This is a genomic window from Rhodohalobacter barkolensis, assembly GCF_002834295.1.
In the GTDB taxonomy this organism is placed as follows: domain Bacteria; phylum Bacteroidota; class Rhodothermia; order Balneolales; family Balneolaceae; genus Rhodohalobacter; species Rhodohalobacter barkolensis.
In genome coordinates this window covers 230,687-346,029 of the sequence record NZ_PISP01000006.1, presented here as the reverse complement: position 1 = coordinate 346,029, position 115,343 = coordinate 230,687, and the positions used below count along the sequence as shown (strand labels likewise).

113 protein-coding genes, 1 tRNA gene, 1 other RNA gene and 1 pseudogene (2 of these 116 running past the window's edge) are annotated in these 115,343 nt (G+C 42.1%); 45 read left to right on the top strand and 71 right to left on the bottom strand.

Translation table 11 applies throughout. The features are described 5' to 3' along the window. Positions 1-1,028, bottom strand: the 5' portion of a protein-coding gene (locus tag CWD77_RS15015) for a baeRF7 domain-containing protein (RefSeq protein ID WP_101074405.1). 100 nt of this gene lie to the left of the window's left edge; 1,028 of the gene's 1,128 nt are visible here — the first part of the coding sequence; it begins with the start codon at positions 1,026-1,028; its stop codon lies off the left edge, out of view. Between the two features lie 215 nt (positions 1,029-1,243). On the opposite strand from CWD77_RS15015, the gene CWD77_RS15010 reads away from it, so the two are divergent. Further along, positions 1,244-4,153 carry a PD40 domain-containing protein gene (locus CWD77_RS15010; protein ID WP_101074404.1) on the top strand — a complete coding sequence of 970 codons (2,910 nt, stop codon included), beginning with the start codon at positions 1,244-1,246 and terminating at the stop codon, positions 4,151-4,153. A 42-nt stretch (positions 4,154-4,195) separates the two neighbouring features. On the opposite strand, the gene CWD77_RS15005 is transcribed toward CWD77_RS15010, so the two are convergent. Both CWD77_RS15005 and CWD77_RS15000 read right to left on the bottom strand, forming a co-directional pair. Then, positions 4,196-4,777 (bottom strand): hypothetical protein, encoded by a 582-nt coding sequence (locus CWD77_RS15005; RefSeq protein ID WP_101074403.1) that lies wholly within the window; start codon positions 4,775-4,777, stop codon positions 4,196-4,198. Positions 4,778-5,083: 306 nt separating this feature from the next. After that, positions 5,084-5,713, bottom strand: a complete 630-nt coding sequence (locus tag CWD77_RS15000) for a hypothetical protein (RefSeq protein WP_101074402.1) — start codon at positions 5,711-5,713, stop codon at positions 5,084-5,086. A gap of 291 nt (positions 5,714-6,004) precedes the next feature. Between CWD77_RS15000 and CWD77_RS14995 the strand changes: the two genes are divergently transcribed. Then, positions 6,005-6,232, top strand: a complete 228-nt coding sequence (locus CWD77_RS14995; RefSeq protein WP_101074401.1) for a hypothetical protein — start codon at positions 6,005-6,007, stop codon at positions 6,230-6,232. Here the strand turns inward: CWD77_RS14995 and queA are convergent, their stop codons facing one another. The 4 genes from queA to CWD77_RS14975 form a co-directional block, all read right to left on the bottom strand. Next, a complete protein-coding gene (queA, locus tag CWD77_RS14990; RefSeq protein ID WP_101074400.1) occupies positions 6,233-7,234 on the bottom strand; it encodes a tRNA preQ1(34) S-adenosylmethionine ribosyltransferase-isomerase QueA in 1,002 nt (333 codons plus the stop codon). A 58-nt stretch (positions 7,235-7,292) separates the two neighbouring features. Continuing rightward, positions 7,293-9,215 carry a 1-deoxy-D-xylulose-5-phosphate synthase gene (dxs, locus tag CWD77_RS14985; protein WP_101074399.1) on the bottom strand — a complete coding sequence of 641 codons (1,923 nt, stop codon included), beginning with the start codon at positions 9,213-9,215 and terminating at the stop codon, positions 7,293-7,295. A gap of 8 nt (positions 9,216-9,223) precedes the next feature. Beyond that, positions 9,224-9,439: an exodeoxyribonuclease VII small subunit gene (gene xseB, locus CWD77_RS14980; protein WP_101074398.1), complete on the bottom strand. Its 216-nt coding sequence runs from the start codon at positions 9,437-9,439 to the stop codon at positions 9,224-9,226. A gap of 76 nt (positions 9,440-9,515) precedes the next feature. Further along, positions 9,516-11,876, bottom strand: coding sequence for a DNA internalization-related competence protein ComEC/Rec2 (locus CWD77_RS14975; protein ID WP_165779167.1), 2,361 nt, complete (start codon positions 11,874-11,876; stop codon positions 9,516-9,518). Here CWD77_RS14975 and CWD77_RS15730 point away from each other — a divergent pair. Beyond that, positions 11,866-11,988: a hypothetical protein gene (locus CWD77_RS15730; RefSeq protein WP_276307527.1), complete on the top strand. Its 123-nt coding sequence runs from the start codon at positions 11,866-11,868 to the stop codon at positions 11,986-11,988. The genes CWD77_RS14975 and CWD77_RS15730 overlap by 11 nt on opposite strands. Here the strand turns inward: CWD77_RS15730 and CWD77_RS14970 are convergent. The 7 genes from CWD77_RS14970 to rpmB all read right to left on the bottom strand — a co-directional run bounded on the left by CWD77_RS14970 (position 11,985) and on the right by rpmB (position 15,436). Then, positions 11,985-12,437, bottom strand: a complete 453-nt coding sequence (locus tag CWD77_RS14970) for a MarR family winged helix-turn-helix transcriptional regulator (RefSeq protein ID WP_101074396.1) — start codon at positions 12,435-12,437, stop codon at positions 11,985-11,987. The genes CWD77_RS15730 and CWD77_RS14970 overlap by 4 nt on opposite strands. Positions 12,438-12,497: 60 nt before the next feature. Next, positions 12,498-13,712: a tyrosine--tRNA ligase gene (gene tyrS, locus CWD77_RS14965; protein ID WP_101074395.1), complete on the bottom strand. Its 1,215-nt coding sequence runs from the start codon at positions 13,710-13,712 to the stop codon at positions 12,498-12,500. Then, entirely contained in the window at positions 13,709-14,272 is a 564-nt protein-coding gene (locus CWD77_RS14960) for a CvpA family protein (RefSeq protein ID WP_101074394.1), read from the bottom strand. The genes tyrS and CWD77_RS14960 overlap by 4 nt, the downstream gene beginning before the upstream one ends. Positions 14,273-14,278: 6 nt before the next feature. Continuing rightward, positions 14,279-14,737 (bottom strand): GatB/YqeY domain-containing protein, encoded by a 459-nt coding sequence (locus CWD77_RS14955; protein WP_101074393.1) that lies wholly within the window; start codon positions 14,735-14,737, stop codon positions 14,279-14,281. 105 nt (positions 14,738-14,842) lie between these two features. Next, positions 14,843-15,013: a DUF4295 family protein gene (locus CWD77_RS14950; RefSeq protein WP_101074392.1), complete on the bottom strand. Its 171-nt coding sequence runs from the start codon at positions 15,011-15,013 to the stop codon at positions 14,843-14,845. Between the two features lie 9 nt (positions 15,014-15,022). Next, positions 15,023-15,187 carry a 50S ribosomal protein L33 gene (gene rpmG, locus CWD77_RS14945; protein WP_101074391.1) on the bottom strand — a complete coding sequence of 55 codons (165 nt, stop codon included), beginning with the start codon at positions 15,185-15,187 and terminating at the stop codon, positions 15,023-15,025. A gap of 3 nt (positions 15,188-15,190) precedes the next feature. After that, entirely contained in the window at positions 15,191-15,436 is a 246-nt protein-coding gene (rpmB, locus tag CWD77_RS14940) for a 50S ribosomal protein L28 (RefSeq protein WP_101074390.1), read from the bottom strand. A 267-nt stretch (positions 15,437-15,703) separates the two neighbouring features. Here rpmB and gyrB point away from each other — a divergent pair, with 267 nt between their 5' ends. Both gyrB and gyrA read left to right on the top strand, forming a co-directional pair. Next, complete coding sequence (gene gyrB, locus CWD77_RS14935) at positions 15,704-17,644, top strand: DNA topoisomerase (ATP-hydrolyzing) subunit B (protein WP_101074389.1); 1,941 nt, start codon at positions 15,704-15,706, stop codon at positions 17,642-17,644. Positions 17,645-17,672: 28 nt separating this feature from the next. Beyond that, positions 17,673-20,147 carry a DNA gyrase subunit A gene (gyrA, locus tag CWD77_RS14930; RefSeq protein WP_101074388.1) on the top strand — a complete coding sequence of 825 codons (2,475 nt, stop codon included), beginning with the start codon at positions 17,673-17,675 and terminating at the stop codon, positions 20,145-20,147. Positions 20,148-20,227: 80 nt separating this feature from the next. On the opposite strand, the gene CWD77_RS14925 is transcribed toward gyrA, so the two are convergent. From CWD77_RS14925 to mnmG, 3 genes are all read right to left on the bottom strand, one after another. Then, entirely contained in the window at positions 20,228-21,181 is a 954-nt protein-coding gene (locus tag CWD77_RS14925; RefSeq protein WP_240596847.1) for a helix-turn-helix transcriptional regulator, read from the bottom strand. A gap of 126 nt (positions 21,182-21,307) precedes the next feature. Further along, positions 21,308-21,940, bottom strand: a complete 633-nt coding sequence (locus tag CWD77_RS14920; RefSeq protein WP_165779166.1) for a 16S rRNA (guanine(527)-N(7))-methyltransferase RsmG — start codon at positions 21,938-21,940, stop codon at positions 21,308-21,310. 10 nt (positions 21,941-21,950) lie between these two features. Further along, the gene (gene mnmG / locus CWD77_RS14915) at positions 21,951-23,840 is read right to left on the bottom strand and encodes a tRNA uridine-5-carboxymethylaminomethyl(34) synthesis enzyme MnmG (protein WP_206018039.1); all 1,890 of its coding nucleotides are present in this window, start codon (positions 23,838-23,840) and stop codon (positions 21,951-21,953) included. 153 nt (positions 23,841-23,993) lie between these two features. On the opposite strand from mnmG, the gene CWD77_RS14910 reads away from it, so the two are divergent. After that, positions 23,994-25,310, top strand: coding sequence for a R2-like ligand-binding oxidase (locus tag CWD77_RS14910; RefSeq protein WP_101074385.1), 1,317 nt, complete (start codon positions 23,994-23,996; stop codon positions 25,308-25,310). Between the two features lie 92 nt (positions 25,311-25,402). Here the strand turns inward: CWD77_RS14910 and CWD77_RS14905 are convergent. Then, positions 25,403-25,476: transfer RNA gene (locus CWD77_RS14905), tRNA-Asp, on the bottom strand. A gap of 148 nt (positions 25,477-25,624) precedes the next feature. Further along, positions 25,625-26,161: a glutathione peroxidase gene (locus CWD77_RS14900; RefSeq protein ID WP_101074384.1), complete on the bottom strand. Its 537-nt coding sequence runs from the start codon at positions 26,159-26,161 to the stop codon at positions 25,625-25,627. A gap of 69 nt (positions 26,162-26,230) precedes the next feature. On the opposite strand from CWD77_RS14900, the gene CWD77_RS14895 reads away from it, so the two are divergent. From CWD77_RS14895 to CWD77_RS14885, 3 genes are read left to right on the top strand one after another with little or no spacing between them, the layout of a single operon-like run. Further along, entirely contained in the window at positions 26,231-26,956 is a 726-nt protein-coding gene (locus CWD77_RS14895; RefSeq protein ID WP_101074383.1) for a hypothetical protein, read from the top strand. Continuing rightward, a complete protein-coding gene (locus tag CWD77_RS14890; protein ID WP_101074382.1) occupies positions 26,956-27,255 on the top strand; it encodes a hypothetical protein in 300 nt (99 codons plus the stop codon). The genes CWD77_RS14895 and CWD77_RS14890 overlap by 1 nt, the downstream gene beginning before the upstream one ends. Further along, positions 27,252-28,013, top strand: a complete 762-nt coding sequence (locus CWD77_RS14885; RefSeq protein WP_240596845.1) for an MBL fold metallo-hydrolase — start codon at positions 27,252-27,254, stop codon at positions 28,011-28,013. Before CWD77_RS14890 ends, CWD77_RS14885 begins: the two co-directional genes overlap by 4 nt. Before the next feature lie 5 nt (positions 28,014-28,018). Here the strand turns inward: CWD77_RS14885 and CWD77_RS14880 are convergent, their stop codons facing one another. From CWD77_RS14880 to CWD77_RS14855, 6 genes are all read right to left on the bottom strand, one after another. Beyond that, entirely contained in the window at positions 28,019-29,095 is a 1,077-nt protein-coding gene (locus CWD77_RS14880) for a mannose-1-phosphate guanylyltransferase (RefSeq protein WP_101074381.1), read from the bottom strand. A 52-nt stretch (positions 29,096-29,147) separates the two neighbouring features. Next, a complete protein-coding gene (locus CWD77_RS14875) occupies positions 29,148-30,209 on the bottom strand; it encodes a sensor histidine kinase (protein ID WP_240596843.1) in 1,062 nt (353 codons plus the stop codon). Positions 30,210-30,221: 12 nt separating this feature from the next. Next, positions 30,222-30,899: a response regulator transcription factor gene (locus CWD77_RS14870; RefSeq protein ID WP_101074380.1), complete on the bottom strand. Its 678-nt coding sequence runs from the start codon at positions 30,897-30,899 to the stop codon at positions 30,222-30,224. An 85-nt stretch (positions 30,900-30,984) separates the two neighbouring features. Continuing rightward, on the bottom strand, positions 30,985-31,578 hold the full coding sequence (gene ruvA / locus CWD77_RS14865) for a Holliday junction branch migration protein RuvA (RefSeq protein ID WP_101074379.1): 594 nt from the start codon (positions 31,576-31,578) through the stop codon (positions 30,985-30,987). Positions 31,579-31,613: 35 nt separating this feature from the next. Then, positions 31,614-32,192, bottom strand: a complete 579-nt coding sequence (gene ruvC, locus CWD77_RS14860; RefSeq protein WP_206018038.1) for a crossover junction endodeoxyribonuclease RuvC — start codon at positions 32,190-32,192, stop codon at positions 31,614-31,616. 137 nt (positions 32,193-32,329) lie between these two features. Then, positions 32,330-33,166 carry an enoyl-ACP reductase FabI gene (locus tag CWD77_RS14855; RefSeq protein ID WP_101074378.1) on the bottom strand — a complete coding sequence of 279 codons (837 nt, stop codon included), beginning with the start codon at positions 33,164-33,166 and terminating at the stop codon, positions 32,330-32,332. A gap of 137 nt (positions 33,167-33,303) precedes the next feature. Here CWD77_RS14855 and CWD77_RS14850 point away from each other — a divergent pair, with 137 nt between their 5' ends. From CWD77_RS14850 to CWD77_RS14820, 7 genes are all read left to right on the top strand, one after another. Then, entirely contained in the window at positions 33,304-34,101 is a 798-nt protein-coding gene (locus CWD77_RS14850; RefSeq protein ID WP_101074377.1) for a tripartite tricarboxylate transporter TctB family protein, read from the top strand. A 180-nt stretch (positions 34,102-34,281) separates the two neighbouring features. After that, positions 34,282-35,625: a signal recognition particle protein gene (gene ffh, locus CWD77_RS14845; RefSeq protein WP_101074376.1), complete on the top strand. Its 1,344-nt coding sequence runs from the start codon at positions 34,282-34,284 to the stop codon at positions 35,623-35,625. 47 nt (positions 35,626-35,672) lie between these two features. Beyond that, positions 35,673-36,611 (top strand): 30S ribosomal protein S16, encoded by a 939-nt coding sequence (gene rpsP, locus CWD77_RS15850; RefSeq protein WP_101074375.1) that lies wholly within the window; start codon positions 35,673-35,675, stop codon positions 36,609-36,611. A gap of 15 nt (positions 36,612-36,626) precedes the next feature. Then, the gene (gene rimM, locus CWD77_RS14835) at positions 36,627-37,175 is read left to right on the top strand and encodes a ribosome maturation factor RimM (protein WP_101074374.1); all 549 of its coding nucleotides are present in this window, start codon (positions 36,627-36,629) and stop codon (positions 37,173-37,175) included. 3 nt (positions 37,176-37,178) lie between these two features. Continuing rightward, positions 37,179-37,871, top strand: coding sequence for a tRNA (guanosine(37)-N1)-methyltransferase TrmD (gene trmD, locus CWD77_RS14830; protein ID WP_101074457.1), 693 nt, complete (start codon positions 37,179-37,181; stop codon positions 37,869-37,871). Positions 37,872-37,895: 24 nt separating this feature from the next. Next, a complete protein-coding gene (gene rplS, locus CWD77_RS14825; RefSeq protein WP_101074373.1) occupies positions 37,896-38,264 on the top strand; it encodes a 50S ribosomal protein L19 in 369 nt (122 codons plus the stop codon). 128 nt (positions 38,265-38,392) lie between these two features. Beyond that, positions 38,393-38,947, top strand: a complete 555-nt coding sequence (locus tag CWD77_RS14820; protein WP_206018036.1) for an adenylate kinase — start codon at positions 38,393-38,395, stop codon at positions 38,945-38,947. Positions 38,948-38,988: 41 nt separating this feature from the next. Here the strand turns inward: CWD77_RS14820 and CWD77_RS14815 are convergent, their stop codons facing one another. Both CWD77_RS14815 and dtd read right to left on the bottom strand, forming a co-directional pair. Further along, positions 38,989-39,909, bottom strand: coding sequence for an alkaline phosphatase family protein (locus CWD77_RS14815; RefSeq protein WP_101074371.1), 921 nt, complete (start codon positions 39,907-39,909; stop codon positions 38,989-38,991). Beyond that, positions 39,910-40,350 (bottom strand): D-aminoacyl-tRNA deacylase, encoded by a 441-nt coding sequence (gene dtd / locus CWD77_RS14810; protein ID WP_101074370.1) that lies wholly within the window; start codon positions 40,348-40,350, stop codon positions 39,910-39,912. It lies immediately after the preceding gene. Positions 40,351-40,868: 518 nt separating this feature from the next. On the opposite strand from dtd, the gene purM reads away from it, so the two are divergent. Then, a complete protein-coding gene (purM, locus tag CWD77_RS14805; RefSeq protein ID WP_101074369.1) occupies positions 40,869-41,873 on the top strand; it encodes a phosphoribosylformylglycinamidine cyclo-ligase in 1,005 nt (334 codons plus the stop codon). Between the two features lie 61 nt (positions 41,874-41,934). Beyond that, positions 41,935-42,276, top strand: a complete 342-nt coding sequence (locus CWD77_RS14800) for an AtuA-related protein (protein WP_101074368.1) — start codon at positions 41,935-41,937, stop codon at positions 42,274-42,276. Positions 42,277-42,296: 20 nt separating this feature from the next. On the opposite strand, the gene CWD77_RS15590 is transcribed toward CWD77_RS14800, so the two are convergent. From CWD77_RS15590 to CWD77_RS14770, 6 genes are all read right to left on the bottom strand, one after another. After that, positions 42,297-43,070: a hypothetical protein gene (locus tag CWD77_RS15590; protein WP_101074367.1), complete on the bottom strand. Its 774-nt coding sequence runs from the start codon at positions 43,068-43,070 to the stop codon at positions 42,297-42,299. A 170-nt stretch (positions 43,071-43,240) separates the two neighbouring features. Further along, positions 43,241-44,071 carry a purine-nucleoside phosphorylase gene (locus CWD77_RS14790; protein ID WP_101074366.1) on the bottom strand — a complete coding sequence of 277 codons (831 nt, stop codon included), beginning with the start codon at positions 44,069-44,071 and terminating at the stop codon, positions 43,241-43,243. Between the two features lie 109 nt (positions 44,072-44,180). Next, positions 44,181-44,816: a DivIVA domain-containing protein gene (locus CWD77_RS14785; protein ID WP_240596841.1), complete on the bottom strand. Its 636-nt coding sequence runs from the start codon at positions 44,814-44,816 to the stop codon at positions 44,181-44,183. Between the two features lie 65 nt (positions 44,817-44,881). Beyond that, on the bottom strand, positions 44,882-45,244 hold the full coding sequence (locus CWD77_RS14780; RefSeq protein WP_101074365.1) for a hypothetical protein: 363 nt from the start codon (positions 45,242-45,244) through the stop codon (positions 44,882-44,884). Positions 45,245-45,246: 2 nt separating this feature from the next. Next, positions 45,247-45,561, bottom strand: coding sequence for a hypothetical protein (locus CWD77_RS14775; RefSeq protein ID WP_101074364.1), 315 nt, complete (start codon positions 45,559-45,561; stop codon positions 45,247-45,249). A 68-nt stretch (positions 45,562-45,629) separates the two neighbouring features. After that, positions 45,630-46,328 carry a YggS family pyridoxal phosphate-dependent enzyme gene (locus tag CWD77_RS14770; RefSeq protein WP_101074363.1) on the bottom strand — a complete coding sequence of 233 codons (699 nt, stop codon included), beginning with the start codon at positions 46,326-46,328 and terminating at the stop codon, positions 45,630-45,632. Between the two features lie 255 nt (positions 46,329-46,583). Between CWD77_RS14770 and CWD77_RS14765 the strand changes: the two genes are divergently transcribed. The 4 genes from CWD77_RS14765 (at position 46,584) to CWD77_RS14750 (ending at position 49,505) form a co-directional block, all read left to right on the top strand. Then, positions 46,584-47,636, top strand: a complete 1,053-nt coding sequence (locus CWD77_RS14765) for a Nif3-like dinuclear metal center hexameric protein (protein WP_101074362.1) — start codon at positions 46,584-46,586, stop codon at positions 47,634-47,636. 18 nt (positions 47,637-47,654) lie between these two features. Then, complete coding sequence (locus tag CWD77_RS14760) at positions 47,655-48,389, top strand: zinc ribbon domain-containing protein (RefSeq protein WP_101074361.1); 735 nt, start codon at positions 47,655-47,657, stop codon at positions 48,387-48,389. A gap of 81 nt (positions 48,390-48,470) precedes the next feature. Beyond that, positions 48,471-48,839: RNase P RNA component class A (rnpB, locus tag CWD77_RS14755), an RNA gene on the top strand. A 150-nt stretch (positions 48,840-48,989) separates the two neighbouring features. Beyond that, positions 48,990-49,505: a DUF4168 domain-containing protein gene (locus CWD77_RS14750; protein WP_101074360.1), complete on the top strand. Its 516-nt coding sequence runs from the start codon at positions 48,990-48,992 to the stop codon at positions 49,503-49,505. A gap of 79 nt (positions 49,506-49,584) precedes the next feature. Here CWD77_RS14750 and smpB read toward each other — a convergent pair whose 3' ends face one another. From smpB to CWD77_RS14730, 4 genes are all read right to left on the bottom strand, one after another. Next, complete coding sequence (gene smpB, locus CWD77_RS14745) at positions 49,585-50,070, bottom strand: SsrA-binding protein SmpB (RefSeq protein WP_101074359.1); 486 nt, start codon at positions 50,068-50,070, stop codon at positions 49,585-49,587. Positions 50,071-50,157: 87 nt separating this feature from the next. Then, positions 50,158-50,592 carry a tetratricopeptide repeat protein gene (locus CWD77_RS14740; RefSeq protein ID WP_133120247.1) on the bottom strand — a complete coding sequence of 145 codons (435 nt, stop codon included), beginning with the start codon at positions 50,590-50,592 and terminating at the stop codon, positions 50,158-50,160. A 16-nt stretch (positions 50,593-50,608) separates the two neighbouring features. Further along, positions 50,609-51,814 (bottom strand): site-2 protease family protein, encoded by a 1,206-nt coding sequence (locus tag CWD77_RS14735; RefSeq protein ID WP_101074357.1) that lies wholly within the window; start codon positions 51,812-51,814, stop codon positions 50,609-50,611. A 36-nt stretch (positions 51,815-51,850) separates the two neighbouring features. Beyond that, positions 51,851-53,086 carry an arginine deiminase gene (locus tag CWD77_RS14730; RefSeq protein WP_240596839.1) on the bottom strand — a complete coding sequence of 412 codons (1,236 nt, stop codon included), beginning with the start codon at positions 53,084-53,086 and terminating at the stop codon, positions 51,851-51,853. Positions 53,087-53,261: 175 nt separating this feature from the next. On the opposite strand from CWD77_RS14730, the gene CWD77_RS14725 reads away from it, so the two are divergent. Further along, on the top strand, positions 53,262-54,113 hold the full coding sequence (locus CWD77_RS14725; protein WP_101074356.1) for a transglutaminase-like domain-containing protein: 852 nt from the start codon (positions 53,262-53,264) through the stop codon (positions 54,111-54,113). Between the two features lie 159 nt (positions 54,114-54,272). Here the strand turns inward: CWD77_RS14725 and CWD77_RS14720 are convergent, their stop codons facing one another. Continuing rightward, positions 54,273-56,534, bottom strand: a complete 2,262-nt coding sequence (locus CWD77_RS14720) for a glycosyltransferase (protein WP_101074355.1) — start codon at positions 56,532-56,534, stop codon at positions 54,273-54,275. 161 nt (positions 56,535-56,695) lie between these two features. Here CWD77_RS14720 and CWD77_RS14715 point away from each other — a divergent pair, with 161 nt between their 5' ends. After that, a complete protein-coding gene (locus CWD77_RS14715) occupies positions 56,696-57,853 on the top strand; it encodes a hypothetical protein (protein WP_101074354.1) in 1,158 nt (385 codons plus the stop codon). A 72-nt stretch (positions 57,854-57,925) separates the two neighbouring features. On the opposite strand, the gene mtgA is transcribed toward CWD77_RS14715, so the two are convergent. The 16 genes from mtgA to CWD77_RS14635 form a co-directional block, all read right to left on the bottom strand. Then, positions 57,926-58,876 carry a monofunctional biosynthetic peptidoglycan transglycosylase gene (mtgA, locus tag CWD77_RS14710; RefSeq protein ID WP_101074353.1) on the bottom strand — a complete coding sequence of 317 codons (951 nt, stop codon included), beginning with the start codon at positions 58,874-58,876 and terminating at the stop codon, positions 57,926-57,928. Positions 58,877-58,950: 74 nt separating this feature from the next. Further along, the gene (locus CWD77_RS14705) at positions 58,951-60,366 is read right to left on the bottom strand and encodes a sensor histidine kinase (RefSeq protein ID WP_101074352.1); all 1,416 of its coding nucleotides are present in this window, start codon (positions 60,364-60,366) and stop codon (positions 58,951-58,953) included. 162 nt (positions 60,367-60,528) lie between these two features. Further along, positions 60,529-61,038, bottom strand: coding sequence for a hypothetical protein (locus CWD77_RS14700; RefSeq protein WP_101074351.1), 510 nt, complete (start codon positions 61,036-61,038; stop codon positions 60,529-60,531). A 476-nt stretch (positions 61,039-61,514) separates the two neighbouring features. Next, positions 61,515-61,967 (bottom strand): DUF302 domain-containing protein, encoded by a 453-nt coding sequence (locus CWD77_RS14690; protein ID WP_101074454.1) that lies wholly within the window; start codon positions 61,965-61,967, stop codon positions 61,515-61,517. A gap of 242 nt (positions 61,968-62,209) precedes the next feature. Beyond that, positions 62,210-62,578 carry a helix-turn-helix domain-containing protein gene (locus CWD77_RS14685; protein WP_101074349.1) on the bottom strand — a complete coding sequence of 123 codons (369 nt, stop codon included), beginning with the start codon at positions 62,576-62,578 and terminating at the stop codon, positions 62,210-62,212. 14 nt (positions 62,579-62,592) lie between these two features. After that, the gene (locus CWD77_RS14680; RefSeq protein WP_101074348.1) at positions 62,593-62,886 is read right to left on the bottom strand and encodes a type II toxin-antitoxin system HigB family toxin; all 294 of its coding nucleotides are present in this window, start codon (positions 62,884-62,886) and stop codon (positions 62,593-62,595) included. A gap of 165 nt (positions 62,887-63,051) precedes the next feature. Further along, complete coding sequence (locus CWD77_RS15585) at positions 63,052-63,228, bottom strand: hypothetical protein (RefSeq protein WP_165779165.1); 177 nt, start codon at positions 63,226-63,228, stop codon at positions 63,052-63,054. A 191-nt stretch (positions 63,229-63,419) separates the two neighbouring features. Further along, on the bottom strand, positions 63,420-63,710 hold the full coding sequence (locus tag CWD77_RS14675) for a HigA family addiction module antitoxin (protein ID WP_069129901.1): 291 nt from the start codon (positions 63,708-63,710) through the stop codon (positions 63,420-63,422). A gap of 22 nt (positions 63,711-63,732) precedes the next feature. Continuing rightward, entirely contained in the window at positions 63,733-64,023 is a 291-nt protein-coding gene (locus CWD77_RS14670; RefSeq protein WP_101074347.1) for a type II toxin-antitoxin system RelE/ParE family toxin, read from the bottom strand. A gap of 281 nt (positions 64,024-64,304) precedes the next feature. Then, positions 64,305-64,982, bottom strand: a complete 678-nt coding sequence (locus tag CWD77_RS14665) for an ABC transporter ATP-binding protein (protein ID WP_101074346.1) — start codon at positions 64,980-64,982, stop codon at positions 64,305-64,307. A gap of 2 nt (positions 64,983-64,984) precedes the next feature. Beyond that, positions 64,985-66,241 carry an ABC transporter permease gene (locus CWD77_RS14660; protein WP_101074345.1) on the bottom strand — a complete coding sequence of 419 codons (1,257 nt, stop codon included), beginning with the start codon at positions 66,239-66,241 and terminating at the stop codon, positions 64,985-64,987. Further along, positions 66,238-67,332: an efflux RND transporter periplasmic adaptor subunit gene (locus CWD77_RS14655; RefSeq protein ID WP_101074344.1), complete on the bottom strand. Its 1,095-nt coding sequence runs from the start codon at positions 67,330-67,332 to the stop codon at positions 66,238-66,240. Before CWD77_RS14655 ends, CWD77_RS14660 begins: the two co-directional genes overlap by 4 nt. 4 nt (positions 67,333-67,336) lie before the next feature. After that, positions 67,337-68,668 (bottom strand): TolC family protein, encoded by a 1,332-nt coding sequence (locus tag CWD77_RS14650; protein WP_165779164.1) that lies wholly within the window; start codon positions 68,666-68,668, stop codon positions 67,337-67,339. Further along, the gene (locus CWD77_RS14645; protein WP_101074342.1) at positions 68,665-69,078 is read right to left on the bottom strand and encodes a DUF2147 domain-containing protein; all 414 of its coding nucleotides are present in this window, start codon (positions 69,076-69,078) and stop codon (positions 68,665-68,667) included. Before CWD77_RS14645 ends, CWD77_RS14650 begins: the two co-directional genes overlap by 4 nt. A gap of 180 nt (positions 69,079-69,258) precedes the next feature. After that, on the bottom strand, positions 69,259-70,026 hold the full coding sequence (locus CWD77_RS14640) for a LytR/AlgR family response regulator transcription factor (RefSeq protein ID WP_101074341.1): 768 nt from the start codon (positions 70,024-70,026) through the stop codon (positions 69,259-69,261). A 2-nt stretch (positions 70,027-70,028) separates the two neighbouring features. Continuing rightward, positions 70,029-71,015: a sensor histidine kinase gene (locus CWD77_RS14635; RefSeq protein ID WP_101074340.1), complete on the bottom strand. Its 987-nt coding sequence runs from the start codon at positions 71,013-71,015 to the stop codon at positions 70,029-70,031. A gap of 416 nt (positions 71,016-71,431) precedes the next feature. Here CWD77_RS14635 and CWD77_RS14630 point away from each other — a divergent pair. Next, a pseudogene (locus CWD77_RS14630) lies at positions 71,432-72,154 on the top strand (IS110 family RNA-guided transposase); the annotation flags it as partial. Between the two features lie 53 nt (positions 72,155-72,207). Then, positions 72,208-72,342, top strand: coding sequence for a hypothetical protein (locus tag CWD77_RS15725; RefSeq protein WP_276307526.1), 135 nt, complete (start codon positions 72,208-72,210; stop codon positions 72,340-72,342). Between the two features lie 343 nt (positions 72,343-72,685). Here the strand turns inward: CWD77_RS15725 and CWD77_RS14625 are convergent, their stop codons facing one another. Both CWD77_RS14625 and CWD77_RS14620 read right to left on the bottom strand, forming a co-directional pair. After that, complete coding sequence (locus tag CWD77_RS14625) at positions 72,686-73,693, bottom strand: 6-bladed beta-propeller (protein ID WP_165779163.1); 1,008 nt, start codon at positions 73,691-73,693, stop codon at positions 72,686-72,688. Between the two features lie 292 nt (positions 73,694-73,985). Then, the gene (locus tag CWD77_RS14620; RefSeq protein ID WP_101074337.1) at positions 73,986-74,189 is read right to left on the bottom strand and encodes a hypothetical protein; all 204 of its coding nucleotides are present in this window, start codon (positions 74,187-74,189) and stop codon (positions 73,986-73,988) included. 225 nt (positions 74,190-74,414) lie between these two features. On the opposite strand from CWD77_RS14620, the gene CWD77_RS14615 reads away from it, so the two are divergent. Then, complete coding sequence (locus CWD77_RS14615; RefSeq protein ID WP_101074336.1) at positions 74,415-75,377, top strand: integron integrase; 963 nt, start codon at positions 74,415-74,417, stop codon at positions 75,375-75,377. Between the two features lie 180 nt (positions 75,378-75,557). On the opposite strand, the gene CWD77_RS14610 is transcribed toward CWD77_RS14615, so the two are convergent. Beyond that, the gene (locus CWD77_RS14610) at positions 75,558-77,636 is read right to left on the bottom strand and encodes a S9 family peptidase (RefSeq protein WP_165779162.1); all 2,079 of its coding nucleotides are present in this window, start codon (positions 77,634-77,636) and stop codon (positions 75,558-75,560) included. 555 nt (positions 77,637-78,191) lie between these two features. Between CWD77_RS14610 and CWD77_RS14605 the strand changes: the two genes are divergently transcribed. Both CWD77_RS14605 and CWD77_RS14600 read left to right on the top strand, forming a co-directional pair. Next, positions 78,192-79,019: a 5'-nucleotidase, lipoprotein e(P4) family gene (locus CWD77_RS14605; protein ID WP_101074334.1), complete on the top strand. Its 828-nt coding sequence runs from the start codon at positions 78,192-78,194 to the stop codon at positions 79,017-79,019. Positions 79,020-79,127: 108 nt separating this feature from the next. Beyond that, entirely contained in the window at positions 79,128-80,591 is a 1,464-nt protein-coding gene (locus CWD77_RS14600) for an alkaline phosphatase (protein ID WP_101074333.1), read from the top strand. 774 nt (positions 80,592-81,365) lie between these two features. On the opposite strand, the gene CWD77_RS14595 is transcribed toward CWD77_RS14600, so the two are convergent. Together CWD77_RS14595 and CWD77_RS14590 are read right to left on the bottom strand one after the other, a co-directional pair. After that, a complete protein-coding gene (locus CWD77_RS14595; protein WP_101074332.1) occupies positions 81,366-81,866 on the bottom strand; it encodes a thioredoxin family protein in 501 nt (166 codons plus the stop codon). Between the two features lie 57 nt (positions 81,867-81,923). Further along, positions 81,924-82,946, bottom strand: a complete 1,023-nt coding sequence (locus CWD77_RS14590) for a metal-dependent hydrolase (protein WP_101074331.1) — start codon at positions 82,944-82,946, stop codon at positions 81,924-81,926. A gap of 170 nt (positions 82,947-83,116) precedes the next feature. Between CWD77_RS14590 and CWD77_RS14585 the strand changes: the two genes are divergently transcribed. The 4 genes from CWD77_RS14585 (at position 83,117) to CWD77_RS14570 (ending at position 88,597) form a co-directional block, all read left to right on the top strand. Further along, the gene (locus CWD77_RS14585) at positions 83,117-84,415 is read left to right on the top strand and encodes an efflux RND transporter periplasmic adaptor subunit (RefSeq protein ID WP_101074330.1); all 1,299 of its coding nucleotides are present in this window, start codon (positions 83,117-83,119) and stop codon (positions 84,413-84,415) included. Positions 84,416-84,435: 20 nt separating this feature from the next. Next, entirely contained in the window at positions 84,436-87,555 is a 3,120-nt protein-coding gene (locus CWD77_RS14580; protein ID WP_101074329.1) for an efflux RND transporter permease subunit, read from the top strand. A 344-nt stretch (positions 87,556-87,899) separates the two neighbouring features. Further along, positions 87,900-88,316, top strand: a complete 417-nt coding sequence (locus tag CWD77_RS14575) for a helix-turn-helix domain-containing protein (protein WP_101074328.1) — start codon at positions 87,900-87,902, stop codon at positions 88,314-88,316. Beyond that, on the top strand, positions 88,313-88,597 hold the full coding sequence (locus CWD77_RS14570; protein WP_101074327.1) for a hypothetical protein: 285 nt from the start codon (positions 88,313-88,315) through the stop codon (positions 88,595-88,597). Before CWD77_RS14575 ends, CWD77_RS14570 begins: the two co-directional genes overlap by 4 nt. A gap of 17 nt (positions 88,598-88,614) precedes the next feature. Here the strand turns inward: CWD77_RS14570 and CWD77_RS14565 are convergent, their stop codons facing one another. After that, entirely contained in the window at positions 88,615-89,220 is a 606-nt protein-coding gene (locus CWD77_RS14565; RefSeq protein ID WP_240596837.1) for an NUDIX domain-containing protein, read from the bottom strand. 70 nt (positions 89,221-89,290) lie between these two features. Here CWD77_RS14565 and CWD77_RS14560 point away from each other — a divergent pair, with 70 nt between their 5' ends. From CWD77_RS14560 to CWD77_RS14550, 3 genes are read left to right on the top strand one after another with little or no spacing between them, the layout of a single operon-like run. Beyond that, entirely contained in the window at positions 89,291-89,881 is a 591-nt protein-coding gene (locus CWD77_RS14560) for a CDP-alcohol phosphatidyltransferase family protein (protein WP_101074326.1), read from the top strand. 41 nt (positions 89,882-89,922) lie between these two features. Further along, positions 89,923-90,879 (top strand): signal recognition particle-docking protein FtsY, encoded by a 957-nt coding sequence (gene ftsY / locus CWD77_RS14555; RefSeq protein ID WP_101074325.1) that lies wholly within the window; start codon positions 89,923-89,925, stop codon positions 90,877-90,879. Positions 90,880-90,934: 55 nt separating this feature from the next. Continuing rightward, positions 90,935-94,042, top strand: a complete 3,108-nt coding sequence (locus CWD77_RS14550) for a CHAT domain-containing protein (RefSeq protein ID WP_101074324.1) — start codon at positions 90,935-90,937, stop codon at positions 94,040-94,042. Positions 94,043-94,100: 58 nt separating this feature from the next. Here the strand turns inward: CWD77_RS14550 and CWD77_RS14545 are convergent, their stop codons facing one another. Next, entirely contained in the window at positions 94,101-95,783 is a 1,683-nt protein-coding gene (locus CWD77_RS14545; RefSeq protein ID WP_101074323.1) for a M28 family peptidase, read from the bottom strand. After that, entirely contained in the window at positions 95,780-96,559 is a 780-nt protein-coding gene (locus tag CWD77_RS14540) for a segregation and condensation protein A (protein WP_101074322.1), read from the bottom strand. The genes CWD77_RS14545 and CWD77_RS14540 overlap by 4 nt, the downstream gene beginning before the upstream one ends. Positions 96,560-96,805: 246 nt before the next feature. Between CWD77_RS14540 and CWD77_RS14530 the strand changes: the two genes are divergently transcribed. Beyond that, the gene (locus CWD77_RS14530; RefSeq protein ID WP_101074320.1) at positions 96,806-97,792 is read left to right on the top strand and encodes a zinc metalloprotease; all 987 of its coding nucleotides are present in this window, start codon (positions 96,806-96,808) and stop codon (positions 97,790-97,792) included. Between the two features lie 119 nt (positions 97,793-97,911). Beyond that, the gene (locus tag CWD77_RS14525) at positions 97,912-98,319 is read left to right on the top strand and encodes a MarR family winged helix-turn-helix transcriptional regulator (protein WP_101074319.1); all 408 of its coding nucleotides are present in this window, start codon (positions 97,912-97,914) and stop codon (positions 98,317-98,319) included. Positions 98,320-98,331: 12 nt separating this feature from the next. Here CWD77_RS14525 and CWD77_RS14520 read toward each other — a convergent pair whose 3' ends face one another. From CWD77_RS14520 to CWD77_RS14505, 4 genes are read right to left on the bottom strand one after another with little or no spacing between them, the layout of a single operon-like run. Then, on the bottom strand, positions 98,332-98,967 hold the full coding sequence (locus CWD77_RS14520; RefSeq protein WP_206018035.1) for an HD domain-containing protein: 636 nt from the start codon (positions 98,965-98,967) through the stop codon (positions 98,332-98,334). Next, positions 98,945-99,874, bottom strand: coding sequence for a sensor histidine kinase (locus CWD77_RS14515; protein WP_101074317.1), 930 nt, complete (start codon positions 99,872-99,874; stop codon positions 98,945-98,947). The genes CWD77_RS14520 and CWD77_RS14515 overlap by 23 nt, the downstream gene beginning before the upstream one ends. A 58-nt stretch (positions 99,875-99,932) precedes the next feature. Further along, positions 99,933-102,494 carry a T9SS type A sorting domain-containing protein gene (locus CWD77_RS14510; RefSeq protein WP_101074316.1) on the bottom strand — a complete coding sequence of 854 codons (2,562 nt, stop codon included), beginning with the start codon at positions 102,492-102,494 and terminating at the stop codon, positions 99,933-99,935. 14 nt (positions 102,495-102,508) lie between these two features. Further along, the gene (locus tag CWD77_RS14505; protein WP_101074315.1) at positions 102,509-103,312 is read right to left on the bottom strand and encodes a YaiO family outer membrane beta-barrel protein; all 804 of its coding nucleotides are present in this window, start codon (positions 103,310-103,312) and stop codon (positions 102,509-102,511) included. Positions 103,313-103,539: 227 nt separating this feature from the next. Between CWD77_RS14505 and CWD77_RS14500 the strand changes: the two genes are divergently transcribed. The 3 genes from CWD77_RS14500 to CWD77_RS14490 are packed head-to-tail and all read left to right on the top strand — an operon-like array spanning position 103,540 to position 106,500. Then, positions 103,540-103,917: a response regulator gene (locus tag CWD77_RS14500; RefSeq protein WP_101074314.1), complete on the top strand. Its 378-nt coding sequence runs from the start codon at positions 103,540-103,542 to the stop codon at positions 103,915-103,917. A 24-nt stretch (positions 103,918-103,941) separates the two neighbouring features. Further along, entirely contained in the window at positions 103,942-104,907 is a 966-nt protein-coding gene (locus CWD77_RS14495) for a hypothetical protein (protein ID WP_101074313.1), read from the top strand. Between the two features lie 27 nt (positions 104,908-104,934). Continuing rightward, positions 104,935-106,500, top strand: coding sequence for a glycosyltransferase family 2 protein (locus CWD77_RS14490; RefSeq protein ID WP_101074312.1), 1,566 nt, complete (start codon positions 104,935-104,937; stop codon positions 106,498-106,500). Between the two features lie 4 nt (positions 106,501-106,504). On the opposite strand, the gene CWD77_RS14485 is transcribed toward CWD77_RS14490, so the two are convergent. Then, entirely contained in the window at positions 106,505-107,401 is an 897-nt protein-coding gene (locus CWD77_RS14485; RefSeq protein WP_101074311.1) for a sulfurtransferase, read from the bottom strand. A 90-nt stretch (positions 107,402-107,491) separates the two neighbouring features. Continuing rightward, positions 107,492-107,890 (bottom strand): acyl-CoA thioesterase, encoded by a 399-nt coding sequence (locus CWD77_RS14480; protein ID WP_101074310.1) that lies wholly within the window; start codon positions 107,888-107,890, stop codon positions 107,492-107,494. A 178-nt stretch (positions 107,891-108,068) separates the two neighbouring features. Here CWD77_RS14480 and CWD77_RS14475 point away from each other — a divergent pair, with 178 nt between their 5' ends. The 3 genes from CWD77_RS14475 to CWD77_RS14465 all read left to right on the top strand — a co-directional run bounded on the left by CWD77_RS14475 (position 108,069) and on the right by CWD77_RS14465 (position 110,206). Beyond that, positions 108,069-108,509 carry a CHRD domain-containing protein gene (locus CWD77_RS14475; RefSeq protein WP_101074309.1) on the top strand — a complete coding sequence of 147 codons (441 nt, stop codon included), beginning with the start codon at positions 108,069-108,071 and terminating at the stop codon, positions 108,507-108,509. Positions 108,510-108,533: 24 nt separating this feature from the next. Beyond that, complete coding sequence (locus CWD77_RS14470) at positions 108,534-109,466, top strand: alpha/beta hydrolase (RefSeq protein WP_101074308.1); 933 nt, start codon at positions 108,534-108,536, stop codon at positions 109,464-109,466. A gap of 101 nt (positions 109,467-109,567) precedes the next feature. After that, positions 109,568-110,206, top strand: coding sequence for an SDR family oxidoreductase (locus CWD77_RS14465; RefSeq protein ID WP_101074307.1), 639 nt, complete (start codon positions 109,568-109,570; stop codon positions 110,204-110,206). 256 nt (positions 110,207-110,462) lie between these two features. Here CWD77_RS14465 and CWD77_RS14460 read toward each other — a convergent pair whose 3' ends face one another. Continuing rightward, positions 110,463-111,965: a S10 family peptidase gene (locus tag CWD77_RS14460; protein ID WP_206018034.1), complete on the bottom strand. Its 1,503-nt coding sequence runs from the start codon at positions 111,963-111,965 to the stop codon at positions 110,463-110,465. Positions 111,966-112,089: 124 nt separating this feature from the next. Here CWD77_RS14460 and CWD77_RS14455 point away from each other — a divergent pair, with 124 nt between their 5' ends. Beyond that, positions 112,090-112,431, top strand: a complete 342-nt coding sequence (locus CWD77_RS14455) for a hypothetical protein (RefSeq protein ID WP_101074306.1) — start codon at positions 112,090-112,092, stop codon at positions 112,429-112,431. A gap of 42 nt (positions 112,432-112,473) precedes the next feature. Here the strand turns inward: CWD77_RS14455 and CWD77_RS14450 are convergent, their stop codons facing one another. Together CWD77_RS14450 and CWD77_RS14445 are read right to left on the bottom strand one after the other, a co-directional pair. Then, positions 112,474-114,558, bottom strand: coding sequence for a S9 family peptidase (locus tag CWD77_RS14450; RefSeq protein ID WP_101074305.1), 2,085 nt, complete (start codon positions 114,556-114,558; stop codon positions 112,474-112,476). Between the two features lie 116 nt (positions 114,559-114,674). Beyond that, positions 114,675-115,343 carry the final stretch of a Na/Pi cotransporter family protein gene (locus CWD77_RS14445; RefSeq protein ID WP_101074304.1) on the bottom strand. 1,068 nt of this gene lie beyond the right edge of the window, so 669 of the gene's 1,737 nt are visible here — the last part of the coding sequence; the start codon falls outside the window, past its right edge; its stop codon occupies positions 114,675-114,677.

The following is a 115,343-nucleotide window of genomic DNA, read 5'->3' as shown; positions in this document are numbered from 1 at the left end:
CAGTTCAGCAGTTCAATGTCTCCATTTTTGGGTTTACTGCTGTAATGAACAGTTTGTTCAGCTTCATCAAACACGCCCCATTTCTTTTCATCTTTTGAGATAAAAATAGTGTGGGATCGGCCCTGAATAGTAGCCTCCACAATGTCGCCCAAATTGTTGGATACCTTGCCTTCTGTTTTTTCAGAAAATTTCTCAAGTGAATTGTACATATCTTTTAGAAAATGCTTCTGAATTACATTCCATCCTTTATCTTTAATTTCCTGATCTGACAGCTCATCCGGATTGAACTCTACTGCATCATCAACTAACCTGCCGTAATTATTCACTTTTTTATAGAGGGATAGGTTATCCTTCAGTCCCATAGCCACGAGCGGGTCATTTCTTTCTCGCATTACTTTTGTAACCTCTTTTTCAAATTCACGCAAGTACTGCTCTACAATAACTTTTTTGTCCTCCTCACTTGCCCCGTGACCAAAATACATGGCTTCTTGAGATTTGGATCCTGTGTGGTATTGAAGTTGTTTTTCCTGGTCAACTTCAAGATAGTCTGCAACAGAAACCGAAACATCCGCAGGCGTTATATCTTCTACGTCATCCCGGGTGCACTTCAGTAGTTTAGCGTCCTGGCGACTAACCGCAACTACACAGAACGTGCCATCCATACTTAACATAGGAAGCAGCGGTGTAATCAAGTGATGGTCGTTTACATACACCTCACTATCCACTTTATATGGCAGTTTAAAAATATCGGTCTCACCCTCTGTTATATAAATGGCCAAACTTTTATCTGCGTGTGACCAAAACATCGGTTTATCAAGCAGGTCAAATGCCGATTTCAAATACTGTTCAGCATCAGACTCTTTTTTACCGTTCTCTTTCAAAATAGAAACGGCTTCAGTCAACAAATTTTTTAATCGAATTGGGTCCTGTTTGGACTCTTCTCCGGTTTTATGAGTTGGCAGGGTGATTGTTACCAAATCACTCCCTTTTCTGTTTACCAGTTTATTGATTTCATTTTCACTTACCATCCTAACCTCGTCTATTACTTTAGGTTATTTGTTACGACTCTTATAAAAACATAAAAAAAATTTGAATATAAAGGTTCCACTATCGCTCTTATGCGGATACAAATTTCACTCAATGCCTTTATACCAAGTTAACTACAGAATATCTCTTCTTTGCATTAAATCTGTTTGTATTCAATCAGAATGTTGTGATATTTACACCCTCAACCAAGACTGTCATGAAATTATATTCTCTTTTCCTTCTCTTTTTAGGGTTATTGATCCAGGATGTTTCTGCCCAGATCTATTCCACACAATACCGCCTGCCCGGATTGGACTGGCAGGAAATACAATCTGAACAGTTCAGGGTCATCTATCCCGCTCAATACAGAGAAGAAGCCATTCGGTCTCTCTCTATCCTGGAAGCGGAATATGGAGATATTCAAAACCTGTTTGGAGGAGAACTCAAAAAATTTCCTTTCATTTTAAATCCACAAAATGATCGATCAAATGGATTTGTAACCCCTATTAACTTCAGGTCGGAAGTTGAACTCTCTCCAATTCGGGGAAAAGCCTTAAGTCCACAATCGGGAGACTGGCTTGAGTCTGTTTTACCTCACGAGTTGGTTCATGCCCTGCATTTTAGCGTGAACCCACCGGCGATGACAAGATTATTAGGCCTATTTTCGCCTGATGTAAGACGATCCGTTCACTCTGCAGCACCTCTTGGTTTACATGAAGGAATTGCCGTTGAATATGAAAGCCATGGCTCAATCCCGGGATCAGGCCGTGGAAACTATCCCTTTTTCAACCATCAATTTAACAGCTTGCTGGATACTTCTGAAGAGTGGTCGATGGGACAGTTATTACACACTACAGATTATTCACTCCCCTTTAACAGGCATTATATTGGCGGCTACCAATTTATGCACTGGCTTCAGAATAAATATGGTGTGGAGACGGCCAAAAATTCTATTCAGTTCCATTATAAATACCCATTTTTAGGATATGGATTTGCTTTGAGAACCCAAACCGGTGAATGGCCGGCTTCACTATATCGGGAGTTTTCTGATGAAATGAGTTCCGACGAGCAGGATAGAAAAACTGAATCCACCCGGGACTTTTCAAATGCTCCCGGAATTCAGCTTCCCTTAAGTGGAGAGTGTCGGCGCGCAAACAGGCCTCTTTGGACGGACAATAACACTCTGATATTCTATAGCCGGTTTTGCAATAAACCGTCAGGTTTTTACCTCTACGATATTGAATCTGAACAATCAGATTTGTTGACCGAAGTTGTAATCACAGAAGATCTTATTTACAATTTCTCAGAAGATTCCACATCTATTCATTTTAGCCGGTACCATTCAGATTCAAGATATGACAATGTGTTTCGCGGAGATCTTTATCAACTCAACCTCCGAACCGGAAAACCATATCGAATCACAAAGGAACAACGCTTGTTTTCTCCGGTTGAGCATGCAGGTCAGCTTTATGCCCTTCAATCAGATGCACACACTCAAAACCTTGTTCTTTTAGATTCCGGAAATGGCGAAATCATCAAAAAGTTTTCAAAACCGGACAACAGCTCAATCATCCAGGCTTCTCCTTTTCCAAATGATTCCGGCAACGTTGCTCTTATTGGTAAAATAAACAGTATTCAGGCGGTTTGGTTTGAATCTCTTCTTGAACAAGAATCTGTTCTAACCGGAGAACCGGACATCGTTTTTGAAAACGGATCCATATTTGACCTGAGCTGGCATCCCGATGGCAACCGATTGTTGTTAGTTTCGGATGATGATGGAGCCATGAATATTTATGAATACCATGTTGGCGAAGACCAAGTCAGCCAGATTACTCACGGTATTTACAATAGCTTTGAACCCTCTTACTCCCCCGACGGATCAAGGCTTGCATTTGTGAGTCAGCAGCAAAATGAACAAATCCTACAGCTACTTGATCTTGAAGATGCGGAGAAATTGAACCTTCCACGTACATCTTATAAATCAACCCCTCAAATAACGGAACGGCTGAAACGTCCACTCATGAACCGAGACAATCAGCCGGATTCTTCTTCATGGGAGTTTAAACGTTATCAAACAGGTTTAGGATGGTTAAAACCAAGACTATGGATACCCGGTTTTGAGAGGCAGAATGGTTTTGACCGTTTCAGCCTAAACTTTGAAAGCGTGGATCAATTGAATAGTCAGCGATATGAGTTCGAGTTATCTCACTACCTGGATCGGTTCTGGTACGATCTGGAATACAACTACAAAGGATTCTTTCCCGGTTTCAGATTCAATATTTTTAATGATCCTTCACTCATTTCATTTCAGGTGACCCAGAATGATCAGGAATTCAATGCCACTTTACTGCAACAATCACGAGGCGTTTCACTTAAAGTACCTTTCCGATATTACCTTGAACGGAACGCCCGGTTCTCTTCTCTGTTGATTGAACCTCAATATTTTATAAATCAGTTAAAATTTCTCAATCCGGACAATACATCTCAATCCTATTCAGAATTCGGAACACGCCACACGTTAGGTTTAAGAACCGTTTTTAACTATAACCTGCGTCAGTTTACCAGAGATGTACAGCCCAATTCGGGGTGGGTGTTTTTTACAGAGTTGCGCTATGGGTTGAACCGAACAGATTTGAATATTCAATCCGACCAATTTACGATTGATGCTAATTTAACGGACAGAAAAGGATTCAGGGGTTACATCTCGACCTACATTTCTCCTTTAGCTAAGTTCAACCAATCTTTACGCCTGTCGGGTCAGGTAATTACTCAAACCGATGATCGGGTTTTCAACACCTCATCCCTTTACTCCGATAGCTTTTCTGAACTGCCCCTGCGTGCTACTAATAATACCGGCATTTTCGATACCCGTTACACTATTCCAATCGTTTATCCAGACGATGGTGGGCTTCTGCTGCCTGTTTATCTTTCAAATATCTATCTCGTTCTATTTTCTCAGACAGTAGCGGATTTGGATCAGCAAAACTTAGTAGACGCAAGCCGATCGGTGTACGGTGCAGGTATCCGGTCAAGGTTTCGGCTCAGTAACATGGCCATAGATATCGGTATTTCCATTGGCTGGGAACCGACAAGAAATGAAGTAACCTATTATATAGGTGGATTTTAAAAGAAAGAGAGTTCATTATTAAACCCTCCTTTTTTAATGCGCTTACTGCTTTGTTAAAACTGCTCGGAATCTCGGCTCCTCATTTCTCTCCAAAGCGTACACAAATGTTTCCTCTTCCGGATCATACTCCATCATCCAAACGTTGGTAGCAGCTTCAGGTAAAATTTCTGCTGTATAATCATCAGCAGGAAAATATTGTTGATACTCATTTCCGCTTTCATCAGCATAGCCACCATATCCGGTCTCTGGTTCTTCCCCCTCTTCATACTCTTTATCGCCAATGTGATCGTGTGATAGATGCAGTCCGTCTTCACGTTTTTCCAGAACCCACGTTGCGTGCCATGTATCGCCATCACGCAGAAAATCTACTTTGATCTGCTCTTCCGTGCAGGTTTCAACGGTTGCTCTTAATTCTGTATCGACAAGATCGTGATCCGGGTCATCCGGGAATGTTGATTCTCCAATAAAAGTTTCACCGCAAAGAGAAAACAGATTTGCAAAAAATGCTTCCTGAGGTGTATCTGAAGGTAAATCTGGCGTTAAATCAGTTTGATCTTCACTATTGCCTCCACAAGCAGATAAAAATAGTACTAGTGCCGATAAAACGTTGATATATCTCATCATAGTCGTTTGATTTTGGTTGAAGTCTGGTATTAAAACTTATTTTCAGCGATTTAAATTCAAAAGCATTCTCGTTAGCCTCAATAAGCAATCTATAATTTTTAAAATTTATGACAATGAAATAAACCTAATGGGTGCCCTCAGTGTAACCATTTAACTGATATCATCCGGGCCAAAAAGTAAAATCAATATGAACTAAAGATGCTTTCACCATTCAAGACAAAAAAAGCCGAAGAAGAAGTTCTCCTTCGGCTTACATAAATAACACCCTATTTCTTTCAGCATAATTTAGGGCGATATATTATCTAGTTATAATCGATTGGGCCCAATCAAATGACCGGCAAAAAGCACATATCCGGGTTTTGCAGGGACTTCAAAGCGGTCGCCATCAGGTGTAACAGTAAGTACAAAACTTACAGCTTCAGAAGTTGAAACCTTCCTGCCGGCTTCTGCAACAACCTTTGTCACTTCGTCCATTGTGTTAAAAAGGGTGTCAGGAAAAAAGTGAGAGTCTGGGAAAAAGTTAGCATCAGGAAAAAAGTTGGCATCGGGAAATAGACGCTCAAATATTTGCCCCAGTTCACTGATATTCATCAATCTTCCTAAATCAGTGGATCTCTCTGCTGTTCGTATTCTCATGCCGTGTTCTCCAACAATGGAACCCCGTTCATCCAATGCAAATACCGTTAATCTTGCGCTTTGAGGCAGTTCACCCAAATCTTCACCGGGTTTCAGGATGATAAAACGACCATTACTACCGATCCAGCGTGCAAAATCATCGGCTGAAACGCCCTTTTCACCGGCTCTCTCCTGCAACATTTTATAGTCATTCTGATTAAATGATAATTCAAAATGCAACCCCTCATCCTGCTGTGCTTTTAAATCCGTTAAACATATGAAGGTGAATAGTATGGTAAGACAGAAACTTATAAGTTTCATGTTTATCCTTGTTTAAGTTTAAATTATTAAATCAATTAGCATGATTAATGCTATCTATATCTATATGCGTGAACGCGTTAGCTAGACTATCAAATAATTTTCCGGATTATTTGGCATTTGAAGTCACAAGAAATGGGATTTTTGAAAGGCAACTATAACTCAATGCTAAAAGGTATGATTGAACGGTACATGTGGAATAAACCCGTCTGATAATTTGTTTACCTTTCACTCTTAAAATCACTTTAGAACATCCTACAATTGGACTAATAATTAGATCACAGCTTTTTAAACATGAGTAAAGAAGTAGATTCCTATAAACTGGGCAACATTCAGGTGATCATTTCAGAAACAGATGATCCCAATAAATTCAACGTAGACTGTAACGACGGCACCTATCACTCAGAATTTACCGTACGAAAGTATGAATATGAGAACTATAAGCGGCACATGAATCAAAAAATCAAAAACGGTTATAAAGCCCAGTATGAAGAGGAGTCCGGAGACAGTGACAACGCTTAATTAGAGTAGCAACATTGCATCGCCAAACGAATAGAACCGATACTTTTCACGAATGGCATGCTGGTAAATTCTTTTGGTTTCATCCATGCCGATAAAAGCAGAAATCAGCATTAAAAGGGTACTTTTTGGAAGGTGAAAGTTCGTAATCAGATGGTCAACGGATTTAAATGAATATCCCGGAGTAATAAATATATCCGTTTCTCCGGAACCGGCAACAAATTTCCCTTCTATTTTTTGTGCCGATTCCAATACCCGCACACTTGTTGTGCCCACTGCTGTAATACTTTTAGATCGATTTAGCTCATCAGCCTGTTTTTGGGATATTTGAAACCACTCGCTGTGCATAATGTGATCTTCTATCTTATCCGCTTTTACAGGCGCAAATGTGCCCAGTCCAACATGTAGTGTCACCTCTTTCTTCTCTATCCCCTGCTTTTCCAATTTCTCCAGAAGATCCGGCGTAAAATGCAGACCAGCAGTTGGAGCGGCTTTACTTCCCTCATCTTTTGCATATACCGTTTGATATCGATCTGCCAGAGACTCATCCCGCTCTATGTAGGGAGGAAACGGTGTGTGTTTATACTTTTCCGTAATCTCGTCATCCAAAGACCGGCTTAATTCAATTGTACGAATGCCATCTTCTGCAATGTTCAGGGTTTTCGCGGTTAGCCCGTCCGCAAGGTCAACTGTTTTTCCCGGTTTGAATTTTTTACCCGGCCGAACCATCGCTTCCACTACACGATCATTTACCGCCTTTGTGACAAAAATCTCTACTTTATCCTCATTGAACAACAACCGGCACTTCTCTACCTTGCTGTTATTTACAACCAGCGATGTGTTGACGGGCAGATAGTCACCGATATTATAAAAATAGTCGTCCCTGATAGTCCCGGTTTCTCTGTCGTAGACTAATAATCTGGAGTGATCTCTTGGAGTAGCAGGTTTTTGAGCAATCAGTTCTTCCGGGAGGTGATAATCAAAGTCGTCGAGTGTATAAGACAAGGATGTTGTTCTTTATCTGATAGGTTTTAATTTCAACATCAAAGATAAGAATTTCAGGTCATGCAACCTTAATTCCCAATAGATTTTTCACTTCAGCAACAATTCCCTCCGGTCCGATTCCAACTTCATCGTGCAACTCTCTTTGTGTACCGTGTTCAACAATCTGATCCGGCACTCCCAAAATCTTAACGGATACCCCAACGCCTTTTTCTGCAACATATTCAGCCACTGCAGAACCAAAGCCTCCCAACTTTGTACCATCTTCTATGGTAACAATGTGATCATACTCGGAAAGGACCGAATCGATCAGTTCGGTGTCTAATGGTTTGGCGTACCGCATATCGAAATGCCCGATGTAGATCTGATCTTCTTTCAATCTTTCGGATGCTTCAACCACATATTTACCAATTGGCCCAAAACTAAGAAGTGCAATGCTATCTCCTTCTTCAATCACTCGCCCTTTTCCAATCTCAACATCCCGGAATTGCTTTCTGATTTCCATTCCGGTTCCCCTTCCGCGAGGATATCGAATAGACCATGCGGCTTCATTGTATTTCGAAGCAGTATACATCATATCCCGGAGTTCCTGCTCGTTCATCGGCGAGGATACAATCATATTGGGAATCGCCCGTAAATATGAAATGTCATACAAACCATGATGTGTTGGGCCATCCGCTCCAACCAATCCGGCACGGTCTATGCAAAATACAACTGGTAGTTTTTGAATGGCCACATCATGAATTACCTGATCGTATGCCCGTTGTAAAAAGGTTGAGTAAAGAGCGGCAAACGCTTTTTTCCCTTCTGTGGCAAGTCCTGCTGCAAAAGTTACCGCATGCTGTTCTGCAATTCCCACATCAAAGGATCGGTCCGGATACGCATTCATCATCGGCCACAAACTGGAACCACTTGGCATTGCCGGCGTAATCGCTACAATTTCTTCATTTTCCTCTGCGAGTTCGACAAGGGCATCTCCAAAAACATCCTGATATTTTTGAGGAAGGTTCTCTTTTGGCTTAGGTTTTGAAAGTGTTTTACCGGTTATCTTATCAAATGGACCACTTTGAGCGTGCCATTTGGTTTGCTCTCGCTCTGCCGGTGCAAAGCCTTTCCCTTTTACGGTTACAATATGAAGTAATTTTGGACCGGACACGGTTATTAAATCTTCTAAATGCCTTCTCAATGCATCTACGTTGTGGCCGTCTACAGGACCATAATATTTAAAACCCAGCGCCTGAAAAAGTGCCCCCGGTGTTATTGCTGCCGTTACAGCCTTCTCCAATTTAGATGCCACTTTTCGCATCTTCTCACCGGCCGATTTAAAATGCCCCAAGAGGTCATAAATTTCATCCCGCATTTTATTAAACGTCTTGCTGGTCGTAATATCTGCCAGATACTCTTTCAGGGCACCTACGTTAGGATCGATTGACATATTGTTGTCGTTCAAAATCACCAGAATATCAGAATTTTGAGCTCCGGCATTATTCAGAGCTTCAAAAGCCATTCCGCCCGTCATGGCGCCATCCCCTATTACGGCAACCACTTTTTTGTCGGCATGATTTAAATCACTCGCCACCGCCATTCCCAATGCCGCAGATATGGATGTGCTTGAATGGCCAACTCCAAATGCATCATACTCACTTTCAGATCGCTTGGGAAAACCGGAAAGACCATTATACTTCCTGTTCGTGTGAAACTGTTCACGACGCCCGGTTAATATTTTATGGCCATAAGCCTGATGCCCCACATCCCATACAATTTTATCTCTGGGTGTATTATAGATATAGTGCAAAGCCACTGTCAGTTCAACAACTCCCAAGCTGGCACCAAAGTGTCCTCCATAAACTGAAACAGAATCGATGATATATTCTCTGAGCTCATCGCAAACGTCCTGCAGCTGTTCGGCAGACAGTTTTTTCAGATCATGGGGAGATGATATTTTTGCTAAAAGAGGACCGGGAACAGGCTTGTATGTGTCCATAAAAGAAATTAGTCATTCTCTGATGCGCTCTTTGACTGATCAATTTTTTCAATCTTCAAAGCTGCGCTTTCTAATGTTTCAGAACAAATTTTGGAAAGCTTTTGCCCTTCTTCATACAAGGCTACAGATTTTTCCAGTGAAATATCCTTATCGTTGAGCTTTTCGACGATAGCTTCCAACTGTTTTAAAGCCTCTTCGAAACTCAGTCGTTCCTTTTTAGACATAAATACTCGTTCATTTATTTTTTTACTTAAAGAAATTACACCTTCAAACCACCACGTTCAAACTTCTTTTTCAGTGTTATTTCCAATCAACCTTTATGATCGATTTGCCATCTGATTCAAATACAACAGCTCCCTGCAGGCTGGTAAAGTAATTCTCTTGCGTGAATTTACTCACACGCGAAACTGCATCACGGTTTGGATGACGAAACCTGTTTCTAAATGCAAGTGAAGCCACTGAAATTTCGGGCTCCACAATTTCCAGTAACGTTTCGGTTGAACTTGTCCTGCTGCCGTGATGACCCATTTTATATAGATTAGATTTCAGAAAGTCTCCATATATATTCACCATTTTCGATTCCTGCTGCGATTCTGCATCACCTGTTAAAAGAATGGATTGGTCACCGTAAACTACTTTTACTGCAACAGATGAATTATTTGGGTTTGATGGATTACTGCTTCTCATCATCGGGCCCAAAACGTAAATCCTTATATTCTCTTCTAACTCAATTTGATCACCGGCGTAGATATTTTTGATGGGCAGATCCAGTTCATCTGTCTTACCTAAAAAGTTCTGATACAGCTGGCTGTCGTACGCATAACTGCTCTGATAGATTTTCTGAACTTTGAAGTTCTCAATGATCGTCACAATTCCTCCTATATGATCTGCATGCGGATGTGAAAGTATCACTGCATCAATTTCATCAATGCCAACGTGTTTCAAATACGGATTAATAACCCTTGAGCCGCTATCATAACCCGGAGACCACCTTCCGGCATCCACCAAAATATGCTTTTGAGACGGCGTTTGAATATGAATTGCATCACCCTGTCCTACATCCAGAAAGGTTATCCTGAGAACAGGGTCGCCAGATTTTTTAAATGTTTGTTCAAGCATAAAAAGATTCAAAACAAACAGCACACAGATTAATAACTTCCATTTCATTTCAGGAATTCGGCTTGAAGCAAGAAGCAGTATCAAAATCAGCCACAACAAAAAGAGAAGACCTGAATCGTTAGTAAACGAGAAGTAACTCAAATCACTGCTCCCTATATACTCCGCAACTCCTTCCACCCAACCCAAACTCCACTCTACAGGAAATACGGCATAGGTTGTAAAGGGATAAAAGATTTGCGGTAAAACAGAAAAAAATAGACCTACCGGAACTGCTACTGTCATTAATGGGATTACAAATGCATTTGCAACGGGACCTGCAATTGAAAACTCGCCAAAATAGTAGGTAAGAACCGGAAAGAGCCCTCCCTGCACTACAACAGAAATTAGAACGAGTGTTGCCAATGCTCCTGTTTTGCCAAATCGATACCGAATGGGAATTAATCTTTGTGCTTCCGGCATCAGTAGCAATATTGTAAATACAGCACTAAACGATAATTGAAAACCAACATCAAATAGTTGATGTGGATCAATGATTAACAGAATGATGGCAGCACCCGCGGTCAGGTTGATAGAGTTTCGAACTTTACTGAACAATTTTCCATAGGTTATCAGCCACGCCATAAGGGATGCCCTGGAAACAGAAGCACTAAAACCGGTTAAACCCGCATAACCTAAAAGCAAAAAAGTTAGCAGTAACAGACCCAGCCATTTTCCCCATTTCCTTGTCCATAGAAAAGGAATAATGAACCAAAATGGAGCTACTATAAAACCCACATGTAGTCCGGAAACTGCCATGATATGAGACAAACCGGACCGTGAAAAATGCTGTTTGGTATCATCCGATATCTCTGCTTTATACCCCAGGAAAAGGGCTTTAGCCATGGGTGCTAAATCTGCGCTGAAGAGTTTATCAATATTATTCTGAACGTACTCTCGGATCTTTATCCAACCGATTCGTTTTTGTTCATAACTGTTACCATTAAGCTGTACCAGTTCACCGTGGGCTACAATGTTTTGATCGTGCAGCCAACCTCCATAGTCAAAGTCGTGTGGATTTCTTATTTCCGGAAATGCATACAGTTGAATTTCAGCTTTTAATTCTGTTCCGTTCTGTAAGTCTCTGCCGGGTTTATCATCATAGAGTCTAATCCTGTAGTTTTCCGCAATCGATGACTCTGATTCATAAACCGTGCTTATAACGTCAATGGTATACACTCTTTTACCACCCGCAGTAAATCCCTTCTCTTTTATTAGTCCTTCAATAACTACATTTTCCCAGGCATAGAGTTCTAAAAACTTAGTTTTTTCAATGTGAACTTGACGATTATGATCGGCAACCTTTATCCATACAAAAGATGCGGATATGATCAGAATCAGATAAAGAATTATGGAAAGACGGGATGAGAGTACAATCTTATATCTTCTAAGCAGAAACTCTGTTATACCCCAGAGTATAAGTATAGATGTGAAAAAAACTGCTGAGAAGAACAGATTGATATTTGAATAGTAATCCCAGGCAATCCCCAGCATAATGAGTAACATAACCCGTACTGCCGGGTACGATGCGAAAGGAAACCGGTATCTGCTTAAACGACTCATATCTGTAAGAAACAGGAAAGCGGATTTCCTTACAGATCAAAATGTGGTGCTTTAATCCTCTTCTTTAACACCGAGCTTTTTGCAAAGCCGCGCAATCTCTTTTTTTTCATTTTCCGTGAAAACAGAAAACTCTTCCTTAATTTTTTCCAGATGCTTGGGGAAAAATTCTTCGATAAATGTTTTCCCGTCTTTGGTCAAGTGAATCAAAACTGCCCGGCGATCATTTGGATCTTTTTTGCGTTTCACATAGCCCTGTTTTTCCAAATTATCCACTACCATTGTGATGTTACCGCCACTTTTCAGGATCTTTTCTCCAATAGATCTTTGATTCAAAGGGCCCAAGTGGTGTAGCGCTTCAAGCGTACCGAATTGACTTTCTGTCAAATTTGCTTCTGCTAAATGGCGGTTTAACCGGTTTGTTAGTGAATCGGTCGCCCTCATCAGCTTGATAAAAGCATTCAGAGTGTTTACTTCCGATTTAGATCCTTTAAAATGTGTTCCCATAGCTAGTAACCGGGTTCAATCACAGCAAATTGTTATACAATTTTACTGTGTAATTAAAAATCAAATTGCCTTTAATTTAGCAAATTTTCGCTTACCTACCTTCAGCGCCATATCATCGCCGTCATTAAACGTTATTTCAAAGTTGGGATCCTGAATTTTTTCTTCATCCAAAGATACTCCACCCTGCTTCATCATTCGCTTAGTTTCTCCATTGCTGGAGGTAAGGTTTGCATCAGAAATAATATCCAGTAAACGATGTGTTGATCCTGTTTCAAATGTAAATTCTGGAGCATCATCGGGTATGTCTTTGTTGATGACTGTCTTTTCAAAGTGCTTGCGCGCTCCTTTGGCAGCCTCTTCACCGTGATACATCCGGGTTATTGTAAACGCAAGATCGTGCTTTGTGTTTCTTGGATCTTTCTCAATTCTGCCTTTTAATGATTTCAGCTCCTCTATGCTTACATCTGTAACCAGTTCGAAGTAAGAGTAAATTAACTCATCAGGTATCGATAACGCTTTGCCGTACATGTCATTGGCGGGCTCATCAATTCCGATATAATTATCGTAAGACTTACTCATTTTCATAGAACCGTCTGTGCCTACCAACAGTGGCATCATCAGGCATATTTGCGGATCCTGCCCGGCATCTTTCTGTAGATCTCTTCCCACCAAAAGATTAAACTTTTGATCAGTTCCACCCAGCTCCACATCCGATTTCAAATGAACCGAATCCTGTCCCTGGGCCAGCGGATAGAGAAACTCATGGAGGGAAATAGTCTCATTGTTATTGTAGCGCTTAGAAAAATCATCCCGTTCAATCATCCGGGCTACCGTCATTTTTGAACTGAGAAGAATAACATCCTCAAACTTCATCTCTCCCAGCCACTCGGAATTGTATACAATTTCAGTCTTCTCATTGTCCAGAATTTTTCCGGCTTGATCCAAATAAGTCAGTGCATTTTTTTTAATCTCAGCTGCTGTTAGAGACGGGCGTGTTTTATTCTGTCCGGTAGGATCTCCAATTAATGCTGTAAAATCACCAATAATAAGGATAACGTGATGACCAAGATCCTGAAACTGGCGAAGTTTTCTCAATATTACAGAATGGCCGAGGTGAAGATCAGGCCGGGTAGGGTCGCAACCCAGTTTAATACGCAGTGGCTTATTCTCTTTCTTCGATTTTTTCAGTTTTTCAACTAACTCTTTTTCAGGTACAATTTCTACGGAACCTCTTTTGATCACGGATAGTTGATCTTCTACAGATGGAAAACTCATAAACTTAAACCTTCAAATATGGGTAATGATTTAATTGGATTATTCTCTTCGATCGATTGCTCAATCGTGTCAATAAAATTTTCTGCACCGGGGTAAACAGTAGCAACTACATTAAAAGCTGCGGGGGCAAGATATATCACATAAGGATAAGAAATGGATTCATTTCGTGATTCTTCACCGGGTAAGTTAAACCCTGCCAATAACAGTAAAAAAGCGCTGACTACAATTCCGGACTTTAATGCACCAAATGCCAATCCCGCTAATCGGTTTATAAAATTGATTTTGATGACTTTAAGTAATTTTTGAATAGCGTAAGCTATAAACTGAACTGCTGCTACAGTGGCTATGAAAAGAACGATTCCGGCCGCCACAACTGAGTGGTCAGGATTATCGAAAAGTGGATTAAAAAGTACAGATGTGGCATGCATATATTCAAAAGTTATAAACACTGCGAGAATAATTCCCACTATTGTCATCACTTCATGAATAACGCCGCTCATAAAACCGCGATACGCGAAGAATCCAATCGGTATCACAATAAAAAAGTCGAGCAGGTTCATCGCTTTTTACTTGGAGAGTTCCTCTTTTACAATTCTACTCACAGCCGAACCATCTGCTTTTCCTTTTAATTTCGACATCATAACACCCATTACCTGACCCATATCGGCCATCGAGCTGGCGCCCATTTGGTCAATTTGCTGTTTGACGGCCTCTCTTATGGCATCATCGTCCATCATTTCGGGCAGGTAAGACTCGATGATCTTAAGTTCTTCTTCTTCCTTTTCAACCAGATCTGTCCTGCCACCTTTCTCAAATTGATCGATAGACTCTTTTCGCTGTTTAGCAGCTTTCATCAACACTTCGACAGCCTGTTCATCGGTGATTTCTGCTTCACCACCTTTCCGTTCACTAATCTCTTTCTCTAAAATTTTAGCCTTTAGTGAACGAAGTACACGAAGCCTATCAGCTTCCTTGGCTTTCATTGCAGCTTTAAGATCATTCAAAATCTTTTCTTTAATACTCATACGTAAAGGTTTAGAATAGATTAGTAGATACAACCAAATGTAAGCAAAAAAAAAGGTTCCATCCTTGTGGGATGCAACCTTTCTTACAAAATCGATAAAAGTGATTTATGACTTATTCTTTTTCAGAAAATCACTTACGCTATCCTGGTCCATCATAGTCTCTCTGAACGCATATTTACCTCTTGCGTTCTTGGTAGAGATGATAACCTTCGCCATTTTACGCTGAGCTTGTTTCAGCGCTTGAGCTTCTTCACCAAATGCTTGTTTCTTCGCCATGGTTATGAATTATTTAATTTCTTTATGAATCGTATGCTTTCTGAGAACCGGATTGTACTTTTTCAGCTCAAGACGGTCTGTGGTGTTCCGACGATTTTTAGTCGTTACATACCGCGAACTTCCGGGCTTCTCTGTACATTCCAGAATAACCTGTATGCGATTACCTTTCGCCATTGTTTATACCTCTTTTAAAAGTGTTCCTTTTTTTCTGGCCTCTTTCAAAACTGCAGAAATCCCTTTCTTGTTAATTGTACGGAGGGTTTTAGCAGTAACTTTCAAAGTAACCCACCGATCCTCTTCAGGGATATAAAAGCGCCGCTTCTTCAAATTTAAATGAAATCTGTGCTTTGTTTTGTTATTCGCTTTTGATGAGCGATAACCGTTCAGCGGCTTTTGTCCTGTAATATCGTCCTTGCGTGCCATGATTCTTTGTATTAGCTGGTTTTTCGATAGACACCAAAATTAAGGTGTTTAGGTTTTAAATTCAATCCTTTTTTACATATAAATTATCATATTATTTTAAGTCTGAAATATCCTCTGTTTTTCATTCCCGGAATCACCCCGTATAAGCCCTCCTGAGCCGGATAAATATTTTAGATATTTAAACCATACCTTTTTTTGATTTTGCGCGATCTTGCGCTATTTTCCAACGTCTAAGAGGCTATTTTTAACCACACTCACACCCCATTTATGGCAAAAAAGAAAGGATCTGACTATAAAGCTTCGAATATTCAAGTTTTAGAAGGACTTGAAGCTGTTCGAAAACGCCCATCTATGTATATTGGCGACACCGGTCAGCGCGGCCTTCATCACCTGATCAACGAAGTCGTTGACAACTCTATTGATGAAGCACTCGCCGGATATTGCGACCATATTAAGGTCTTTATTCATGAAGATGGCTCCATTACTATTTCTGACAACGGTCGCGGTATTCCCGTAGATATGCATTCTAAATTAAATATGCCGGCTGTTGAAGTTGTACTCACAAAACTTCATGCCGGTGGTAAGTTTGATAAAGACTCCTACAAAGTATCAGGTGGACTTCACGGTGTAGGTGTCAGTTGTGTGAATGCTCTTTCCAGTACTTTCAATGCAGAAATCCATCGAGACGGTAAAATATACATCATGGAATTTGAGCGTGGTTTTACTACCAAACCACTTCAGGAAGCTGGAAAAACAGACGAAACCGGTACAATTATAAAGTTTAAGCCCGATGCGGAAATTTTTACTCAAACCACCGAGTTTAAATTTGATATTATCGCTGACCGGATGCGTGAACTCGCATTTCTGAATCCGGAAATCACCGTTGAAATTATTGACGAACGTGAGGAAGAGGACAGTGATTCTCATCATGTTGAGTTTCACTTTGCCGGCGGTGTTAAAGATTTCGTTCAATACCTGGATGAGTCCCGCGAGTCTTTGATGAATGAGCCGATGTACATTTCCGGTGAAGTCGAAAATGTTCCGGTAGAACTTGCCATTCAGTATAATGATGGTTACTCCGAAAATGTGCACTCCTACGTTAACAATATTAACACGCGCGAAGGTGGAACTCACATTTCAGGTTTTAGAAGAGCACTGACCCGCTGTTTTAAAAATTATGCCGATAAAAACAACATCATCAAATCAAACAGTAAAATTCAGGTCTCCGGCGAAGATTTCCGCGAGGGCATGACCTGTGTTTTGAGTGTTAAGGTTGCAGAACCTCAATTTGAAGGGCAGACCAAAACAAAATTGGGTAACTCCGAGGTTCAAAGTGCCGTTGAAGTCATTGTTTATGAAAAACTCAATGACTATTTGGAGCAAAATCCCAAAACTGCCAAAAAGATTCTTAACAAAGTAATTGTAGCAGCTGAAGCACGTGAAGCTGCCCGTAAGGCTCGTCAGCTTATTCAGCGGAAAAGTGTGATGAGCGGCGGTGGCCTGCCCGGAAAACTTGCAGACTGTTCTATTAAAGATCCGGCACACAGTGAAGTTTACCTGGTTGAGGGTGACTCTGCGGGTGGATCTGCTAAAATGGGCCGTAACCGAAGTTTTCAGGCAATTCTCCCATTAAGAGGTAAAATCTTGAATGTTGAGAAAGCCAAAATTAATAAGATACTAGAAAACAAAGAGATACAGGCGATGATCACCGCTTTGGGCACCGGTGTTGGGCATGAAGAGGAGTTTGAACTCGATAAACTGCGGTATCACAAAATTATCATCATGACAGATGCCGATGTTGATGGCTCTCACATTCGAACACTTTTACTGACCTTCTTCTACAGATATATGCACCCGCTTATCGAAAATGGTTTTGTATATATTGCCACACCACCTCTTTATAGAATCACATCTACACGTGGTCAAATCGATTACGCTTGGGATGATGAAACGCGGGATAAACTCATTCGCGAATTGAAAAAGTCGAAGAAAAAATTTGACGTTTCGCGATATAAAGGTCTTGGTGAGATGAACCCCGAGCAGCTTTGGGAAACCACAATGGATCCCGAAACTCGTACCCTGCAACAGGTAACGGTAGAAAATGCTGCCGCAGCTGATAAAATGTTCTCCACATTAATGGGTGGCGATGTTGAACCTCGCCGGGAATTCATTGAAAGAAATTCCAAATACGCTCAACTCGATATCTAAGAAAATATTCATCTGATAAAACTGATTCATGGCTACAGAAAAAATTATACCTATTTCAATTGAAGATGAAATGCAATCATCCTACATCGATTATTCGATGTCCGTGATTGTATCTCGTGCATTACCTGACGTTAGGGACGGATTAAAACCTGTTCACCGGCGGATCCTTTACGGTATGAGTGATCTTGGTATGCTGCATAATCGAAATTTTAAAAAGAGTGCACGTATAGTAGGTGAAGTTCTTGGTAAGTATCATCCACACGGTGATTCCGCAGTTTATGATTCTATTGTGCGAATGGTACAGGAGTTTTCTCTTCGGTATCCGCTCGTTAACGGACAGGGCAATTTTGGTTCAATTGATGGTGATTCTGCCGCAGCGATGCGTTACACTGAGGTTCGAATGCAGCGGATTGCTGAAGAACTTCTGGCAGACATCAACAAAGAGACCGTGGATTATCAAACCAATTTTGATGATACACTCACCGAACCTACTGTACTGCCGGCAATGTTGCCCAACCTTCTGTTAAATGGTGCATCCGGTATCGCAGTTGGTATGGCCACCAACATGGCTCCTCATAATATAACTGAAGTTATTGATGGAACAGTTGCTGTAATTGATAATCCCGATATTGAAACAGAAGAGCTGATGAAGCATATCACAGCTCCTGACTTTCCAACCGGCGGTATTATCTATGGCTATGAAGGTGTCAAGGAAGCCTATTCTACCGGTCGCGGAAAAATAACAATGCGTGCCCGTGCAAATGTAGAAGAGCTCAGGAATTCCAGGGAACAGATCGTAGTAACTGAAATTCCTTATCAGGTTAATAAAGCAACTCTGATTCAAAAAGTTGCCCAGCTTGTTGGTGATGAAAAGATTACAGAAATCTCTGAAATCCGTGATGAATCTGATCGCGAAGGAATGAGAATCGTAATTATTCTTAAGCGTAGTGCTAATGCAGGAGTTGTACTTAACCAGCTTTACAAGTACACGCAGATGCAGCAAACTTTTGGTGTGATTAATCTTGCACTTGTTAAAGGGCGGCCTAAGGTTATGTCGCTCAAAGAGTTAATAACTAGGTTCATTGAGCATCGTGTTGAAGTAATTATACGACGTACGATTTATGATTTAGATCAGGCCGAAGCTCGCGCGCACATTCTGGAAGGTCTTAAAATTGCTCTCGATAATCTTGATGAAGTAATTAAGACAATTCGAGCATCTAAGAATCCCCAGGAAGCTAATGAGGAGTTACGCCGCAAGTTTGCACTGACCGACATTCAGGCAAAAGCTATTCTGGATATGCGCCTTCAGAAACTAACCGGACTTGAAAGAGACAAAATCGATACTGAGTATCGGGATATTGCATCTCAGATATCCGATTACAGAGAAATTCTTTCTAATCGTGATGAACAAAATGAAATCATCAAAAAAGAGCTGCTCGAATTGAAAGGTCGTTACGGAGATGAAAGACGAACCCAGATTGTATACTCTGCCGATGATTTCAATATTGAGGATATGATTGCCGATGAGGATGTGGTTGTTACCATTTCCAATAAGGGTTTCATTAAACGTATGCCGGTTAGCGGTTATCGCCGACAACGACGCGGTGGAAAGGGAATGAAGGGCACAACTACCAAGGATGATGAATATGTAGAACATCTGTTTGTTGCCACAAACCATAACTATATCCTGTTCTTCACAGAAAAGGGTAACTGTTACTGGTTGAAGGTTTACGAAATTCCTGAAGGATCCAGACTTGCCCGGGGACGTGCAATTGTGAACCTGATTGATATTGAAAAAGATGACAGCATAAAAACGTTTGTTCCTGTTAAGACATTGGATGATGAGGAGTACATCAAATCTCACTCTATTATAATGTCAACAAAACAGGGTCAGGTTAAGAAAACCTCTTTAGAAGCTTATAGCCGACCACGCCGAGACGGAATTATCGCTATCAACATTAAAGATGATGACAGCCTGCTCGAAGCAGCTCTGACTGATGGGGAAAGTAATATTATTCTGGCCAACAAGTCAGGACGCGCGATTCGTTTCCACGAGGAAGAAGCACGCGAGATGGGTCGAAACACTTCCGGTGTTCGTGGAATGAACCTCAACAAAGGTGATGAACTGGTTGATATGGTTGTTATCAAAAATACACATGAAGCAACTGTCCTGGCCATCTCAGAAAATGGTTACGGAAAACGTTCTCTTGTTGATGATTACAGGGAGCAAAGCCGTGGCGGAAAAGGTGTCATTACATTGAAGGTGACTCCGAAAACCGGGGATCTTATTGCACTCAAAGAAGTGTCAGACAAAGATGACCTGATGGTGATTACCGAGCGTGGAAAAATTATTCGAATGCAGTGTAAAGGAATCCGAACCATGGGCCGAAATACTCAGGGCGTGCGAATTATGCGACTTGATGAAGACGGCAAAATTGCTGCTGTAACACGCGTAGTCAATGAGGAGGAAACTTCAGAGGAAGACGCACCTTCAGTCGAATAAATTTTACACAGCATATAGATATTAAAAAAGGCTCCTTTTCATGGAGCCTTTTTTATTTTCATCAAGTTCCGACTTTTCAGTTATAAATTTTTCAACATAGTTTTCAGCAAAGCTTTTCTCTTTTGAATTAACTCTTTCGGACTCTGCACTTCTACCTTATCTCCAAATTGAAGCAACCATTCGTTGATATAGTCAAGATTTTCAAAATTAAACTCCACCTTAATTTTTTTAGAATCAACGCCGGTTTCCTTAAATATTTTTGTTGGCAGATTGGCTTTAAACGGGCGTTCTGCGGATTTATCGAGTACTACCCTGATTTTTTCGCCAGACTCGTTAGAATTAAAAATTAACCCCTCTACGTCAATTTCTTTCTCCAGTTTAAAATTTTGGTCTAAAATTTTCACGTTTTCCATTCTATCGAGTACAAAATTACGAATAGCCTCTCTTTTGTGTGAATACCCGATTACATTCCAATGATCTCGATAGAAAACTAAAAGATATGGATCGATTTTTCTTCCGGTCACACTCCCATCTTTTTTACTGTGATAGGTAAACTCAATACTTTTAGATTGAGATATAGCGCTGCTCACCAAGTACCAATTTCCTCCCTCCTTTTTTTCGGCACCAAAGTGAAGAAAAGGATCAACAACCGTTCGGTTATCCAGGGATTTCATAAATTCTTTTAAATCATCAGGTAAAACGTTTTTTATCTTTAATTCCACACCTTTGGCGTCATCTACAAGATTTTTATCAATTTGCGACTTCACAAAATTCAAACCCACCATAATTGTCGCAAGCTCTCTTGAGTTGAACATCAGTGGAGGTATTTTATATCCTTCAATGACTCCATAACCGCTGTACTCATCCCAGGTAACGGGCACATTGATGTCCGATAAAAAATTAAAATCTCTGAATATTGTTCTGCGGCTTACTCCAAAAGTTTCGGCAAGATCATTCACTGTGAGTTTTTTCTTTGATTCCTGCAGCATTAATATCAGCTTCAGTCGTCTTTCGGAACTTTTTAATCTAGACATATCGCACTGCTTCGATTGATGATATTTTAAATTTTGGTCGGCTTCACAAACAGAAAATGTAAACAATTCATTATGAATTTCGTTCTTAAAGATGGGCTACAATCACTGAAAAAGAAAGGGGTTATTTTACTTTTCCAGCACAACTAATCCTTTCCCTTCGTAAAACTCTTCACCGAAGTTAAATGAATAGAGTGTGCACTCTATGTTCGAGTGGATCCGTTTTATTTCTTCTTTCGCCCCCTCAATCCCCTTCCACATGATGATCTTTTTCCACGGCTTCTTTTTTGTAAGACGCAGCAAATCGCCAATTTTAAACGCATGTTTGGTTACAATTCCGGTCCCGGTTTTTAATCCAACCAGTGAAATGCTTTTGGGCAACGTCTTAACATTCTCTAAACCCAAAGCGTCCACGATACCGGATACAGCCATCACTTTCTTTTTCACATTATCATTCAACCAAAATGTCTTTTCATTTAGCACGATACTCAAAGGTATACCCGGTAAGCCCCCACCCGTACCGGAATCAATCCACTCTTCAATATCACCCATCAACCCCAAAACAACCGGTATCAACGAATGAACCACGTGTTCTCTCACTGTTTCACGTGAAACACTGCGGCTAACTAAGTTAATTTTTTGATTCCAATCAAGCAGTTCATCCAGGTAGGACTCTAAAAGCGGCTCGTTTTTTTGATACAACTCCCGCGCTTCCCGTAAAATATTCTTGTTTACAGTGATTTCTTTTATAGAATGTTTCACGTGAAACCTGTTAATTTTTCAAATAGACCATTAGTACAGCAACATCGCTTGCAGATACACCGCTGATTCTGGATGCCTGACCGATCGTTTCGGGTTTGATTTTGCTGAGCTTACTTTGTCCTTCAGATGATAAACTTTTGATTTTATGATAATCTACTTTATCCGGGATAGATGTATTCTCCTGCTTACTCACTTCTTCAACCATCTCAAATTCTCTTTTAATGTATCCATCATACTTGATCTGAATCTCCACCTGCTCAAGAACTTCTTGGTTTTCCGTGATCTTGGATACTAGCCCTTTCAGTTCTTCATCCGCATCCAATAAATCCTGAAGATGTAGTTGGGGTCGCGGAATAAGCGTTTTTGCTTTTACCGGTTGAGACAGTTTTGTAGTGCCCTTCCCCTCAAGCATCGGATCCATCTTTTCTGGGCGAACCGTATAATTCTCAATCAGATCAAACAGACGATCAATTTCATCCTTTTTTGTTTTAAATCGTTCATATCGCTCATCAGTAACTAAGCCAATACGTTTACCCAATTCAGTTAAACGAAGGTCTGCATTATCCTGGCGAAGCAATATTCGGTGTTCAGCTCTTGAGGTGAACATTCGATAAGGTTCCTCGGTACCTTTATTGATTAAATCATCAATCAAAACTCCGATATACCCTTCCGATCTTTTTATTACAAATGGATCCTCACCCTTAATAAAGAGGGCAGAATTTATTCCCGCAATCAACCCCTGACAAGCAGCCTCTTCGTATCCCGTTGTTCCATTAATTTGTCCCGCAAAGAAAAGTCCGTTTACTCTTTTCGTTTCCAGGCTTCGCTTTACCTGGTATGGTGGAAAATAGTCGTACTCAATTGCATACCCGGGACGAAGCATTACTGCGTTTTCAAAACCGGGAATTGTTCTCAGTGCATGATACTGAACATCTTCCGGTAATGATGTAGAAAATCCATTCAAATACATTTCATATGTATCCCACCCTTCCGGCTCTAAAAAGAGTTGGTGTCTGTCCTTATCTGCAAAACGATTGATCTTGTCCTCAATACTTGGACAGTATCTTGGTCCAACTGATTTGATCCTCCCATTAAACATTGGGCTGCGATCAAATCCTGTTTCTAAAGTCTTATGAACTTCATCATTTGTATATCCGATCCAGCAGGTTAACTGTTCATCAACAGAAGGCAGTTCATCAGTCATAAACGAAAAGGGACTCGGGTCTTCATCTCCATACTGAATCTCAAGTTTTGAATAATCAATAGACCGGCCGTCAATTCTTGGTGGTGTTCCGGTTTTTAACCGACCCACTTCAAAACCAAGTTTTTCCAAAGAAGCAGATATTCCTACAGAAGCCCTTTCTCCGGATCTCCCTCCTCCATATTGTGACTCACCAATATGAATCACTCCATTTAGAAAAGTACCACTAGTTAGAATTACGGATTTAGATTCAAAAGTTTGTCCCGTTTGAGTAACAACACCTTTAACATGTTTGCCGTCATCGTCGGTAAGAATGTCTACAACATTATCTTGTCTGAAAAATAGGTTATCAATTTTTTCAAGGTTCTCTCTCATGATTTTTGAGTAGAGCGATCGATCACTCTGACACCTGGGACTCCACATAGCAGGTCCCTTACTTCTATTCAACATTCTAAACTGTACTCCACTGCGATCACTAACAATACCACTCTGACCGCCCAAAGCGTCAATCTCTCGAACCAGCTGACCTTTAGCGACTCCTCCCATAGCAGGATTACATGACATCTTTGCCACAGCATCCAAATTCATTGTAATAAGAAGTGTTTTCGCTCCCATATTAGCAGCTGCAGCTGTAGCTTCACTGCCTGCGTGCCCTGCTCCCACTACTATAACATCATATGTGGGATACAAACTATTCATATCTATTTGATTTTATTTTATTTATTAATTTTATCGGATTTTCTTCAGACTTTAAAAATACCGTTATTTACGGAATTTTTAAATCATTGAATGATCTGTAGATTCAAATGAGTAAACGAAGGCTATCTATAAAAGATTTCAAAAATTGAAAGCATGTGGTTTAAAAAGAAGAAACAAACAGATACAGGTTATTTTTCACAACAGTGGATGAATGATTGGAAAGATAATCTTAATGAGAGTGACACCTATTCTCACCACGGCAAAAACTGGAATACGTTTGTTATTCTAAAGTTTGACATTCTGCCAGACCGTTTGAAAAATTTTGAGGCTGAAGGGATTTACTTAGATTTAAATTATGGGAAGTGTGAATCCATCCGGTATGCAACTAAAGAAGATGAGGACATATCAGATATTATTTTAAAAGCTCAAGAAAAAACATGGATAAAACTTATTGAACAAAAAAGTGATCCAACAAAGCAGATCATGATGGGAAAAGTGAAATTAGAAAAAGGAAGCTTGGTTTTATTATCCACTCAGCGAAAAGCTGCGATGACCTTAATTGAATGCGCACCTGCACTTCAAAATGGAACTCAGCATAAAGAGCACTCTCCTGTTAATAAAACTGAGCAGGTTTTAAGTAAAACACACTACAAAACCACTTCCTCCGGTTTGGATCATGACTCCTTCCCAATGAAACTTTTCCAAAAAGCTAAACAGTTTGGGATATGGAATCCATCGGAAATTGATTTGCCTACTGATAAAGAGCACTGGAAAAATCTATCCAATGAAGAAAAGGAGATTATCTATCATTTGATATCAATTTTTATGGCCGGAGAAGAAGCCGTTACTACAGACTTACTTCCCTTAATAAATATTATTGCCAGGGAAGGACGGTTAGAAGAGGAGATCTATCTGACCTCTTTTTTATGGGAAGAAGCTAAACATGTTGAATTCTTTTCTCTCTACAAGAACAACGTACTTAATCAGATACCTGATCCGACAAAATATCATAAACCCTTTTATAAGGTCATCTTCTACGAAAAATTACCACGAGCCATGGCCCAGCTGCACGTTGATAATTCTCCGGAAAGTATACTAAAAGCATCCATTACCTATAATATGATTGTTGAGGGCACATTGGCAGAGACCGGGTATGCAGCTTTTTATAATATGCTCGAAAAAGAAGATCTCTTGCCCGGTCTTAGAGAAGGTATCACTAAATTAAAAATGGATGAGTCCCGTCACATTGCATACGGTTTATTTCTGATAAACAGAATACTTGATGAAAATCCCAAGTTAACACACTATGCCGAAGAAGAGCTAACCACCCTACTCAATGACGCCACAAATATCATTCACGAAATATTTGAACCTTACGAAGAAGTCCCTTTTGGTTTAGAGAAAGAGTGGTTCCTGGAATATGCCATCAAACAATTTCAGGCAAGGATCCAAAAGTTAGGGCTGAAGTAACAAATTTTTCGCATATCGGTGGAAATCAGAGACAGGTAATAACCACCTTCTACAAACAAAAAAAGCCACTCACGATGTGAGCAGCTTTTAAGCGATCCGGACGAGATTCGAACTCGCGACCTCCTGCGTGACAGGCAGGCGTTCTAACCAGCTGAACTACCGGACCATGTTCCATTTTTGAACAGATTTAAATATAGGGAGCCTTCCGATACGAAGTCAAGAAAGAATGAAACTTTTTTATAAAAAATAAAAGGGCTACAAGTTCAACTGTAGCCCTTTATCGGGATGGTGATGGGATGTATGTAAGCTCTTTGTTAAATTATATCTTTTACTGCGCTTGTGAGTTCTTCACCCATTGGAGTTACATTACTTTTAAATCTTCTGACGACGTTTCCGTTCCGGTCAACAAGAAATTTTTCGAAATTCCATCCAATTTCACCCGTAAAATCCGGGTTATCTGTTTGTGTCAGATAATTATACAATGGATGCTGATCATCTCCTTTAACAGAAATTTTTGTGAACATGGGAAAGGTTACTCCGTAATTCATTTCACAGAATTGAGCAATCTCCTCGTCAGACCCCGGTTCTTGTCCGCCAAAATTGTTTGCAGGGAATCCTAATACATAGAAGCCTTGATCGTTATACTCTTCGTACAACTCTTGAAGCTCTTTATATTGTGGGGTATAACCGCATTCGGATGCCGTGTTTACGATAAGCAGTACATTTCCCTCAAATTGAGATAGAGATACTTCTTCACCCGAAAGTGTTTCTAAACTGAAATCATAAACTGTTTGAGATGTGGATAGTCCCATAAATAAGAGTGAACCAATTATTAAAGATATTGTTTTCATAGATAGCTACATTTGTTTTACTGTTAAACCATTACGATTTAGAAATTCATTCCCTGAAATTTACAAACCATGAAAGAATTAATCTCATTTGCACTGATATTACTAGCATTTCCATTGAGTGGATTTGCACAAATGTTTTCGGTAGACGACTCCTCCCCTGTTCGTCAACAATTACTTGGTACAGAAACGACAATCAGCATCGGTTGGGAAATCGGAGAATTTGACAACCGAAACAGCAATTTGATTGATATTGATGACTACAGCTTTGACGACGGTATATTAAGATTTAGACTTGAAAGTCCCGGAATAGATATCGGGCTGGGGCTGGGCGGCTCTGTTACGGGGATGAACAACAACAGCTATGTAAATATAGCAGGAAGGCTGCATAACAATCTGAATATTTATTCGAGTGAAGAGAGAAATTTTCTATTACAGCTTCCAATACAAATCACAACGGATTTAAAAAGAGTTCAACAAAACAATACAGATTCTGAATTTCAGCAAAGTTCATTTATAGTCGGTTCGGGTATTCGAACAGCGGCTAGATTGTCAGAGCGTTTTGATTTTACATTGAAAGCGACACCAAACTATGGTTTCAGTTTTTCTCAGGGCAGCCTGTTTGGTGGTAACCTTTTCCGGTTTGATGGTGCTACTCAGCTGCTCATCAAAAATGTAATTGGTCAAAGAGGAATTGCTTTAGGTTACCATTTCGATTTCAGGAGATATGATATTGATGGTGATCAAAATGATTACGATTATACTTCCCACTCAATTTCAATCGGGATTACACTGTAATGAAAACAGAAACATTTTTAATGGAGCTGGAGTCTCTCTGTGAAAAAGGCGGGTATACCATCCGCAAAGAGAGAGGAGCATTTCGCGGGGACCAATGTGTTATTGAAGGTGAAAAACTGATCGTCATTAATAAAAATAAACCTACGGAATCTCAGGCTGCAATCCTTGCAAAAGTGTTAAAGAGTCTCAATCCTGATGAAACTTATATCAAACCCGCAGTACGCAAAGAACTGGAAAAAATGTGGGAACGGCTCGACCGTTTCAGTGAAGAAGATATAACAGAGGAAGTTCAGGAATGATGAAATGCACCTTTTTAGGTACCGGAACTTCCATGGGTGTCCCTGTTGCCGGCGGATTCGGTTCAGAACACATCAGCGGTGATCCCCGAAATGAACGGACACGGTGTTCCGTTTGGATTGAAACCGATCAAACATCGGTAATCATTGATACCGGGCCTGAGTTTAGAATTCAAACAATTCGATCCGGAGTGAAAAAGATCGACCTGGTTTTGATCACACACGAACATATGGACCATGTTGCGGGACTCGATGATCTGCGGGCATTTAACTATGCACAGCAAGGTCCTATTCCTCTTTACACATCCGGCCAGGCCCTTCAATCCATTCAGGAACGGTTCGATTACATGTTTGGCGATAATAAATATCCGGGATCAACTTCAGTTGATATGTCGGTGATCGATGAAGCTCACAAGTTTCGTGATCTTCAGATCACTCCCCTGCCTTACAATCATGGCAGAATAAACGTCCAGGGCTATCGGATTAACGATTTCTCCTATATGACTGATGTAAAATCCATCCCTGATAAAACCAAGGAACTTGTCAAAGGAAGTAAAGTCATGGTGCTGAGCGGTTTAAGGTGGCAGCCCGAGCACCCGACACATCTAACTATTCCCGAAGCGGTAGAAATAGCCGATGAGCTAAATATCCCCCAAACTTACCTGATACACATGAATAGCTATGTGGATCATGAAGAATCGAACAAGCAGCTCCCATCGCATGTTCAGCTTGCCTACGATCAGATGGAAATAACAATCTGATTCAATCAGAGATACTCTTTCAAGTCAGGGTTTGATTTCAATTCTTCCACTACATCCTTTACCCCCTGGGCTTTCTCCAGGTTAACCACCAATATAGCTTTATCCGTTTCTACCACGGCTACATTATCAACACCGACGAGTGAAACAATTTTGCCACTTTCGGTATGTATCAGATTTGAACCCGAATTGTGTATGGATACCTTTGTATTACCGTAGGCGTTTAAATTCTCATCCTTTTCAGAGAGTTCATGAACTGCAGTCCAGCTCCCAACATCATTCCATCCAAACTCTCCGGGAACAACATGCACGGTTTCAGCTTTCTCCATGATTCCATAGTCAATAGAAATGGATGGGCAGGCATAATAAAACTGACTGATGTCCTCTTGCGTCAGATCTGATTTTTGCAATTTCTCAGTCAATTTAAAGACATCGGGCAGATACTTTTTAAATGCATTCAGGATCGTTTCCGTCTTCCAAATGAACATCCCGCTATTCCATAAATAATTTCCTGACGACAAAAAATCTTCTGCCTTTTTAAGGTCTGGCTTCTCGGTAAAGTTTTTTACAGAGTAGGCAGGGTTTCCGGATTTACTCAGTTTTTTATCAGCATCATAACAGATATAACCATAGCCGGTTTCGGGACGATTGGGCTCAATGCCAATGGTTACCAGGGAATCTTCCGTCTGTGCCGTTTCAACTGCAGATTTCAGTACATCCAGAAAGTTCTCTTTTTGGGTGATTTGATGGTCGGCCGGCAAAACAACCATTACAGAATCGGGATCCAACTTATTTAAAATCGCGGCAGCCGCTGCTACACAAGGTGCTGTATTTTTAGCGACCGGTTCCCCAATGATATGATCTTTCCTGACATCCGGAAGTTGCTGTTCCACAATGGGCACATAGTTATCATTTGTGACAACCAGCACGTTTTTCGGGTTTATATATCCTTCCAGGCGTTTTACGGTCTCTTGAATCATTGTATCGCTGCCAAAGAGATTTAAAAACTGTTTCGGCAGTGCTTTGGTACTTTTAGGCCAAAACCGGGTTCCGGATCCCCCGGCCATTACTACAGCATAGATCATGTAAAATAAATTTAGTTCTCAATAATAGATCAGAAAGGTAGAAAAAAGGTGATCAAACTGAAACGTGAGAAACTTTGGTCAACGTAAACCGAAATGTGGAACCCTCGTCCGGTTTACTTTCTATACTCAATTTTTCGCCGTGTGCTTCTATGATGTGCTTCACAATAGACAGCCCAAGTCCTGTCCCTCCTTTCTCTCTCGAGCGTGATTTATCAACTCTGTAAAATCTCTCTGTAACCCTGGCAATGTCATTCGGATCAATTCCGATTCCGGTATCTTTTACAAACAACTCAATTTTATCACCCTTCAGGCTGTTCAGGCCGATTTCGACCCTGCCGTTCACCTTGTTATACTTGATCCCATTTTCGATGAGATTTATAAGCACCTGTTTGATCTGATTCCGATCGGCCCTGATTTGAATATTTTTATCAAAATCATGAACAATCAGCTCAATTTTTTCCTTATCTGCTTTGTACTGAAGATTTTCAACAACATCCAGAACCACATCGCGCAAAAACATCTCCTGCATGTTCGACTTTAACTCACCCGTTTCAAGTCTGGAAATTTCCATCAAATCTTTTGTAAGGTAGGTGAGCCGATTCACATTTTTCATCGCCTTATGGAGAAAAACCTCATTCACTTCATCATCGTGAACCGCTCCGTTCAGAAGTGTTTCAATAAATCCCTGGATTGCAAATATCGGTGTTTTAAGTTCATGTGAGATGTCTCCGATGAACTCCTTTCGATAATTTTCAATCTTATTTAGTCGTTCAAGTTCCTTCTCCACCATTTTACTGGCTCTGATGGTCTGTTTTAATAGCGCATCAAGTTCATCTTCCTGCTGGATGGTTATATCGTCATACTCCTCAAACTGCTTTTGAGAAATGTTTTTAACAATGCGGGTTAACTGGTTCAACCTTGAATTGTGGAGATAAGCTGAAATGGAATAGATAATCGTAAACACTACTCCAAAAAGAAGAACAAACAGAAGAAGTGTTTCAAAGGAGTTCATTTCGGTGATGTACCAAATCAACAGTGAAATGGTTGGTGCAATCACAACAGATGAGATTCCTGCTGTTCTCAGAGATATGGCAGAAAAAAAGTTCTTTCTCAATGGATCCAAAATTTAATCTTTGAAACGGTAACCCACTCCTTTTACTGTTTCAATATAGTGATCGCCAAGCTTTTCTCTGATTTTTCGAACATGAACATCCACGGTTCGATCAACTACGTAAATATTATCTCCCCAAACTTTATTCAGAAGAGTTTGTCTGTCGCGCACCTTACCTTTTCGGCTGGCCAGATAATAGAGAAGCTCAAACTCTTTTCGGGGTAATTGAAATTCTTCCTCTCCGCGAGTAACAATATATCTGTCTTTATCAATTTTGAGATCGTGTACTTCCAGTTTATTGACCTCTTCTTCAGTTTCATCATATCGCCGAAGAACAGCTTTTATTCTGGAGAGCAGCTTTGTAGTACTGATGGGCTTGGTGATAAAATCATCCGCTCCAATATCCAGTCCTTCCACTTCTGTTTTTTCATCACTGCGTGCTGTGAGAAATATTACGGGAATCGATTTGAGATCCGGATTTGCTCTCATCTTCTCACATACCTGAATCCCATCCATTTTTGGCATCATGATATCCAAAAGAACCAGATTGGGGTGGTGTTCTTTTGCCATTTCAATCCCTTGCTGACCATTTTCGGCCTTCAGTACCTTATATCCTTCTTTCTTGAGATTATACTCGATCAGATCAAGAAGGTCTTGTTCGTCATCGACTACAAGAATAGTTTGTTTAGACAAATCAAATAATGGTTTATTTACGATTCAAAGCTCATTGCTCCAATGAGTACTGTCTGTAAAATAACCTTCTGTTGTTAAGAAATTATTACCTGTTCATTCTGCTCAAGGCACTCTTAACAATATCTGAAACCGAAAATTTTGGATTGGCAGCCGTAATTTTCTGAACGGTCTGTTCTGCTTCTCTTTTCTTAAAACCTAAGGCTTCAAGTGCTGAGACGGCCTCTTCATGTTTGCTGCGCTGCTCGGTTGTTCCGGTGGCAACAGACGGCTGTGTTTCATCAAAGAGTTTATCTTTCAGCTCCAATACCATTCTCTCTGCAGTTTTTTTCCCGATTCCTGAAATATTTGAGAGTGCTGCGGTATCCTGCGTAACAATCGCCTCCATTAAATTTGAAGGAGGCATACCGGATAAAATAGTAAGTCCCAGTTTTGGCCCAATTCCTTTCACGGTAATTAGCCGTTCAAACAGGTTTTTCTCTTTTGATGTCGCAAATCCAAACAACCGCTGATCGCTGTCCGTGATATGATGATAGATCAACAGTTTGAGTTCCTTTCCTTTTTCAGGAAGTGTCTGCAGGGTTTGATTCGAAATCTCAACCCCATACCCAACACCTTGAACATCAATTATACACCGGTCTTCTGTTTTGCTGTCTAATACTCCTTTTAAATAGGCAATCATATAATTTTAGCTAGAACTTAAATCGCTTGGAATGGTTAATGCTTTTTTACTCTGTCCGGATTGGCATCTACAAAAGCCGCCCAACTGTTTTTACTGTTGTTTTGATGCATTTTTTTCTTCATATCACCGGCCGGAATGTGTCCTGTTTTGGTGTGATGACACCATGCCACGGCCAACGCATCCGTTGCATCATCCTTTAATTTCTTTTCGGGTAACGTCATAACCCGCTCCAGCATAAATGCGACCTGTTTTTTGCTGGCATTTCCGTTACCGGTAATCGCTTTTTTTACTGCTTTGGGATAATACTCCGAAACGGGAATATTTTGATTGGTTATGGCAAGAATTGCCGCAGCTTGAGCCCGCCCAAGCTTTAACATGGCCAGCGGATCTACACCGTAAATCGGTGTTTCTATAGCACATTGAGTGGGTTTGTGCTCTTTTATCAGTTTAGTAATCTCATCAAAAATAAACTGCAGACGATCATTATGATCATCCATTTTTGCCAATCGGATTACATCACAAACCTCTGCCCTATACGATCCATTCGTCTCTTCCAGAATTGCGTAACCGGTAGTTCGAGAGCCAGGGTCGATACCGAGAATTTTAATGGGCATGTTGTGATGGTTTAAATCAAAAATTAAATAGACATGGTATTTTTAAATTTGCGACGTCTTCGCCTCGAAACATAACCGGCTTAGGGCAACACAAACAAAAACTGTTGTCAATAAAATACCATGTCTTGGTATGGAAATTACTCTTCGTCAGCGTAGAGTTTCACTAAACCGTCGATCATCTCTTCTGAAATACCACTAGTCACAAAGCCGCCATCGTGATAGAGGTTCTGCATGGTCACTTTCCGGGTTAAGTCAGAGAAAAGTGTTACGCAGTAATCGGCACACTCATCTGCCGTTGGATTGCCAAGAGGCGCAATTTTATCAGCAAAGGTATACATACTGTCAAATCCTTTAATCCCGGAACCGGCAGATGTTTTTGTCGGAGCCTGCGAGACTGTATTCACACGGATGCCGCGATCGGCCAGTCGGCTTCCGTAATTACGCGCGATACTTTCGAGCAGTGCTTTAGCGTCATTCATATCGGAATACTTCGAGAAAATTCTTTGAGCACCAATATAGGACAGTGCAATTACGCTGGCGCCGTCATTAATTACATCTGTTTTTTCTGCATAGTTGAGAACCTTGTGAAGTGAAATTGCTGAAATATCCAATGTTTGATTCAGCCACTGATAGTTCAAATCTCTATACTCTTTCTTCTTTCGAACATTTGGAGACATGCCAATCGCGTGAAGAATAAAATCCACACCGCCAAGCTCTTTTTTTGTCTCTTTCATCAATTTTTCAACATCCTCTTCACTGCTCACATCGCATGGAATAATCTTAGCGTTGGTCTCTTCGCTTAACGCATCTAATGTTCCCAGACGGAGAGCAACAGGGGCATTACTCAATACAAAATCAGCTCCTTCACGCTTACAGGCCAGGGCAATTCTCCAGGCGATGCTTCTCTCATCCAAAGCACCGAAAATAATCCCCTTTTTTCCTTTTAATAATCCATATCCTTTTTCTTGAGACATATCTGTTCTACTAATTTATAGGTTGATTGCTGCTATTTTGATGAAAATAACTACTTCGACCCTTACATCGAAATATAAAGTATGGCCGGGGCGGATAAGCATTGCATGTTATTTAATTTTTGCCCTTTTTCGTTGTCATGAAAACAAATCGTTATATACCCGTACTTACTATCATTTCGGGTATCCTGCTTGCTTTGAGCGGATTATTTCTGATCGGGATTTACATCTATACGGGCGCTCAGTCCTTAGATCAAGCCGATCAATCGCTACTTTTTTGGTATATCCCATTGATCTTCTTCGGTATTTTACTGAATGTGTCCGGTGCTTTTTTTATCGCCGTCGGAATGAAAGCCCGCCAAAACCCCGCTCTGCAAAAACTCTCAAAAAATTTACTGTTTGTACTCGGTGGTTCACTCATTCTAGTATTAGCTTTTATCTGGACAGGAGAACACAGAGCAGATCAAACCAGAGAAGAGCTTAAACAACAGCAACAAATAAGATCCGATTTACACAAAATTGATGATGTTCAGGTTAAAGATCTTACAGTTGATGGGTTTACCCTAAACATAAAGTCGACCGGTACCGTACATGGCGATTACAAAATCGAAATAATTTTTTCCGATATCCGGGATCGGCTCTATCAATTCAATGAGACCGTCTCGCTAATTTCCGATGAAAGTGATAATGAATTCGAATTTTCAATTGATGATATTTTCCGGGCCTGCACTAACGGATCAAACCAATCTTATTTCTGTGTTGATAACGCAGGAACAACAAATTCAGAACTGAGAATATCCATCCGGCTCATTCCTGTTGATATTGAAGGCTTAGATCTACCAATAACCGGTGTGGAAACTTCGTGGACAACCTCTCTTATTTTAGACACCTTTACCCGTAATGGAATCGTAGAAGTGGAGAAAATAAACCGTGAATAGATCCCTTTATATACTATAAAGAGCCTTTTTTAATCCTTTTTGATAAAACTGATCGAAAGAAGGTCATTCTCTATTGGCGGAGAGAAACTTTTCTAATATTACATGTTGATAATTCAAGGGAATGTCCGTATCATTTGAGACTCTGCATCATTTGATATTTTAATTAAACGAGCCTGTGTAATGTTTGAAGATTTGTCTTCTAAAATAGAATCAGCCGTACAGTCCCTAAAGGGGCAGTCGAAAATCACCGATGTCAACATCGCTGAAACCGTACGGGAAATCCGTCGCGCCCTCCTGGATGCAGATGTAAATTTAGAAGTAGCCCGTCAATTCACCGATGATATTAAAGAACGGGTAATGGGATCCGATGTTTTAACCGCTGTGAATCCCGGTCAGCAGTTCACCAAGATTGTTTATGACGAAATGGTGAAAATGCTTGGCGAAGAGAGAGCCGATCTCGCCGTTGCAAATACTCCCCCTACCGTTATTCTTATTGCAGGACTCCAGGGATCCGGGAAAACCACATTTGTAGGTAAACTGGCCCGATACCTGAAAAAAGAGAATAACAGAAACCCTATTTTAGCAGCTGCCGACGTTTATCGTCCCGCTGCAATCGATCAGTTAAAAACCCTGGCATCTGAAATTGATGTTCCTGTCTACTCCATTAACCAAAAAGATCCGGTACGTGTAGCCAAAGAAGCCGTATCAATGGCAAAGAGCCTGGCACTCGATACCGTTATTATTGATACAGCCGGCCGGCTTCACGTGGATGAAAAAATGATGGAAGAGGTTGCCGAAATTAAAAAAGCGGTCAACCCCGACGAGATTCTTTTTGTGGTTGATGCCATGACCGGCCAGGATGCTGTTAACACAGCCAAGGCATTTAACGACACAATCAATTTTGATGGAGTAGTACTGACAAAGATGGATGGAGATACACGCGGTGGTGCTGCACTCTCTATCCGATCTGTAGTTCAAAAGCCTATCAAATTTATGAGTACCGGCGAAAAGCTGGACGCGCTCTCACCTTTCTATCCGGATCGTCTTGCACAGCGAATTCTCGGTATGGGAGATGTAGTTTCTTTGGTAGAAAAAGCTCAAAAAGAGTTTGACGAAGATCAGGCCCAGAAACTTCAGAAGAAAATAAAGTCTGACAAGTTCGATCTCGTAGACTTTTATGATCAGATACAGAAGATCAAAAAAATGGGAAATATTACCGACCTGGTTGGTATGATTCCCGGTGCTGATAAAGCCATGAAGGATCAGGATCTGGATGAAGATTCATTTAAGCCCATTGAAGCCATTATTGATTCAATGACACCTGAAGAACGACATGATCCTTCATTACTAAATGGTAGTCGTCGCCGGCGTATTGCAAAAGGGTCCGGCACATCTGTTCGGGAAATCAATGAGTTGATGAAGCAGTTTGAACAGATGAAGAAGATGATGAAGACGATGACCAAAATGAATAAAGTAGGCCGGGCAATGGAAGGATTGAAAAATCTGCCGTTTGGCCGACAATAAATAACAAAACGAATATATACTTAACAAAACCTTAAAGGAGTACATCATTGATTAAAATACGCTTACAACGAAAAGGAAGAAAGAAACGACCTTTTTACCACATCGTGGTAGCAGACAGCCGTTCTCCTCGTGATGGCCGAATCATCGAAAGACTTGGCCGATTCGACAATGTGAGTGAAGACAAACAGCTCTCTTACGACGAAGAACGCGTAATGCATTGGCTCAAAATTGGAGCACAACCCAGCGACACTGTTCGCAGCATTTTCAAAAAAGAGGGTATCCTCTACAAAATGCACCTGATACGATGGGGTAAAAGTGAAGAAGAGATTGAAGCTGCTCTCGAAGAGTGGAGAACCGCTCGTGAAGAGAAAAATGCTGATAAAGACAGCAGCCGTAAAGCTAAACAGCAAGAAATTCTGAAAGCTGAAGAGAAAGAGTATAAGAAACAGCTGGAAGAAAAAGCTGCCGCTGCAGCCAAAGAACTCGAGCAAAAGAAAGCTAAAGAAGAGGCCGAAGCCAAAGAAGCTGCTGAAGAAGAAAAAGCTGAAGCTGCAGAAGAAACTGCCGATGAAGTAAAAGAGGAAGAAAAGGAAGCAGTCGCTGAGGAGTCTGCTGAGCCAAAAGCAGAAGAGAAAAAAGAAGCTAAAGCTGAAAAATCTGAAGAGAAGGAAGAAGCTAAAGCAGAGGAAGCCGAAGAGGCACCTGCTGAAGAGGAAGTAAAAGCTGACGACTCTGAAGAAGAGGAAAAAACAGAAGAAAAAGCTGAAGCAGAACCTGCGGAAGAGAAGAAGGAAGAAGCTCCAAAAGAGGAGAAAAAAGCTGAAGAAAAAGAAACGGCTCCTTCTCAAGTTTCAACAGATATGAATGCTACTGAAGCGATTGACCATATTAAAAACACCTCTCTTGAAGAATTGAAAGGATTTGTTCCTAAAGATGAAGATCGTGTTACGGTTCAGCGTGCATGGGAAAGCAAGCAGGAAGAGTAATTCATTAAACCGGTTATGAGTAATATTGTTAATAACCGGTTTATCGAAATTGGCCGCTTTGGCAGGCCCAGAGGATTGGATGGAAACATTCGATTTCAGCCAAATGAAAACTTTATTGATGGCCTTTTTGATCAGATTGATCTCTTCTATATGAAGAACGAACGCTCTGATCTGATACCCGCAAGAATTGAATCTTACAGGGTTGAAAAAAAAAGAAACCAACAAACGTTCTTTGTAAAATTTGATTTAATCGCTGACCGGGATGATGCCCAAGCCGCAATGAATAAAGCTCTCTTTGCTGTAAATGAAGAGCTAAACCAGATCAAACAGGAGAAGGATGATTCCGACTCTGTTGATGTAACAGGCTACAGCATCATCTCTGATGATACAGAGATTGGCCTTGTGCTGGATGTTTTTGAAAATCCTGCACATCCAATTCTCGAAATTAAGTATCAAACCGGTTCGCTGCTTATTCCCTTTGTGGATGAGTATATAGATCGTGTAGATCACAACAGCAGTACTATTCACTGCAAAAACCTCGACCAACTTATTGAAGAAGGTTAAATGCTGAGAATTGATATCATATCAGGTGTACCTGAACTGCTGAACAGCCCGCTTGAAAATAGTATTGTGGGACGTGCCAGGGATAATAAACTGGTAGAAATCTACACTCATGATCTTCGCGAATATTCTGAGGATAAACATCACAAAATTGATGACTATCCATATGGAGGCGGAGCCGGAATGGTAATGACAGCACAGCCTATTTTTTCCTGTATTCGTAAACTGCAAAGTGAACGAACATACGATGATGTACTCTTTACAGCAGCCGACGGAAAAAAGTTTGAGCAAAAAAATGCTAATAAGCTGTCACTTAAAAAGAATATCATCATTCTTTGCGGTCACTATAAAGGTGTTGATCAGCGTGTGAGGGATGAACTGATTACCGGTGAATTTTCAATCGGTGATTATGTATTATCAGGCGGTGAGCTTCCGGCATTGGTTATGACTGATGCTATTGTTCGACTGCTTCCCGGAGTTCTGGGAGATGCAGAAAGTGCTCTTACAGATTCATTTCAGGATGATCTGCTTGAACCACCCACATACACACGACCCGCAGAGTTTGAAGGTTTAAAAGTACCGGACATTTTACGATCAGGTGATCATAAAAAAATTACTGAATGGCGATCCGAAATGGCGATTAAACGAACCAAACAGAGACGACCCGATTTATACGAAAAATTTAAAAAGAAAAACTAAAGCCCAGTAACGAGGACAATAATCATGGATAAATTGAAACTTGTAGAACAGACCGTTGTACGCGACGATCTACCGGAATTTACAGCCGGTGATACCGTAAACGTTCACTATCGTGTTCGTGAAGGGGATAAAGAGCGAATTCAGCAGTACCAGGGCGTTGTTATTAACGAACGCGGAAGTGGTGCCAATAAAACGTTTACTGTGCGTAAAATGTCAGGCAGCGTGGGCGTAGAAAGAATTTTCCCTCTATACTCTCCTTTCATTGCTAAAATTGAAGTGAAAAAGAAAGGACGTGTTCGCCGTTCTAAGCTTTTCTACCTTCGTGACAGAAGAGGAAAAGCAGCCCGAATCCGTGAAAAAGATTCTACGAATACTACCAATAATAAGAAGTAGTATCTATTTTATACAGGCGATGCATTAATGCATCGCCTTTTTTATGACATGTACGTTGTCATTTTAAATCAGTCCTTCCTGATGCGTTCAGAGAGACTATGCGCTAACTATAAAATAATTAGGCTATCATGAATATTATAATTTTTGGCCCTCCGGGAGCGGGTAAAGGTACTCAGGCTGAAAAGATGCAGAAGCACTTTAACATTCCTCATTTATCTACCGGAAATATTTTCAGAGAAAATATCAAAAATGAAACTCCTTTAGGTAAAAAGGTTAAATCCATCCTGGATGCCGGTAATCTTGTACCGGACGAAACGGTTGTTGATCTGGTTAAAGATGAACTCAGCAAGCCGAAGTATGACAAAGGTGTCATTCTCGACGGGTTTCCCAGAACAGTAGCACAGGCTGAAGCTCTCGATTCTTTTTTTGAAGAGAATGGTAAAAAAATTGATGCATTCTTAACTCTTACCGTTCCGGAAGAAGAACTTATCAATCGAATTTTGAGCCGCGGTGAAGGACGATCTGATGACACTCCCGAAAAAGTAAAAAATCGTTTGAGCGTTTATCAAAAAGAGACAGCCCCTGTTTTAAACTACTACAAAGAAAAAGGTGCTGTTAAAGAAATTGACGGTGTAGGATCTATTGAGGAGATTTTCGATCGAATCAAAGATGCTGTGTCTTAATTCTATCAGCTCCATTAGATACCTTTTTATAAAAAAGCTCTTCATTTTGAAGGGCTTTTTTTGTTTCTATCCCTTTTTAAAACTTCTATAATTGCCGGCGTTATATCCAATATCGATTTTGTCTCCAGAAATGGCTTGGTATCTCCCTTTACAAAAAGAGGCACAGGATTGCGAGTGTGGGTTTTTATAGAAAGATCTTCCAGATTCCCATGATCACTTGTTATTACCAGTGTATCATCTTTCTCTAAATTCTGAATAACAGAACTCAAAAACCGATCCAAAATATTTAAAACTTCTCTTGATTTCTTTTTACTCATTGCATGACCTGCTTTATCTGTCAGGTAATATTCGTACAGAACCAGGTCATACTTATTCATACTCCTTAATGCCCTTACTGATGCATCTTCCGGGGTAATTACAGGAACATCCAGATTCAAAGACTCTCTCCACGCTTTTTGAATAATTTCTGCTGTTAAAGCTTCCTCATTTAGAATTTCATCTATTCCATTTAATTTTAAACCTGCAGATTTTGCCATTAATGTAGTACAGGTCCATCGATCTCTTTTTTCCGATTTTGTAAAAAACAATTCCGGATAAGCATTTAAAAAGTGAGGTTTAAATCCACTCTCTATTGCTTTGTGAAACAGACTCCGCTTTTCTAAAAGAAATTTTGTTGATGAATAGGGAAAGGGTCCAAAGTGTTTTCCAGCAATCTTTGAAGCATTTTCACCTGAAAATAAAGATGCCTGTCCCGTTCCACTTTGAGGCAGACCCTCAACATCCAAATTTGCGTCTATTTTTAAAAAGAGTTTATCATCCTCAATTACTTCATCCAACCCACTATGTAGGCCATCCCCATTGGTAAAATAAGAGAACGATTTTAAGGTTGAATCAGCAAGAGGATTATTTTTTGTCTTATCACCTACTCCAACTCCATCAATAAATACAAACAGTACAGACATCTATTTCTCAACAATTATGGTTACAGGTCCGTCGTTTAGCAATTCAACCTGCATCATTGCTCCGAATTTTCCTTCCTGAATATTGAGATCCGTACTCTTTTTAAATCTCTCAACCATGTAATTATAAAGTGGTTCAGCAACATCAGGTTTAGCCGCTTCAATAAAACTGGGTCTGGTTCCCTTTTTTGTATCCCCATATAGCGTAAACTGAGAAACAACCAGAATTCCTCCCTTTATATCCTGGACCGATCTGTTCATTTTTCCCTCATCATCTTCAAATATCCGTAGCTTAGATATTTTATTACAGCACCAGTCGATTTCCTTCTTTGTATCCGTTTCGTGTATACCAACCAAGAGAAGTAATCCCTTTTTAATTTTCCCTGTAATTTCATTTTCGACGGTTACTGATGCTCTGTTTACGCGCTGAACAACAACTTTCATATGTGGAAAAGAGTGTTAATAATTCGAGATTACTATGTGGACAAAATGAATTTGTAATTATTTCAAATATCTATCCACAGCAATTCACAAAAATCCGGGATTTTACACATCCGAAAAGAACAACTTTTGATGTGGATAGATTAATATGTTAAGATAGGTGTGATCCTTATAAAATGTTAATTACTTTTTTTATTGCAACCTAAGTAATTGATTTTACTTCTTTATTTATCCACAAAATTATCAACAATAAACCAAACATCACTGTAAAAGAAAGGATAAAAAAGTTATAAACATATCCACAGGCACTACTACTAAAAGACAAAATATTAATCTAATCCTTATCGTATATACGTGTGGAAAACATTAGGAATTAAATCAAATCCATTCTCTCATTCTTTCTATATTTAGGCAAGATTATAAATGAACCTTATTCTACTTCCCAGGCATAGAAAGATTCTTTTCACTAACGGTTTATTGGTAATCTTATCAAGTTAAGTTCAATTATTGATCCCGATACAGTGAGTAAAAAAACATTCAGTTACAAAGATTCAGGCGTAGATATAAAAGCCGGAGAAGAGTTAGTCGACTCCATTAAAGACGTTGTTCAGGAAACACATAACGAAAACGTATTGACGAACATCGGGGGATTTGGAGCTCTGTTTAATGCAGACTTTTCATCGTACAAACAGCCGGTACTTGTAAGCAGCGTAGACGGAGTGGGAACCAAATTAATTGTAGCATTTAAAACCAATCGATTTGATACAGTGGGACAGGACCTGGTGAACCATTGTGTGAACGATATTGCAGTATGTGGTGCAAAACCTCTTTTCTTTTTAGACTACTTTTCTACCGGTAAGCTGGAACAGCATGTAGGTTTCGATGTAATTAAAGGTTTTTCTAAAGCGTGTAAGGAGAATGGTGTAGCACTGATAGGTGGTGAAACAGCTGAAATGCCGGATATTTATAAAAAAGGTGAGTTTGATCTGGCCGGAACCATTGTAGGTGTAGTCGATAAAGAGGAGCTCATTGACGGATCAAAAATTAAGAAAGGTGATCTCCTGGTAGGTTTTAAAAGCAGTGGCCTGCATACCAATGGATACTCACTGGCCAGAAATGTTCTATTCAGTGAATATAGTGTAGATGATCAACCGGATGAATTAAATAGAACCATTGGTGAAGAACTGCTTCAAGTTCATAAATCATATTTAAAACTGATAACGGATTTAAAATCTGTTCAGGGAGTTAATGGCTTTTCTCACATTACCGGTGGGGGGATTATTGGCAATACAAAGAGAGTTGTTCCTGATGGTTTATCAATCCATATTAACTGGGATAGCTGGAAAAGACCTGCAGTTTTTGAATTGATTCAAAAGACAGGAAATGTAGAAGAACAGGATATGAGACAGACGTTTAATCTTGGAATTGGACTCATTGCTATTGTTTCTCCTGACTCATTGGATGAGGTGAAAAAGAGAGCTGCTACATACGATGAAGAACTATTCCTGATAGGTGAAATTGAGTAGAAAATATTCCATTTTATAAACAAATGGAGTTAACGATTGAATAAACTAAACAACTATTGAGATGCCTACTGTAAAACTATTGAAATTAGCCCACGGTCGCAGCGGAGATAAAGGAAATGGAAGTAATGTGGGGATCATTGCACGTCATCCTGAGATCTATCCTTTCCTGAAAAATGAACTTTCGGCAGACCGGGTGAAAGAACATATGAAGCATATTTGTAAAGGTGAAGTTGAACGCTATGAAATGGATAATATTGGTGCGCTAAACTTTATCCTCAACGAGAGTTTGGGTGGAGGCGGAACAGTATCACTGAAATTGGACGCTCAGGGAAAAACACACGCATCTACCCTGTTAAGAATGGATATTGAAGCACCTCAGGAGTTGATTGATTTGGTTGAGTAAAACAATTCTATAAAACTGTTTTACTCCATGCCTACATCAAAGCGTTCGCGAAGCTCTTGTATATAAATTCCTATATCGTTACGAATTTCGAAAAGCCTGTTGTGAAATTCGTAATATAGTTCGCTTTTTAAAAGAGCGCCTTTCTTTAGTTTTTGAAGATTGTTAAGAGCTTCGTTTGCACTGAAAAGAGCTTTTTTAGTGTAGGCAATATTTCCACCCAATACATCCAGATCAAAACCGAATGAATACCCCCCGGCTAACTTAGCAGATATAATGAGGGTATTACTTACAAAATCATGAACGGCTTTAGATTGATTAGATGGAGAAATGGTTTCACCCCACTTTAATACATCTACGGCATAATTTCGAGCTTCCTTGTAAATGGCCAGATTTTCAATAGAGCCATATTCGTCCATCGTGTAATCTTCACTCAGCTCTTTCCAGTCCTCGCCACTGTCGTAATCGTCAAAATCTTCGTCTTGATCAAACGGAAAGTCGTTATCCAGGAAAAAATCATCATCATCCCATTCATCATCTTCTTCGTCTTCCCAATCATCCTCATCTTCCGGGAAGTAGGCGTCATCTAAAAGAAGTTCTTCTTCAATAAAGGTTTCAACTGCATCCAGCTCATCTATACTCTCTTGTAATAAAATGAGCCAGCGAGGAGTGTTTCCATGCGGATCGGAAGTGATAAATCGTCGAAGTTGTTCGCTTCTTTTCTCGATCTCGTTTAAGTGAGACTCCCATTGAAATTCATTCCAGATGGGGCCATCGTCAAAATCGTGAAAGCTCATGCGCAGTGATGTGCTAAAGAATTATTGGTTATTGTATTTAATTAAAAAACCCAATTAAATACAAGTGTAAAAATACGACTTTTAAAACTAAAAGTAACTATAAGAACGCTTTTGATTTGAGTTTCTTATTGAACCTTTAAAAACTATTTATCTAATTGATTTAAAATAATTTATAGTTTTTCAAGTACTCCAATCATCACTTTTGTCATTTTTGGTTCGGCCATTCCGGCAGCTTCAAGAATATCTTCCATTACAACGGGTTGGAGTGAGTCTGGGAAACATTCATCGGTGATTACAGAAATACCCAAAACTTCCATTCCCATGTGTACAGCAGCAATTACTTCAGGAATTGTGCTCATACCAATTACATCAGCACCAATCAGTCGTAAAAATCGATACTCAGATTTGGTTTCCAACATTGGACCGCTCATGGCTGCATAAACTCCCTGGTGCATAAAAATATTTTCTTCCAATGCTACAGTGTGTGCAATATCGATGAGTCTTTCAGTATAGGGTTCGCTCATATCAGGAAACCGAAGGCCCAATTCATCATCATTTGGACCAATTAAGGGGTTATCTCCCAACAAATTGATATGATCATTAATCAGCATGATATCCCCTCTTTTAAAATTTGGATTCATGCCCCCGCTCGCATTGCTTACAAAAAGAGTATTAGCTCCGTTGGCTTTTAGTACACGAATTGGAAAGACAATCTGCTGCATGGTATATCCTTCATAAAAGTGAAAACGTCCCTGCATGGCAACAACATCTTTTCCACCTAAATTTCCGAACAGAAGCTTACCGGCGTGACTCTCAACAGTAGAGACAGGAAAGTGTGGAATTTCGTTATAAGGAATCTCTGTTTTGATGTCCATTTCATCTGCAAGCTGTCCCAAACCGGTACCCAAAATGAGCATGTACTCCGGACGCATATCCGTTATACTTTGAATGTGTTCCAAGGCTTCATTTCGGTTTTTTCGAAAGGTTTCTACAGATTCCATAATTATTTAAAATGATGAATTGGTGCTTATTTGAAAGAATGGAGAAGATAACAAATTCCCGATCTCCTTTTGATAAGTTCTTCTAAGATGGGAATTGTTATATCGTTTTTTAATCGAGTTCGTCTAAAATATCATCCAAAGATTGTGGTACGGATGACTTTGATGATAAATCATCATTTTCTGAATCATCAAATTGGAATTTTTTCTTTTCAGAAGTGGATTTATATGGAGAGTTTGATTCTTCAATCTCCGGCTCTTTTGGCAAGCGGAAAAGTGAAGCTTCATCTTTACTGAATTGACTGAGAGACTCCTGTGCAATTTCCAGATAGGAATTTATTCCACCGATAATTTCTTTACGTCGGTCCAATAATCTTAAAATACTTTGGCGAATTTGCTGTCTCTGCTGGTGGGCTTCCCGAACAATTGAGTCTGCTTCCATTTCAGCTTTTTCAATGATATTTATAGACTCTTTTTTTGCACCGGTTAACTTTTGCTCAGCACTGTCTTTTGCCGTTTGAAGGGTTTCGTGAAGAGCTTCTTCAACACGTTCATAGTGTTTCAGTTTATCATCCATCTTATCAATTTGAGCTTCAAGCTCTCTCATTTTACCTACCATGTGTTCCCACTCACTGGCAATCAAATTCAGATACGCGTGAACTTCAGCCGTATCATATCCGCGCAAAGATTTTTCGAACTGCTGTTGTTTAATTTCCAGGGCGGTGAGTTTCATCGGTTGTGATCCCATAGTTAGGTTATGATATACAGGTTATAAATTGACAGCTAAAAAACGACACTTAAAGAACATAACGATTACTGATTTAACATGTTTTTCAGTTTTCCGCTATTCGATTGGTTATTGTCCTCTTTTTTTTGTTGATCTTCTATTTCTATCTCAATTGCGCTTTTACGTTCCGTCTTTTTTTCTTCCTTTTTGGTTGTTTTAGATGGCATCGGTTCATCTCCAGAAACGATGGCTTCAAGGTTTTGTAAACGACGATCGGTTTTCTCTTTAAATTCTCTCAAGGCAGCTAAAAATTCTTTATTATCGGCTACGCTGCTGCTTGATTTACGTTTTATAGCCGCTTTGATAATACTTCCTACCGTTGTGATAAATACAATTGCAATTACACTCCCAAAAATTACACTTAAAATGGCTACATCATCCCCACCCATAATTAATCACCTTTTGATTTTGCTAAATTAGAAACTCTGTTTTCGTTATCCTTTTTGATGTTTTCTTCCTCATTAATTTCAATTCGATCCAGCGGATCCATCGACTCTGATTTGAAACTATCCGGATCATTTGCCGCAATGGCTTCCAGATTTTCAATACGTTTTTTCATTTGATGAAGCAGGCTGCGAATCTCTTCAAGGTCGTCCGTAGTTTGAGACGACTTATCCTGCCATTTTAATTTATTCTTCTGATAATCAATAATATAACCGCCAATAATAACTGCAAGTGCGATCAAAACCCATGCAAAAGCTCCCATATCTATTTACCGGTTCGTTTAAAATAGTAAATATGCTATTTAGACTTTCATTATAACGGAATGATTTTTTAATAGTTGCGTTCGCCAAAAATGGCAGTGCCAACCCGTACCATCGTGGAACCTTCCTGAATGGCTACCTCCAGATCATTGGTCATTCCCATCGACAGGTGTTTCAGGTCTACCGAACCCTCACTCAGATGTTTATGCTCGTCGCGAAGTTTTTTCAAAAGTTTAAATTCGGGCCGGACAACATCCAGATCATCAGTAAAGGTAGCCATTCCCATCAAACCTCTGACTTTAGTGTATTTTAAGTCCTGAGCATATTTCAGTATCCCTTCTAATTTCTCCGGATCACAGCCGCTTTTCTGATCCTCATCGCTGATATTAACCTGGATTAAAACATTAATGACCCGGTTAATTTCGGAGGCTCTTTTCTCTACCTCTTTCAATGCTTTCATTTTATGGATGGATTGAATCCAGTTAACCCTCTCAACCATATATTTAATTTTATTGGTCTGAAGGTTACCGATAAAATGCCATACGGCAGCCGGGTTTTTGATAGACTCCATACGGTCCTGAAGGGCTTTTGCCCTGTTTTCACCAAAATGGAAGTGGCCATGTTCTATCAATTTAAGAACATCTTCATCGGGCTTGGTTTTACTAACCGCTACCAGCATCACTTCGCCGGGATCCCGGCCGGCATCTTTACACGCTTTGTCAATTCTTTCCTGAACCTGATTATATCGTGAAATAATATCACTACTCATAAATATCAGCCATTTATTTTCTACAATTTACCTCTTTACACTGTTAATTAAGATAAGCCTGAAAACATTTCAAAAAGTAATTGAAAACACAAATAAATCCCGAATTTAGTTTTTTAATGGTTTAAAAATAATCGTATTTTACAAGCCTGTGAAAAAGATTATGATACATCAGCAAATATCTTACATAAAGGGTTTAGCGGGTTCTTACCTCCCGGCCGAGACAAAAGCACATCAAACAACCGGAGGCCCCCAGACTTGAATACTCAGGTTCGCCATATAACAGACTTTATGCATCAGTGGGCACCTCCCGGCATAAAGATGAGTTATGACAATGTAGGACTTTTAGTTGGCGACCCCACCGCTTCTGTATCCAGAGTTTTGGTCTGCCTCGATGTAACAGAGGATATTGTTGATGAGGCATTGGATAAAAAATGTGAACTTATAGTTTCGCATCACCCCCTTATTTTTAAAGAAATTTCCAGTATCAACCCTACAGATGAGCAGGGACGGATTATTTACAAAATGATCCGTAATAATATTGCTCTCATGACTGCACACACGAATCTGGATGCAGCCCTGGATGGAGTTTCATTTGTATTGGCCAATAACCTTGGCCTTGATAATCTCCAGTTTCTGGATAAGAGTTATAACATCAGTCGAAAAATTTCGCTGGTAACCAGTACAGACGACACAAAAGCTGTATTAAAACTTCTGAACTACTTCTCTGCCGAAGAGGCTCACTTTTTCAGTGTAGATAATCGCAAAGAAGGGCAATTCTGTTTTGAAGCAACCATTGATCAACAGAATGTTTCACAGTTGCGAGGCGCTCTGGAAAAAGAAGGTTTATTGAAAAAAGGAAGTTTTCAGGAGATGGAGCTCACTACTCCTTCCAACAATTTTGGAATGGGAGTTTTGGGAGATTATCCCGAAGAGGGAATTGCGATGGATGAATTTCTTCACTTGGTTTGCAGAGCTCTTGATGTGCCAGCCCTCCGCTTTTCCGGAAAATCAGATCGAATTAAAAAAGTAGCAGTTTGTGGAGGAGCCGGAGTTTTTCTCAAGAAAAAAGCGATTAAAGCCGGAGCAGACGCATTTGTTACCGCAGATATTAAATATCACGACTACTTTACTGAAAAGCAGGATTTCCTGCTTGTGGATGCCGGTCACTACGAAAGTGAATTTCCTGTAGTGGAAGCCATCCGAAAAGAACTTTCTGAAGCTTTTGAACACCTATCCGTAGATGCAACCGAAACGGTAACCAATCCAATGAAGGTCTACGTCACCGATTTTGAAAATAAAAACATCTAAACTTCTCTATATAAAGCCATGCAAGAGGTACTTCAACAATTAGCCAATTTACAGTACATCGACAGTCGAATCGACGAGATCAGACAACTTCGCGGCGATCTGCCTGAAGAAATTCTTGATATTGAAACGAATATTAACCGATATAATGCTCGTATCAACCAGCTTGAAGAGGAAGCCGACAGTTTAAAATCTGAAAAGAAAAAACTGGAAGTGGGCATCGAAGAGTCTTTGGATAAAACTAAAAAATATGAAGAACAGCAGTTATCCGTTCGAAACAATCGCGAGTATGATGCTTTAACCAAAGAGATTGAAGCACAGAAAACATTTGTTGAAAATGCTGAATCAAGGTTGGAAGAGATCGCAAAGAGACAGGAAGAGGTTGAAGGTGAGCTCGAAGTGAACAAAGAGAAGCTGAAAGAGACTGAAGAGCTCCATGCAGATAAAAAGAAAAATCTGGACAAGGTCGTAGCAAGCACAAAAGAGGAAGAAGAGAAGCTTCTTGAAAAACGCGATGAGCTCGAAGAAGAGCTTGACAGTCGCTATGTGAGGAGCTACAACCGTTTAAGAGATGGACTTGCCAACGGAATGGCTGTTGTTGCAATGGACAGGGGAGCCGCACACGGAATGGCTCTGCCGCCTCAGACACAGGTAGAAGTTCGAAGAAAGAATAAAATCATTATTGACGAAAACAGCGGGCGAATTGTTGTGGATCCTTCTTTCTTTGAAGAAGCCAAGAAACAGCTCAAAGTTTAAAATACTCTCTCTTTATTTACTTCTTTTGACATTTATACGTTTAAAGCAACTCTAAACGTTATCACTGCATCGATTTAAAGTGAAGATTTCCGGGCAATCGCTTCCCGACGTGTCGGGAAGAGGAAAGTCCGAACACCAACGAGAACCGTGCTTCCTAACAGGAAGGTCTCTTTTTTAAAGAGGACAGAAAGTGCCACAGAAAACAGACAGCCTTTCCGGTTTAGCCGGACGGGTGATGGTGAAAAGGTGAGGTAAGAGCTCACCGCCCCCACGGTGACGTCGGGGGGCAGGGTAAACCTCACGGGGTGCAAGTTCACGCAGGCTGTGCGCCTCTCGTCGCTATACAGCCGGGTAGAACGCTTGAGCTTCGGAGCGATCCGGAGCCTAGACAAATGATTGTCATCCCGATTTATCGGGACACAGAATTCGGCTTACAGGAAATCTTTACGAATTTTAAAGGCTATTAGGGTTATATCTGGTAGCCTTTTTTGTTATTGGAGAAAAAAAAGAAGATTTTGACAGAGAAGTTAATGGATAATAAAAACCAATATTTTAGGTTATAGACCTAGAATAATCAATACTAAATAATAGACAGACTACATGAAGTTTTTTAAAAGCATAAATATCGCACTGATAGCTATCCTCTTTGGAGCAGGTTCACTGTTTGCCCAAGTGCAACAACAAACGCCACCGCCACAGCAACAACAAGAGATGCCGGACCTGCCTTCATCTGATGATGTAAGTGATGAAGAAATAGAGCAAGTTGCCAATGCGATCAACGAACTGGGCCCTATTCAGGTTGAAGCTCAGGAAAAAATGGCTGAAGCTGTTGAAAAAGAAGACATAACCTTTGAACGATTTCAGCAAATGATGATGGCCATGCAAAATCCACAAGCGGCTGATCAGGTAGATGTTACTGACGAAGAGATGGAAAAACTTCAAACCCTGCAACCGGCACTGATGGAAATTCAGTCTGAAGCAGACGAGAAGATGATGGAAAAAATCGAAAGTAACGGTATATCTGTCGAGCGATATCAAAATATCGTAATGGCTGCTCAGCAGGATCAGGAACTCAGAAGCAGAGTTGAAGCTCTTCTTGAAGACGAAGAAGAATAAGCGAATTTAAATTCGATTGATATAAAAAAGGGTGTTGTGATGAGCAACACCCTTTTTTTGTATAATTTCAGGAGATCGTTTAAAGGTTCACTTTGTAGGAGCCTTTGATTTTGCGATCCAGTTCACGGCGCACATCTTTCTGTTTGATGTCTTCCCGCTTGTCATACTGTTTTTTACCGCGAGCCAGACCCATCAGTACTTTGGCGTAGCCCCCTTTGAAATAGAGTTTAAGAGGAACCAGGGTAAATCCCTTCTGGTGCATACTCTTATCGATTTCACGAATCTCACGCTTTTTTAAAAGAAGCTTTCTCTCCCGGCGTTCATCATGATTGCTGTAAGAACCGAACTTGTACGGCTTGATATACATGTTTTTTAGCCAAATCTCCCCATTCTTAAAATAAGCAAATGCTTCATTCAGGCTCGCTTTACCTTCACGTATAGACTTCACTTCAGTACCCTTCAATACGATTCCCGCTTCGTACGTTTCATCTACGTGATAGTCGTGACGAGCCTTACGATTCTCAATTTTGGGAGGAGCGCTTTTTTTGGATTCTTTTTTAGCCAAAGTTCTCTGTTGTTTTAAATATTAAAACGACGCTTCAATTCTAAAGGTATCAGCTAATGCATTTGATACCAAAGATTATACACTAAATCAGTAGTCGAATCCGACTTCCCGAAGAGCCTCGAGTACTTCAGGTTCAGGCTGACGATCGGGTATCGTTGAATAGATATCCATTATCTGAATAATCTGATCGCGCGCCATTTGGTTATCAGGGTTTAATTTGAGCACCTCTGTGAACTGGATCAAAGCATTATTCATACGTGTTCTCATTTCTGTTTGATCGAACGTATTCATGCTGTGAAGACCATAATTCAGATGAGTCTTTTCCAGTAAAAATCGGGTATCCGGGTTTTGAGGATCTTCATCTTCCAGAAGATCGAGTGCTGTTTCATACCTGTTTTGATCAATCAACTGATCAATCTGATCAGAAAGGCTTAAGTTGGGATCAATTTCAACATCGGTATCCTCATTACTGCAAGAGATAAGAGTTACCAGGAGTAAAAGGGGGATTAATTTTTTTAGCATTGTGTTTTTTGGTTCTTTAGTTGACAAAATAAATTGGCGTTGGGCTGATACAAAGCAGGAAAATAACCATGCTGATCCATCCAAGGCGTCTTCTGCCCGGAGAAAGAGTCTGTTCATAGATTACCGGCGGATGTTCAATTTTAACAAAATAAACGAGAAAGAAACTCCATACCACCCATATTAATGACCCGGATTGAGCAAAACTTCCTACCCAAAAATAGAGATAAGCGATAGAAACTATGAGCGATAATGCCCAAACAGGGGCAATCCACTTATGTTCTCCGTAGAAGCCTTTTCGCACTAGAAATAGCAGAGCAAGTGCCCAAATAATTAGCGAAGTATACCCATAGCCGGGAAACCACTCCTCGATGGATAAGAAGAGGAATGGGATTGCCTCGATTCCTCCCAATGCAGTGATAAAACCAAAACTGATACGTGCAACTCGTTGATGTTTTTTATACCCGATTAACGAGTAGAGTATATGTCCTCCATCGAGCTGCCCTACAGGAGTCAGATTTAAAGCGGTAAAAAAGAGACCAAGCCATCCTGCAAAAAGGAATGGGTAGTGATACATCTCGTACATGGGAGGAACATTATCAAAGAATGATGCCAGAAAAGAGAAGAGAATAGTATCACCAATTAGAATTGTGGCGGCTTCTTCCGATTGAGGCTCAGGCGCTTCATCCGGGAAATTTCCGGTTTCCTGAACATGTGAAATGACTTCTTCATGTCCGGCAAAGTTTTCAACGAAGGAAGGATCAGGAAGCGTGGAAAATCCGTAGATCAAAATAACCAATGAAACCACAAAACCGGCAACGGGCCCGGAAATCCCGATATCAAAGAGTTTTTTGGTATCGCGGATCTTCTCTTCAATTTTGATGACAGCTCCCATCGTACCGATACCGAGAGGAATAGGTATAAAGTATGGCAAGGTTACTTTTACGTTGTGGTATACGGCAGCAAAGTAGTGCCCAAACTCATGGGTGCCTAAAAAAGCCAGAAGCAGTGCTGCAAAAATGGCTCCCTGCGGCCACATCTCCCAATAGGATTCAACATTTGCCGTATGACCAACCCAAAAAATACCCACAAACGTAACGCATATGAAAGTCGCCACGAAAAGAAGGAAGTGCTTGGTCATTGTCCATGCCGAAGGGTTATTCTTCTTTACCGGTTTGATGTCTGAATTCTCTTCCTGAGGAATGTTGTATTGGGGAAATGACAAATTATAGCCTGTTAAGTGATTTTGATTCTATAGCAATTAAAGTTGAGAACGAAGAACAGGCATTGTCATACACCGTGCTCCACCTCGTCCGCGGCACAATTCATGGCCCTGGAAGCTAATCGCGATTTTACCCTCGTTTTTATAGTCGAAAGATTTGTCGGTGAACTCCTCAATAAAATCGTACTGATCCATCTGCTTATAGCCGTGTTCAGCCATCATTTCAAAGGTTTTTGTATTTCGTCCATATCCTACAATTACGCCGGGAGCCAGCGCAAAAACATTTGCACCGTCTGTCCACTGCTCGCGGTACTGATTGATCTGCTCTTCTCCACCGCATTTGATAAAGTTAAAATCCTGTTCGGTTACCTCTTCAAGAGCATCCTTCAGGGATTTGCACCTGCGGGTTTGTACGTGATCACCCGAAGCGTAGAGGTCTACAACATTATCTTTTTGCTCTTCAATTGCGGGTGGAAACACAATACATTCATTTTTATCGGCAAAGGTAAAGATCGTATCCAAATGCATGGATGAACGCTGTTTTGGAATATCAACGGCCAGTACATGCTCCACACCGGTTTCGATCAGTTTCTCAGCAACGTTCATCAGGCCGCTGAAGGATGTTCGCTCACTCATTCCAATCAGAACAACTTTATCTGTAGCAACAAGCACATCTCCACCTTCAATAGATTGATTGCCGGTTATGTTGATGGTGTTGTTCTTTACTTCGCTAAAAAGCGGATGATGCTTTACAATCATATTCATCAGAAGGAACTCACGGGCGCGTGCTTTTTTTGCAGCGCGAGACAAAATGATATGATCCCCCACCACTGCTGATAAATCACGCGTGAATAAAAGGTTCGGAGCCGGATTCAGATTGAATGCGCGTTTAGGAGGAATGGAGCCCTCTACAACAAACTGAAGCAGTTTTTCGGCGGGAAGTTCTTTCAGATCGGATTGAATGGTATGAATATTCTCGTACGGCAGCTCCTTAATCATTAGTTCGATAAACTCTTCGCGAACGGATTCTTCCCGGAAACATTTCAATGCCAGGTCCAGAATTTCAATCACTTCACCGTCTTCCGGCATTGCCGCCTTGAAGATTTTGAGCATATCCAGATGCTCCTGCCTGGCGTCATTTTCAAAGATGATATCATCAAAAAGGAGTTCGTCTTTAATGACCGGATTAACCAGTGAGACTTCGTGGCCCGGCGTGTGAACAATTACTTTTTTGAGCGGATGAATTTCCGAAGGAATACCTACATTCATGATCATAATTTAAGTCCAAATTTGAAGCTTGTAAGATATAAAAAATCGAAGAGAGATCGGTCTGTCTCAATTTAATTTTGATGTACTAACCATTGAGTGGAAAGAACTGTATCTTTTGATGAATCATAAGGCGGTTTTATCCGTTGTAATGAGTGTTTTTAGGCAATAACTGAAGTTTTATATGGCAACAAAGTCCGAAATAGAATCATTGATTTTTCTACTGGATGATCCTGATCCCGAAGTACAATCCGGTGTACACAGTCGGCTGAGAGAATTGGGTGAAGATGCAGTTCCATTATTGGATCAGCATAAAAGCGAAACGGTCGGTGAATCGGAAAAGGAGATTATTAACAACATTATCTACAACATCACGATCGGCTCACTTCTCGAAGAGTTTGCAGATCTGATGGATGAGGGAATTCATAACAGCCGTCAATTGGAGAAAGCTGTTCTAAAGTTGTCAAAATTTGGCACACCCACCTTGCGAGCCGAAAATTATTCGAGGAAGCTGGATAAGCTAGCACAGCAGATCAGTTCTGATATTGCCTACACTCCTTCTCTCCGTGAAAAAATGCACATTATGTTGCAGTATGTTTTTCGTGAGCTCAGGTTTAGAGGGGACGCAGCCAACTACCATCATCCTGAAAATTCTTTGATGGATCGCGTGATTGACAGGCGAAAAGGAGTACCTATTATGCTGGGGCTCATTGTGATTTTTCTGGCCCGGCGACTAAATCTCCCATTCTATGGGGTGAATATGCCTATTCATTTTCTGATTCTTTTTGAGAGCCCAAGTGAAGGAGTTATAATAGATCCGTTTGATGGGGGATCAATTGTGAGCTATGATCAGTGCTACTACTTTCTGAAAAAAAATGGTGTGGAACCCCGACCCGATCACTTGAAAAAAGCAGACGAGATTGAGATCCTGGCACGATGTATTCGTAACCTGATACACTCCTACAGCAAAACCGGTCAGCAAAGAAAAGTGAAAGATTTACGCCAGTTGCTCCAACTGGTTGAATTGAAGGGGTAGACACTTAAAGTTTTGGTAAGGAGATATTTAGAGGGGTATTCAATAAAGTTAGTTTGAAATTACATAATGAATGTGAGAACTAATCTGAAATTCAGCTAATCATCCCCCTTGCTCACTGCGTTCGCTTCCCCCTTCAAAGGGGGTGTACTTTAAACTCGCCTACAGCGTGAACTCGATGGTATTCTCTTCCGGCGAAAATCGGTAAGGATCCATTTGTGCAGCCATTTTATGGAAAGACTCTGCCTCTTCATTTTCTCCCGTCTGCTTGTAGAGTTCTCCGGCAAGGTAAAACAGATCCGGGCTGGCGGGGTACAGTTTCAGCATCTTGGTAAGTAAAGGGGCTGCTGCCTCGGTCTCTTTATCAGCTACATGAATTTTAAGGCGGAACAGGTCAAAAACAGGGTGAGAATTCCCGGCCTTTTCCAGGTAGTGTTTACAGCGTGAATAGATATTTTTTCCAAAATAGTAGTGGACAAAAAGAATCAGGAGAGCCGGCGGAAGCTGAATGTCGTCCAGTCTGTCTTCCAGTGTGCGGAGCAGCTCCCGTTCATCTGCAATCAGCAGTGCCGAAACGATAGTCATCAGTTCCCGATCATTCCAATCCGTTCGCAGAATTTCCGTTTTTATTTCATCCGTCAGATAATCCTGAACAAGATGAATCCACTCCGGTTCGGGCTGAAGGGGATCTTCCGGCATTCCCAGCATTTCAAACCGATCGGGATGTGATCCCTGATTTGGCATTGAAAAAGACGGTTCTCCATCCCACTTTTCGAAATATCGTTTCCGGTTTTTCCATTTTAAGTGCGGTACAAGAGAAATTCCCATCATATCCAGAGTGCGCCCTTTTTGATGAGTTACCGCAGCCCGGTTGGCTACTAAAATCTTATGACCTGAATCTAAAATTTGAAAGCAAAAGTCCTCCATATCGAAATGGCAAAGTCTGTACTCCTCATCAAACCGAAAACCGGATTGATTGTTGATCATAAAACAGCAACTGTCTACCACATCGGCATCTGAGATTTCTTCATCCGGAGTATCCGGCGATTCCTTATCAGATTGAATAACCGGTGCTACAAGTCCTGCATCACTACTCTTTTTAAGAACTTCTACCAGGGTCTGAATGCAGTTTTCACCGGGATGAACATCGTTGTGCATAACCAGAACGTGCTCACCTTTTGCGGCTTCCAGGCCCTGATTAACAGAAGAACCAAACCCGCGGTTGTTCGGGTTGGTTATCACGTTGATATTTAAAAAATCATCTTCTTTAAGCTGATGCAGATACTCAAACGTGTCGTCAATACTGGCATTATCGATGACGATCAGTTCAGATGAATCAGAATCTGTAATCTGGTCCAGGTGAACCAACGTGTCTTCCAGCAGACCCTTGCCTCGTCCTGTTGTAGGGATGATAATGCTGAGGGATATTTTTTCGGGTTCGGCGATCTTTTTCTTTTCAGTTTCTTCCCGGAAGAGTTCAGCCTGAGACTGCGGCCTGCTTTCCAGTTTATGCAGGGAATGCTTCAACTCAGCAGCTTCAACATGTCGCCGAAGTTTTTCAAGAGATTGAATTTTGATCCGAAAAGCCTCGTAGTGATCCGGCTCTTTTTTCAACAACTTGTTGACGATATCGAGCGATTTATTAGCATCACCCTGCATTAGCAGTTGACGTGCCTTCACCAACAGGTCATCTTCAGACTGTGCCATGCTCTCGTCCGATTTGACGTTTTTTAGCAGTTCAATTAATTGGTTCTGCTCCTCGTCACTGTCTGAAATTCGCATGGCTGAAAAAAGAAATTCGCGAATATCTGAAGCAGAAGCATGAACGGACTGGCTCTCTGATACCACAAAAAATGGATCGGTCTGATGCCAGGCATTGTGCTGATGCAGTCTCATTGCAAGTTCTGCACCGTGCAAGTTTTGAAGATGCGGATTAAAAAAAAGTTCAGAACCCTGCAATACACTTCGATTCCAGATCAGACAGCCGTCTGATGGCAAATCACCCTCGGTGGCGCCACTAATCCAACCTTTCAAAGAGTTCGGAAATGTGTAATCTAAAACCCAGATACCGGCCGGATCAGATTTATATCGACGGATGGCTTCAGTGAGCAGAGATTCATTCAGACGTTCGGCCTGCAGAGGTGCCCACATCAATGGAGCAGTTGATTGTAAAATTGCCTCATTTAGAGAATTGCCGCGGCCTGCCGGCGATTCATGCTCAAAAAGATAGACCCTATCACTGTTTGCCGTGTTCAGGGTTTGATGAATAAACTGAGAGGTTTCAATATCAGCCGCATCATTAATGATAATGATCTCAATTCCGGGTATGCCAAATTCCGTGGTTTTGGTAAGAAGGTCTTTAAAATGTGCCTTCCGGGCATGTGTGGTAAGTATAACTGAAAGCTGAACCTTATCTTGCATCATGAGTTTGTTTTAAACAAATATACAAGATGATTGGCGCGGAAAAAAAGCGAGATTAAACAGTTTTAACAGAGGAACATAATTGACGTTTCAGTTTTCAAAATGTTGGCTTTTACAACTGTTTTTTAGTAATCTGTGCTCAATTAAAACATAAGGTGGTGTTCATGAAAAAATTAAGCTATCTCCTGCTGTTCTCATTTTTATTGATCTCGTGCACGTCTTCGCAAAAAATGCTCGAACGCGGTCAGTATGACCAGGCCATTGACCGGGCCACTGAGAAGCTGATGAAAAAACCCAATAACTCTAAAGAACTGGGTGTGTTAAAGGAGGCGTTCGAACTGGCCAATATGTTCGATAAGGAACGAATTGAGTTTTTGGAACTTGAGGGGCGCGAAGAGAGCTGGGTCGAAATTTATGAGCTCTATGAGCAGCTTAACTGGAGACAAAACAAGGTCCGTAGACTTCCTTCTCAAATCCGGAATGAGTTTACGTTCTACAATTATGATAACCAGATTGTGGAATCAAAAATGGCCGCTGCGGAGGTTTCTTACAACAGAGGCCTCGATTTTCTGGAGCGCGGCGATAAAATGAGTGCCCGTCAGGCTTATTATGAATTTGATACGGCTGCAGAGATCTATCCCGGTTTTGAAGATGTAGACCAAAAACTGGCTGAGAGCCATCAATTAGGAATGAACCACGCGCTCTACTTTATAGAGAATAACTCCGGTATGGTACTGCCCGATTTTTTCGATGTGGAGATGAAAAAAACCACACTGAAAGATCTTAATACCCATTGGTTAAACTTCGATACGTACGAAAATGAAAATACGGAGTACGACTATTTTCTGATTTTGAATATTACAGAGATCTCTTTTTCACCCGAAACGGTGGAGCGAAAAGTCTATTCAGAGTCGAAAGAGATACAGGATGGTATGCGGTACGAGTATGATGATGACGGGAATGTGAAAAAAGATTCAACCGGTACGGATATTCGAGTACCCAACATGGTTACAGTTACGGCCGAAATTACGGAATCTGAACAGTCCAAAACGGCATTCGTTGCAGGCTCTCTGGATTTTTATGATCTGAAAACCGACCAGCTGCTTCGAACGGAAACAGCCTCTGTTGAAGCGGTTTTTGAACATCGTTATGGAGAGGCGAAAGGAAACAGTGATGCCCTTTCTGAAGAGACGGCAGAAATTATCGGCGGTCGTGCTGTTTCGTTTCCAAGTAACGAGCAGATGTTGATGGATGCTACGGAATTACTCAAAAACCGGTCCAAGACCGTAATATCCAGAAACCGGCGCTTGCTGGAGAACTAAGGTTGAGCTGTTTATTTTGGGAAGGCTGAGAGATCAATAGTATCGATTGCGATGCGAATCCGGTTTTGGATTTTAAAAAGATTTGATCGAATCGGGAATAGTTGCGGTTGTGTCCGGTTCGGATATCTGAAGCAGTGAATCGGGTAAATCCATCTCATTGAGCTCCTGATCATCACTGCTATCCGATGAGGTCGTATCCCGCTCTTCTGAAGTGAGGTATTGATCCATTTCAAATTCAGTTTCCAACAGAAGTGGATCGATATCATCAAATTCATCAGGAATCTCATCCGGATCGTCCGTTTGATAGTATGCAATGCCGCTTAGTTGCGTCATTTGTCGGAGAATCCATACGCTTCTTTCTTCTGCAAAAGGTGATGGAGGTTCTACCCTCATCCGTTTCGGGCTCGGAAGTACAGCTGCAAGACGAGAAGCCATTTCGGGAGTAATTTCTGATCCGTTTATTCCCCAGAACTCATCGGCAGCTTTGCCGATACCAAATATTCCGGGACCAAATTCGGCAATGTTCAGGTAGACTTCTATAATTCGCTCTTTGCTCCAAAAAAGTTCAATTGACAGGGTTATGCCAGCCTCAATACCTTTTCTTAAAAATGACTGAGACGGTGAGAGGTAGAGATTCTTGGCAACCTGCTGGGTTATGGTGCTGGCCCCACGCGTTCGCTCTCCGCTTTGCCTCTCCTCCCAGGCCTCACGAATAGACTCCATATCAAATCCGCTGTGGTCCCAAAACAACTGATCTTCGGATGCAATCACGGCCCATTTCATATGCTCAGGAATTTCTTCGGCCGGCACCCAGAACTCTTTTAAACTGTATCGCTCAGTTTGTAATTCCGTCCAATCCTGTTGCAGCGTAAAGCTTGTGGCAGACGGATTGACCCATCGAAGAGCAATTACGGAAGCCAAAAATAGAAACAGGAGAAGTGCAATCAACCCAAGTGCGGAGATCAGATAAAATGACCACCGTTTATAAAAAGGGACTCTGGTTTCTGCCGGATGGGTTTCCATTTAGAATGAACCTGATTGATTAAATGAATGAGTAATCAAGAGGTAATAACGCAGAAATTCAGATAAAATGGGAGTCAGGATCCAAAATAAACGGTAAATGTCGTTCCTTTATCCGGTTTACTGTCTACCTCAATACAGCCCCCAAGGCTCTCTACCTGATTCTTGGTGATGTAGAGGCCAATTCCCTTAGAATTTTTATTACTGTGAAAAGTGTTGTACATCCCAAACAGTTTCTCGCCATACTTATCCAAATCAATACCAACACCGTTGTCTGTTACTTTAAGAACCGGACCACTCTCACTTTGATAGACTTTAACCCCGATTACGGGATTACGCTTTGGATGTCTGTATTTGATGGCGTTTGACATCAGGTTTAATAAAATACTCTCCATGTAGGCTTGATTGTAGTGTACTTCAAATTCTTCCGGAATCAACGACTCAAAATCCACATTGTGAATCATGATCTCCGTAGACAAAATATCTTTCACTTTTTGATATACTGTAAATAGATTTACCGGCTTTAAATCGTAATCAGATTTGGACTGACTATCTACTATCTCGTTTAAATCTTCAATCGTTTCGTTAAGACGATCCGAGGCGGTAGTTAAATGAGCAAGCAGTTCGTCCAGCTCCTGGTCAGATTCGGCTACTTCTACAAGAGACAGAATCATGGTAATATTCCCGGCGTGATTCCTTAGGTTATGAGAAACGATGTGCGCAAAATTTTGGAACCGGTTATTCTGATCACTGATAATATCGATCGTTTCATTCAGTTCATCTTGCTGCCGTTTACTTTTTGTGATGTCTTTTGTGATTCCAAACGTCCCAATAATCTCACCGTTTACACCGTACATTGGAATTTTTGAAGTAGATGCCCATTTAACGCTCTGCTGACCATCCGAAAAGACTTCCCTTTCAGATTTGTCAATAATCGGTTTTCCTGAACGGAGAACATATTTTTCATCTTCCAGGGCTTGTTGTGCATGTTCATCTTGAAAGAAATCGAAATCAGTTTTACCTACTGCTTCCCCGGGATTTTCCAGGCCAAATTTCTCAGCACACGTTTGGTTGATCCGTATAAAACGACTCTCCCGATCTTTAAAAAAGATACTGTGAGGCAAGTGATCCATCAGCAGCTTCAACAGGTAGCTATCACTTTCAGAAAGGTCATCGGATTCAAACTCTATCTGACCGGATATGATTTGGCCGTTCAATAACTCCCCGGAAACTTTTATTGGATGAGATGGGCTTTCCCCGTTTTTGAATGCACAATATTGAAGGAATGCAGTACAATCAGGATTTTCTAAAAGCTCTTCTATTTTTGAAAAAAATGAGGGCTGGTTATCAGGATCAATCAAAAATTCCCAAAACTCATGGGGTGGCAATTCGCGGGAAGGGTTAACCCCAATCCGTTCCAGTAAACGCGAACTACATGTAATCTCTTGATTTTCAAGATTCCAAACCCAATACCAACTGTTTAAATCTCTCATGGCTTTGGACTTTTGGTTCGGTAGACGAGCAATAAAGTTAAGAAAATCTAATAAAACTTTTTATTATAAATAATCCCCGGTAAAAAATGGCTCTATTGTGCCAAAAAAAAGATTTAAGAAATGAAATGGCAAATTAACTCACGACACGTTGGTTAGCTGCAGCTAAAACTGTTTAAGAATTCGGGGTGAATTGTTTTCCACATGGATGCTCAGCAGATACCGGATGAGATCGGTTTCTCCGGGCTCATGATTGAACCTTGTATGTATTTCCCATTCAGTCTCATAATTTACATAATCAATCAGTTTCTGATCAAAGTTTTCACCCAATCCCGATTGTGTAACTATCTCTTGAATTTTCAAATTGGAGTTGAAATGAATAAGGTAGTGTGCAGTGGTTTCTTCCGTTTTTGTAAAGCTTTGAGTGGATAAGAATTCATTGAGGTTGCCGGTTTTCTCTTCGATAACAAATGGTCTCTTCAGGTTTGGAATCAGTCTCTTCAACTGTTGCAGGTGACTGACCCTGCGGTTATTAATCTCCTCCCTTACAAGATTTCCATCCGATGTTTTAATGAGAGAGGCATAGCTGCAAGTGTTGATAAAAAAATCACCCTCTTCTGTTTCAGTTAAAGACAACAGCCACTCTTGGCCGGGCTTCAGGCTTATTTCGCACATCGATCCGTGAACGGGTCCCTCCGCTCTGCCGGCCGCAACAACTTCGAGGGTGCCTCACCTTTAAAAGATAAAACGGGCTCAATTTGAACACTATACTGATGATTGTTGATGTTTTCTGTCTCGATGATTTTTACAGTACCAGTAAAACCGGAGCGGATAAACTGCTCATTGATATCCGGTGGAGGCATACAGCTGCAGGCTAATGCAGCAGCCGCTGAGACGAGTAAGAAAAATGGAGTCAGTAACAGAGCTTTTATCATAACAGTTAAAATATAAATTTGACCAAAGACCTAAACTTCAGGATGCACGTCTCACATAAGGCCCGGGCGATGAACGGTTTTTGGATTTACCGAAAGATCTGCTCTGGGATAGTTACATATTGCGGTGTCGGATGTCTGCGGTTTATGTATAACCCATACAGGAACCTGAAAATTACACGAAAATTTGTACCGGCAAATTTATCACTACTTTAACTTTTAATCAGATGCTGCTTCATTTACTATAGCGGCCAGGGCCTCCTCAATGTTTGAAAGTACATCGTCGCAATTGGATATACTGTGTCTTTTTTCTAAATACCTTGGATGGTTATAGGATATCCATGTGATCCCTTCACTGTCTTCCCAAACCAAAGCTTTTTGGGGAAGATCAAGGGCAACACTTTGCTGACACTTCATAAGCGGGCTTCCTGCTTTGGGATTTCCAAAAATAATCAATTCCGTTTCACGCAACTCTACCCCTACATCTTTTGCTGCCTCAGAATGCATAACTCTGTCAAATATGGTCATTCCTTTGTCTTTAAGTACTTCTTCTAATCTGTCGCCTGTTTCCTCCACCCCGAAAGAACTTTTAACATCAACCATACCGTCGTCTGTGCAGGCACTAAGGGTTACAATCAGTAGCGCCAGTAATGTGGGTATGAACCTTTTCATATGAATCTCCTTCATGTTTTGGTGTAAGGGTTACTTTGAATTCTGTAATACTAAATCGGTCCACAGGAATCATTCAATTAGAGTTTTAAAGCCCTGGGACAAAGAACTTGAGAAATTATACGAAGAGATTCACGAATTAACTGGAGGCACTTTAGTCAAATAAAGACCCTGCATTTGTACGGTGGGGCAGTCAACTCAAAAGCCAAGCAATCAACGCGAAACTGTCAGTAGGAAGCACTTTGTTATGAAACCGGTTCTGCTTCCTGAATTAAAATTTCAGCCGGTATACCAAGTTTTCTGTACAAGATTTTAATTTGACGTAGCGATAGTGATCTCTTACCAGATAGAATTTCGCTCGCTCGGGATTTCGAACCTAAAATTTTTGCCAAATCTTTTTGCTCCATTCCAAGTTGGTCCATTCTAAACTTAATCGCTTCAACCGGTTTTGGTGCTTCTATAGGAAAGTGCTTTTTTTCGTATTCATCCACTAAAATTCCCAGTATTTCCAATTCGTCGCCTTCGATACTTCCGGGCTTGGCATCAAAGATTTCTTCGATACGATCTAATGCTTTTTGATAATCGTTTTCGGTATGTATGGGTTGAATTTGCATAATTACTATCCGTTTTAAATTGTCGTTGCATCAATTTTGTCGTATTCGGCATGAGTACCTACAAAACGGATGAATACCTGTCCGTAGTCATAATTAATTTTGACTACTAACCGATAGTTATTGCCCTTAATATTGAAAACCACTCGATTGTCAGGAAGAATACTGGCAGATGGATAATTATTCTTTATATCTGCTGGAGATTCCCATTGAGAATTTTCAGCTTCAGAAAACCACGCCTTTAATGCATCTTCACTGTCCGAATGATTAATCCAAAATTCGCGTAATGTTTTTCGGGCAAATACTCGCATAGATGAATATAGAAAGTTCCATTATTGGGAACAAGTATAAAGTTAGGTTACATAACAGTGCGGTATTTCTGCGGCGAGTCGATCAATTATCCAAAGCCCCAAACTGCAAACTCATCCGCTTGAGCCGCTGGTTATTTGGTGTAGCACAGGAAAGGTGAGTGGAAGCTATGCTGGTTGCTTAGAAACTTTTTTATAGTTCTCTTTGATCTTCGATCGCATTTTTTCACCAAGCTCAGACTTCTGCTTCTTCATCAGTTTCCTGAACTCCTTCAGCTCTTCATCAGACCAGGGTTCTGACTTAACAACGAAATCAATTCCTTTGGGTTCTTTAACTATAGCCATGGGATTAATCCTTAAAATATTTTTTCACAAGCTTCAATGCGTTAACGGTTTCGATGTACATTCGTTGTCCTTTGAAATGCGTGGCACCAAGTTTTTTCTTGTAATGTTCAATTAACGGTTTGGCGGTTGTGCGTTGAGCTGAAAAATATTCCATAGCCCCAAAGCTAATACGAATCCGCACAAACCGCTGGTTATGCCTGAACAGTTTTTAGGGATTTGATGTGTCTGTTTGGACGATTTGATGACAGATCGTGCATAGACTGTAAATTCAGCCAAAATTCAGGAGAGGTATCGAACGCCTCGGATAGTAGCCATGCTGTATCCGGAGAGACTCCTCTTTTACCTCTTACAATTTCGTTAACTCTTTGAATCGGTATATCAAGATGATCTGCCAATTCCTTTTGGGTCAAACCCATCGGTTCAAGATACTCTTTGAGTAGGATGGTTCCGGGATGTGTGGTTACTCTGTTTTTTGGAATCATGATGATTCATTCATGTTATTCATTAATGATAATCGGCAATGGCAACGTCATAAGCACTTGAATCCTGCCAGCGGAATACGATTCTCCATTGGGCGTTGATTCGAATACTATGAAAACCTTTGTAATCACCCCGCAATGCTTCCAGCCTGTTGCCGGGTGGTGAACTCAAATCATCAAGAGAAGTGGCTGCATTCAGGATATCTAGTTTATAGGTGGCAGATTCAAGAATTTGGGTCGGAAGCTTCCTGACCTTACTGCTTGAGTTGCCATGAAACAGATCTGAGGTTGCTTTATCTCCGAATGATTTGATCATTCCTTAAATTAATGGATTAACGGTATCCATGCAACGAAATTGTTTTGTGAGGGCATAACAGTATGGCGCATAACTGGCGTACGGATTACTGTTGAATTAGCAACTAACGAATGATGAGTCATAAAAACCAAGAGCGGCAGAGAATAGGCGAGGCTCGTCCAAGTTAATGCGCTGTTTAGTGGGCTAGGATTTATGATTTTAGTATTCTTAAATTCAAATTACGCTGACTCCAACGAGACATAACATGTTGTAAACATTTACAGCACTTAGCAATAAAATATTTAGCGATACAACTTCCCGTCCGCGAGCTCAATTACCCGGTCGCAGTTGTCGGCGAAATCATCATCATGGGTTACAGCAATTATCGTCTGCCCCCGGTCTCTGGCAAGTTGACGAAATATGTCAAAGACGATTTTGGTATTTTCTGAGTCAAGGTTACCGGTAGGTTCATCTCCCATGATAATTGCAGGCTCATTGATGAGTGCCCGTGCAATGGCCACCCGTTGCTGCTGTCCGCCGGATAGTTTGCTGGCCAATTTGAACGCCTGGTCTTTGATCCCCAGGAGGTTCAAATTTTCGAGTGCCTCTTCCCGAATTTGTTCATCGGGTTTCTGCTTCAATTTCAGTGCAGGCAGCATCACATTATCCAGGGCCGAAAATTCCGGTAGCAGATAATGGAACTGGAATACAAAACCGATATTGCGGTTACGAAATGCAGCCAGGTCATTTTGGCTTTTCCCCTTCAGCATCGTTCCGTTAATCGAAATGGATCCGTCATAATCGGTATCCATAGTGGAAAGCACATACAGTAGAGTTGACTTACCAGAACCGGATTTGCCAATCAAGGCCAGGAATTCGCCCTGCTTCACATCGAAGCTGATGTCTTTTAGTACCTGGAATTTTTTGGGTTCATAAAAAAACTTGGAAATATGTTGGACTGATAAAGCGTAATTATTCATGATTATCCTCTTATAATTTCTACAGGATCAATGCTAGCGGCTTTCCGCGCCGGCAGGTAGCCTGCTATAAATGTGGTGATGAGTCCGAACATGAAGGCTAGCCCGTAATCGTCGAGGTTGTAGGTCATCGGCAGCACCTCCAGGCCGGCGACATTGAAAGGAATGTTGTTAATAAGTCTTGAGACCACATACCCAAAAGCCATGCCGACGATTCCGCCCAACAAACCGATAATCACAGACTGGGTCAGGAATATTTCTACAATATCGTCACCGTCAAATCCCATCGCTTTTAATATGGCGATCTCTTTAATCTTCTCATTCACGGTCATATTCATGATGTTATAGATACCGAAGCCGGCAACCAGCAAAATAGTCAGAGAAACAGCTATTCCGAGAATATCCCGCAATTCACTACCCGCTTCCAACTGGCCGCTGGCTTCCATCCAGGGTTCCACCTTGTAGGGTATCACCCGGGAAAGGGTAGTCGCCGTCTGTTCCGACTTATTGAAATCCCGGACGTTTACCTGTATGTCGGTTACATAGCTCATGTTCTTGGAGAGCAGCTGGCGGGCAGATGAGATTCGTATATACCCTTTGGAATTGTCCACGCTTATAATGGAGGTTTCCAACAACCCTACAATCTCATAGCTTTTGGATAAGCCGTCAGCGGTGGTCACCTGAACGCGATCCCCCATATTCAGACTCAGCTTGCGAGCCAGACCTTTGCCAAGTACAATGCCATTGCTGCGCGTAGAAAGATTTTCCCATGAGCCGCTGGTGACATATTTTGAAGTATCGAACAGCTTGTCCTCGCTTGCTACATCAACTCCCGATAATTGCCCGTTCACCTGTATGGCACCATTTCGATAGAAGATATTGATGTTTACCTGTTTTGAAACCGCCTTCACTTCCGGTTGCCGCTCGGCCACCCTAACGTATTGGTCTGCATTTTGGATGCCTTCAGTATACTTGATGACCCGTGGATTCCGAATATTCACCGCCACGGTGTTATCTGGGGCCATCTCCAGCAGGTTGGTTTTGTCCTCAGGCAGATCGTTGTATATGCGGATGTGAGCCATGGTGCTAAAGGCCAGTTCGGTCTGCGTATCGTTAACACCGTTGAGAAATCCATTCAAAAAGATATACATGGATATCCCGAAGGTCACACTCAATACCGCTACCAGCAACTGCTTTAGTCGAGAGGTTAGATGCACCAGAGCAATCTTCGTGTTGGTAGAATTTATTGGAAATAATCTCATAGTTTAAGCATTATAGTGTCCGTAGTATCAATGCCGCTCGTAATCTCCACCCATTCGGTATTTTTGATGCCTGTTTTAATAGGAATTTTATTCCCTGTTCGACTTAAAACAGTATCTCCCTCCATCAAATAAACAGCTGGAATTACCAGGACGTCCTCTTTTTGCTGGATGATGATGTTGGCCTGCAGTTGGGTGCCGGGGAACAGCGTTTGAAGATCATCAGAGAATTGGGCTTCCACGATAAATGATTGCTCTTGCTCATTAAACGCAGGATATATTTTACTAATGTTTGCTTTGTAGGTCCGGTCGGGATGGGTATTCAGGGAGATGACCGCTTCCTGTCCCAGCGCAATCTCGTCGATATCTTCCTCGGCTATATAGAGTTTGATGAGTGTTTCACCACCACCGATTTGTGCAATTGTCTCGCCGCGGCGCACCAGTTCACCCTGACTTTTGAAAACATTCAGTACCTGTCCGTTGGTGGAAGCGCTGAGTACATAATCATGACTGCTTTCGCGTTGAATGTCAAACTGTTTTTCCGCATTCAGCAGGTTTAACTCAAGGGCGTATTGCAGATCTGCCAGTGACTTTTCGAGGATCTCGACGTTCTTCTGCGAGCTCTCGTGCTGAAGCTGTGCTTTTTCATAATCCAATTGTGATACGGCTTCGGTAGTTACGAGCTCGGAATAGCGATCGAGGATTTTCCGGTCTAGCTCCAATTGTTTTTGCGCCTGCTCCACCTGCAGTTTCGCTTGCTGCAGTTCAGGGGAATCGGCTTGAGCCTTGCGTTTGGCATCACGGTAATTGGCCTCGGCAATCTCCAGGTTGGCCGACTGTACGTCGCTGGAAAGTTGAAACAGGGGCATTCCCGAGGTGACCGAGTCACCTTCCTGTACGTAGGATTGCTGCAGGTACCCCTCGGCAAAAGAGGTCACCAGGTATTCATCCGACGTGGTAATATGACCGCTGGCAAATACCGCATCGAGGATCGTTTTTCGCTCGGGACGGGTGGTTTGGTTGTCTGAGCAACCGGTAAACGCGAAGCTCAGGTAACAAACAAAAAGGAAGAGGAATAGTGTTGGGGTTTTCATGACTCTATTGTCTTGAAATGATGGTTGAATAATAACTGTACATGCTTGAAAGGGTATTCAGATAGTTGTTTTCAGCCTTTAGGTAGTCTTCAAACGTTTTGAAATAATCTGCGAGCGAAATCAGTCCCTTCTCATATTTTTGCAATGCAAGCGTACGGTTCTGATCCCAAAGCTGGTAGGTATCATATGCCGATTCAACTTGTGAAAGGCTATTACGGTAGTTACTTAGAAGTAGTTGATCCTGGATTTCAGATTGAATCTGTACCTGCTGCAGGTTTTGCTGAGCGATGGACCGCTCAATCTTTGCAACATTGACCTGATTCCTTTTTGCAAATCCATTAAAGATGGGTACCGACAGGCTGAACCCGATATAACTGTATGGATTCCAGTCACTGTCGCTAAAAGAAAGGCCGAAATCATCGCGGAACTGCTGCTGGCCCCAATAAGAGGTTAATGAGAGCTTGGGCAGATATGCCGTCTTTTGTAGACGAACATTAACCAGGGTTTGATCGGTTTGTTGTATGAACAAATCAAGCTCCTTGTCTGCTTCGATCTGTGGAGAGTCGGGCAGGACTGCGGATGTAATGGCCGCCTGATCCTCAAAATGAATGTCAGCATTGGCTTCCAGCCCCAGCAGTATCTTTAAGCTGGAAACAGCCTGATCGTACATCGAGGTGCTTTCGGAGATACTCTGCGCGATGTTATTCACGTTGATTTTGGCGTGGTTTAAAGCAGAGCGATCAACCATACCTTTCTCAAAATTCTGCCGCGTCAAAAAAAGCAGGCTGTCGGCGATACTCCGATCTTTCTCGCTGATCTGAATTGCTTTCTGGGTAATAATTGCCGTGTAATAGTAGAAGGCAACCTGCTCGCTCAGATGCTGCCTGTAGAGGTCGGTCTCTGCTTCGGTAATCATGACTTGGGCTTCGGCAATCTTTGTTTTCATACGCGACTGCCAGTCCAGGATGTTTTTTGAAATGGTAACGCCGGTATTAAAATTGTATTCCTGCCCGAATTGGGTTTCTATCGTTTGACCGGGCTGTCCAAAGATTTCGCCCGGAAGCACAGAGGTAGGCAGGTCCCGGTTATACTGACCGGTAAACGTGCCGGAGACTGTAGGATAGCGGCTACTCTTAGAGATGGAGACCTCCTTGCGTGCCTTCTGGTAATTCAAGTTGTAGACGTCCAGGTCAGGATTGTTTTCAAGGGCAAACTCGATGGCCACCTGCACCGATTGCAGCTTCAGTTGGTGCAGCGAATCGGGCTGCTGGGCAAGCGTTGGAAAGGCATAAAAGCAAAAAAATAGCAGTGGTAATATGTGATTTTTCACTTTCATAACCGGGTCCATGTTTTGGATGAGGAGCGAAAAAACCTGGAGACCGTAATTTTCAGTTCATCCTCATTAACAAGTTCCAGGGTGCATTTTACTTCTCGATCTTTCTTCGGTATGTAGAGCGTACCCTGCCATTTTCCCTTATCGTAAGTAACATCTGACAAAAGAATTGTGCCCAGAACCGATTCACGGTTTAAGTTGGAATTTGGATCCTTTGATGAGGCGGTTGAGGTAGTATCATCTATCCCCTCAACCCTGATAATCTTTCCAAAGTACTGCCCAGATTGCTTATATATTTCGACATGGGCTTTCTCATTTTCGGTGATCCAGATGCCGGCAATTTGGTCGGCTGACTGCCCCAGGGTTACCTGGCTGGCTAACAGGGCAAATAAAAAGAGTAGTAATCGCTTCATGGAATATTTGCATTAATATGTACTGTTATCTTTATGCTTTTTCGAAACAGAAAGCGTGATAAACTTGGGACTGTTCCTAGTGCAAATATGAAGCGTTGTGGACCCTAAAGGAAGGAAAAAGGTACTCTATTGAACAGATTGGCAACTGAACGGTACATCCAGCCGTTTGAATTGACAGGCTTATACCGGCTTTTCCATCCAGTCCAAAAACGTGGCAACTTTCAGACGGCTGACGACGGCTTTTTCGGGGATATCAAACGGTAGTTTGACGATTACTTTGCGCTTGAAGTATGGGGAAATTTCCTTGATGGCATCCCGATTCACAATCATCTGCCGGTTGATACGAAAAAACTGCGCCGGATCGACTGATGATTCAATCTCTTCCAGGCTTTTAAAAATGACATTTTTCCGGCCCTTAAAATTGTAGATGTTCACCATTTCATTGGCCAGATACACAAAGGCAATATCTGATACCCGGACCGGTACCATATTTTCCTGGTGGCGAACAAGAAATGTTTTTTGGTAGGCAGGCTCTTCTGCAAACAGGTATTTAATGGTCTGAGCATCAGGTGCAATTCCTTTGGACAGGGACGATTTCATGGCCTCTACTTTCTCAAGCGCCTTGTGGATATCTTCTTCTTTAAACGGTTTTAAAATGTAATCGATGCCGTTGCTCTTGAACGCTTTTAGTACGTGCTGGTCGTAGGCTGTACAAAAAATTACCGGGATACGAACCTCTGCTTCCTCAAAAATCGCAAAACTTTCGCCGTCTGCCAGCTGGATATCCATGAATATGAGATCCAGTTTATTTTGATGCTTCTTAAGATACGTCACTGTACTTTCAATGCCCGGGCAGGTGTGGACGACCAGATAATCGGATCGCTCTTCGATGAGCTCCTTGAGCAGTTCTGCGGTCTTTTTTTCGTCTTCAACGATTAAAACATTCACAACTAAAACAGTTTAATGGTCACTGAGTATTCTTCTTTGTTTTGCCGGATCTCAACCCCGTCTGGTATCCCAATCAGATTGTAGCGTTTCTTAAGGTTTTCTTGTCCCATCCGAAAAGATTGCTGTTCCGTTTTTTGGGGCTGGTAGTTGTTTGCCACCGTGATACTTTTTGCATCTTCCTGAAAAATCCGGATAATTAACGGTTGTTGCTCTGAAATTACATTGTGTTTAATACAATTTTCAACCAGCAACTGCAGAGCAAATACCGGCAGCGAATCGTGCATCGATTCCGGCCGGGTGTCGATGGTTACCGACAAGGCACTGTCAAAGCGTACGTTTAATAAGTAGAGATAGTTATTCAAAAAGTTGAGTTCCTCTTCTAAGGTGATCTGATGTGATTCTCGTGTTTGCAGTATCTGGCGGTACACATCAGACAGTTTTAACACAAACTCCTCGGATTGATCTTTGTCCGAACGGATGACCGTACGGAGAGTACTCAGCGAATTGAACAGGAAATGGGGATTGAGCTGCTTTTTCAACTGTTCAAGCTGTGCCCGGTAATTTTCGGATTGCAGAGCATAGTTTTCGCTCCGAAGCCGTTCATTTTCCCTCACAGATCGCAGCATCTGCTGAATAGTGATAAATAATGCGGATGCCACCAGCAATCGTAATCCAAGGCTCCACGCCGGGGGCCTGCCAGGGAAAATAATCCCGGTAAAAGAGAGGATCTGCTGTATCCCGATTGCCAATCCGATAGCGGTAATATTCCCCGCTCCCACTTTGATGTAATTGATTGGCACGGTGTTGCGGGGCCATAGTTTGTCATTGATATACCATAAGCCCAGTAAAATCGCAGAGGTAAACAGCCAGGTTGGTATAATTGCAACCAAGTCCCAATTTTCCTGGAACAGGGAGTTGTTTAAAATATTAAGCCCCGGCAGCAGCAGGGATATAATAATGGGAAGTAACTTTTCGTGCTTTTTCTGCATCTGCCTGAGTTCGATTCTAAAACAACAAGATACATATTTAGCAGATTACCCCGGTACTGCAAATACCTTATTATTTCTTTATCAGGGGTTAATAGATCGGCCCAGCGTTTAAACGGCGCGGGGATTAAAATTTAGTTGAAGTAGCGAAATTTATTCTTGGTAAATAAGTTTCCATCGCACCCCGTCCGCGTCCAATTTAAAACGCTTGATCTTTACAAAAAGGACGTCCCCACCTAGATTGTAGTTACCACACTAACCAAACTAAGGAGGACGTCATGATTCACGTTGGAAACGATTTACATAGCCGTAATATGACTCTTGTAGCAATAATTGACAACGGAAAGTTGCTGGCGGAAGAAAAGGTGAACAATACGCCTGCAAATTTAAGCTAGTTTTTTCGGCAATTTAACGAGCCGGTACAGTCTGTGGTGGAGTGCACCAGCTACTGGTATTGGGTGGCAGACTGGTGCAACGCACACCAAGTGCCATTAACTCTGGCCCACGCCAAGATGCTCAAGGCCATCAGCTATGCAAAGGTGAAAACCGACTCCGTGGATGCACGGACGCTGGCAGATCTACTTCGGGTTGGCTTGATTCCCGAAGCTCATCAGTGCCGGAAAGAACAGCGTGACCTGCGCGAACTCACCCGTGGTCGGCTTCGCATGATCGAACGCCGCTCAAGTTTACAGTCCAGCCTTTGGCATGTTGCCGCCAAGTATAATGTCCTTGTACAGGATGTAGGCTGGCGGTATCTGGACCGGCTGGGTGAATTTCTACAGCAACAGCTCCCCGAGGTAGCATGGATGGAGACGCAGCCGCTACTGGATCAGATCCGTTTGACACAGAATCATATTATTGCCCTGGAGCAGGCCATTGAGCAACAAACCGGTTTTCACGAGAATGTAGAACGACTCAAGGTCCTTCCCGGATTCGGGCTGGTCTGCGCCTGGACGGTGGTGGCTGAGATTGGCGACATTGCTCGGTTTCCATCGGATAAACAATTCGTCAGTTATTGCAGGCGGGTACCGGGGAGTAAGGATTCGGGCGGTAAACATCGCCATCGCAGCAAAAACAAAGATGGCAACCGGTATCTGCGCATCGCCTTCAACCAGGCGGCCATAGTCGCCTATCGGGATTAAAGGAACACTTCAAGAAAGTGAAGCGGCGTAGCGGCAAATAAGTCGCTCGAACGGTGGTGGGTAAAGAGCTGGCCAGGATTGTCTGGCAGATGCTTAGTAAAGGCGAAGAGTATAAAGGATATAAAGGCAGAATGACAAGAATTACCACTCAAAACTACTGGCCACAACCCATAAGCCCGGGCGCATAACAGAGACACTGCTTTTACAAAGCAGCCAAGTTCGCACCGCTTGATTGGGACATGGGTTGTTGGTTCGGTTTTAGATCTGGGATCGTTCAGGTTAATCCAGAACAGATTCGGCCGTAGTGCCGGAAGTAAGCCCGTAAAGATGTTTGGACGCCGGTAGTGTCAGCTAAAGATCAATGACCGGTCTTTCCATTAGTATGCAATTAATGTCAGAATGCTGAAGAGAATGAATGAGAACGTTAATTGACGGTGGGGAAACTATATGCCCTTGACAAAGTCCTTTTTAAAGAGGTTATACTGCTGAAATGCTTTTCTTTGGCAACTAATATTAAATATTTTGGAAGCTTCAATCTATGACTTTTAATCTGCGTAGTTTTGGAAAGTCCCTGCTGTCGGAGAGGTAAAGATTAGCCTGATCATCAAGGTTTAGAATAGAGACACTCAACCTTTCCATTTTGTCTATAAATGCTGTTCCTATACGATCTCCATCCATAGTAAAATGTTCAGAGCGTAATTCAAGTTCCCCATCATTTGACTCCTGAAATGAATAGTGAACCAATAGATCATCAATTGAAAAGATTCCTTGTGAAAAAGAATGAAACTGAGCTGCATACCGCCCCTCTTCGGGAAATGTAATGGGCATGTCAACTCGATCTGCCTGATCAAAAGCTGTGAAACTTGCGGGTTGAATGTGAAAACTTTGGCCTTCGATTGTCTTTGTTAAATTCCAGTTTCCCTTTTGAGTGGCGCTATAAACAAATAGCTCACCTCCGTAAAGAGCCGGAGCGTATGCAATGGATAGATCGGGCAACACCGCAATGGAGCCTGGGAAAAATTGAAGCAATACTCTTTCTTCTCTTTCATTTGATGTAAGTAGATCTTGAACAGGCATAAAACTGGCTTCGATGGTTGAAAATTCGTCGTCGGTTATGTGTATCATCTTATCATTGTGTTGACCAACGAGTGCAAATTTACTATTCGACAGTTCTGCGATCTGATGTACACGGGTAATGGAGGGTAATTGCCATGTTGAAAGAAAATTCCCATCCAATGAATAGGCGGTAATTCTGGCCTGGTTAGAATCCACAATTAATAGTCGATTGTGTGAGTCAATAAAAAGCGAGCTAATCGCTTGAAATTCACCCGGGCCGGATCCTTGACTGCCAAAACTGGATTGAAAGTCGCCATTATCATCAAAAACCCGAATGGAAGATTCCCCGGAATTAACTACATACATCCACCCTTGATCATCAACTTCAACGTGGGTAACACTTCTGAATATTTTATGATCAGGTGCTTCGCTGTCATCTGTACCAAGCAATAGGGTCTCTTCGTATTCTATATCAAGTACCAATGGTGTATCTGGATCTTGTGAACATTGGACTGTAAATAGTAACAACAAACTGAGTACGGAAGCTCTTTTTAAGAAAAATTTCGCGAAGTGTACCATGTAAACTAATCTAAATATGGGTTGAATAAGATATATCTACTAAAACAATAGTAATAAATCTAATAAGAAGCTCAAAATTTAATGTTTAGAATAGGCTCGCTAAGCAGTATAACGGTTTGGCAATTCTGCTGTGGGGCTACTAACTCAAATGTTGAGCAAAAAATCTGAACAAGTCAGCAGGAAACACATTGTTATGCTAACCCATTTGTTGTTTTTGTTTTTCATCAATCGGTTTTCCCCATTTGTCCATCTCGCAACCGCATACAGGACATTTCCAACCTCCCCAAAGCAGTTGACGCAGATTATCAGGAGTACGGGTCTTGGACATTCTTTCATCGCATTGTGGACAATTTACTGTCTCAAAGTTAATACCCCATTTTTTCTCTTTTAAAATCTTCATAGCATTATTTGTTTGGGTTGCATAACATGTATTTATTCAATTTAAGCTTAGTGCTTAAATTGGTTACATAATAGTTGAAAGCGTCTAATTCAGCAATTAGAAATATAAATTGGTTAAATAAAAGTCTTTCAGGTTAAATAAAAAGGTTAGGTAAAAGGGTTAAATAATAGTTTTTATCTTTTTATGTAAGGGAAATGGATTTTTACACTCTTACATGTAAAAGCTATGGGTAAACATAAACTGTTAGACAGAGTTAAAAGAGAAATCAGAAGACGAAACTATAGTTATAGCACGGAACAATCATATTGTCAGTGGGTCATTCGATATGTTCGGTATCACAACCTTACTCATCCCCGCGATTTGGGAAACCGTGATATTGTGAAATATCTGAACTACCTGGCTAATGAATGCAACTTAGCCGCATCAACTCAAAATCAGGCGCTTTCAGCTCTCATTTTTCTCTATGAACATGTGCTGAAAATTCCAGTCGGAGAACTGAATAATCTGAAGAGGGCAAAAAAACCGAAGAGACTTCCTGTCGTTCTTTCTAAAGAACAAGCCCTTGCGACTATCAATGAACTGGATGGCGTTAACCAATTGGTTATGGAACTTATTTACGGTGCCGGGTTACGTGTATCTGAGGCGCTTAGCCTTAGAGTTCAGGATATTGATTTTGACTACCGTCAATTAACAGTTTGGAATGGAAAAGGCAGGAAAGATCGTATTACGATGCTGCCTGAAAGGGTAATACCAAAACTAAAAATTCATATCGAGAAAGTGAGACGACTTCATCGGTCAGATTTGAGAAAAGGTTTTGGGAAGACGATTCTGCCGAATGCCCTGTCAAAAAAGTATCCCGGGGCCGAAAGCGAATTTATATGGCAATATCTTTTCCCGTCCAGATACAGGCGAAAAGAACCTCGCTCCGGTGTTAGGCATCGATACCATATTTCGGCAAGAAATATTAGGCGTGAGCTGAGCCGGATTTCAAAAAAGCTGAATATTCCGAAACGCGTAACCCCTCATACATTTCGTCATTCTTTTGCTACGCATTTACTTCAGGGTGGATATGATATTAGAACAGTACAAGATCTTTTAGGTCACAAAAGTCTCAATACAACCTCTATTTACCTACATGTGCTCAATAGGGGTGGACATGGTGTAAAAAGCCCGTTGGACGAAAAGTGAGCATAAAAAAACCCGGGCTCATCAGTCCGGGTTGTGAATTCATTTCTATTATTTGACTCTTGAAATGGGGCAAATAAAAAATTGAGTTTTATTCAAAAAAACTACAACCACCCCCAGCCCCTCCTTTTTTAAGGAGGGGATTTTTTGGGTCTGCTGCTAGACCACATTATAGCACCTGCCTCAGTCGTGTGTTGGAATTGGCGCATCCCAGTGCGGCATTTCCGCGGATGCATCGCCCGTCATCAGGTAGGCATCAAACCATTCCAGCATTCGGTGGTTATAGTCGAATTTGGAAGCTGATCGACTGTTGCCGTGTCCTTCACCGGGGTACCAGACCAGGCGAACCGGTACATCCGGTTTGCGAACTTTCAGATGTCGATAAAGCTCGAGCGACTGTGCAGGATGTACACGTGTATCGTTGGCGCCGTGCATAATCAGTGTTGGAGTTTCCGCTCGGTCAACCCAGTAGATCGGGCTTCGTTTCAGGTAGTCCATCCATTTCTCATCAGAGTCCCACATGCGCTCGCGTGAGTGAACCAGGTAGAGTTCATTCGGAATGTCGCTGGTTCCCCATTTTGAGAGGTTGTTGCTGATTCCCACAAACATTACGGATGCGGCAAAGCGGTCGCTATAGTAGGTGCTCATCCAGGCAGAAGCGTATCCGCCGTAAGATCCGCCGGTAACACCAACTCGGTCGCCATCGGCAATTCCCTGGTCAATCAGGTAGTCTACGCCGTCCACTACATCATCAAACTCTTTTCCGGCAAGATCACCCTGGCTGCTGTAGGCAAATTCAACGCCGCGTCCGGTGCTTCCGCGATAGTTCGGATAAAAAACGGCATATCCTTTTGCGGTAGCCATCTGTCCCGGACTGGAGTAGCCGGTCAGCCAGCCATTGCTGTAATGTGCTTCCGGTCCACCGTGAACAACCGTGATGACGGGAACGCGATTTCCATCTTCATAGCCAAGCGGGTACATCAGCATTCCTTCTATTTCAAATTCACCGTCGCGGGCAGTGTATCGAACAACTTCCTGGTTGCCCAGTTCAACCTCTTCGAGCCACGGATTGTGGTCGGTTACTTTTTGCGGCTGTGCATTTTGTCCGCGGCTTAGTGTAAACAGTTCATTCGGGTGCTCCGGTGAGCTGGCTACAAAAGAGATGGTTCCGTTTGCGGATCGAGAAAATGAGGAAATAGCATGTGCATCGGCATTAAAAAGCACGTTCTTGTTGGATCCGTTCGGACGGATGGAACCAATCATGGTGTTGGTGCCCTGGCTGGCAACAAAGTGGATTTCGTTGTTGGATGTCCACTCGATCTGCTCATACTTTCCATCAAAATCTTCATCAATGTTCTCGGGAGTTCCTCCTTCGGCAGATACAATTTTAAGGCGCCCGTCCGTCGGGTCGTTGATATCGTAGGCGGTTCTCAAGGCCAGCTGCTCACCGTTCGGGCTCCACTTGAACTCGCCAAGTTTCCCTTCATTGTTTATCTCTGCAATAATATCTCGGGAGCGGTAGTCTACGATAAAAATTTGCTGCTTCATGTAGAAGTCATCCACCTCGGGAGTTGGCGCTGCAGATACGGCCAGCTTGCTTCCGTCCGGACTCCACTCAACCATGTAGATGGAGCCGTCTACATTCAGCTGATGAGGTTCATGGTCATCAACAGTTACATTGGTAATGTATGCTATTCGATTGGTTTGATTCTCTTCATACACATCGGCTGTGTACGGCAGCGGAGATTCCGATTCCTCAGCAGCATTAAAAGCGGTAAAGGCTACGTGATTTCCATCGTTGTGCCAGGTATAGGAAACAATATTGCGCTCAAAACTGAAAAGCTGCACAGCTTCTCCTCCATCCAGCGGCAGCTCATACAGTGCCCGGCCGTTATCTCCGTCGCGGCTGGCCAGGAACGAGATACTGTTATGATTAGGTCTGAACTGTACGGATGCTACCGAACCGGATGTGTAATAAGGCTTGGTGGTGCCCTCGGCTACATCTAATACGTAGAGATGATTGCTGTTGCCGGCATTCTCTTCGTATGGATCGGCCGGTACGCTCACGGTGTAGGCGATATGACTGCCATCATCGGAAATAACCGATCCGGAAACGGATTTCATTTTGGCAATATGCTCCGGGGTTACGCCCTGAGCCTGTAATGCCGAAAATGAAAGTAAAAATGTAAACCCAATCAGCAGGCTGAAAATTTTAGCCAAACTTGTCTGATTGGGAGCTCTATCATGTACTCTCAACTTCATAGTTTTATTCTTTTCGTTACGGTTTAATGGATACATATTAAACGAAAGTTCGATATAAAATGAATATAAAGTCATTGAAAAAGTCCCCTCCTTTTTCAAGGAGGGGATTTAGGGGTGGTTGAAACCGAAATCGGATCAGGTTTGAAATCTGAAATCAACAAGGTTGCCTCCCCCAACTCCTCCTTAAAGAGTGGATAATCATACTCAAGATTTTTATGTCGAACTTATATTATTTAAAATATAATGAAAATGAACAAGAGCTAAATACCCGGAATGAAAATGTGTTTTACTCATTTTTGGTCAATGGGTTTTGTATTTTAAAGATGTTCTTAATAACCTCAATTCGATTAATAATCTTATTTGAACCAATGAAGAATTCTCCCCTAACAAGGGGAGATGCAGAGGGGTGTCTATCGGGTTTTTCATAAATGTTATGAACATCCCCCTCAATCCCCCTTTGCTTAGGGGGACTTTTGATGTCATTGTCTCAGAGTCGAACTCAGGTTAATAAGTAACTCAACGTTTATTAATCAGACCAGAAAATCGGTTAACAACATGAAAAAAAGTGTACTGCCAGTTCTATTCATCGCCCTGTTTACGGCTTGTCAAACCTCAAACCAGACCGTAGATTATTCCAACAATACCCTCTACTCCACTCTTTGGATTCAGACGGCCGCAGAGTACGAAGCTCTAACGTATCAGGCGTACAATACGGCTGAAACACTTCTTCCGGTTGCTCTTGAAGATTCTTCATGGACGGCTTCTTTGGAACAGGAAGATCCCTATTTCGACAAACCACCGGCCATTATTCTGGACCTGGATGAGACCGCCATCGATAACTCTTTTTACGAAGCGAGGGGTATTTTGGATCAAACCGGATTTGACGCCGTAACGTGGAACAACTGGGTGCGGGAGGCCGAAGCTGAAGCAATAAAAGGAGCTGTGGAGCTTACGAATGCCGCAAATGATCTTGGAATTGCCGTTTACTATATCACCAATCGGGATGCAGAAGTTCAGCCCTATACGGAGCAAAATTTAGTTGAGTTGGGCTTCCCTGTTGAAGAAGGTTCGGTAATGAGCAATGGCGGCCAACCCGACTGGACATCAGCAAAAGTAAACAGAAGAAAAAGGGTTACTGAAAATTTCAGGGTTTTGATGCTTTTTGGCGATGATCTGAATGATTTTGTGCCGGCGCGCGGAATTTCTATTGACGAACGAAAAGCACTAGCTGAGCAATATTCGGATCACTGGGGGGTTAAGTGGTTTGTGCTGCCCAACCCAAATTACGGTTCCTGGGAACGGGCTCTCTATACAGGAGATGAACAATCTGAAGAAGAAATACAACAAACCAGGCTCAATCTTCTGAAAGATAAGCGTAATTGATTTCGTAAAAGATTTAACAATTTCTTGATTCGCCTTTTAGTCAGGGAGTTCGTTTTTTATAAGATAACTTTATTAAACCTGATTTTTCCAAAACACAAACAAACATCCATGAGTAAAAAAGGATTTAGCCGATTAGAATTTTTGAAAGCCGGGGCCATGTCTACCGCTGCATTGGGAACCGGGGCACTCGGACGAACATTTCAAAAACCGGATACAAAAAAATCATCCTTTGGGGATGCAAAAAATGTCATCTTTCTGGTTGTGGATGGGATGAGCGCGGGTACCCTGGCACTGGCCGACCTGCTAAAACAGCGGCAGTACGGAGAAAAAACCAATTGGATTAAACTGTATGAGTCTGACCGTGAGTATCATCGCGGGCTGATGGATATGGCATCATTGAACTCTGTAGTAACCGGATCAGCCGCGGCAGCATCATCATGGGGAAGCGGTAACCGAATTAACAATGGAGCCTTAAATACAGGACCCAAAGGCGAAGAGTATAAAACGATTTGTGAAATATTCCGTGATGCGGGTAAGGCAACCGGATTGGTAACCTCAGCGCGTATAACCCACGCCACTCCTTCAGGATTTGGAATTAATATGCCGTCGCGAGGCCAGGAGGATGAAATTGCTGAGCAGTATGCAGAGCGGGGATATGATCTGCTGATGGGTGGAGGCGCCCGTCACTTTTCGGCAGATAGCCGGGACGACGGAAAGGACCTCTACTCTGTCTTTGAGCAGAACGGTTACACGGTGGCCAGAAGTAAGACAGAGATGAATCGCGCTACCAGGAACAGTAAACTTCTGGGCCTGTTTTACGACTCTCACCTTCCATACATGGTTGATCACAATACACTGCCTGAACTTCAGGAGAGGGTTCCCACGCTCGCCGAGATGACAAAAACAGCATTGGACAGATTGAACAGAAACCAGGATGGATTTATTCTTCAGGTTGAAGGTGGACGGGTGGATCACGCCGCACACGGTAATGACCCTGCCGGACTGATTTATGATCAGATCGCTTTTGATGACACCATCAAAGAAGTGATGGATTTTACCGATGGCCGTGATGATACACTGGTTATTCTGACGACAGATCATGGTAATGCAAATCCCGGACTGAGCGGGCTTGGCTCCGGTTACGGTGACTCACCTGCCATGCTGGATACGATTCAGGATTACCGCCACAGTTTTGAGTGGATGTACAGTGAGATGGGTTATCACTGGTCGGATGATTCACTTAAAGGTGTTACTGTAAAGGATATTATGGACCACGTGGAGTACGCTATGAACACCAAAATTACCCGGGAACAGGGATTGATGCTGAAACAGGCTTTTCAGGGAACATTCCGCTCACCGTTCCAGAATCGTCAGCAGCCATCGGGTGTGTTGTCGGGTGTGCTGGCCAACTACAACGGAATCAATTTTATCAGTACGAGTCACACTGCCGATTATGTAGAGATAGCTGCCTGGGGCCCCGGAAGTGATCGAATCCCTACATTCGTACGAAACACCGCCCTCTTCGACCTGATGGTAGATATGGCCGATGTGCGTGCCTACGCCGCAGGGTAAAAGAACCTCGTCCGACGGCTTCCCGCCGTCAGACGAATGATTCATTCGGCATATGTGACAATGACCTCCCCTCACGCCTGCCCCGAGTGCTTCGGGGAGAGGGGATTGAGGGGTGTGTTCAAAAGGTTTGGTTTAAACCTCGAAATCAAACGATTCACTCGGATTGCTATCAAAAGTCGTCCTTGAGTCGTACCGCCTCATCTAAATTCTTCATTTCAATCAACGCTCTTTATTCGGCGGGGATGTATGTGCTCTCTACTACCCTGGGTTTCGCTGCACTACACCCGGGGCTAATCACGTTTAACCCTTTCAGGGTTGGTTAAATGAGTATTAGCAGAATAAATATTCACCCTTTGAGCCTTCCTAGGCTAGCTTCGAAAAACAAGAGGGGACTGAGGAGTGTGTTTGATTTAAAATATCTGAATATGGCAATATCAAAGAATCCCCTTCTTTTCAAGGAGGGGAAATAGGGGTGGTTGATTGAAGCTAATTTTTAGAATCTCATACAATTCCGGAGGAATACCCTGTTTATAGCAATCCGTATGTAGATTTTTCACGCTCCGGAGGTGCGTCCTTCTCTGTTGATTAATCTTGAGAGTAGGGGGCTATATCAGGAGGCTCCGCTGGAGCCATAAAAAAACGAGAAGGATTTTGCTACAAACAGGGAACTCCTGACGGAGTTTTTTGAATCTACGGATCAGGCGACCCGTTGCACAATGTACCCTGGGTTGTTGAGCCGGGGGATGGTCTAAACTCTAAAACTTCAAAAAGAAATCAATTCAGATTGGCTGCCTGCAGTCCCATTTCAGATTCAGCGCTTCGCAGCATTTGAGCCAGGCCACGGATATCCAGATAGCCACGGCGGCGATCGATCACGTTACCTTCCGAATCCATGATTACCGTAAATGGAAAAGCGGTTACTCCCATCTTCCCGGCAAACTCTTTTTCCGTCATCTCTTCACCCTGATACACAATGCGGTTCGAGTTGGAGTTTCCATTCAGTTTTACGGGATAATAGCTGCGATCAAGTACAGCCCTTATGGTATTGGACGGGTAGACTTCACGGGTCATTTTTCGGCAGAACTGACAACCCACTTCATAGATATCAATCAGGATCAGTCTGTCACTTTCAGGGGCTACTGTCAGGGCTTCAGTCAAATTCATCCAGTCGGGTTCATTATCAATTTCCTTTGGCTGAATTTCACGGAATGAGTAAAAAGCAAAGATCGCGATAAAAATGGTAATGAGTGAAGCTATAAGAACCTTACGATTCATAAATATTGAGTATCAAATGGATTTAAATTTCGCTGTTCGATGAGAAGATACAAAGATTTAGTTTTGATCGCCCCATAATCGACTCCAATAACGGTTAAGGTTCTCTGTTCTTGTATTAAAAGCAGGAATGGATTGTTCAAATGTATGTGCAGTTCCCTGATCATCAATTATCACAACATTTTTCCAAATGTACTGCCCCTCATCTGTGACCCAGAAATCATCACGGCCAAATCGCAAATCGTAAAAAATGAGCTGCCCATCTTCTATTTCAGCAGTGTAATAACCTCTCGAAAACCATAAAAGTGTTTCAAGAGCGCGGTCGTTCAAGTAGGGTTCAATCAGCTCACTGTTTTTAGGTATGGCCGTAAACTGCAACAGCTTATCGTCATCAAATATGGAGTAGACAGAATTATAGAGGGTGTCATTCTTTTCGATGTATCCGGTCCAAATGAATGTGGAGGGACCATTTGGAGTGGTTTTGATCTTCTCGTAAGAGCCATATTGGTTTTTAAATGAGGATTCAAATACAGAGTGAACGTGACTTTTAATACCATATCCCCAAAACATGTAGAGTGTTGCAAGGGATAGTCCGGCCAGGTTTGTATATCGTCTTACGTTTGAATCCCTTCGCATAAAAAGAGAGATTAACAGCCCGGATAAAAGTGGCAGGGTAAAAAGCGGATCGATGATGAATAACGAGTCGAGGGTATAAGGGGTGTTTGTAAACGGCATCCAGATCTGGGTACCGTAGGTTGTTGGCAGATCAATAAAAATGTGTGTAAGGAAAGTGAAGAATGCCATCACGCTCCACCTTTTCCATCCAATGCCGAGAGTTTTATGAATTTTGTCGATCAGCACACCGGCTACAGGAGCCGCAAGGAAGCAGAAAACGATGGAGTGAGTAAAACCGCGATGAGTCTGAAGCTCAATAACGTTGTCTACAAATGGATTCACAATAATATCGAGGTCCGGTAGTGTGCCCAACGCAACACCCCATGCCGCCGCACGATAACCCGCTTTTTTTCCTAAAATTGCCTCACCAACGGCAGCACCCAGTGTTGCCTGTGTAATCGATTCCATCTAATTGATTAATTGTAAAGTTGAATCAGCCGAACAATGAAGACTGAAAAGTGGTTCAAATTTTAACAATCCCGTATTTGATTTTATAACCTTTAACAAACCCTCGGGAATGAACGGCTGTAAATATCGTTAATTTACTGTTGCAATGAACACACTGAACGGAATTTCTGATGAATAAAACGAAGTACATTACATTACTACTACTTAGCGGACTGATTTTAACGAACTGCGGGGGTGAAGAAGAAGGGGGATTTCAGGGACAAAATAGAACGGTACCTGCAGTTGAAGCCGTGCAGGCTCAATTTGGATCGCTTCCACTTGAAGAGAGATTGAGCGGAACCGTGCGAGCCGGAAATCAGGTCGAAATTTTTTCCCGAATTTCTGCACCCGTTGAAGAGGTATATGTAGAATCGGGTGAGAGTGTTGAGCGTGGAGAAGTTCTGGTTCAATTGAGGGATAATGAGTATAGAGAGAGATTGCGACAAGCCGAAGCAAATCTTAGAATTACAAAGGCCCAGCTGCGCCAGGCAGAAGCAGCCCTTGGTGAAGTGGAAGCTGATCTAAACAGACAGCGTATTCTGGCCGAAAGAGACTTGGTTACCGATATGGAAATGGAGCAGCTGGCGGCCGAAGTTGAGTCAGCTGAGGCGAGTGTAGAGTTATCAAATGCACAGGTAGAACAGGCCGAATCTACCGTACAGGAGCAGAAAGACGCCTTGGAGCAAACTACGATCAGGGCTCCCATCAGCGGAACAGTTGGTGATAGAGCTGCAGAAACAGGAATGCAGGCAACACCGAATAATCGCCTGTTTGTGATTGGTGATCTGTCCAGATCAAAAATTACGATCAATGTTACAGAACGCATGTTGCAGTATATCGAGAGCGGGCAGTCTGTCCGAATCTACTCAGAAAATTTTCCGGATACAGTGCTAACCGGTGAGGTGTCCAGAATTTCCCCGTTTTTAGGTGAGGGAAGCTTTAGTACACAAGCTGAAATTGATGTTCAAAACCCAGACCGGTTACTGTTGCCGGGAATGTTTGTCACAGTAGATGTCCTTTATGGGGAGAGTGAGCAGGCTACCCTTATTCCGCTAAGTGCTATTTATAACAATCCTCAAACCGGAGAAACCGGAGTTTATGTTGCACCCGGGTTTGGGATAGAGACGGAAATTCTTGAAGAGATTGAAGACAACGGAAGTGTTGGACAGCTGAGTAATCCTACTGAAGTAGAGTTCGTCCCTATAGAAGTTATAGCAAAAGGGCGTGAAGCGGCCGGTGTTGCAGGAATACAGAGTGGCGACTGGGTGGTTACGGTCGGACAAAATCTTTTGGTTCGGGATCAGGGAGATGATGCCCGGGTTCGTGCAACAAGCTGGGAAAAGATTATGAATATGCAAAAAATGCAGCCGCAGGATCTGCTTCAGGAGATTTTGAATAACGGCGTGGCCGACCAATCGACAGCAAACTAATTTAAAGATCCGGTAGAATTATGGGCATTACAGATACATCAATTAAACGGCCAATTGCAACAACGATGGTCTACCTTATTGTGCTCGTTTTGGGTGTGGTCGGGTTTCGTTACTTACCGGTGGATCTTCTCCCGCCGATTGAATATCCCCGGCTTTCGGTTCAAACAAGCTATCCAAATGTTGGATCGGAAGAGATTGAGACCATAATAACCGATCAGATCGAAAACGCCCTATCCGGCGTGGCCAATGTTGAAGAGATGACGTCCCGTTCCCAGGAGGGGTCAAGCTGGGTTAGTCTGAATTTTTCACAAAATACCAATCTAGATGAGGCTGCAAATGATGTACGGGCCGCTCTTGATGATGTTCGCCGTTCGTTGCCCGATGAAGCCGATAACCCCAGGGTTCGAAAGTTTGATCCCAATGACTCCCCTATTGTTATTGTGGGGGCACAGTCGACCCGGTCTCTCGATGAGTTGACCTTGATTTTAGAAGAAGAAATTGCCAGCCGGTTGGAGCAAATTCCCGGTGTTGGCTCTATTGACGTATGGGGAGGAATCCGGCGCGAAATTCGCGTTGACCTGAAACGGGATCGCCTTGCGGCCAGTAACTTGACGGCGATTGACGTTCAAAATGCCATTGTTGCCGAAAATAATACATTACCCGGCGGTAATGTTAGAGATGGCCTTACAGAGCTCTATGTGAGAACACTTGGTGAGTATACGGATGTCAATCAGATATCAGAGACGATTATTACCCGGGTAGACGGGCAGCCAGTTCGGGTCCGGGATGTGGCAACGGTTGAGGATGCCTTTGAAGATGTTGGGCGCGTAGTTCGAATTAACGATGAACCTATGATTCGGATGGGAATCCGTAAGCAGACCGGGGCAAACACCGTGGCTGTATCAGAAGGAATTCAGCGGGAAATTGAACGGATTAACTCCGAGCGCAATGACATCAATCTTCTGATGGTGATAGATCAAAGTGAGTTTATTCAGGACTCGATAGATAACGTGCAGGAAGCCGCCATTTGGGGAGCTCTCCTTGCGATCGTTGTTCTGTACCTGTTTCTCAGAAATGGGTCTACAACCTTTATAATTGCTACGGCTATTCCGGTTTCTATTGTGGCAACGTTCGGCCTGCTCTACTTTGGCGGATTAACACTGAATCAAATGAGTTTTGGGGGGCTCGCGCTAGGTGTCGGCTTGATTGTTGACAACGCCATTGTGGTTCTCGAGAATATTGTGAGGCTCAGGAGTAAGGGGAAATCCCTGGCAGAGAGTTCACTTATTGGGACGAAAGAAGTAGGTGGCGCCATCATCGCATCAACCATCACAACATCAGTGATTTTCCTGCCTGTGGTGTTCATGCAGACCATCACCGGAACTCTGTTTCAGGAACTTGCTCTTGTCGTTGTGTTTGCGCTTGCCTGTTCCCTGCTGGTTGCTTTGACGTTAGTACCCATGCTGGCCAGCAAGTTTATGACCATAAAACCGGATTCTGAATTGACAGATAAAGATAAGGGATGGTTTCAGAAATGGTTTGAGCGTTTTGAAAATCGATATTCTCGGTTTTTGGAGAGTGCTATAAAACGAAGATATACCGTATTCGCTATTTCTGCGGTATTGGTAGGAATCTCTTTTTATGGTCTTAGTTATGTGGATACTGAACTTGCCCCGGAAACTGAGGCAGATGAGATCAGTATTAACTTTTACCTTGGGGACGGCATGAACATAGCGGTTGCCAATGAATACCTCGATGAGCTGGTTGCAAAAGTAAAAGAGATCGCCCCGATGGATGAGGTAGAGTACATGTCGACCGAAGTACGAAATGGACGGGCTGAAGTGGAATTGAAGCTGGTGGATGCATCCGAGCGATCCATTAACTCTTACGATCTGGCAGATGATATCCGGGATCAGATTGAAGGCACTATTCCGGGTGGTAGTTTCAGAGTTCAGGCCCAAACCGGGTTGTGGATTTTAAGGCGAATTTTTGGAAATGGCGGGGATGAAGCCCTTCAGCTGCAGTTGAGAGGGTACGATATGGATATTGCCGATGAACTTGCCGAACAGATTCGATATCGAATGGAAGAAATTCCGGAAGTGCGGGATGTTCGTTCAGACAGGGAAGATCGACGTCCTGAACAAAATATTGTTTTTGACAGAGAACGCATTTCTGCTCTTGGCCTGACCGGTCGCGAAGTTGCCCAGTCTATTCAGGCAAATATTGGCGGGGTTCGGGCCGGTGTATACCGCGAAGGCGGTGATGAATTTGATATTACAGTTCGTCTTCAGGAGTCGGACCGGATGAGTACCCTGGATTTGAATAATATTTCAGTGCGAACCGCTGATGGTGAAACAGTTCCTGTGTCTACGGTAATCGACCAAAATGCTGCGGAGGGGCCGGAGACCATTAACCGTATAAATGGCCAGCGAGTAACCTATATTACGGCCAACCTTGAAGCGGGAGTTCCGCTCGGCGAAGCGGTTGAGAAAGTACAGGCATCATTGTCTGGTATGGAACTGCCGACGGGGTTCTCTATTGTGTATGGCGGAGAGTATGAGGAGCAGCAAAAAGCCCAGGCAGATTTTGTGATTTCCATTTTGATGGCACTGGTGCTTATTTACATGGTAATGGCGGCCCAGTTTGAACGATTCCTCGACCCACTGATTGTGATGTTTTCAGTTCCCGTGGCGGTGATTGGAGTGGTTCCGACTCTGCTGCTCACCGGAACAACCCTCAATATGCAGAGTATCATGGGGGTCATAATGTTGATTGGAATTGTTGTAAACAACGCTATTGTACTCGTTGATTACATCAACCTGATGCGTCGCGACAAAGAGATGAACGTGCTAAAAGCCGTGATTGAATCAGGGCGACTGAGACTGCGGCCCATTCTGATGACAACCTTAACCACAGTTCTGGGACTGCTTCCGCTCTCATTTGGTTTTGGAGCCGGGGGAGAAATTCAAGCCGCTTTAGCACGCGTTGTAATTGGCGGGCTTACAGCATCAACACTGATTACCCTGGTGTTGATACCGGTTGTTTACATTTCGGCTAATGAACTCAAAGAATATGTTGTTGAGAAAAAAGCAGCGTTTCAGGAGTCGGGTAAAACTGTACCGGCAACTCAAACGAGTTAATGGATCTGCGAAACGTTGTTTAATCATTGAATCCGCGGAGCAAAAGCTTTCGCGGATTTTTTTTGCTAAATGAATTTAAATAGAATAGAAACGTAAACCCGGTTATCGAAGTTTGGTGGAGATGTGCGAAAACAGGATATAACTATCTCACAGATGGAGTAGGTTTTTTGGCTCGATTGCTTGGTAGAAAGGCTTATGTTTCAAGCAACTCCTAATAATATAATGAGATTTCACCCACACGACCAAACGAATTTAGTATAGGTACAACAATATATAAGTAATGATAATCTATAGCTAACTTATTATATTTAAAGTGTAATTAATGACAATCAAAGGATCATACAATGCCTAAAAAAATTGGTTCTCTAACGCTCTATTCTGTAGATGATCTGCACGAGATGCTTGGAGTAAGTAAAATGACAATTCGGGCGTACCTTCGTGAAGGAAGGCTGAAGGGAAGAAAACTCGGTGTGCAGTGGTATGTAACTGAAGAAGCGATCCGGAGTTATTTTGATGTAGATGAAACGGAACAGAAACCGAAGCCCAAACCCGGGAAAAGATCATACAAATATGTGGTTCAGGGTGTGAACGATTTGGTAAGTGAAACGGAAGAGTGCTCTACAATTGCTGAAACACTGGACTGCCTCAACAGTCAGGCGATCATCAGCCTGTTTCAGGTTGAGATCAGAGACCAGAGTACAGGTGAAATGATTGAGTTGGTAAAAGCCAGAGATTTTATAGACAGACATTCAAACAAATGACAAAGTTAGAACAGACAACTCTACAGGTATTTGAATTTGGAGATACCCCGGAAGACACCTTTTACTGTTTGGTGGACCTGCGTGTTAGCCCTCATGGAATGGATCTGCAGAAGATGAAGCTGGCAGACCCCAGAAATATCGACCTGCAATTTAAGGAAAGAGGCTGTTTGCTTATGCTCAGCGGAGAGGAGGTGGAAGAGATTATCCGGCGCGGAGATGCATCTGAGGATAATCTACATGAATCTATTTACAAACTAGCTTCCGAAGAGGGAATTGTTTAGCTAAAGCCGGCACAGATTTAACATTTAAAGTTGATCGGAAAGGGCTCATTTCTTTTCCACCATAAGTAGGTTTGAGTGATGGCACTTATTGTTTTGCCATCTTTAATCTCGCCATCTTCAATCATCTGCAGAGCTTTGGAAAAGGGAATTCGGTAGTTGATAAGAAATTCATCATGATCAGTCTGTTTTCCCGTTTCCTGCAGTCCCCATCCAACGTAGACAAAAATTTCTTCATCAGCATAACCGATAGCGGGATAGAGAGATCCGACTTTTTCCAGATTTTTACAGGAGAGTCCGCTCTCCTCCTCTAACTCACGTCTTGCCGTGGTAAGCGGGGTTTCACCCGGATCAATTTTTCCTGCAGGAACTTCGATGAAAAGTTTTTGTGCCGGATATCTAAACTGCTTAAGAAGCATGATGGTACCATCTTCAAACACCGGAACAACGGCGCTCGCTCCGGGGTGTTTAATCCAATCGCGCGTAGACGTACTGCCATCGGGGAGTTTTACCTCGTCTACATATACTTGAAGAAGCGTGCCGTCGAATACATGGCTGGAAGTGATCGTTTCTTCAAAAAGCTTGCTTTCATCTGACGGTTGGTCCTGCATTTTCTTCTTTTTCATTTCAATATTTATTACTGTGTTAAAAAACGTATTTTCTTACAGTTAATAATTTTAACTCTAAATAAAATATATGAGAGAAACCGCTAACATAGATGGTAAAAAGGTATTGGTTAGAGACGACATTTACACATGGTCTAATCTGATCTCTTTTTCCCGCGTTCTTGTGGTTTTTCCGATTATATATCTCCACATGCACAACGACTACCAGGTCAATTCCTTTATTTGGGGATTGATACTGTATGGAGCCTTTTCTGATTATCTGGACGGTTTGGTTGCGCGATGGAGAAATGAAATTTCTGAACTTGGGAAATCACTCGACCCGATTGCAGATAAACTCGCGGCATTTTTTCTGTTTATCTACACGGTGTGGTTGGGATGGATTCCACTGTGGTACTTTGTGTTAGGTGTGATGAGGGATACACTGATTATGGCGGGATCAGCCCACATTAAAAAAGAGCGTGGCAAGGTTGCTATGTCGATTATGTCGGGTAAGGTAACGGTCAATTTTATGGCTTTTTACTGGATCTCCGTGTTTTTCTTTCCCGGCGCAGAAAACGTTCACATATTTTTTATGGTTTCATCAGCGGTGATGATGATTGTGTCGTTTGTTGAATATAAACAGCGATATCATAAAATTATCAATGGCGCAGATTTTAATTAACGGTTCAGTGAAAAAAATAGACAGTTTTAGAATAGAAGATTATGAGTTGGTTAAATAAACTAGGTTTAAAGAAAAAAGAGAAACTCGAACAAGGTGTAGAAAAAAGCCGTGATGGGTTGCTTTCAAAAATCGGCAAAAGTATTGCCGGTAAAGATACTGTAGATGCAGCAACACTCGATGATCTCGAAGACGCGCTGATCACATCTGACGTGGGTGTTAAAACCACTGTTGAAATCATCGACCGGATTGAAGAGAGAGTAGCCAAGGATAAGTTTATTACACAAAATGAACTTCAGGAGTTAATGCGAGATGAGATCGTGGCGCTGCTGAAGGATAACAACCCGGATCAGCCGGCAGAATTTGACGCTGATTTTCCACACAAACCACATATTGTATTGGTTGTGGGAGTTAATGGTGTAGGAAAAACAACTTCTATTGGCAAATTGGCTCACCTTTATAAAATGGCCGGGAAAAGTGTGGTTTTAGGGGCGGCAGATACATTTCGAGCTGCTGCAGTAGATCAGCTTAAAATATGGAGTGAAAGAGCGGGAGTCTCAATTATTCAGCAGGGACAAAATGCCGATCCTGCAGCTGTAGCCTACGATACGGTTGCGTCGGCAAAAGCCAAAGGCGCAGACATTGCCCTTGTTGATACCGCCGGCCGGCTTCATAATAAAAAATCACTTATGGAAGAGCTGGGAAAGATCAAGAGAGTTATGGGAAAAGTTGTGGATGGAGCTCCTCACGAAATATTATTGGTTTTGGATGCCTCAACCGGGCAGAACGCTATGCAGCAGGCAAAAGCATTCACGGATGTTGTTGATGTAACCGGGCTTATCCTTACTAAACTGGATGGCACGGCAAAAGGGGGAATTGTAATTGGTGTTTCGAATGAGCTGAATGTACCCGTAAAATATATTGGTGTAGGCGAACAAATAGAGGATTTACAGGTGTTTGACCGCGTAGCATTTGTTAATGCACTGTTTGGATTGAATTAAACCCTTTACAATATGAGTTTGGTTCATTAACATATCGATCAACTGGTATGTTATTATGAAAAAAGCTCAATTTGAAAATTTGGCTGTATGTTATAAAAAGTTCTGCTCTACTTTTTTTGCAGCCTGTTTGATCATACTTACTCTTCTCGTAGTCGGGCCGGCTAAGGCTCAGTCGGATGAAGACCTTAGAGAAAAACTTAACGAGGCTATCCGATTATATCAGGTTGGAGAGCATTCTGAGTCGCGTGCAATATTTGATGAAATAACACCTGCAATTTGTGATCAGGCTAATCTTTATGCAGAGTGCGCCGATGCCTATCTGTACCAATCCTATTTTTACAGGAACAACCGTGAATTTGAAGAAGCTCGCAACTTAATTAAAAAAGCGAACAACGTTGTACTGGAGCACGGAGGGGAAGAAGATTCCAAAATGACAGATGTGTATGTACAATACACTTACCTGGAGGAATCCAAATCAAATCTTACGGAAGCCCTTGAGTGGAGTGAGAAAGCGGTTAATTCAGCTATGAAATACCCTGATCAGAAGTTGGCTGTTTCTCAGGCATTTACCAGCCGCGGATATGTCGAGGACACGATGGGTAATTATGAAGATGCAGTTGCGAGTTACCTGGTGGCCGTGGAAGCTTTAAAACAGAGTGAAAAAAGCTTTAGGATAATTCGAGCGCTCTCTATGACTCATAATAATATGGGGATCTCCTATCGAAAGCTGGGAATGTATGATGAAGCTTTGGAACACTACCAGTTTGCTTTGGATTCAGCGATTGAAGCCTATGGAGAAAGTCATACCGAAATTGCATTGATCTACAATGGGTTTGGAACATTTTACTATTCCATTGGTGATTTAGGTACTGCGGCGGAGTATTTCAGACAAGCGGCTTCGATATTTAAAGAAGTAGAGGGCGAAAATTCCAATCGGCTTGCGATCATCTACAATAATATTGGATTGATCAATATTGAGATGGATAACCTCGACACTGCCCTGCACTATTTGGAGCTGGCCCAGAGAATTAAGGAAAATATTTACGGAACCGAGCATCTCGATACGGCCATAGGTTATCATAATCTGGCGTCAAACTATTTAAGAAATGAGGAGTATGACCGGGCAGAGGAAAATTACTTTTTATCACTGCAGATCAGACAGAATATTTACGGAGATGATCATCCAAATTTAATCCTGCCTTATACAAATATTGCAAATTTGTACATACAAACTGAGCGGTATGTTGAAGCAAGAGAGGTGCTCAATAAAGCATTGGATATAGGGCTGGATCGTCTTGGTGAAAGGCATCCAAATGTATTCAGTATATATTCACAACTCGGTGATGTGCTGAAAGAGGAAGAAAAACTGGATGAAGCCGGCGAGTTTTACCATCAAACGCTTTCCATTTTAATCGGGGAGCCGTACCAACCGATGATTACCAAAATTGATGTGAGCAGTGTGAGCTACCCGGTTCGTTTAATCGAAACAGCTAAATCACTTGGGGAACTGAATGTTCAACAATACCGAGAAACCGGAGTTCGGGATAATCTGTATGAAGCACTTCGCATGTTTAAAGTGTCATCCTCGGGAATTGACTTGATGCAAACGCAGTATCAAAGTGAATCGTCTAAACTCATGTTGATTGAAAATCACTATTCAATCTACTCGGGAGCTGTGGATATTTATTATGAACTTTATTCCGAAACCGGTGAAGAAGTCTGGCTGAGGGAGCTGTTTGAGTTTGCAGAAAAAGGTCGGGCACGAATTGCCCTCGACCTCCTGCAAAATGTACAAGCAAGGAATTTCGGCGGTGTTCCGGACGACGTACTGGCTACAGAGAGAGATTTAAATGAAAAAGTAACAAGCTATTTCCAAAATCTTAATGTAGAGCAGGAGAAAGGGCTGGAAGCCGATAGTGGTTTGATCAGAATGTATGAGGATTCGCTATTTCACACACGCAGAGAATTGGTCAATTTTACTCGCTCCCTTGAAGAGGGGTATCCATCCTATTACGCACTAAAGTATGACCGGAATACAGCCACGGTTGAGGATCTGCAAAAAGCATTAATTCAGGATGAATCGGCACTGTACTATATTTTTGGAAAGGACGATGTATACGGCATTGTTGTGAATAAAGAGAGTATTGAAATTGAAAAAACTGCAGCTGTTGAAGAGGTAGAAAGGGACGTTAAATTTTTAACAAATAGTGTGGTTGAAAATGATAATGATGAATATTTCAATTCAGCCTTTAATTTATACTCATCACTGGTTGAACCGCTGATACCGCATATTTCAGGAAGCTCTCTGATTATTTTACCGGACCAGGGCTTGCACTATCTGCCGTTCGAACTATTGATTGAAGAACCGGCAAACGGGAAACAGTTTCATCAGCTATCCTATTTGGTGAAAAGGTTTAAAATACAATATGCATCATCGGGCACGGTTTTCTTATCTATGCAGCGACAAAAACCTGAAAATCCGAGAAATTTACTGGCCTTTGCTCCTTTTAATGATTCTGCGAGTTTTGATGACGGCAGCGATATGGAATCAAATACAGAGCGATACCTGGATGACCTTTCTCCTCTGCCTTTAACAGCTTACGAAACCAATCAGATTTCAGAACTTTTCAGAGAACGAAGATCTTTTATGGACTATATCTTTCCTGAAAAAGCCAACGTGTATCAAAGTGACGAAGCCACAAAGAAAAGGCTACATCAGGTTGAGTTGCAGGAGTATAATTTCCTTCATTTTGCAACCCACGCATTTGTAAATGAATCCAACCCCGATCTGTCCGGTATTGTTCTGCGCGGAGATGACCGGGAAGATGGCATGTTATATGTGAGTGATATCTATAACCTGCAGATGAATGCCGATTTGGTAGTATTGGGAGCTTGTGAGACCGGACTGGGGCCTGTGCGCCGAGGGGAAGGAATGATAGGTTTCACCCGGGCTTTTACCTATGCCGGAGCTTCTAATCTGGTGGTTTCTATGTGGCGGGTAAGCGATCAACCCACAGCTCTTTTGATGATCGACTTTTACAAAAATATCCGGCAGGGAATGCAGTACGGAGATGCTCTTCAAAAAGCGAAATTAAAAATGATTGAAAACCCGGAAACGGCTCACCCAATTAACTGGGCTGCTTTTATATTAAATGGAAGGTAATATTAAACCAGCCGGGTATGTTGCTTCCGGCTGATTTAACTCTTTCTGAAATTCTGAACTACCTGGGGAGCTGACGGGTAATTTCAATAAACTCCTGGTTGTCAATTGTTGGCCTTCCATCGTAATTAGCAACTTTAATCGTTGATGTGTAGATCAGCTGGCTAACTCTGGAGAGTTTTTCAAAATCAATCTTATCAACCGTATCGGAAGGTCTGTGATAGTCTTCATGTACTCCGGTAAAAAAGAAGACAAAGGGCACACCGAGACGACCAAAATTCCAATGATCACTTCTGCGATAAAACTGATTTGAATCCTGAAGGTCGTTGTATTTTCGATCAAGCCTTAAATTCACAGAATTGCTGTTGGCGGTTTGAACCAGACTGTCCAGTTCTGATGAGATTATTTCCCCTCCAATCAGGTAGACATAATCGGTATCACCTTTTTGAATATTTTCGGGGTCACTCCGGCCAATCATGTCTGCATTAAAGTTGGTTACCGTCTGTTCAATCGGGATTACCGGGTGATCGGAATAGTAGCGTGACCCGAGCAGTCCATTTTCCTCACCGCTCACATGCAGAAACAGGACGCTTCTTTTTGTTTTATAACCATTCTTTTGAGCTTCATTTAAAGCATTTGCAATGGACATCAGGGAAGTTGTACCGCTTCCGTTATCATCGGCTCCATTGTAGAGACCATCTCCTGACTCATCCGGTGCTCCAATTCCAACATGATCGTAATGCGCCATCAGTACCACAACCTCATCCTTCAGTTCCGGATCGGCACCTTCAAAATATGCGATCACGTTCTCCGCATCCATGTGTCCCGGTCCGTCATAGGGAACATAATCCAGATAATAACCGGTTTTACGCGGTGAAAAAGATGTAATCTCATCAATCAGTTCCTGTTTTTTGTCAGCTACTTCATCGGCTGATGAGAGACCCAGATATGTTGCAGCCATTTCCGGGCTAATTTGCAGAAACCCTTTTGGGAATCCGGGCTCACTGTTTTGTTCGAGATAGGCAAGGCTGATGTTTGATGGCTGGTTCATCATTTCAGAACTCATCTCTGCCAGGTCTTGAAACTCATCTCTGTCATAATCTGATATCAGCAAAATTCCGGCGGCATCCATTTCTCCCAATAAATTACGCAACCGGCTGTTGCTTGTAATATTTGGATTGACCAGGGTATCACCGTCAACTACATATGGAATATCTTCAAATATCATTACCCAATTACCCTGAATGTCCTCGCCTTCCAAGTGTTGAACTCCTCTCTCACTGTCGTTAACACCGAATCCGGCAAACACAACATCTCCCTCTAAAGGGACTGTTCCGCCAAACATACGAACGAAATTCCCGGTCAATTCCGGTGATTCAATACTGTGGTTAACGGCTGTAGTATCAGAACCGGATATCTGATACGTACGGTAAACCAAACTGTCTGTGTATTCGGCGTTTAATCTGTAGGATTGAAAAAAGGAGTTGTCATCTCCCATTGGAGTAAATCCCAATTCATTGTAATAATCGGCAAGATATTGCGCAGCGACTTTTTGACCCTCTAAACCGGTTGCTCGTCCCTCAAGTGAATCGTGTGCGAGCACTTCAAGGTGTTGCTGTAAAAATTGAGGAGTTATTTGGGATCGGTACTCCGTCAACTGTTCAGTGGATGTAATTTCCTGAAGTGAATTTTGAGTGGCACATCCTGCAAACAGGATTAAAACAGGTAGTAGTAATTTTTTCATGAGAATTCAGACTTAAATGTTTTGCTGGGATCGGAATCGCCAATAATTTCATCAACAGGTTTCAGGTCGATGTAGAAGTTGGTGGGATCGTTCTCCTCGATAAATAGATTGATTTGTTGTTCTTTTAACATCTCAAGTACAGCCAAGAACGTGACAACAATGGACGTTCTTGTCTTCAACTCCATACAGAAATCATAAAAAGATGTTCTGCCTTTGTCCTGCAGACGGGTTAAAACATATTCTGCCTGCTGTTCAACCGTCATTTGAACTTTCTCTACCTTATGGTATACATTTTGGCGCTTAATGTCGGCAAGAACTTTTCTGAAGGCAGCCATTAGGTCAAAGAGTGTCACATCCTTTAGGGCTTCGCCGGTTGCCTGCTTTTCCACCTCATCTTCTTCAAGATAACCGCGGAAGTATTTCTTTTGAGTCTCTTCATCAATGATGGTCAGCTTTTCTGCCATCTCTTTATACCGTTTGTACTCGAGCAGCTTCTGAACCAGTTCGTAACGCGGATCATCTTCATCGAGCTCATCCTCGTCATTGGGATCGCGAGGCAGCATCATTTTCGCTTTGATCGACATCAGCATACTGGCCATGTAGATGAACTCGCTGGCTACATCGAGATCCAGTTCTTCCATCAAGCGGATATAATCGAGAAACTCGTGTGTGATGTGATAGATGGGTATGTCGTAGATATTAAGCTCATCTCTTCTGATAAAGAAAAGGAGCAGATCTAACGGGCCTTCGAAATTTTTTAGCTGAACTCTGTACATAGGCAAATGGGTTCCCCTAATTTCGCAATTTCTGCTAAGAAATAGAAATGTGGGACGATGTTTCGTGCAACCAAGTCATTGTACGCCAGACCAAGAGAATTGCCACACAGTTACTTATAGATATCATGCTGTTTATTTTGGATATTATCGATTTTTGTATGATAATAATTGAGTCTGTGTTACTAAAAAAAATGAGAGGTAGTAACGTTGGCGCTAAACTTACCTTAAACCAAAATCAAAAGGCTTATGATTACTTATCTAAATAAAACCTATCTGATAATTGCTGTAACTGCATTTATTTTTATTTCATGTAGTGAACAATCATCAATTAATTCAATAGAGGAAGAGAGTAAAGAGGGAACGGTTCTTTCCTTTACTGAAGGCGAACTACCTGACCAAAAGAATCAGGAACATACAGGCGGAGTTGAAGAAGCCGTATACAGTGAGCATTTGGCTCAAATCAATCAAGATTTAGCCGACCGGGGTGTTACTGAGTATGAATTGGTGATGGCAGAGACGATTACCATGTCAGTTGACGGTGAGTTTCAGTCGGGACAGACCATCTTTGCCAACGACCGTACTCTGCGATTAGCAGCGCAGTGGGTGCCGGGAGATGAACGTCGCAACGCGGATGGAAATAAATTAACACATATGGTGTTCAGCCCTTTTGCCACTGCAAACGGTTCGATAGACGCGGAGCCACATATAGACTCTTCGTTTGATACATGGAATAACTTGATGTCAAACTCAGGCCCTGAAATTGAGAAAGTAGCTGATACCGGTGAAAATCCAAGTGCGATCTTATCAATTAGAGGTTCGGCCGGAAATCCTTTTGTTGCAGATATCGTAACTCTTGGTTTTTTACCGGGGCCGATATTTGATGCTGTTTTAGGTCCCGGGGCGAGCAACTCCGTGTTGGGCGTGGCATTTACTTTTAATTGGACGGACACTAATGAAGTGGCTCTAAAGGAGGTTTGGTATAATGATAGTTTTGCATGGGCAACAGACGGCAGAGCAGGAGCCGTAGATATTGAAACTGTTGCATTACATGAAAATGGTCATGCACTCGGAATGGGTCACTTCGGCAAGTTATCCATTACAAATAGTAATGGTAAACTTCATGTATCGCCAAGAGCGGTAATGAACGCTTCGTATCTTGGCCCGGTTAGAACTCCACTGGGTACAGATCGTGCTTCTTATAACAGTATATATGGCAAATGGCCAAAAAATTAAGGGGGCAGAATCAATAAAATGTCAGGGCATCGCGTGCGGTGCCCTTTCTTTTTTTTGATAATTGCTTTTGAAGCAGGAAGTAGTGACATTATTGTACATGCACATAAAACTTTTTAAATATGCATACAGAAGCCAATACGTTCAGCCGATCAGTATCCAAACATTTTGATTCCTATTTCAAGGAATTCGGTTTAGCCACGTCTTATGTTGAGGTTTTGATCTACCTCAAAATTCAGGGTCCGTTGATTCAGAAAGAGATAGCCAATCACCTGCAATTAGATCCGTCGACAATAACACGGTTTTTAAAAAAACTTCAGAAAGAAGGTTGGGTTGTAAAGAAGAAAGTAGACGAACGCACAAAAATTGCACTGAACTCGAAAAGAGCAGAAGAAGTAACGAAATTGAGTGAGTTGTACATTAACGCAGAAGAGGCGTTATCAGAGAAACTAGGAGATAAGTACGTGGAAACTACAGAGAAACTTCTGCGACACGGAAACTCGATGTTTGAAGAGGCAACAGAGAGTTGACTTAAAATTTGATTAGATCTCTTTTTGTAACTCACTTAAAAACTGCTTCATAAACCTAATCCTCTCAACTGCCATCTCCTTTGCGCTCTCAGTGTTCATCAACTCAGGCAGTTTGAAAAGCTTCTCGTAAAAATGATCTATCGTGTAAATCGAATCGTCCGGATCTCTGGATTCACAGAAGGGATCTTCAGGCTGATAAAGGGCGCGATCCAGCTTCCCGCCAACCATCAAGCAACGTGCTACTCCAATCGCACCCAGTGCATCCAGACGGTCGGCGTCTTGCACAATTTTAGCTTCTAATGTTGTGGGTTCAATACCTGCTGAAAAACTGTGGGCCTCAATTGCATGTACAACATGTTTAACTTTAGTCTCCGGAAAATCAATGCTATTTAGAAATGCTGCTGCTTTTTCTCCGGCCAGAATTGAAGATTTTGAACGGTCGGGATGATTCTTTGGAAGTGTGACACTGTCGTGTAACCATGCGGCGGCTTTAACTATATCTAAATCTCCGCCCTCTTCATCACAAATAGTTTGTGCTGATTTAACGACACGCTGAATGTGTGCCAGATCGTGAGCAGAATCAAAACTACAGTTATTAAGAAGAAATTTTTTGTAGAGAGTCTCTTCAGGCATGAATTTCGTTTTCAAGAATTTGTTTTGGTATGGGTATCTCAATGGTGATTTTTGTTCCCTCATCCAATTTCGAATCAATCCAAAAACGTCCGCCAAACTTTTGAGTGATGTGATAAGCTTTAGTCAGACCAAATCCACCGCCCATGGTTCTAACCTCGTCTATTACGTTGGACGCCCGGTAACCGAATTCAATTATTTTTGAAATCTCTTCTTCCGGTATACCATATCCGCTGTCTTGGACAACAAATTTGAACACACCGTTAATTTGTGTCATTCCTACTTCAATGTTGCCACCGGGAAGAGTGTATTTTCTGGCATTGGCAACAAGATCGCGAATAACGTCTTTGATCAGCAGTGGCAGGTAGATGGTATCACTATCGTCGCTATTTACTTCAAACTGAACAAGGTAATCCTTCTCTTCTTGTTGAGCGATATTGTATATAATCCGGTATCTGCCACGACTGTTTTTCTCCAGGGTGTAGAAGAATTTCTGAAACTCCTCTTTAAAGTCATGGATTAGAAAAGATTCCCAGCGATTGGGGTGATTCCACCGGTGAAAAATCTCTTCGAGCCTGTCGTCAAACACTTTAAATATATCATTAAAAATGGAGTGAAATTCAGAAACAGAGGAGCCGTCATTTAAAAGTGGTTGAAGGTCATTGAGATTCCCAAGCATTTCAATGACTTCTTTCTGAAAAGCATTGATTTTTGGTTCATTAAAAACAGACTGATCTTTTTCTCTTGCTGCATCAGCAAACTCCAGGGTTTGATCAATTAACGGACCGGTTAATTCGGGGTGGTCAGTCTCAAACTGAATGAAATGAAGCTGGCTGTTGATCACAGTTAAAATATTGATGACAGAATGCATTTCCAGCTCATTGAGCTGGTCATCTGTGACGGTTAGATCTTTTTTGATCTCCAACAGTACTCCTGTTTAATATGGTTTTGAGCTGAGTAAAAGCTTAGAGGATATTTTGCTATCAACGAACAACAACGAATTTTTTCAATTGAAATTCATCTCCGGAAAATATCCTTGCAAAATAGACACCGGAAGCAAGACCATCTGTTTCAATTTGAATTTCTGTTGAGTTCACGTCAATGGTTTTTAAACGTCTCCCAAGCACATCGAGTACCACAACATAATCAATTACAGCACCGGAACGAATATTGAGAGTTGTACTTACAGGATTTGGATAGAGTTCAGCAAAACCCCTGCCTACCGGAGTACCTGACACCTGCATTGAAACGGTTACCGGATCCGACCAGTTAAACCCGGCTTTTACCCGATAGATAAACTCATCATTGCCGGTAAACCCCGACTCGGCCAAATATAAGAAACTTCCATCCGATTCCAGCTGTAAAAGTCCGCGTTTAGGCGGTTCAACTAAAACAGCTTCCATAGGCATTCCATCCAGCGATAAATCATTTTGTAAAAGCCCGTCACCGGAGTGGATATGGTTGATATCACCCGTGCCAAGATCATATTGGTCGCTTAAAGCGATTGGATTGCCGGGAAGAGAAGGCAAATACTCTTTCATGAATGTGTAGCTCGCTTTGGGATATTCCTCGGCGTCTTCGGGGGTGTTCCATGAATCCCAGGCAAATCGGGTTGAGGTCTCGGCTTCAAAATCATCGTAAAAGATTCCGATGTTTATGCCATCCGAAATTTGGGTCTCCGTTTCCGTTGTGGATCGATCATCATGCATAACCTCACGCCGGCTGGGATCGGTGAAGTTGATGAGCGACCATGGCAGACGCACTTCTATGCGATCGCTAAACAAACGAACGGCATCAGTGCTATAGGTCGGTGTATTTAATCTGTTCACATCTAATTGGCCAATATCCTGTGTATCTTCGCTTTCAAAATTATTTTTCCATCGTACCAAATTCCAGGGTGCCCCGTCTGTTACAGTGGAGCGATACTGCTGCTCAGTGTCTGATGTATTAAACCAAATGCCAAAAAGATCGTAGGCCTCAGTTACAAATAGTTCAGCCTCATAGTTGGTAATCATCAATGCAAATTCAGCCCTGTTCGATACGGTTTGTCCGTCCGGAAGTATGGACTCTCCCAGTGTTTCATCGTAAGTATCCAGTGATATCCAAAGGGTATCACTTTCCTGTATGTGCTGATCGATATCGAGCTGTAATCGAAAGTAAGAGTAGTCTGCCTGAGCTTGAACCCGCTTAACTTTTTCAGTTTCACCGAACTCCTCCCAAAGGTTTAGGCTAATGGGTTTTCGAAATCCGAGCAGTCCAAAGTTTTGCTCAGCGGCCGTAACGTTATGCCACTGTATCCTTCTGTCCGGGATAAAATCGAAAGGATTGGTAATCCATGTCTGCTTAAACCACTCGTCAAGCCAGGAGAACTGTATCCCTCCTCCCGCACCGGACTGGTGGATATTTTCGAGCATTCGGATGTTGTTTTTACCCTGTTCCAGCTCTGAATATCCACCGTGATGGATTCCGCTATGGGCATACTTAGCCACACCCCAGCTCGAAGATCCTCCAAACTCTGCTATAATTAACGGGAAGTGATCATAGTACTCCTTCAGATAGGTCAGATAACCCAGGTAGCTGTTCTGACCGATATGATCCTGAAACACAACATAGCGCGGATCCCGTGAAATGTAGTTGGGATAGTATGGATAAGCGTGATAGGAGGCGAAAAAGCCTGCCGGGGCATTTTCAAGATTGATATTTTTTAGATCCAGCGAGGCACTTTCTTCGTAGGGATTTTCTTCATAAGGGTGCTCAATTGGATCGAGCGAAGGCCAGCTGGATATCGAAACCGGTCGTTGCGTGTCATAATTTTCCATTTCGAACGTGAGCAGATGATCAAGACGCTCAGTCACCCAAATCTCAGAAGCCCGGACATCTGATATGGAAAGATAATTTCCATCAAAGGAGTGCGTGCCGGGATTGGATTGATTGGTTTCAAGCACTTCGGGAGGATGGATTTCACGCCCCACTATGTAGGCGATTATCCACTGAGAAACATCATCTACATAGGTGCCGTGTGCTTTTCCAAGACGTGGCGGGATGATAATATCCCCATGAACAGCACGTATATTCTCCTCCATTTCCTGTTCAAAAGGTTCTGTGAGAGTGTTTAAATTTTCATCATAACCGGGAATCTCCTCCTCGAGCCATACACCCTGAATAATGAAGAGCGGAGAGTTAGGATTGGCTTCGTTAAATCGCTTTAGTTCTTCATAAAAACGCGGATAGTGCAGCGTATAAAGCCGGATTGTGTTGAAACCGGCGTCTCGAATCAACTGAAACCATCTGGCATAATCTTCACTTGTAGCGGCCAGCTGACCGGGAAAGGTACCGGGAACAGCAACTCCCAAATTCACACCTTTGATAAAGAGTGGGCTGTAGTACTCACCATTCCAAACGGTAAGGTGTGTTTCATTTATAGAGAATGGGAAAGGTTGGTCTTGTGATGAGCTCTGTCCGATTGAAGTGTCTGTAATAAAAAGAGAGATTACAGAAATAATTAAAACCAAACAGAAAGGCAACTTCGATAATTTTAAATACATACACTACACTATTATTAAAATCGGAAACGACCGCCCATTTCGAAGGTTGAGATTGTAGTGAAATTCTCCGAGAAGGGAAATTCCTGCCAGGTTAATTTTAACTCTCCAAAAAGTTCAAATTGATTCTGAACCAGGTAGTTTGTTCGAACTCCTAAATACCTGGATTTTTGAAAACGGTTATCGGCTTGTCCGTCCAGCAATCGACGTTCATCCGGCGAAAAGCCAAAACCTCCCAAAAGAGTTACAAACGTATCAGGATTGCCTAAATAACGTCGGGCTAAAAATGTGAATGATGACGAAACACCTGAGTCCTGCGGTGTGAAGTACGGGCGACCAATCAACAGCCAGTTGCCAATATATTTACCAACTGAGGCGGTTAAGATGAGAACGTCGTCTTCACTGAACTTCAGGTAGCGAAAGCCTAAGGATGTTTCAAAACCCTGAGGTAATGCCCGGTAAAGTTCGGCGCCGGCACGAAATTCAGGAAAGAGATCGCCACCTGATAAGCCTACGTTTAAATAGCCATACCAATTTTCATTGAATTCAGGCCAGTAATCAATTTCTCCCTGATAATCTGTTAAATCAAAGCGATGGCCTACATTCATGCGGCCGATGATGGGTCCGCCGGAAGTTTGCCTTCTGTACTCGAAGAACATCTTCTGCCAGTCTTCCAGATCGTCTCCATAATGATCATAGGTAAGCCCAAAAGCTGCCATATTCTTTTTGCTTTGATAATCTTCGTAGGAAGAGGATTGACGGGCAAATAGGGTGATCGCTAAAAGAGAGAAAGTTATGCTTAGGATTATGGTTTTTGTCATTTCATGGTAGGTCGAAATTGAAAGATTTTAACGCACACAGAATATAAAACTCAGTATTAAGCCTTTTTTTAACAGAAGGTTGATTTCTAAAATACCCCAAGTTTTTCCGGCTAAAAATTAAAGAATTCTGTATTGCTCTAACGGTTTGTTAAGTAATGCTATATTAAATGTTGAAAATATATGGCTAGGTTGCTTCACATTAAGTAAAACAAGAAAAGAAATTTAGAATGACCTTAGATGAACCTGTCGTATTGTTGATTGAAGATGATCCCGTTATATCAAAACTCATTGAATTTAAGTTAAAGAGAAACAACTACAAATTTGAGTTGAGAGAAAATGGATTTTCGGGTTTTGAAGCGATTAAAGAGCTCAAGCCCGACTTGGTAATTCTGGATATCATGTTGCCAAGCGTCAATGGTCTAGAGGTGCTTAGAAAGATTAGAGAAGATGAAGATTTAGATGATGTTCGTGTAATAATGCTTTCTGCCTCAATGAAGATGAAAGATAAAAAGCTGGCTTTTGAGCAAGGGGTAAAAGATTATATCGTAAAACCTTTTGAGACAGATGAACTGATCATGAGAGTAAAAAAATCGTTGGAAAATTAAACTAATAATACAGGGTAAAAATTAATGTTTTTGATTGTAGGGGTAGAAATGGAGGGGGCTATTCAGTTACTGATACTGGTAACCTTACTGTTAACAGTGACGACATTCATCTTATTCGTTATAACGGTTACCATGAGGTTGAAGCAAAATAGGGATGAAAAAAGAATCAATCAGTATAGAGAAACGTTTTTGCCTCTGATATTTGAGTACATGGAAGAGAATGTTAAGGAAGCAACATTCGAAAAACTTCTTGGCTCAAATACGTTAAAATACCGGGTATTTGAAGAGACTATAGTCAAGCTGTTGAAAAATGTTGAGGGAGAAGATGCAGATAAATTAAAGAGGCTTTTGATGATTGAGTCACTCTATAAGTATCATCTGAAGCAGCTTAAGGCAGGCAATGACGTCGTAAAAATAGAGGCGTGTAACTATTTCAGGTATACGAATATTGTCAGGGCTGATGTCGTTTATATTTTGGGAAATTTTGTTCAGTCAGATAATACCTACCTGGCGTTCTCCGCAGCTTCTGCACTGATGGCAAGCGATAATTTCAATGACAGAATGCACGCCATGGATACGTTTACCAAAAGAGAGGGCATTTCTAAAATGGCGTTACTGGAGCTTTTTTACAGATTCAAGCACGACAATAAAAGTCAGACAACAGAAGAGGCCGCATTTTTAGTAGCGCTCATTGCTGATAAAAATTTATCAACAAAGAAAAGAGCACTTTTAATACGGTGTGTATCCGAATCAAATTACTACTTAATGATCAAGCCGCTTCAAAGCTGGCTTGAAAGCAAAGATGAGTTTTGGAAAGAGCCTGAAGTATTATCGGCACTTATAGATTCTCAGCGCATATTTTTGAATTCAATGGCGATCGAAAGTATAAAAGCATATCAAAATTATCCGGACAGAGATGTGAGGAAGTCTGTAAAAGAGGCTGTACTTGTTCTGGATCAGGAGATCACATTCGAAAAGGCTATTGCATAATAAGAATTCAAATAGACCCATTAAGATTTGTTAGAACAAGCTGTAACTCACATCCAGCAATTTATCAACCTGGTAGATTCTTTAGGCTGGGTTTTCATTCTCTATTTCTTGATTGTGAACGGGACGTATCTATCCATGGTAGTTGTATCTCTGTTTTATATCAGAAAACATCAAAAGTACTATTCTGTATTTGAACCGGAGGGGGTCTTTCAGTCCGATCTGTATAAGTCGATATCCATCATCTCTCCGGCATATAATGAAGAAGTGAATATTATTGATTCCGTAGAAGCACTTCTTCAGCTTCAGTATAGAGATTTTGAAGTTGTAGTGGTAAACGATGGAAGTACAGATTCTACTCTTGAAAAGCTTAAAAATCACTTCAGGCTGTATGAGTCTGAAATTGAGCTGCATTCTACGTTGCCACATAAAAATATCGTTACTTCATACAGATCAAGCCGATATGATAATTTGATTGTGATCGATAAAGTGAATGGAGGGAAGGGAGATGCGCTAAACTGTGGAATCAATGCGTGTGCCAACGATCTTTTCTGCTCTATTGATGCAGATTCTCTGTTGGAGCAGGATGTGCTAAAACAGATGCTTCAGGCTTTTGTTCTGGATGACCGACTTGTAGCAGCCGGAGGTATTGTGCGCGTGGCGAATGGGTGTAAAGTTTCGAACTACGAAATAAAGGAGATCGGGATTCCCAAGAGCTTTCTGGCCCGAATCCAGACGGTTGAGTATCTGCGCTCTTTTCTGTTTGGCAGAATTGGGTGGGACTATTTTAAAAGTTTGATCATTATATCCGGTGCATTTGGAATTTTTGACCGAAAATCAGTGATCAGGGCCGGTGGATATGCCAGAGACTCCGTTGGAGAAGATATGGAACTGGTGGTGAGGCTGCACCGATTTTTCAGAGAACAGGATGAGGAGTATAGAGTTCGCTTTCTGCCCAAACCTGTCTGCTGGACCGAAGTGCCGGAAAACTGGAATGATTTGGCTACGCAAAGAAATCGCTGGCAGAGAGGATTGGTTGATTCAATTTGGCGCCACAGAACCATGTTTTTTAATAAGAAGTATGGCAGAATGGGGCTTACAACGATCCCCTATTTTACACTTGTTGAGCTGATCGGTCCCGTCATTGAAATGATGGGCTACATCTACTTTATTTTTGTGATCATTTTTATGGGTATCTATGAGCCGTTTGTTCTTCTCTTTTTAACGGTTTCCATACTGCTGGGCTTTTTGCTCTCCGTCTCCTCTCTCATTTGTGAAGAGGCCACGTTCAGAAGATATGGCAGCATCAAAAATACATTGATTCTCACCCTGTATGCTTCACTCGAAAACCTGGGGTACAGACAAATACATGCCTGGTGGAGATTTGTAGGTTTAATCGACTACATTAAGGGAAAAAAGAGCTGGGGTAAAATGAATCGTCTGGGCTTTGAACGGGATGATGAAGCCGGCAAAAAAGCTCAAAAACCCAAATCTGAATTTTTGCCTAAGCTAAGAAGCTCAGTTTATTGGGCCATCGTATTTCTAATGCCTCCGGGAGTAATATATATTCTGTTTAATTTTCTCTACCTCAATTAGACGTTTACTGTTCTACAACCGCATTTTGGGAGTTTCCATACTCCGACCAAGAACCTTCATAAGCCCTCACGGAATCGTATCCCATCAGTCTAAGCGTGAAGTATGCATGAGAACCGCGAACGTTGGTATGGCAGTGTGGAATGATCTCTTTATCCCTTGTAATTCCATGAGAATCGTAAATATCCTGGATATCTTGAGCGGTTTTAAAATAGGGAATCCCCTCTTCCGTAAGAACATTACTCCACTCCAGATGTACGGCGTTGGGGATGTGTCCGCTTTGTTCAGCACGCTCATCAGCACCGGTATATTCATCTTCAGATCGAGCATCAAAGATAATTTTATCAGGATCGTTGGATGCCTCCATCACGTAGCTGAGATCACAAAATTTTGACTCCTGAACATCAACACTAAAATTGCCCGGCGACAGCTCTGCAGGACGATCATCTACGGGATATGCAGCTGTCCACCCCTGAATGCCGCCATTAAGCACAGAAGCATTTGAAAAACCGTAATAATCGAGGGCATAAAAAAGCCTTGCCGAAGCAAGAGAGTTTCCTTGATCGTAAATAACAACCCGGTCATCGTTATTCAGTCCTATCTCCTGCATCATGCGTTCAAATGTTTCCGGACCAATTAAATAGCTTTGAACCGGGTGGTCCGGGTCTGTCAATTTCTCAATCGCAGAAAAATGTATAGCTCCGGGAATGAGTGAATCGCCTGTTTCCTCCCGTGCATCAATTAAAAAAATATTCTCTTCTTCCAGCAATGAATGGAGCTCAGTTGCTTCTACCAACAGCTGAGCATTTGGATATTGAGTCAGAGTTTCACTTTGTTCATTTGCTGAAGAGCAAGCCGAAAAAAGGGCAGTAAGGATAAGAATAGATAGGTATCGTAAAGTCATGATGTTCTCATTATTTGGATATTTATTTATGATACAAAAAATGGATTAGAAACATTTCTGATGATGAATATCAGAATTAAAAAAATCCGGCTATTGTAAGGCAGAGACAACCTCTTTAGGCGGTCGAATCGGGCGGCCGTTTTCCATAAACACAGCGGTTACCACTCCTTTTAAAATCAATTCATCATCCGGTATCCGGTAGATATTCTGATAGAATACAAACCTGACATTTCCCGACTTCTCTGCGTGAGTTCTCACAACAAAACGGTCATCTCCCATTAATGGCTTTTTGTAAACCAGTTCGATTTTATGTACAACGGCATCCGTCCCGTTTTCATGAAGTTTATTAAAATTGATACCTACTGACTTCAGAAATTCATGACGTGCATGTTCCAGATAGTTTTGATAGACAGAGTTGTTAACCACGCCCTGAGTGTCGAGCTCGTAGTCGCGGACGGAAAACTGGAGTTCAAAATTTCTGTTACTCATTATAAAGGATTGAGTTTGTTATCTTTTGTTAATGAATAATATAAAGTACGAAAACCGTAACGGCAGGTTTAATTTTAGCAAATAACCATGTTGTTCAGATGAACCTGAGGACTTGCAATATGGTTTCTATAAATGGATTCGTTATTAGAGAAGGATAAATTAAAAAAAGGTGATAGAGATGAGAGTAAAAAGTCTGTTTTTGATGGTAATCATGACACTGGTATCGGTTTCTGTAGCAGCTCAGACAACTGTTGAAGTTGTTCTGGCAGGCCACAACAGCGTTCCTACGGTTCGATCAAGCGGAACCGGAATATTAGATGTTACTGTAGAGGGGGATTCACTTTTCGTTAGCGGATCATTTGAAGATTTACGGGAGTACTACCTGGGTGCGAGTATTCATTTTGGCCGGGCAGATGAAACCGGTAATCAAATTTACCGGCTTACTGCCGAGCTGAATGAAGATAAAACGAGTGGTGAATTTAATGCCGAAGAGAACCGGTTTGAATTGAGAGAAGCTCAAAAAGAAGCTCTCCGGAATGGACGAATGTATATCAGCATCCGATCAAACCGGAACCGCAGCGGTGAGATTCGCGGTCAAATTCCACCGATGAACTTCTGATATTGTAAATTACTTATCAATTCAATGAAAAGATTACTTTTTCTTTTTGGCATCACTGTTTTCATGATTCAATGTTCGGGTAGTGATACTAAAACGAACTCTGTAGAATTTGTGGAGAAAATAGAGTCTGACTACATTTCGGGCCATTTGGATCGATATCTTTTCAAACCGGATAGTTTGTCTGAACGCTTTGTGGACGTTTGGATTCCCAATTCATTTCAATCGGAAACTGAATACAATGTAATTTACATGCATGACGGGCAGATGCTGTTTGATGAGAGTGCGACATGGAACGGACAGGAGTGGCGGGTTGATGAAACGCTGACCGAAATGATGGAGTCAGGAGAAATTCATCCAACACTCGTTGTTGGTATCTGGAATACGGATGATCATAGAAGAGCAGAATATTTTCCGGAAGATGCACTGGATTTTATTGACGGTGAGCCAAAGGTTGAATTGCTTTCCGGTTTCCCGAATGGGCCTGATGCCAACCGTTATGTTAAGTTCGTCGCAGAATCGGTCATTCCTTTTGTTGAGGGAAATTATTCGGTACAAAAGAGCAAATATGGGCGGTTTATGGCCGGATCAAGTTATGGCGGGTTGATTTCTCTCTATACGCTGACAAAATATCCTGAGATGTTTTCAGGAGCTGCTGCTTTATCCACACATTGGCCGGGCACATTTGAATCGAATGATGAAATTCCGGATGGAATCAGGGAGTATTTGAGTAATAGTGTTCCGGATCCGGGTTCACATAAAATCTATTTCGATCATGGCACACAAGCACTCGATTCACTCTATGCTCCATATCAGAAGAAAGTGGATGCAATGATGCTTGATCTTGGTTTTGTGCCAGATAAAGATTTTAAATCAGAAGTATTTGAGGGAACAGACCATTCAGAAAATGCGTGGGCAGATCGGTTTGAGAATCCTATTCAATTTCTGATGGGTAATTAATGCCTTTCGTTCAGAGTTTGATACTTAAGTTTTCGAACTCGATTTCAGGATGTCTTGTTGTTGAACTACATTGAGTCAAAGAATTTAAAATGTAAGATATTATGAAAATTGTAGTAGCGGGTGGCCATGGTAAAATTGCGATGTTGTTGCACCCTATTTTGAAAGAGAAAGGACATAAAGTAACAGGTTTGATCCGAAAGGAAGAACAGGTTGATGATTTGAAAGAGGCCGGCGCCGAATCGGTTGTCGTGGATATCGAAAAGGAAGATGATATCAGTGAATTTGTAGGAGATGCCGATGCCGTGGTGTTTGCCGCAGGTGCAGGACCCGGAAGCGGTAAAGATCGAAAATGGTCCGTGGATCGGGATGGAGCAATCAAACTGATTGAAGCTGCGAAAAAGAATGGTATTGATAAGTACGTGATGATCAGCGCAATGGGATTGGATACTCCGCGCGGTGATGATGTTTTTCAGGTCTATCAGCAGGCAAAAGCGCAGGCGGATGAAGCCCTCAGAAATAGTGGATTGAATTATGTGATTATAAAACCGGGCCGGTTAACAAATGATGAGGGAACCGGGAAGGTGAAAATTGCTGAAAAGCTGGATCGCGGTGAAATTCCAAGAGAAGATGTTGCGCGCGTAATTGCTGAAGTGCTGGATAACAATTCCATCAAAAATGTGGAGTTCGATCTGCTTTCAGGAAAAGATGAGGTCACTGTAGCGCTTCAGGAATTTGTATAAGATCTGCGAGCCTCTGCGCATTAATCCGCGAACCTCAGCGAGGAATAGTTACCTAAAATCGGATTAGAAACAAGGAAAGAGTTTTTGTTTTTCGCAGATTTTCGCCGAGGGGATCGCGGATTTCCGCGGAAAAACCTTTGTGCTTCTTAGAGTATTCGTGCCTTCGAGGCAGAAGTGAATATGTTATCGAATAAATTTAACCACCCCTGGCCCCTCCTTGGAAAGGAGGGGAAAGCGGAGTGGCCAAAAAGTGAAATCAATATCTGGCTGATTCGCCGTTGGTAAGGGAGTTTTGGATAAACTCACGGATGTGTTCGTTGGATGTGGCCAGATCTTCCTGTCGCAGATACATCATGTGGCCGCTTCGGTACCCTTCAAATCGCAGGCGATCAGATACTTTTCCACTTCGGTCCATGCTCCACATCACATACTTGGCAGAGAAATAGTCTGTAGCACCATCAAAATAACCGCTCTGTACCATTACATTGAGAAACGGATTCTCACCCATCGCCCGGCGCAGGTCATCACCGGTTGAATCGTTACTTCTGTCCCACGGATGAACCGGACCAAAAAGGTTGTACTGTAAATCTGTTTCGTAACCCAATACTTCCCTCAGGTAGTAGTTGATGCCCGGGGCAAATGCGTGGTTCCATGCAGTAAGAGCCGGATCGTGGTCGTACTGGTTGCCCGCATCAGATCGGTCTATTCCGCGATAACGAGAATCAAGGCGGCCAACGGTAATACCATCCTCCCGAAGCAGCTCTTTCCAGTAGAATGAGGTGGGAAGTGTGAGGTTATGATCCAGGATGTGCTGTTTGTCAATACCGGAGTAAGTGGAAACTTTTTCAGCGATCTCATTACGTTGGTCTTCAGGTAGAGTACCTCCACGGGCTACGGCGGGCAGATATTCTTCGATGGTAAACTCCTCAACTTCAGGAAGAAGATCATCCAGATTACGCTGCTGAAGGTCAGACGGAAGTGCATCGTGATACCATGCCGTTGCAGCGTAATAAGGCAGTTTCAGGATTTCTGAACGTGGAGTCATAGCCGGTGGTTCAAGTCCCAAACCGGTTGGCGAGACCAGGATTACGCCATTAACAAACATCCAGTGTGAACTCTGTAGCTGACGGGCAAGACCGGCTACACGCGTAGTTCCGTAACTCTCACCTTTCAGATATTTTGGTGAGGTCCAACGGTTGTGGCGGGATACAAAATTGTCGATCCAGGCGGCTAGGTACTGTATATCCGCGTTCACACCAAAAAAATCACTTCTTTCTGCTTCTTCATCTAAAATTCTGGAAAACCCGGTATTGACCGGATCGATGTAAACGATGTCAGCCACATCGAGGATGGAGTGTTCATTATCTGAAACACCGTAAGGCTGAACCGGATGGCCCTCATCGTCAATATTCAAAAATTTGGGACCGGTGTAGCCGATGTGCATCCAAACCGATGCTGAGCCGGGTCCACCGTTGAATGAAAAAACGAGCGGACGGTTGGCAACATCATCCACGTCCGTTCTTCTGTAATAGACATAAAACAGGGATGCATCGGGTTCGCCCTCGTCATTCCAAACCGGTTGTGTTCCGGCAGTGGCTTCATATCGGACCCGGTTTCCTTTAATGGTGATTTCACCCTCAGTTGTCACGGCACTTTCTGCTTCCAGGATGGGCTGGGCAAATGCATCAGATGTTGTGAGCGGGGTGAAAACAAGAAATAGAAAGAGTGGGAGTAGCGTATATAGTATCGTTTTCATCATTTAGAGTATTTGTTAATAGTAGGAATTGTTTTGATCATGCTTAAGGGTGTGGTTTTTAAACCGAACAATAAAAAAGAAAAATGGTTGTTATTGTTGTAATTAACACAGCAGTGGGTGATGAATCATGATTAAGTTACTTTTTATTGTCGTTGTTGTTACTTCTTCCGGTATTTTAAATTCAGCAACTGCTCGTCAATCTGAAACACACGTGTCTTTGGATTCAACCGCAGTATTTCAGCAATGGATGGAAAGTTTACCGGATTCTGTCAAAGTATCTGTTCCGGCCGACTCCCTTAAAAGTTATTTCAATAACTGTGTTGATAATTGGTTCAATATGCCAACTTTTGAACCTGATCCTAATTTAACGGCAAGTATGCCTCAGCTTGAACCGCCAAAAGTGGATGAAAAAATGATCCTTCCACAGTTTAAAAATTGTCCTGACAGAACACAGCCACCAAAAAAATAGAGATATGGTCAACCAATGCTGACCATATCTAAAGTACAATTTTTATTCTTGGTTCAGCCAGTGATAAAACCAACTGCGCTTTCTTTCAAGACGATCGACCAGCAACCACGGCTCTCCGGTTCGGGATAATCCGTGGGATGATCTCGGATATCGTACAAACTCAACCGGTACCTTCATCTTCTTGAGGGCGATGTACCACTGCTCGCCGTCTGTAATCGGAGTTCTCCAATCCTCTTCACTGTGAATAATCAGCGTTGGGGCTTCAACATTTTCCACATATTTGAGTGGAGAGAGATCCCAGTAGAGTTCCTGCTTCTCCCAGGGATATCCGCCAAATTCATATTCCGTGAGTCCCTGCGCGTCGGACGAACCGTACCAGCTGAACCAGTTGGAAATAGAGCGACTGGTAACGGCAGCTTTCCACTTGTCAGGGTAGCGAGCAGTGAGCCAGTTGGTCATATATCCGCCGTAACTTCCTCCGCTTACTCCAACGCGATCTTCGTCGATATCCGGATATTTTTCAAGAACGGCATCGAGTCCTTTCAGGAAATCCTCTTCATCCAAAAAGCCCCACTGTTCCTTGGTAGAATACATGAAATCATGACCGTAGGAGGAAGATCCGCGCGGGTTCGGATAGAAAACGAACATTCCGGAGGCGGAAAGCGTGTGAAATGCCTGGAACCAGGTATTGCCATAGTAGGAGTGTGGGCCGCCATGAATTTTCATCACCAATGGATAGGATTTACCCTCTTCGTATCCTACCGGTTTGATGACCCATCCCTGAATTTCCGTTCCGTCATCAACAGTCCAGAGAATTTCTTCTGCCGGATTGATTGTACGGTCGGCCATCCACTCTTCATTAAAGCGGGAGAGCTGCACTTCACGGCTTCCATCAGCCCGGGAAACAAACACTTCGGCAGGTGTAACGGCGTCTGTTGCCGTGTACGCCATCAAGCGGCCATTCTCCGTTGTTGAGAAGTTGCTTAGTCTGCGTTCCCCATCTGTAACTTGACGAATTTCGCCTCCGGTTCGATTGACTTCAAACAGGTGAGAATTTCCACGAATCTGTGAGCTGAAGCGCAACGTATTTCCGTTTGGAGTCCAGTTAGGTGATCCGGGAGAAAGATCCCAGTTTTCAGTCAGGTTGGTTACTGAACCGGTTGGCTCTCCATTTGTGTTCAGAGCGGTAATCATGACATCAGTTTGGGCTCCACGCTCATCAGACTGAAGGAATGCCATAAAACGTCCGTTAGGTGAAACAGCCGGTGAACGCTGTGTGCCCTCCATGTCGAAAACCTGGGAAACTTCTTTAGAATCCAGATCGATCATATAAATATTACGAGTAAAGTCGTCGTTGTACTCATCATCTTCGAGAGGATCTCCGGAGAAGTATATTCTACTGCCATCTTGAGCCCACTCCACATCACCAGTATTAAACTCCATTTCGGTGATCTGCTCAGGTTCTCCTCCTTCAGCAGAGATGATGAAAAGCTGTCGTTTTTTGTTGATTGATGGATGAGGAAGCCACTCGGATCTGCCGTCTTGCATGTACTGCATTTGGGTGATGACCCGTCCGTCAAATCGTTCGGCATCAAGAGTATTGGTGATGGCATCGGGAGCAATCCATCCGGCTCTTTCTTCCTGTTCCTCTTCGGTCTCCGGTTCTTTCACAAAAGCGATGGTTGATCCATCGGGCGACCAAATGGGAGAACTGTCGAGTCCTTCGATGGTAAATGCTTCACCGCCCGGTTCCGTAACGCGAATAAAACGAACGGAGTTTTCGTCATCTCCCCGGCGCGACTGGATTCCCAAAAGTTCTCCATCCGGTGACCACTGCGGACCCGACGATTCAACGGTGGGGTCGGTAAAACGGAACGGTTCGCCATCCGGCTGGCCGTTATTCAGTTTTTGCATCCACACTTCCCGATGTCGCTTATTGTTTTCTACATCGATGGTTGTGCGTGTGAAGGCAACATAGCTGCCATCCGGTGAAATTTCAGTCTGGCTAACAAATACGGTTTTATAGTAGTCTTCCGGAGTAACGCCCTGCTGAGCCATGATTGGCGCAGACATCCAGAAAACGAAAAGTAAAAGTATAGGTGTGAATTTTACGTATCGGTTCCTCATCGTATATCATCTGTTTCTTAAGGTTGAAGAACCGTAATGTAATTGAACGAAAGGTAGTATTAAAATAAGAACGGCCCACGAAGGGCCGTTTTACAATTTTTTTATGAATCCGGAGATCAGTTATCTAAAATCAGATCGCTGTGGATCTTTAACTTTTTGCCGGCTAATGCTTCATTTACGTTAAAGATGTGGTCACCGATTTTTTCCATACGGGTCAGATAGTCAAGGTAAATTACACCGGCTTTGGAGTTATAAACACCATCTTCAAGACGCTTGTAGTGTGCATCTTTCATGATGTCGCGTCGCCGATTAATCTCCTGCTCAATTTCAATTGCCGGATTCAAATCAATCTCATCACCGAAGTTCTCCATATTGGTACGCATCAGTTTAATCGCCTCGCGAACTGTGTCGAGCATGCTGATAACCTCATCGTAAGCTTCCTGTGGAAGTTTGATGTTTTCATTTTCCATCTGTTCGAACGTTTTCGACATCTGGAAGTAGATATCTCCGATTCGCTCCAGGTCGTTAATCATGCTGTGCATCAGACGAATTTTTCGTGTAGCAGATTCAGTTAAGTTGTTGCTCGAAATTTTTGTCAGATACTCTGCAACTTCGAGTTCGATGTTATCAGTAATCTGTTCCCGTTTTTTAATCTTCTTAAGAAACTTCTCCTGCTTCTTCTGTTTTTTCATAAACAGGCCAATAAAGCTGAAGTGCATTTTTTCAATCAGCCGTCCAAACAGTTCAATTTCTTTGAATGCCTGTGCAATAGAGAGTTCTGATGA

Coding starts and splice junctions, on each gene's coding strand:
- tyrS (WP_101074395.1), bottom strand. CDS start 13,712: ATGAGTTTTCCATCTGTAGAAGATCAACTATCCGTGATCAAAAGAGGT.
- CWD77_RS14660 (WP_101074345.1), bottom strand. CDS start 66,241: ATGAGATTATTTCCAATAAATTCTACCAACACGAAGATTGCTCTGGTG.
- CWD77_RS14575 (WP_101074328.1), top strand. CDS start 87,900: ATGCCTAAAAAAATTGGTTCTCTAACGCTCTATTCTGTAGATGATCTG.
- CWD77_RS14465 (WP_101074307.1), top strand. CDS start 109,568: ATGAAAATTGTAGTAGCGGGTGGCCATGGTAAAATTGCGATGTTGTTG.
- CWD77_RS14480 (WP_101074310.1), bottom strand. CDS start 107,890: ATGAGTAACAGAAATTTTGAACTCCAGTTTTCCGTCCGCGACTACGAG.
- CWD77_RS14470 (WP_101074308.1), top strand. CDS start 108,534: ATGAAAAGATTACTTTTTCTTTTTGGCATCACTGTTTTCATGATTCAA.
- CWD77_RS14895 (WP_101074383.1), top strand. CDS start 26,231: ATGAAAGAATTAATCTCATTTGCACTGATATTACTAGCATTTCCATTG.
- CWD77_RS14500 (WP_101074314.1), top strand. CDS start 103,540: ATGACCTTAGATGAACCTGTCGTATTGTTGATTGAAGATGATCCCGTT.
- CWD77_RS14775 (WP_101074364.1), bottom strand. CDS start 45,561: ATGGGAGCTTTTGCATGGGTTTTGATCGCACTTGCAGTTATTATTGGC.
- CWD77_RS15010 (WP_101074404.1), top strand. CDS start 1,244: ATGAAATTATATTCTCTTTTCCTTCTCTTTTTAGGGTTATTGATCCAG.
- CWD77_RS14655 (WP_101074344.1), bottom strand. CDS start 67,332: ATGAAAACCCCAACACTATTCCTCTTCCTTTTTGTTTGTTACCTGAGC.
- CWD77_RS15730 (WP_276307527.1), top strand. CDS start 11,866: ATGAGTAACATAACCCGTACTGCCGGGTACGATGCGAAAGGAAACCGG.
- CWD77_RS14855 (WP_101074378.1), bottom strand. CDS start 33,166: ATGTCTCAAGAAAAAGGATATGGATTATTAAAAGGAAAAAAGGGGATT.
- CWD77_RS14455 (WP_101074306.1), top strand. CDS start 112,090: ATGATTAAGTTACTTTTTATTGTCGTTGTTGTTACTTCTTCCGGTATT.
- CWD77_RS14610 (WP_165779162.1), bottom strand. CDS start 77,636: ATGAAGTTGAGAGTACATGATAGAGCTCCCAATCAGACAAGTTTGGCT.
- ffh (WP_101074376.1), top strand. CDS start 34,282: ATGTTTGAAGATTTGTCTTCTAAAATAGAATCAGCCGTACAGTCCCTA.
- CWD77_RS14820 (WP_206018036.1), top strand. CDS start 38,393: ATGAATATTATAATTTTTGGCCCTCCGGGAGCGGGTAAAGGTACTCAG.
- CWD77_RS15000 (WP_101074402.1), bottom strand. CDS start 5,713: ATGAAACTTATAAGTTTCTGTCTTACCATACTATTCACCTTCATATGT.
- CWD77_RS14885 (WP_240596845.1), top strand. CDS start 27,252: ATGATGAAATGCACCTTTTTAGGTACCGGAACTTCCATGGGTGTCCCT.
- CWD77_RS14750 (WP_101074360.1), top strand. CDS start 48,990: ATGAAGTTTTTTAAAAGCATAAATATCGCACTGATAGCTATCCTCTTT.
- CWD77_RS14890 (WP_101074382.1), top strand. CDS start 26,956: ATGAAAACAGAAACATTTTTAATGGAGCTGGAGTCTCTCTGTGAAAAA.
- CWD77_RS14620 (WP_101074337.1), bottom strand. CDS start 74,189: ATGAAGATTTTAAAAGAGAAAAAATGGGGTATTAACTTTGAGACAGTA.
- CWD77_RS14525 (WP_101074319.1), top strand. CDS start 97,912: ATGCATACAGAAGCCAATACGTTCAGCCGATCAGTATCCAAACATTTT.
- CWD77_RS14600 (WP_101074333.1), top strand. CDS start 79,128: ATGAGTAAAAAAGGATTTAGCCGATTAGAATTTTTGAAAGCCGGGGCC.
- CWD77_RS14540 (WP_101074322.1), bottom strand. CDS start 96,559: ATGTACAGAGTTCAGCTAAAAAATTTCGAAGGCCCGTTAGATCTGCTC.
- CWD77_RS14510 (WP_101074316.1), bottom strand. CDS start 102,494: ATGTATTTAAAATTATCGAAGTTGCCTTTCTGTTTGGTTTTAATTATT.
- CWD77_RS14615 (WP_101074336.1), top strand. CDS start 74,415: ATGGGTAAACATAAACTGTTAGACAGAGTTAAAAGAGAAATCAGAAGA.
- CWD77_RS14880 (WP_101074381.1), bottom strand. CDS start 29,095: ATGATCTATGCTGTAGTAATGGCCGGGGGATCCGGAACCCGGTTTTGG.
- CWD77_RS14495 (WP_101074313.1), top strand. CDS start 103,942: ATGTTTTTGATTGTAGGGGTAGAAATGGAGGGGGCTATTCAGTTACTG.
- CWD77_RS14770 (WP_101074363.1), bottom strand. CDS start 46,328: ATGAGTAGTGATATTATTTCACGATATAATCAGGTTCAGGAAAGAATT.
- CWD77_RS14475 (WP_101074309.1), top strand. CDS start 108,069: ATGAGAGTAAAAAGTCTGTTTTTGATGGTAATCATGACACTGGTATCG.
- CWD77_RS15585 (WP_165779165.1), bottom strand. CDS start 63,228: ATGGCTATAGTTAAAGAACCCAAAGGAATTGATTTCGTTGTTAAGTCA.
- CWD77_RS14800 (WP_101074368.1), top strand. CDS start 41,935: ATGCCTACTGTAAAACTATTGAAATTAGCCCACGGTCGCAGCGGAGAT.
- CWD77_RS14560 (WP_101074326.1), top strand. CDS start 89,291: ATGAGAGAAACCGCTAACATAGATGGTAAAAAGGTATTGGTTAGAGAC.
- CWD77_RS14485 (WP_101074311.1), bottom strand. CDS start 107,401: ATGACTTTACGATACCTATCTATTCTTATCCTTACTGCCCTTTTTTCG.
- rimM (WP_101074374.1), top strand. CDS start 36,627: ATGAGTAATATTGTTAATAACCGGTTTATCGAAATTGGCCGCTTTGGC.
- ruvC (WP_206018038.1), bottom strand. CDS start 32,192: ATGCCCATTAAAATTCTCGGTATCGACCCTGGCTCTCGAACTACCGGT.
- CWD77_RS14910 (WP_101074385.1), top strand. CDS start 23,994: ATGTGGTTTAAAAAGAAGAAACAAACAGATACAGGTTATTTTTCACAA.
- mtgA (WP_101074353.1), bottom strand. CDS start 58,876: ATGGAAACCCATCCGGCAGAAACCAGAGTCCCTTTTTATAAACGGTGG.
- CWD77_RS14585 (WP_101074330.1), top strand. CDS start 83,117: ATGAATAAAACGAAGTACATTACATTACTACTACTTAGCGGACTGATT.
- CWD77_RS14790 (WP_101074366.1), bottom strand. CDS start 44,071: ATGGAATCTGTAGAAACCTTTCGAAAAAACCGAAATGAAGCCTTGGAA.
- CWD77_RS14590 (WP_101074331.1), bottom strand. CDS start 82,946: ATGGAATCGATTACACAGGCAACACTGGGTGCTGCCGTTGGTGAGGCA.
- dxs (WP_101074399.1), bottom strand. CDS start 9,215: ATGGACACATACAAGCCTGTTCCCGGTCCTCTTTTAGCAAAAATATCA.
- CWD77_RS15005 (WP_101074403.1), bottom strand. CDS start 4,777: ATGATGAGATATATCAACGTTTTATCGGCACTAGTACTATTTTTATCT.
- CWD77_RS14450 (WP_101074305.1), bottom strand. CDS start 114,558: ATGAGGAACCGATACGTAAAATTCACACCTATACTTTTACTTTTCGTT.
- CWD77_RS14645 (WP_101074342.1), bottom strand. CDS start 69,078: ATGAAGCGATTACTACTCTTTTTATTTGCCCTGTTAGCCAGCCAGGTA.
- rpmB (WP_101074390.1), bottom strand. CDS start 15,436: ATGGCACGCAAGGACGATATTACAGGACAAAAGCCGCTGAACGGTTAT.
- CWD77_RS14700 (WP_101074351.1), bottom strand. CDS start 61,038: ATGTGCGAAATAAGCCTGAAGCCCGGCCAAGAGTGGCTGTTGTCTTTA.
- CWD77_RS14970 (WP_101074396.1), bottom strand. CDS start 12,437: ATGGGAACACATTTTAAAGGATCTAAATCGGAAGTAAACACTCTGAAT.
- ruvA (WP_101074379.1), bottom strand. CDS start 31,578: ATGATTGCCTATTTAAAAGGAGTATTAGACAGCAAAACAGAAGACCGG.
- CWD77_RS14705 (WP_101074352.1), bottom strand. CDS start 60,366: ATGAGAGATTTAAACAGTTGGTATTGGGTTTGGAATCTTGAAAATCAA.
- CWD77_RS15590 (WP_101074367.1), bottom strand. CDS start 43,070: ATGAGCTTTCACGATTTTGACGATGGCCCCATCTGGAATGAATTTCAA.
- CWD77_RS14680 (WP_101074348.1), bottom strand. CDS start 62,886: ATGCGAGTATTTGCCCGAAAAACATTACGCGAATTTTGGATTAATCAT.
- CWD77_RS14605 (WP_101074334.1), top strand. CDS start 78,192: ATGAAAAAAAGTGTACTGCCAGTTCTATTCATCGCCCTGTTTACGGCT.
- CWD77_RS14960 (WP_101074394.1), bottom strand. CDS start 14,272: ATGAACCTGCTCGACTTTTTTATTGTGATACCGATTGGATTCTTCGCG.
- CWD77_RS14715 (WP_101074354.1), top strand. CDS start 56,696: ATGAAAAAATTAAGCTATCTCCTGCTGTTCTCATTTTTATTGATCTCG.
- CWD77_RS14685 (WP_101074349.1), bottom strand. CDS start 62,578: ATGCAAATTCAACCCATACATACCGAAAACGATTATCAAAAAGCATTA.
- CWD77_RS14850 (WP_101074377.1), top strand. CDS start 33,304: ATGAAAACAAATCGTTATATACCCGTACTTACTATCATTTCGGGTATC.
- ftsY (WP_101074325.1), top strand. CDS start 89,923: ATGAGTTGGTTAAATAAACTAGGTTTAAAGAAAAAAGAGAAACTCGAA.
- CWD77_RS14785 (WP_240596841.1), bottom strand. CDS start 44,816: ATGGGATCACAACCGATGAAACTCACCGCCCTGGAAATTAAACAACAG.
- CWD77_RS14995 (WP_101074401.1), top strand. CDS start 6,005: ATGAGTAAAGAAGTAGATTCCTATAAACTGGGCAACATTCAGGTGATC.
- CWD77_RS14725 (WP_101074356.1), top strand. CDS start 53,262: ATGGCAACAAAGTCCGAAATAGAATCATTGATTTTTCTACTGGATGAT.
- CWD77_RS14780 (WP_101074365.1), bottom strand. CDS start 45,244: ATGGGTGGGGATGATGTAGCCATTTTAAGTGTAATTTTTGGGAGTGTA.
- CWD77_RS14720 (WP_101074355.1), bottom strand. CDS start 56,534: ATGATGCAAGATAAGGTTCAGCTTTCAGTTATACTTACCACACATGCC.
- dtd (WP_101074370.1), bottom strand. CDS start 40,350: ATGAAAGTTGTTGTTCAGCGCGTAAACAGAGCATCAGTAACCGTCGAA.
- CWD77_RS14570 (WP_101074327.1), top strand. CDS start 88,313: ATGACAAAGTTAGAACAGACAACTCTACAGGTATTTGAATTTGGAGAT.
- rpmG (WP_101074391.1), bottom strand. CDS start 15,187: ATGGCGAAAGGTAATCGCATACAGGTTATTCTGGAATGTACAGAGAAG.
- CWD77_RS14650 (WP_165779164.1), bottom strand. CDS start 68,668: ATGAAAGTGAAAAATCACATATTACCACTGCTATTTTTTTGCTTTTAT.
- CWD77_RS14580 (WP_101074329.1), top strand. CDS start 84,436: ATGGGCATTACAGATACATCAATTAAACGGCCAATTGCAACAACGATG.
- CWD77_RS14675 (WP_069129901.1), bottom strand. CDS start 63,710: ATGATTCCAAAAAACAGAGTAACCACACATCCCGGAACCATCCTACTC.
- CWD77_RS14635 (WP_101074340.1), bottom strand. CDS start 71,015: ATGCAGAAAAAGCACGAAAAGTTACTTCCCATTATTATATCCCTGCTG.
- CWD77_RS14740 (WP_133120247.1), bottom strand. CDS start 50,592: ATGCTAAAAAAATTAATCCCCCTTTTACTCCTGGTAACTCTTATCTCT.
- xseB (WP_101074398.1), bottom strand. CDS start 9,439: ATGTCTAAAAAGGAACGACTGAGTTTCGAAGAGGCTTTAAAACAGTTG.
- CWD77_RS14975 (WP_165779167.1), bottom strand. CDS start 11,876: ATGTTACTCATTATGCTGGGGATTGCCTGGGATTACTATTCAAATATC.
- CWD77_RS14550 (WP_101074324.1), top strand. CDS start 90,935: ATGAAAAAAGCTCAATTTGAAAATTTGGCTGTATGTTATAAAAAGTTC.
- CWD77_RS14565 (WP_240596837.1), bottom strand. CDS start 89,220: ATGAAAAAGAAGAAAATGCAGGACCAACCGTCAGATGAAAGCAAGCTT.
- CWD77_RS14595 (WP_101074332.1), bottom strand. CDS start 81,866: ATGAATCGTAAGGTTCTTATAGCTTCACTCATTACCATTTTTATCGCG.
- CWD77_RS14925 (WP_240596847.1), bottom strand. CDS start 21,181: ATGTCTAGATTAAAAAGTTCCGAAAGACGACTGAAGCTGATATTAATG.
- CWD77_RS14900 (WP_101074384.1), bottom strand. CDS start 26,161: ATGAAAACAATATCTTTAATAATTGGTTCACTCTTATTTATGGGACTA.
- gyrA (WP_101074388.1), top strand. CDS start 17,673: ATGGCTACAGAAAAAATTATACCTATTTCAATTGAAGATGAAATGCAA.
- CWD77_RS14670 (WP_101074347.1), bottom strand. CDS start 64,023: ATGATCAAATCATTCGGAGATAAAGCAACCTCAGATCTGTTTCATGGC.
- CWD77_RS14760 (WP_101074361.1), top strand. CDS start 47,655: ATGCAAGAGGTACTTCAACAATTAGCCAATTTACAGTACATCGACAGT.
- CWD77_RS14530 (WP_101074320.1), top strand. CDS start 96,806: ATGATTACTTATCTAAATAAAACCTATCTGATAATTGCTGTAACTGCA.
- CWD77_RS14665 (WP_101074346.1), bottom strand. CDS start 64,982: ATGAATAATTACGCTTTATCAGTCCAACATATTTCCAAGTTTTTTTAT.
- CWD77_RS14955 (WP_101074393.1), bottom strand. CDS start 14,737: ATGAGTATTAAAGAAAAGATTTTGAATGATCTTAAAGCTGCAATGAAA.
- CWD77_RS14815 (WP_101074371.1), bottom strand. CDS start 39,909: ATGTCTGTACTGTTTGTATTTATTGATGGAGTTGGAGTAGGTGATAAG.
- CWD77_RS14730 (WP_240596839.1), bottom strand. CDS start 53,086: ATGATCATGAATGTAGGTATTCCTTCGGAAATTCATCCGCTCAAAAAA.
- CWD77_RS14505 (WP_101074315.1), bottom strand. CDS start 103,312: ATGACAAAAACCATAATCCTAAGCATAACTTTCTCTCTTTTAGCGATC.
- CWD77_RS14950 (WP_101074392.1), bottom strand. CDS start 15,013: ATGGCGAAGAAACAAGCATTTGGTGAAGAAGCTCAAGCGCTGAAACAA.
- gyrB (WP_101074389.1), top strand. CDS start 15,704: ATGGCAAAAAAGAAAGGATCTGACTATAAAGCTTCGAATATTCAAGTT.
- rplS (WP_101074373.1), top strand. CDS start 37,896: ATGGATAAATTGAAACTTGTAGAACAGACCGTTGTACGCGACGATCTA.
- CWD77_RS14545 (WP_101074323.1), bottom strand. CDS start 95,783: ATGAAAAAATTACTACTACCTGTTTTAATCCTGTTTGCAGGATGTGCC.
- CWD77_RS14690 (WP_101074454.1), bottom strand. CDS start 61,967: ATGAAAAGGTTCATACCCACATTACTGGCGCTACTGATTGTAACCCTT.
- mnmG (WP_206018039.1), bottom strand. CDS start 23,840: ATGAATAGTTTGTATCCCACATATGATGTTATAGTAGTGGGAGCAGGG.
- CWD77_RS14460 (WP_206018034.1), bottom strand. CDS start 111,965: ATGATGAAAACGATACTATATACGCTACTCCCACTCTTTCTATTTCTT.